The organism is Cobetia sp. ICG0124, assembly GCF_004006355.1.
Lineage (GTDB): Bacteria > Pseudomonadota > Gammaproteobacteria > Pseudomonadales > Halomonadaceae > Cobetia > Cobetia marina.
Window position 1 is genome coordinate 2,867,323 of the sequence record NZ_CP024893.1, and the last position, 115,343, is coordinate 2,982,665.

The following is a 115,343-nucleotide window of genomic DNA, read 5'->3' on the forward strand; positions in this document are numbered from 1 at the left end:
GAAGCCGCCGACAACACCGGCGCCATCGCCAAGGCATCGACGCCGACGGGCTCTGACGAAAGCTGATTCGCGCCCCGGTGATGTCGTTACTTCTTGATACCCTTGTTGGCGGCCTGCTCCAGCAGCTCTTCGGCTTCACTGGACGCCCCCTCCTCGCGCATCCTGGCCACATCCGCATACAGGCAGACGTAAGTGCCGCACGAGGCGCAGAAGACCTTGTCTTCCGGATTGTGCACCTGAGAGACGCGCATCCGCTTGCTACCACAGTCGGGGCACGGCTTGGGGATACGCAGTTCCTCGGATAGATCGGACATGTAACAGCCTCCTGTGCAGTCTCTGGCAAAAAAATCCCGGCCAATGGCCGGGAAAACACTCTCAGGCAGAACAGGACCTGAATCGGGAGTCAAGCCTGTGCATCAAGCTGCTTGATCACCTGGTTGGCCATCAAGGCAGGGTCGATGGTGGCACGCTTGCGAGCGCTGGCTTCAAGCCGGTCGCGCAGCATGAACCACACCCCGAGAAATTCGTCGCACTCGGCGCAGCTCACGATATCGTCATCTGCCGGGCTTTCTCCCAGATTGACGCGATTGCTGCCACAACGTGAACACTCCATGGGAACCTTGCGCACTGCGTTCATCTCGATGCCCTCCGCTGGATCCTTGATGAAAACTCTGAATCGACACGCAAGGAGTACGGCATGAGCAAGATGAACCGCAAACAGATTCTGGGTGCGATCACCGCGACCACTCTGCTGACCACCTCCGGCCTGGCCATGGCCAATCCGCAGGGACTCTACTCCGCTGATGAACTGATGGATGCTGACGTCTATCTGCAGAACGACGACCAGCAAGTCGTGGGTGAAGTGGAAGATGTGCTGCTCGACGACAACATGCAGGTCGCCGCGCTGGTGGTCGAGAGTGATGAAGTGCTGGGCCTTGATGATCAGCAGTACGTGGTCGAGACCGGCAAGTTCACGCTGGAAACCCGTCAGGGTGACGACATCGACAATCTCGAATATCGCATTCATGTGAACATGGATGAGGCTCAGCTCAAGGAACAGCCGCAGTACACCACCGACTGGTGGCAGGACACTCGCAAGAGCGCGGCCGCTGCCTGGGATGAGACCAAGGACACCGCTGCCAGCGCCTGGCAGGACACTCGTCAGGCAACAGCCAATGCCCTGACCTCGGCAGGCAACGCGATCAGCGGTGCCGCCAATGACGCCCAGGATGAGATGACAGACGAGACTCAGTGATATGGTGGGCCCAGCAGGACTTGAACCTGCGACCAATCGATTATGAGTCGAGTGCTCTAACCAACTGAGCTATGGGCCCGGACAGCGCCGCTATGATAGCGAAAGCCAAAGCGTCAGGAAAGCCCGAAAACTCAACAACATAGCGCCTTCGCGCCCCTATCAAGGCCCTCGCCCTGGCCGTTGCCATGAGTGGTATCGGCATCAGCGTGCCCAGCCAGGCAGCCTGGCAGCTGATCCCGGATGCCAGTGGCGCCACCGCCACGCTGACCGAACAGAAGGCGCAGGGCAATGTCGAGCACGTCCACCACCTGCGTGGGTTGAGCGGCACCGTCGGTGATGACGGCAAGATGAGCATTCCGCTCAGCGTCGGTCAGACCGACCTGCTGGACAAGGTCGGCGAGCTGCCGCCGTGGCTGTCAGGCGTCAGCCAGATGCGTCTCGCCACCCTGATACTGAATCTGGACCCCGTGGCTCTGGCAGCGCTGGAGACAGGCAGGACGACACGCATGCAGGTGCCCTTCACGGCCACCGATGGCAACCGCACTCACCGCGATACCCTGCCCCTGAACGTGACCCGCGAGAGTGCCGACCGCCTGAGCTTCGCCAACGCCGAGCCCATGGCGCTGGACAGCGCGGAAGTCGCCAAGAACCAGGTCGGCAGTACCCTGCTTGGCCTGCTGGGCTATGGCAATCTGGTCGGCGATATCCCCATCACGCTGCAGGGCGAGATGCAGGACCGCTGATCCCCCGCATAACAAAAATAATTCTCATTCATGGTTCAGAAATACCAACCCTGTACGTCTTCCCTCAGGAGAGAACGACAAACAAGAAGCATTCGCAAAAACATCATTCAGGATGGAACATCGTCACTCATGAAAGACTCCGCCACGCGACACCCGCATCAATCCCCATTGCTTTCACTGCCACGGCACCCGCTGGCACTGGCGATTGCCCTGAGCCTACCCTTCACCGGGCAGGCCGTGGCGGCCGACCATCGGGATGCTCAGGACGAGCAGCTGGATACCATGACGGTCACCACCACGGCGGCTACCAAGACGCAGACCGGTTACCTGGAAACTCCCCAGGCTGTCTCCACCATCACCCGTGATGACATCGACAAGCGCGCCGCCGAGACGGTGCAGCGTGCCGCGGACTACACGCCGGGCGTGTTCACCAATCAGATCGGTGCTTCCAACCGCTATGACTATCTGGTCCTGCGCGGCTTCTCCGATGGCAGTGTCAGCAACACCTTCCTGGATGGTCTGAAGCTGATGGGTGACTCGGGCTCCTACAGCTCGATGACCATCGACCCCTACTTCCTCGACAGCATCGAAGTCGTCAAGGGGCCGTCCTCCGTCCTCTACGGCCGCTCCTCGCCGGGTGGTCTGGTCGCGATGCAGTCCAAGCGCCCCGAGTTCCAGGACTCCGGCCAGGTGCGTTTCACCGTCGGTGACGACAACGAGCGCAGCGCGGCCTTCGATCTCACCGGCCCGCTGGACGACGAGAAGCGCATCGCCTATCGCCTGACCGGCCTTGCCAGCGCCGAAGACACCCAGGTCGATTCCGTCAGCGAAGAACGTTATGCCTTCTCGCCACAGGTCACCATGGATGTCACCGACGACACCACCGTCACCCTGATGGGCTACTTCCAGAAGGACCCGGAAGGCGGCTACCACTCAGGCCTCCCCTACGAGGGCACGGTGGTGAGTCACGACGGCATCAAGCTCGGCAACGACTTCTACGAAGGCGACGAGGACTACGAGGAATTCGATCGCACCGAACGCATGCTCGGCTATGACTTCGAGCATCGCTTCAATGACGATGTCACCGCGCGCCAGAAATTCCGCTACCTGCGTTCCGACGTGGATCTCGAGCAGGTCTACGCCTATGGCTGGGCCTCGGATACCGAGCTGACCCGCTACTACTCCGGTGGCGAGGAAAGCCTGCGTGCCTGGACGGTCGACAACCAGCTGGAGACCCGCTTCTCCACCGGCGACATCGATCACACCCTGCTGTTCGGTGCCGATTATCAGACCCGCACCAACGACGTGGACTGGGAATACGGGACCGCCAGCTCGCTGGACGTCACCAGCAGCAGCGATGCCGATGTCTCCATCTATGCCACCGAGAACCAGAAGCGTGAACTGGATCAGACCGGTGTCTACTTGCAGGATCAGCTCAGCTGGGGCCGCTGGAACCTGGCCGCCGGCCTGCGTCAGGACTGGGTCAACATCAAGAATACCGATCGCGACTACAACACCAGCAGTGAGCTGAACGACAACGAGATGAGCGGCCGTATCGGCCTGATCTACGGCTTCGACAACGGCATCTCGCCCTACGTCAGCTACTCCACGTCCTTCTCGCCGAACTCCTACACCGACGAGGATGGCGACCTGCTCGACCCGACCACCGGCAAGCAGGTGGAAGTCGGCATGAAGTACCAGCCCAACGGCACGCGTGATCAGTACAGCGTCTCGCTGTTCCGCATCAATCAGGAAAACGTCGCCTCCAAGGACCCGGAAGACAGCTACTACACGTCCTACGGCGAGATCGAGTCCCAGGGCCTGGAGCTGGAAGCCCGCACCCAGCTGACCCGCGACTTCGCGCTGCAGGCCGGTTACAGCTACACCGACGTGACCTATGCCAAGGCGGAAGATGGCACCGAAGGCAACGATGCCAACCAGGTGCCGAAGCACCAGGTCAGCGTCTGGGGTGACTACGCCTTCAACGAGGGCCCTCTGACCGGCCTGAATGCCGGCCTTGGCGTGCGTTACTACGCCGACATGTGGGCGGATTCCGAGAACACCGAGAAGGTCCCGAACTACGCACTCGTCGATGCCCTGGTCGGCTACGACCTGAGCCAGGTCGGCTGGAGCGGCACCAGCGTGCAACTCAACGTCAGCAACCTGTTCGACAAGGAATACATCGCGTCCTGCTACAGCACCAGCTTCTGCTACTACGGTGCCGAGCGCAGCGTGACCGCGACACTGACCTATGATTTCTGATTCCGACACGTCCGCCGTCCGTCGATTCTGAATCGACCCGCATGACCCGCCGGCGGCAAGGATGTCGCCGGCACCATCGCCCTGAACCACTCGTCGTCTGATACCTCTGGCGTGTGCCGCACATGACATCGAGATTGCCCGACAGGATTGCCCGACACAGGGGCGCTCGGTGACGACTCACTCTACGCGGCACTTGATGAATGTCCTGACTGGTCCTCGCTCCTGTGCCACCTGCCCTGGCTGGCTGCGAGTCTCTTCCAAGTCTTTATCTGCGAACATTCGCATAAGGTTATGTAATGCACAGCCTTCATGATTCCGCCGCCACCTATGGCGCGGCTGCAGGATCCCCCGCGTCTGCCCCCCAGGCCGCTGCCGCCGCGAGCTCCCTGTCCCGCTCGCCCAGCGCCGCCCTGTTCTCACCTGCCAACATGGATGCCTGGCAGGCCGGCATGCAACGCATCAGCAGTCTGGTCGCCGAACAGCTCGAGAACGTTCAGCAACCCTTCAGCGGCATCACTCCGGAAGCCCTGCGCCCGGCCTTTGCCGAGCTGGATCTCGAGACGCCCCTCGAGAATCTGGAAGCGGGCCTGGAGGAGCTCCAGTCGCTCTACCTGAAGGATGCCGTCTATTTCCATCACCCGCGCTACATCGCACACCTCAACTGCCCGGTCGTGCTGCCGGGTGTCTGGGCGGAAAGCCTGCTCGGCGCGATCAATTCCTCCCTCGACACCTGGGATCAGAGCGCCGGCGGCACCCTGATCGAACAGCGCCTGATCGACTGGACCACCGAACGACTGGGCCTGGGTCCGACCGCGGACGGCATCTTCACCAGCGGCGGCACCCAATCCAACCTGATGGCGCTGCTGCTGGCGCGTGACGCGGTCTGCGAGAAGCTGCCCAACCACCCCGGCAACCAGACCCACGGCCTGCCGCCGGAAGCCGGGCGCCTGCGCGTCTTCGCCTCCGGCATCAGTCACTTCAGCCTGCAGAAGGCCTGTGCCCTGCTCGGCCTCGGCCACAACGCCGTCATCCCCGTCGCCGTGGATGAGCGTCGCCGCATGGACCCGATTGCCCTGCGTGAGGCGCTGGACAAGGCGCGCGCGGAAGGCCTGATTCCGATGGCCGTGGTCGGGACCGCCGGTACCACCGACTTCGGCAGCATCGACCCGCTGCAGGCCATCGGCCGTGAATGCCATGCACGTGGCATCTGGTTCCACGTCGATGGCGCCTACGGAGGCGGTCTGATCACCTCGCGTCGTCACGGTCACTGGCTCAAGGGCGTCGAGATGGCGGACTCCGTCACCATCGATTACCACAAGACCTTCTTCCAGCCGGTCAGCTGCAGCGCCTGCGTGGTGCGTGATCGCACCCAGCTGCGCCACGTCACCTATCACGCCGACTACCTCAACCCGGAACTCCAGGCCCGCGAGGGCACACCGGATCAGGTCAACAAGAGCCTGCAGACCACGCGGCGCTTCGATGCGCTCAAGCTGTGGCTGACGCTGCGCCTGATGGGCGCCGATGCCCTCGGCGACATGCTCGATTGCGTGATCGACCTCACTCGCGAGGGCCATCAGCTGCTCGCGGCGGCACCGGACATCGATGTCGTTCAGGCCCCGGAGCTCAGCACCCTGGTGTTCCGCTTCCATGACGCCAACGAAGACACCCTCAGCGATGCACAGTGGGACGCCCTGAATCGCGAGATCCGCAAGCGCCTGTCGCGCAGCGGGGAAGCCATCGTCGCCGCCACCAAGGTCTCCGACCGTCAGTATCTGAAGTTCACGCTGCTCAACCCGGACACCACCCGCGACGACATCGCCGCGGTGGTCGAGCTGATCCGCCAGCATGGTCAGGCGCTGGTCAAGGCGCATCACCTCGCCGTCAGCACCACGGCCCAGGCAAGCCACGCCGCAGCACTGGCCGATGCCCCCGCCGCCAGCCGTCGCAGCCACACCACAGAAGCAAAGGAAATCCGTCATGCATGACACTTCGACTCCTCACGTCACCGACACAGCTGAAACGCGCAATGAGGTGCTCGACTTCGTCGCCATCGGCATCGGCCCCTTCAACCTGAGCCTTGCCTGTCTGAGCGAGCCGCTGGAGGACGTGAACGGCGTCTTCCTGGAGCGCAAGGCCGCCTTCGACTGGCACCCGGGCATGCTGCTGGAAGACGCCAGCATGCAGACGCCCTTCATGGCGGACATGGTCTCGCTGGCCGACCCGACCAGCCACTTCAGCTTCCTCAATTACCTGAAGCTGCATGACAAGCTCTACAACTTCTACATCCGCGAAGACTTCTTCCTGCTGCGCCGCGAGTACAACCAGTACTGCCAGTGGGCGGCGCGCGAGCTGACCAGCCTGCGTTTCGATCACGAGGTCCAGGACATCCAGCATGTCGGCGACATCTATGTGGTGCGCGGCACTCGCCCCAGCTCCGGCGAGGCCTTCGTCTATCGCGCACGCAAGCTGGTGCTGGGCACCGGCACCCAGCCGTATCTGCCCGGCGCTGCCGATGCGGTACGCGGCGAGGTGCCGGTGGCGGGCAGCCGCGTGTGCCACAACGCCCACTACCTGGCGCGCAAGGACGAACTGACGTCCCAGCCGGCCATCACCATCATCGGCTCCGGCCAGAGCGCCGCCGAGATCTATCTCGACCTGCTGCGCGAGATCGACCAGCACAGCTACCAGCTCAACTGGATCACGCGCTCGCCGCGCTTCTTCCCGCTGGAATACGGCAAGCTGACGCTGGAGATGACGTCACCGGATTACATCGACTACTTCCATGCCCTGCCGCGCGAACAGCGCAACACCCTGCTGGCGACCCAGAAGGGCCTCTACAAGGGCATCAATCTCGAACTGATCAACGAGATCTACGACACCCTCTACGCCAAGCAGCTGCAGGGCGTGGTGCCCACCACCCTGATGACCAATACCGAGCTGACCTCGCTGACTCGCGAGAGCGCCGATGGCGACTTCAGCCTGGGGCTCTATCAGCGCGAACAGCAGCAGGCATGGCGCCACGAGACCAGTGCCGTGGTACTGGCCACCGGCTATCACTACGTCGCCCCGCCCTTCTTGAAGAGCATCGAGTCACGCATCCGTCGTGACGCCGAAGGCCGCTACGCCGTCGGGCGCTTCTACGCCGTCGACGCGCAGAGCACCGCAGACGCCGAAGGCAATGAAGGTGACCAGTCGCCCTTTGCCGGCGAGATCTTCGTCCAGAACGCCGAGCTGCATACCCACTCGCTGGCCGCCCCGGACCTGGGCATGGCCTGCTATCGCAACAGCTGCATCCTGCGCGCCATCACCGGGCGTGAGGTCTATCCCATCGAGCGGCGCATCGCCTTCCAGAGCTTCGGCGCCCCGGGCGTTGAAAAGGGCAACGGCAACGGCTTCACGCCTCTGCCCGCCGCCCATCTGGCCTACGGCGAGACCGACCTGCATGCCAGTGCGGCCAGCGAAAAGACCGCCTCGTCCAGCACCGCCCCCACCGAGTCCTCACGCGCAGCGCAACACCGGGAGACCACCGCATGAACATGCCCGTCGACATCACCACCACCCGTGCCAACGCCCACAGCGCCGCGACCCCGGCCCAGCAGATCTTCGGCGAGACATCACTGGACACCTCCCCGGCACTCGACCTGCTGAGCCCGGTACCCGGCACACGTTTCACGCGCCGCTCGGTGGAGCTCGAACAGGCCCAGGCGCGCCTGCGCAAGCCGCAGGATGACAGCACGCCGGAGCGAGCGGAATTCGCGCTGCGTCCGCTGGATCTCGCCGCCGACATGGCGCTGGTGGACGAGTGGACCAGTGGCCCGCGCGCCAGCTTCTGGGGCATGAGCGAAGACCTGCTCACCACCAAGCACGATTTCTATCAGGGCCTGGAAGACAGTCGCCACGCCCAGGGCTGGCTCGGCCTCTACAACGACCAGCCGGCGTTTCTGGTCGAGCTGTATGACCCGGCACACGACCCGCTCGGCAAGCATTACGCCGTGCAGCCCGGCGACTTCGGCATGCACTTCCTCATCGCGCCGCGCAGCGATGACCAGGCCCCCATCAGCGGCTTCTCGCGTGCGGTGATCGAATCGATCATGGCGATGATCTTCGCCGGCCAGTTCCGTGACGAGCACGCCGCAGATACCGGTGAGGCAGTCCGCCCGGTCACTCGCGTGGTGGTCGAACCCGACAGCCGCAATACCGCCATTCACCCGCTGAATGCCGCCGTCGGCTTCGTCGATCACGGCCCGCTGGATCTCGACGGCAAGCCCGCGCGTCTGTGCTTCTGCTCCCCGCAGGACTTCCGCGCCGCCCTGGCGAGCCGCAGCCCGCGACTGGATACCGCCATCACCGCCAATCCGGCGGCGGCCGGCCAGCACCTCACCGGGCCGGACTGGCAGCAGGCCAATCGCCTGCTGGTGCGCAAGGCACTGGCCGAATTCAGCCATGAGCGCCTGATCCACCCGCAGTGTGCCGACGAGACCAACGCCCGCATCACGGATGGCTGGCATCATTACCGCCTGTCGCTGTCTGCCCCGGCGAGCGACAAGGCCCCCGTCAGTCGTCGTGCGGTGGAATATCGCTTCGTGGCGCGCCGCTTCCAGCTCGATCACTGGTTGATCGACGCGGCCTCCCTCCAGCGTCTGGACGCCAATGGCAAGGCCCTACCGCTGGATGCCCGCGAGCTGATTCTGGAGCTCAACGACGTGCTGGAGATTCCGCCGCGCCTGCTGCCGGTCTATCTCGAGGAAGTCAGCGCCACGCTCGCTTCCAGCGCCTGGAAGATGCAGCGCGCCGTGCGCGAGAATCAATCCGCCCGCGTGCTGGCCGGTGCCTCCTTCCAGACCCTGGAATCGGCGATGAGTGAAGGCCACCCGTGCTTTGTCGCCAACAATGGCCGCATGGGCTTCGATGCGCTGGACTACCGCGCCTACGCGCCGGAGGCCGCACAGCCCTTCGCGCTGGTGTGGATCGCCGTACATCGCGACAACGCGCATTACTCCGGCGTGGATGGTCTCGATCCGCGCCGTCTGCTGGAAGAGGAACTGGGTCACGCCGAACTGGCCCGCCTGGAGCATCAGCTGACGGCCAAGGGCCTCGATGCCGCCGATTACCTGATGATGCCGGTGCACCCGTGGCAGTGGAATCACAAGCTGGCGATCACCTTCGCCGCCGAGATCTCAAGCCAGCGCATCGTCTGTCTGGGACTTGGCGAGGACCGCTACCAGGCCCAGCAGTCGATCCGCACGCTCTACAACCGCAACCAGCCGGGCCGCCGCTACGTGAAGGTCGCGCTGTCGATCCTCAACATGGGCTTCATGCGCGGTCTGTCGCCCTATTACATGCGCGCCACGCCGGCCATCAACCAGTGGCTGCAGGGGCTGATCGACTCCGACCCGTCCTTCGAGACATGGGGCTTCCGTCTGCTGCGTGAAGTCGCCGCCATCGGCTATCGCGATGACGTGCTGGAAGATGCCGACCCGGCGGCCGTCGGCTATCGCAAGATGCTGGCCAGCCTATGGCGCGAGAGCCCGGAAGACGTCAAGGACGAGGGCGAGCGCCTGATGACCATGGCCGCGCTGCTGCACGTCGACAACGACGAGAAGGCGCTGCTGCCTGCGCTGATCGAGCGCTCCGGCATCGGCGCCGAAGCGTGGATCGACAAGTGGCTGACGGCCTACATGACGCCGCTGCTGCACTGCTACTTCAAGCATGATCTGGTGTTCATGCCGCATGGCGAGAACCTGATCATGCGCCTGCGCGATGGCGTGCCGTGTGGTGCACTGATGAAGGACATCGCCGAAGAGGCCGCGCTGTTCGCCACCGACGAGACCCGCGCCCTGGAGCTGCCGGAAGGAGTCGAGCGTCTGGTGGTCGAGGTGCCGGAACCGATCCGCATCCTGTCGCTGCTCACCGATATCTTCGACTGCATCTTCCGCTTCGCGGTACCGCTGCTGGTGCGCGAGCAGGTGATGACGGAAGACGCCTTCTGGTCACGCGTCGCGGCCTGCATCCATGACTACCAGGATGCGCACCCGGAGATGGCCGACAAGTTCGCGCGTCACGACCTGTTCGCGCCACGCTTCACGCTGTCGTGTCTCAACCGTCTGCAGCTGCGCAACAACCAGCAGATGGTCGACCTCACTGACCCCTCCGGTGCCTTGCAGCTCAAGGGAGAGCTGGACAACCCCATCGCCGCCTTCGCCCGCCACTGAGACCGCCTCCGAATGCTTCGCAGGCGGTCAGGCGCGTGCCTGCCAGACAGACATTGATAATGATTCGCAACACCAATATGATTGAGCTGCCCTCGCTGGACGCACTGTTTGCCCGCTATCACCAGGAGCTGATCGGATTCCTGACCCGTCAGCTGGCCTCGCATGATCTGGCGGAAGACATGTGCCATGACGTCTATCTGCGCCTCAGGATGACAGGGGAGCCGCCGCGCAATCCGCGCGCCTGGCTGTATCGGATCGCACGCAATCTGATCATCGATCATCACCGCCACCAGTCGCGCGCCCCGGTCTTCGAGGAAATGGAGGACGACGACGAGCGCCTCTCGGCGACACGCCTGGACCCCGAGCGCTGTCTCGCGCGGCGCCAGAAGCTTCAGGTGATCCAGCAGGCGCTCGCCGAGCAGCCCCACCATCTTCGTCAGTCACTCCTCTGGTATCGACTGGAAGGCGTGACCAAGCGTGAGATCGGCGAGCGTCTGGGGGTCTCGGAGCGCATGGCAGGCCGCTATGTCCAGCAGGCGCAACGCCATTGTGCGGATCGACTGACGGCCGCCGGCTGCTTTCGCGGTGAGACGCCTCAATGTTCACTCTCGACCAACTGCGCTTCACCCTCGGTCAGCGCTGTCTGCTGCAAGCCTCCGCGCTGGATTTCGCGCCGGGCAAGGTGCATGGCCTGATCGGTCACAACGGGTCCGGCAAGTCGACGCTGCTCAAGTTGCTGGCACGACAGATGCAGCCCACCAGCGGCCGACTGTCGCTGGATGCGCGTGCGCTCTCGGAATTCGGCAACCGTGAATTCGCACGCGCCGTGGCCTATCTCCCCCAGCACCTGCCGACCGCCGAAGCGCTGACCGGACGAGAGCTGGTCGCCTTCGGGCGCTATCCGTGGCACGGCCTGCTGGGGCGTCCCGGCGCCGAGGATGAGGCCGCCATCGAGCGCGCCATCGCACTGACCCACACCGAGGCCTTCGCCGACCAGCAGGTCGATACGCTCTCCGGCGGCGAGCGTCAGCGCGTGTGGCTGGCGATGCTGCTGGCCCAGGGCAGCCGCTATCTGCTGCTGGATGAACCGCTGGCGGCGCTGGATATCGCCCACCAGATCGAGGTGATGGAGCTGGTCTCGCATCTCAGCCACACCCTGGGACTGGGCATCATCATCGTGCTGCACGACATCAATCTGGCGGCGCGATATTGCGACCGTCTGGTAGCGCTCCACAGTGGCAAGGTGCTGGCCGAAGGCGCGCCCGACGAGATGATGAATCCCGCCACGCTCAAGGATATCTATGGCGTCGAGATGCAGGTGATCACCCCGGCGCATGGCCAGCAGCAGATCGCGGTGCCGGTATGAAGTGGCTGATGGCACTGATCGGCCTGAGCCTGCTGGCCGCGGGGTCCGCCAGCGCCGCCACGACGGGTGACGCCCATGAGGCAGGCACCAGCGGGCTTCGTCGATCGCCCCGTCGTGGCGCTGGACTGGACCCTGGCCGAGACCCTGACCGGACTCGGGGTGCGCGCCATGGGCGTGGGCCAGGTGGAGACCTACGCCAGCTGGGTGGCTCAACCGGCGCTGCCTCAAGGCACGCGGGATCTCGGCCTGCGCACCCAACCGAATCTGGAGCAGCTGGCCGCCCTCGCCCCCGATGACATCCTGATCAGCCCGATGCTCGCCAGCCTCACGCCACGCCTGTCGGCCATCGCGCCGGTCACCAGTGTCGCCATCTATACCCCGGATGCCGACACCTGGCAGACGCTGGTCGCGGCGACCCGCCAGCTGGGCAAGCTGACACAGCGCGAGCCACAGGCCGAGCAACTGATTCGCCAGAGCACGGCCCGACTGGCGGGCTACGCTGCCGCCTTGCGCCAGCAGAGCGCTCGCGAGGGTCAGGCGCTGCGCCCCCTGCTGATGGTGCAGTTCATGGATGACCGCCATGTGCGCATCTTCGGTGACAACAGCCTGTTCCAGGTGGTGATCGAGCGCATGGGCATCGACAATGCCTGGCAAGGCGATACCAATGCCTGGGGCTTCGCCACCGTCAGTCTCGAGAAGCTGGTGACCCTCAAGGGCCGCATGGTGGTGGTGGAACCCCTGCCACCCGGCGGACGCGAGGCCCTGGCGCGCAATGGTCTGTGGCAGGCCATGCCCGGCGTGCGTGAGAACAGCGCTGCCTCGGCGCCGCTGTTCCTGCCGCCGGTATGGAGCTTCGGCGCCCTGCCCTCGGCCAATCGCTTCGCCGACCTGCTCGCCGATCATCTGCTTGACGAGGACCTGAGGGAGAGATCACCGATGGCCACCCCTGAGCAGGTCATGAGAGAGCGTTCCTCTTCCGCCCCCAGTCCCCTTCGGCTCACTCCCGGCAGAGCCTGCAGTCTGCTCACGCTGGCCCTGCTGGTGCTGGGCAGCCTCGCCCTCAACCGAGACGGCCTGAGTCTGATGCAGGGCCTGACCGCACTGTGGGCATCCCCCGATGTCACGAATGCGGCCAGTCTCAGCCAGACGGATAGTGCCCTGCTCTCCGCCCAGCTGGTGGCCCATGTCAGCTGGTGGCCGCGATTGCTCTGCGCGCTGCTGGCCGGGGCTGCGCTGGGCATGGCGGGGGTGCTGATGCAGCAGGTGCTGCGCAACCCGCTGGCCGCGCCCACTACCCTTGGCGTTGCCAGTGGCGCGAGTCTGGCGATGATGCTGGCGACGCTGTTCGCCCCGGCGCTGATGGCCGGCACGGGTCTTGGAGGTGACGGCTTCCAGCTCGGCCGTGAATGGGTCGCGCTGGCCGGTGGCCTGGCCGCCATGGGGCTGGTATTCGCGCTGGCCTGGGCGCGCGGCATGTCACCGACCGTGGTGGTGCTGGCGGGTCTGGTGGTCAACCTCTACATCGGCGCGCTGGGCATGGTGCTGTTGCTGTTCCATCAGGAAGCCCTGCACGGCACCCTGGTATGGGGCGCAGGCTCGCTGGCGCAGAACGGCTGGGACGGCGTGACCACGCTGATCACCCGTCTGCTGCCGGGCATGCTGCTGGCACTGGTGCTGATGCGCCCGCTGGCGGTACTGGATCTCGACGAGGCCAATGCCAGAAGCCTGGGCGTCTCGCTGCGCAAGCTGCGTCTGATGAGCCTGGGGCTGGCGGTATTCCTGAGCGCCCGCGTGGTCAGCGTGCTGGGCATCATCGGCTTCATCGGCCTGGCCGCGCCGGCCTGCGTGCGTCTGATGGGCGCACGCCGCCTGGGTCAGCGCCTGCTGTGGGCACCGCTGTTCGGGGCACTGCTGCTGGCGGTGACGGACCTGGTGGTCGCCAGTCTCGATGGCCTGCTGCCCAACCTGATTCCCACCGGCGCGATGACGGCGGCCCTCGGCGCGCCGCTGCTGCTGTGGCTGATTCCGCGCCTGAAGATGGCGCAGGGAGCAGGCCCCGCCAGTCATCACGGCATGTCACTGACACATCGTCATCCCCGCCCCGATCGCCTGCTGGGCTGGCTGCTGGCAGGCGTCATCATCGCCCTGCTGCTGGCGCTTCTCGTCGGCAATGGCGCCGATGGCTGGACGCTTGGCGGTGACATGCTCCAACAGTTGCTGGCGGGCCAGACCAGCGTGCTGGACTTCCGTCTGCCACGCGTGCTGGCGGCGGCAGGCGCCGGCGTGCTGCTGGCCCTCGCCGGGACCCTGTTGCAGCGCCTGACCAGCAACCCGATGGCCAGCCCCGAGATTCTCGGCATCAGCGGCGGCACCGCCATCGCGTTGATGCTGACGCTGCTGCTGGTGCCGGAACCGGGCCAGCTGACCCTGCTGGGCGCGGGCGTCTGCGGGGCACTGGCCTGTCTGGCGCTGCTGGTGGCGCTCAATCATCGCAGTGGCTTCATTCCCGAACGCGTGCTGCTGTGCGGGGTGGCGATCACGGCGCTCTACGATGCGGTGCGCGGCATCATCCTCGCCGATGGGGACCCGCGCGGTCAGCAGATCCTGGCCTGGCTGTCCGGCTCCACCTACTACGTGGGCCTCTCCGCGGCGGTCGGCGTGCTCGCGCTGGCGATCGTCGCGGTGCTGCTGGTGCGCCCGCTGGCGCGCTGGCTGGACATCCTGCCGCTGGGCATGGCGAGCGCCAGTGCGCTGGGCATCGGCGTGACCCGCGCCCGTCTGGTGCTGCTGGGTGCGGTGGCGGTGCTCACCGCGCTGGCGACCCTGATCGTCGGCCCGCTATCCTTCGTCGGCCTGCTGGCCCCGCATCTGGCGCGTCTGCTGGGGCTGAGCCGCGCGCGAGAGCACATGCTCGGCGCGGTGCTGTGCGGGGCGCTGTTGATGGTGCTGGCGGACTGGCTGGGGCGCCAGCTGCTCTCTCCCTACGAGATCCCCGCCGGCCTGATGGCCTCGCTGATCGGCGGCAGCTACTTCCTGTGGAGCCTGCGCACGCAATCTGCACTCAGTTGCCGAACACCACCGTGCGCCTGTCATGCAGGAAGACGCGGCGCTCGAGGTGATAACGCACGCCACGCGACAGGGTCAGGCACTCGATATCCCGGCCCTTGGCGATCAGGTCTTCCGGATAGTGGGCGTGATCCACCGTCTCGACGCCCTGGGTGATGATCGGCCCTTCATCGAGATCATCGTTGATGTAGTGCGCGGTGGCACCGACCAGCTTGACGCCCTTCTCGTAGGCCTGGTGATAGGGGCGCGCGCCCTTGAAGCCCGGCAGCAGCGAGTGGTGGATGTTGATCGCCCGCCCCGAGAGCTTCTCGCACATGTCGCTTGACAGCACCTGCATGTAGCGCGCCAGAATCACCAGCTCGGCACCGGTGTCCTGCACGATCTGCCACACCTGCGCTTCCTGCTCGGCCTTGGTCTCGGCGGTGATCGGCAGGTGGTGATAGGGCAGGCCATGCCACTCGGCCAGCGGCGCCATGTCCGGGTGGTTGGAGATGACGGCGGTGATGTCCATCGGCAGCTGGCCGATGCGATGCCGATAGAGCAGGTCGTTCAGGCAGTGGTCCGAGCGCGAGACCATGATGACCACCTTCATGCGCTCCTCCGGCGCACTCAGGCTGACATCCATCTCGAAGTCGGCGGCACGCGTGCCCAGGCCCTGCTCGAAACCGGCGGCGTCAAAGCTGTCGCTGAGTTCGCCGACCTCGGTCTGGGGCCGGAATTCGGCCCGGATGAAGAAGCGCCCCGACAGGCGGTCATCGAAGGAATTGAGCTCGGTGATATAGCAGCCCTGCTCACGCAGGTAGCGTGTCACGACGTCCACCGTGCCGATACGGCTGGGACATTGGGCGGTCAGAATCCAGGTATCACGCATACATAGGTGCCTGTCATGTAAGGATTATTCATTGTTGGAAGCTGCAACGTCAGGGTTGCATCCGGGGCCCTGCGCGACAAACCAATATTATTGAGGCGGGCTTCAGTATTTCTGAAGCCCGCCTCCTGGCCCGGGCAAGGCCCCTGGCAGCCGATTCAGGTCATGGCGTGCGCCTGCGACAGATCTCAGGCCTTGATGCAGACCCCGAATTCCTCGCTGGCATCCAGCAGCCAGCGGCCGAGGTAATCGGCGAAGCTTCTGCGCACCACCAGCTCGAATTCGCTCTCGCTGACGCGGCGCAGCACCAGCGTCGCCTTGGCGAACACCGCCGGTACGCCCCGCCCGACCGGGAAGGCTCGCGGGTGCACATCGGTAGGCGTCGACTTCATCAGCACCTGACGCGCCTGGTCGCCACTCAGCGAGATGACGGTCTGGCCACCACTGACGTTGACCACCTGATAGCGCCCCGAAAGCCGCTCATGCAGCGCCTTCTCGACAGCGAAGGCTTCCTCGCCGGGCACCAGGATCAGCCACTCATCCGGTGACAGCCACTGGATCGAGCGACCGCCCTCATTCTGGTGGAGAGTTGCCGGTGTCAGCGGCAGCGCCAGACCCAACGCCGCCTCGACACCCTCGGCGAAGCCCGGCTGCGCGGGGTCACCGCGCAGCGTCAGATGACCGAGAAACGCCTTCTCCTGCAGCACGACGCCGGCATCACCGTCATCGCGGGCCGTGAACAGATGCGCCAGCGGCGAACGGGCGCTCTGAGCGTGAACTTCAGGCGTCGGGCGCTGGTCGATCACTGACGTCTGAGAACTTGTCATGTCCTGCGGCTGCGCCTCGACGGCGGCACCCGCTTGCGGGTCGAGTGTGGTGGCATCAGACATGCTGGCGCTCCCCTTTCTTGTCGTAGAACACCGGTGAGGTGATTTCGGCTTCCAGCGTCGTGCCATCGGCCTGCGGCAGGAACACCGTCTCGCCGATACGCTTGGCACCGCCCTTGACCACCGCCAGCGCGAAGCCATGTCCCAGCGTCGGGCTGTAGTAGCTGGAGGTCACGTGGCCGACCATCGGCATCGGGATGGCGTGCTCCGGGTCGAAGACGATCTGCGAGCCTTCCGGCAGCACGATGCGCTCATCGCCGGCCTTCTTGCGCGTCGGAATCAGGCCGACCATCTGCTTGCGGTCGTCGCGACGGGTATCCGGACGCGACAGCGCACGCTTGCCGATCCAGGAATACGGCTTGTTGTAGCCGACACACCACTGCATGCCGAGGTCTTCCGGGGTGATCGAGCCATCGGTGTCCTGACCGACGATGATGAAGCCCTTCTCGGCGCGCAGCACGTGCATGGTCTCGGTGCCGTAGGGCGTGAGGCCGTACTGCTTGCCGCACTCGAACAGACGCTTCCAGACATGCAGCCCGTAGTTGGCCGGCACGTTGAGCTCGTAGGACAGCTCGCCGGTGAAGGAGATGCGGAAGATGCGCCCGGGAATGTCGGCGATCAGCCCTTCACGGACTTCCATGAACTTGAAGCTGTCGCGGTCGAGGTCGATATCGGTCAGCTCGCCGACCAGCGCACGCGCCTCGGGGCCGGTGACGGTCAGGGTCGCCCAGTGATCGGTGACGCTGGTCATCTGCACGTCCAGCTCCGGCCATTCGGTCTGGTGCCACAGTTCCAGCCACTCAAGGATCGAGGCCGCGCCACCGGTGGTGGTGGTCATCAGGAAGTGGTCTTCGGCCAGACAGGTGGTGACACCGTCGTCCATCACCATGCCGTCGTCGTGACACATCAGGCCGTAGCGCGCCTTGCCGACGCCCAGCTTGGCCCAGGCGTTGGTGTAGATGCGGTTGAGGAATTCGCGCGCATCGCGACCGGTGATGTCGATCTTGCCCAGGGTCGAGGCATCCAGCACGCCGACCTTCTCGCGCACCGCCAGACACTCGCGCTCGACGGCGGCATGCATGTCCTCACTGCCCTGCGGGTAGTACCAGGGGCGCTTCCACTGGCCGACATCCTCGAACTTGGCGCCTTGCGCCACGTGCCATTCGTGCATCGCGGTGTAGCGGATCGGGTCGAACAGCTCGCCGCAGTGACGGCCGACGATGGCGCCGAAGGTCACCGGTGTGTAGTTGGGGCGGAATACGGTGGTGCCGGTGTCGGGGATGGTCTGCCCCAGACAGCGCGCGGCGACCGCCATGCCGTTGATGTTGCCCAGCTTGCCCTGGTCGGTGCCGAAGCCCATCGCGGTGTAGCGCTTGACGTGCTCGATGGACTCGAAGCCTTCGCGGGTGGCTAGCTCGATCCCGGCGGCAGTGACGTCGTTCTGCAGATCGACAAACTGCTTGGGTGCGCGTGCGGTGGGCTTGTCATGCGGCACCTGATAGAGCGGCAGCATCGGGGATTCCGCAAGCTCGGACACCGCTGGCACCTCGGCCTGGGCGATCTCGAACTCGCAGGCTTCCACCGCGGCGACACCGCTGGCATAGGCCGCGACCAGCGCATCTTCCAGCGCGAAGCTGCCATTGGCGGCGCCGCAGGCATCGAAGCCCTTGAGCATCGGTGCGCCCAGCGCCGGCAGGAAGCCGTGGATCTCATCACTCCATACCGGACGCGCGCCGGTGTGCGCCGCCAGGTGAACCACCGGGCTGTAGCCGCCGGAACTGGCGATGGTGTCGCAGGCGAGCTCTTCCACCGCCCCCGTCACGCTGAAGGCATCGATATCGATGGCCGCGATGCGCGCGCCTGTCACGCGGCGCTCGCCCTTGGCCTCGATCACGGCGGCGCCGGCGATGATGCGGATGCCCGCGGCACGCGCCGCCTCGACCATCACGCCGGAGGGCGCCGGACGCGCATCGGCGATCGCGACCACCTCACGACCGGCCGCCTTCCATGCCAGCGCCGCGCGATAGGCGTGGTCGTTGTTGACCGACAGCACCAGCTTGTTGCCGGCGGCGACGCCGTAACGGGTCAGATAGGTGGTGACGGCACCGGCCAGCAGGTTGCCCGGCACATCGTTGTGGCTGTAGACCAGCGGCCGCTCGTGGGCACCGGTGGCCATGATAGCGCGGTGGGCGCGCACGCGATGCAGACGGGAGCGTGCCTGCTGGGCGCCACGGGCATTGCGCGGCGCGAGATCGGCCTGATGCTCGGTGCGGCGCTCGTGCAGGGTCACGAAGTTGTGATCGTGATAGCCGTTGGCGGTGGTGCGCGGCAGCAGCTGCACATCCTCACAGGCGTCGAGTTCCGCAAGCACCGCGTCACGCCATTCGATGGCCGGCTTGCCGTCCAGGGTCTGATCGAGACAGTCCGCCGACATGGAGAGCAGTGAGCCACCCAGCTCTTCCTGCTCGTCACACAGGATGACACGCGCGCCACTGCGGGCCGCGACCAGCGCCGCCATCAGGCCCGCCGGGCCGGAGCCGATCACCAGCACATCGGTGTGCTGATGCAGGTGATCATAGATGTCCGGGTCGTCCTCGAGCGGAGAACGCCCGAGACCGGCGGCCTTGCGGATGTACTTTTCATACGTCATCCACAGCGAGGCCGGCGCCATGAAGGTCTTGTAGTAGAAGCCCGGCGGCATGAACTTGCCGCCCAGCTTGCCGACCTGCGGCAGGAAACGGCTCATCAGGTCCTTCTGGGCCTTGACCCAGCCGCTGACGGCGTGGGCTTCCAGGCCGTCGTAAAGCGCCTGCTGGGTGGCACGCACGTTGGGCACCTGGCCCGCTTCGGTGCTGCCCAGCTGCAGGATGGCGTTGGGCTCTTCGGCACCGGCGGCGACCAGGCCCCGCGGACGCGCATACTTGAAGCTGGCGTTGAGCACATCGAGGCCGTTGGCCATCAGCGCCGAGGCGAGGGTATCGCCTGCCAGGCCCTGATAACGCTTGCCATTGAAGGTGAAGGTCAGCGGCGTGGCGCGATCGATGCGTCCACCCGAGGCGAGACGTCGCGGGGCAGCGGCGGTCTGGTGGTCTTGCTGGCTCATGCGCTCACCCCCTTGGCTTGCGTGGTCGGATCGGCTTTCGTCTCACCGGTGATGGTGGGCTGCTCGCCCATGCGATAGGTCTCGAGAATCTCGTAGGTCACGGTGTGGCGGGTGATGTTGAAATACTTGCGACAGCCCACGGCGTGGATCCACAGCTCGTGATGAACGCCACGCGGGTTGTTGCGGAAGAACAGATAATCCCCCCACTCGGCATCGGAGCAGGCTTCGGGGTCCTTCGGGCGCTCGATATGCGCCTGGCCCTTGACGTGGAATTCCTCTTCCTCGCGCAGCTCGCCGCAGTAGGGACAGAAGATATGCATCATGGTCGGTCGTCTCCTGACGGCAGGTTCAGTGCGCGACGCCGGCGGCGCCATGTTCGTCGATCAGCTTGCCCGTGTTGAAACGGTCATAGGAGAAGGGTTCTGCCAGCGGATGGGTGCGCCCCTTGGCCAGTGTCCAGGCAAAGACGTTGCCGGAACCCGGCGTGGCCTTGAAGCCACCGGTGCCCCAACCGCAGTTGAAATAGAGCCCCTTCACGGGCGTCTTGGAAATGATCGGGCAGGCGTCCGGACAGGTGTCGACGATGCCGCCCCACTGACGGTTCATGCGCACCCGCGAGAAGATCGGGAACATCTCGACGATGGCCTGCAGGGTGTGCTCGATGGTCGGGTAGCTGCCACGCTGGCCGTAGCCCACGTAGCCGTCGATGCCGGCCCCGATGACCAGGTCACCCTTGTCGGACTGGCTGACATAGCCGTGGACGTGGTTGGACATCACCACGGTGTCGAGAATCGGCTTGAGCGGTTCGGACACCAGCGCCTGCAGCGGGTGGGATTCCAGCGGCAGACGGAAGCCGGCCTTCTCGGCCATCACCCCGGAGTTGCCGGCGGTGACCACGCCGACACGCTTGGCACCGATGAAGCCGCGCGAGGTTTCCACCCCGACGATGGCACCATCCTGCTTGCGGAACCCGGTGACCTCGGTCTGCTGGATCAGGTCGACGCCAAGGCTGTCGGCACCGCGCGCGAAGCCCCAGGCCACGGCGTCGTGACGCGCCACGCCACCGCGCGGCTGCCAGGAGGCGCCGAGAATCGGATAGCGTGCCCGGCTGGAGCAGTCCATCGCCGGTACCAGTTCCTGCACCTGCCGGGTGTCCAGCACCTCGCCGTCGATGCCCTGCAGACGGTTGGCGTTCACGCGGCGCTGGATGTCACGCATGTCCTGCAGGGTGTGACCCAGGTTGAGCACGCCACGCTGGGAGAACATCACGTTGTAGTTCAGGTCCTGGGACAGGCCTTCCCACAGCTTCATGGAGTGCTCGTAGAGCGCCGCCGCCTCGTCCCACAGATAGTTGGAGCGCACCAGGGTGGTGTTGCGCGCGGTGTTGCCGCCGCCCAGCCAGCCCTTCTCGATCACCGCGACATTGGTGATGCCGTGTTCCTTGGCCAGGTAGTAGGCCGTGGCCAGTCCATGCCCGCCGCCACCGACGATGATGACGTCGTATTCCTTCTTGGGTTCTGGGCTACGCCAGACCTTCTGCCAGTTCTCATGGTGGCTGAGCGCATGCTTGACCAGCCCGAATCCCGAGTAACGCTGCATTTGCCACCCTCCTCACATCTTTGCCACCGCAAGCGCTGTCCGGTGCTCTCGCCCGAGTGATGTCTGTTGTTGTCACCCGAGTGATGTCTCTGCGCTTGCGGCATGTGTCGTGGTTATCGTTGTCTCTCGCCAGCGCCCTGTTCAGGCAATCTCGGCGGTATCAGTGATGCTGGCGGAGGCGTAGACCGGGAAGCGTGCACAGACTTCCTCGACCTTGCCGCGCACTTCAGCCTCGACCTTGTCGCTCTCGCCGCTGGACAGCGCGTCGAGCAGGTCGCAGATCCAGCCGGCCAGCGCCTCGCATTCCGCTTCGCCGAAGCCGCGCGTGGTGGCGGCCGGTGTGCCGATGCGCAGGCCGGAGGTCACGAAGGGACTCTGCGGATCATTCGGCACGCTGTTCTTGTTGACGGTGATGTGGGCGCGACCCAGAGAGGCATCCGCGTCCTTGCCGGTCACGCCCTGACGGATCAGCGAGACGAGGAACAGGTGGTCATCGGTGCCGCCGGAGACGACGTCATAGCCGCGTTCCATGAAGACGTGAGCCATCACGCGAGCATTGGCGATCACGCGCGCCTGATAGCTGACGAAATCCTGGCTCATCGCCTCCTTGAAGGCCGCGGCCTTGGCAGCGATGACATGCATCAGCGGGCCACCCTGCTGGCCCGGGAAGACGGCACCATTGAGCTTCTTGTACAGTGCCTCGTCGCCGGTGGCGGAGAGAATCAGGCCGCCACGCGGGCCGCGCAGGGTCTTGTGCGTGGTGGTGGTGACGACATGGGCGTGGGGGATCGGGCTCGGGTAGTGACCCGCCGCGACCAGACCGGCCACGTGGGCCATGTCGACCATCAGCCAGGCACCGATCTCGTCGGCGATGTCGCGGAAACGACGCCAGTTGACCACGCGGGAGTAGGCGGAGAAGCCGGCGATGATCATCTTCGGCTTGTGCTCGCGCGCCAGACGCTCCATCTCCTCGTAGTCCAGCTCGCCGCTTTCGGTCAGGCCGTACTGGATGGCGTTGTAGTGCTTGCCGGAGAAGTTGGGGGCGGCGCCGTGGGTCAGGTGACCGCCATGCGCCAGGCTCATGCCGAGAATGGTGTCGCCCGGCGAGACCAGCGCCATGAACACGGCGGCATTGGCCTGGGCACCGGAGTGCGGCTGCACGTTGGCGTAGTCACAGCCGAACAGCGCACAGGCACGTTCGATGGCCAGTGTCTCGACCTTGTCGACGAATTCGCAGCCACCGTAGTAGCGCTTGCCCGGATACCCTTCGGCGTACTTGTTGGTCAGCTGGCTGCCCTGGGCTTCCATCACCAGCGGGCTTGCATAGTTCTCGGAGGCGATCAGCTCGATATGCGCTTCCTGACGCGCTGTCTCTTCGAGAATGGCCTCGGCCAGAGCGGGATCGAGTCTGGCCAGTCGGTCATCACGGGTGTAGCCATGTTGCTGAGACATTGCGCGCCTCCGGTTATCGGATAAGGAGGAAGGTGGCATGTTGATGGAACTGCTGGCGGTGATGGCTCCGGTGCTGTGTGGCGCCGCCATCGGCTTCTTCTGGGTGCGCCTGGGCAATGAATACCCCATGGCCTTCGTCACCCGGCTGGTGCTCTACATCGGCACACCGGCACTGATTCTCAACGCGTTGGGCAGTGCCGAGATCGACAATTCCAGCTTCCTGCGCACGGGCCTGGCGACCCTCACGGTAATGGCGCTGCTGCTGGCCCTGAGCTGGCCGTTCTCTCGCCTGATCGGCAAGCCGTGGAAGGTCGCGGTAGCCCCGCTGCTGTTCTCCAACGTCGGCAACATGGGCCTGCCCGTGTCCCTGTATGCCTTCGGCCAGGCCGGCTTCGCCTACGCCATCACCATCATGGTCACCATGTCGCTTCTGCAGTTCACGCTCGGTGCCTGGCTTGCCAGCACCAGCGGCAACCCGCTGCGCAGCGTCGTGCGATCCCCGACCATCTGGGCCAGTATCCTCGCCACCACCCTGCTGCTCAGTGACATCCACATGCCGCGCTTCGTGGCCAACAGCCTGGAGCTGATCTCCGGCTTCACCGTGCCGCTGATGCTGATCACCCTTGGCGTCTCGCTGGCCAGTATCCGCGTCAGGAATCTGGCGGCAGGCGTGGGCTTCAGCGCCCTGCGCATCCCCTTCGCCGCCGCCTGCGCCTGGGGAATCGGCACGCTGCTGGAGCTGCCGCCGCTGGCGTTGCACGTGCTGGTGATGCAGATGGCCATGCCGGTGGCGGTCTACAACTACATGTTTGCCCAGAAGGCAGGCCGCGAGCCGGAATACGTGGCCACGCTGGTCTTCTGCTCGACCCTGGCGGCCTTCCTCTACCTGCCGGCGCTGCTCGCCGTGCTGGGGGCGGCAACACCTGAAGCGTAGTCTCGAGGCCGGCACTTCCTCCAGATGGTTTGTGCCGTCATCCTGCGCGAGTCGACTTGCTCATGAACCTGAGCATGAAGTCGTAGAACCCTCATGCCGCAGTTGCGCCAGGGAGACCACGGCATGGCCCTTGTCCACCCATTCGGCGCGCTCGGCATCGTCGGCACGAACGATGAAGCGTCCCGCCAGGGTGTAAAGCAGCCCGATCAGCGGCGATAACCAGCAGGCGAAGGCCAGCGGAATGTAGAGCAGCCCCTCGAGACTGCCACCACTGGTGATCAGCCCCAGCGAACTGATGACCACGGCGCCACTGGCATTCCAGGGCACCAGCGGCGAGACCAGCGTGCCACCCTCTTCCAGTGAGCGGGACAGGTTGAGGGTCGAGTAGCCTTCGCCACGGAAGATCGGTGCGTACATGCGCCCCGGCAAGGCGATCGAGAGGTAGGGGTCGCCCGCGATGACGTTGGTCAGCGCGGCAGTGGAACTGGCCGCGACCTGCAGACCGAAGATGCCGCGCACCTTGACCAGCACGGCGGCGCACAGCGCTTCGAGACAGCCGATCACCTCCAGCATCCCGCCGAAGGCCAGTGCGATCATCACCAGCAGGATGACCCAGGCCATCGACATGAGGCCGCCGCGATTGAGCAGGCTGTCGATCTCGCTGACGCCGGTATTCAGGGTGTAGCCGCTCTGCATGTAACCGAACAGCGCCTTGATGGCCTCGCCCTGGACACCATAGGCCACTACCGCCCCGGCCAGCACCCCGACGAACAGCGCCGGCAACGCCGGCATGCGGGCGATGGCCAGTGTCATCACCAGCAGCGGCGGCACCAGCACCCACAGATTGAATTCGAAGGCCCCGTCCAGGCCCTGGGTAATCGCGGTGATACGCTCGAGATCCAGTGTCTGCCCGGCGGCGAGCAGGTTGCCGGCGACCAGGTAGATCACCAGGGCGATCAGCATCGAGGGGATGGTGGTGGGCATCATGTTGCGGATGTGGGCGAAAAGATTCACCCCGGTGACGGCGGGAGCGAGGTTGGTGGTGTCCGACAGGGGAGAGACCTTGTCGCCGAAGAAGGCCCCGGAGACCACGGCACCGGCCGTCCACCACGGTGGAATGCCGAAACCGGCGCCGATACCCATCAAGGCCAGCCCCACGGTGCCCACGGTGCCCCAGCTGGTGCCGAGCGTGACCGAGACCACCGAGCACAGCAGCATCGCCGTCGCGAGGAAGTATTCCGGCGAGATCAGCTTGAGCCCGTAATAGATGATCATCGGCACGCTGCCCGAGGCGATCCACACCCCGACCGTCATGCCGACAAGAATGAGGATGGCGATGGAGGGCAGGCCGACACGCACGATGCGCATCATGCCCTCTTCCATCGCCGACCAGCCGTGCCCCAGCTTCCAACCGACCAGCGCCGTCATGGCGACACCACAGATCAGCGGCACGTGAGGAGTGAATTCGCCAAAGACGAAGAGTTGCAGGGCCAGCACGGCCAGGGTTGCCAGAATCGGCAGGCTGGCCATGGGCAGAGAGGGGCGTTGCGGTGCATCAACATCACGAGTCATGGATCAGTAATCGATCACCACATCCCCGTTGGGCACGCTGCAGCAGGACAGGATGAAGCCATCCGCGACGTCTTCATCGGTGATGCCGCCGTTGTGCTCCATCGCGACCTCCCCGGAGACCTTCTGCACGCGGCAGGTGCCGCAGATGCCCATGCCGCAGGCCTTCGGAATATGCAGGCCGAGCTTGGCGGCGGCGGCGTGGACGGTCTCGCCCGGGGCGATCTGCACCGACTTGCCGGTCGTGGCGAACTCGACGCGCGTGAGATCGGCGCGGTCCAGCTCATCGGCCAGCACTTCCGCCTGCTCGGCCTGCTCGATGGCCTCCTCCTCGACCTCCACCGGCGTGGCCCCGAAGGACTCCTCGTGGTAGCGACTCATGTCGAAGCCATGGCTGCGAAGCAGATGCTTGATCGCATTCATGTAGGGAGTCGGGCCGCAGCAGAAGATCTCGCGCTCCATGAAGTCCGGCGCGATCATCTCGAGCATCGCGTCGGTGAGATAGCCGCGATAGCCCGACCAGGTCTGACCGGTCTCGAAGCGCTCGCAGATGATGTGCATGTTGAATTCCGGCACCCGCGAATCCATGAACTCGAGCTGACGCCAGAAGATGATGTCGCGCGGGCTGCGGGCGCTGTGCAAGAAGGCGATGTCCACGTTGGCATTGGTGTCGAAGTACCAGCGGGCCATCGACATCAGCGGCGTGATGCCAACCCCGCCTGACAGCATCAGGATGCGTTCCGCCGGATAGTCGATGCAGTTGAAGTTGCCCACCGGGCCGTGCACGGCCAGCTCGTCACCTTCGTTCAGATTGTCATGCAGCCAGTTGGAGACCAGTCCGCCCGGCACGCGCTTGACGGTGATCGAGAAGCTGTAGGGCACCGACGGCGAGCTGGAGATGGTGTAGGAGCGCATGATCTGCTGCGCATCGATCTCCAGCTCCAGGGTCACGAACTGCCCCGGCTTGAAGAAGAACATCACCGGCTGTTCGGCCATGAAACAGAAGGTGCGCACATCCCAGGTTTCCTGAATGACCTTCACGCAGCGCACGCTATGTCGACCGTTGGTCCAGGTCTGCGTCGTAACCGGATTGAAGTTGCTGAGTGTGGTGCTCATGAAGGCCTCGCTGGGCATGTTGTTCTTGGAGACATGTTCTTGAAGGGGCAGTGTCAGTTCTTGAAGAGACAGTGTCAGGCCACCCTGCGCTGCGTGCGCGACCAACGGTGGGGCATGCTCTGGATTGTCGAGTCAGCGTTCGGCAAGCATTTATCCGTGCACGACAGAAACATGCCCGATCCCTCCAATCACGACCCCGCAGCGCCCTGCCCCCGCCTCACCGCTGCACCTGCCTGTGCCTCGAAGGCCCTGCGCAAACGACCGGCGTCGGAAATACATCATTGAGCGTCGCCATCAGACACAAGTCGCGACTTGACCTCAGCCACACTGCGATCCATGCGTGGCAAAGCCACTCGGATATCATGCGGGCTGCCTGAACTTCCACGCTGACTATCCTGTTGAGCGAGCGGCCCCTCTGCCTGCGCCGCCCTCGACACCCGAACCGACCAGGACAGGACGACGCACCGCGCGATGTATCGGCACTCACTCATAGGCCGCGGTGCTGCCCGGTAATGGTCTGTTCACTCGTTTCCTCTGTCCCGGCTTCACAACAACAATGATCAGCACATTCACTCAACCCAAGGCGACCCTGCTCCCGGCGCCTACCGACCGTGCGAGGACATCGCGATGAGCGATCTATTGGAACACGCTCAGGACCAGCAGCGTCAGGCGGTACGCGAGGCCGCCGCGCGGCTTCTACAGGCCCGCAGTCCCGGCTATACCCTGCCCCAGCCCTTCTACAATGATCAGCGCCTGTTCGATCTCGACATGAAGGAGATCTTCGAGCGCGAGTGGCTGTTTGCCGGTCTCGGCAGCGAGATCCCGCTCAAGGGCAACTTCATGACCATGGACGTGGGCAACAGCCCGATCATCATCGTGCGCGGTGACAACGGGGCCATCCATGCCTTCCATAACGTCTGTCGCCATCGCGGGTCTCGCCTGTGCAGCACCGAGCGCGGCAAGGTCGCCAAGCTGGTGTGCGGCTATCACAAGTGGACCTATGAACTGGATGGCCGTCTGCTGTTCGCCGGTTCCGACATGGGCACCACCTTCGATACCAGTGACTACGGCCTGCACCCCGTCCACGTACGTTCAGCCGGCGGCATGCTGTTCATCAACCTCGCCGAGCAGCCCGAGAACTGTGAGCCGTTCTTCAAGACGCTGGAGTTCTACCTCAAGCCCTACGACATGGAGAACGTCAAGGTCGCGGCCAGCTCCTCCATCATCGAGGAAGGCAACTGGAAGCTGGTGATCGAGAACAATCGCGAGTGCTATCACTGCGACGGCTCCCACCCGGAGCTGCTCAACACTTTGCAGGAATTCGATGACACCGACGACCCGCGAGCCACCGAAGCCTACAAGGCGCTGGTCGCCAAGAAGCAGGCCGACTGGGATGCCGAGAAGGTGCCCTATCAGCTGGTGCGCTTCGGTCGCCGCAATCGCATGACGCGCACGCCGCTGCTGGAAGGCACCGTCTCGATGACCACGGACGGCACGCCGGCGTGCAAGAAGCTGCTGGGTCGCCTGCAGAGCCCCGACATGGGCTCGCTGCGCATCCTCAACCTGCCCAACTCCTGGAACCACTTCATGGGCGATCACGCCGTGGTCTTCCAGGTCGACCCGATCGGCCCCCTCAAGACCCGCGTGACCACCAAGTGGCTGGTGCACAAGGACGCGGTGGAAGGTGTCGACTACGAACTGGCGAAGCTGCGCAAGGTGTGGGACGCCACCAATGATCAGGACCGTCAGCTGGTGGAAGAGAACCAGCGCGGCGTCAACTCCAGCGCCTATCAGCCCGGCCCCTACTCGGCGACCTTCGAGTTCGGTGTCGTCGACTTCGTCGACTGGTATGCCGAGCGCATGCAGGAAGCGCTCAAGGAACAGCAGGAGCCGCATCTGCAGCTGGCCTGAGGGCTTGAGTCCTTGAGTCCTCGAAACCTGGACTCCAAAGGACAGACAAGAAAAAACCCGCCACCGGCAAGCCGGTGGCGGGTTTTTTTGGCTTTCACCCGGGCAACACGCCGAAGGCGGTCACCCGAGAGATACTACGGCTGGATTACAGCTGCGTGTCCAGACTCATCATCAGGCTGAGCGCCATGACGATGATGATGGAGAAGCCGAACAGCTTGCGTGCCCAGGAGGCATCAGGCTGATCCTTGAGGCGCCAGGCGGCCAGATACAGCCACCAGCCACCCGTGACGGTCGCGACTACCAGATACCAGATGCCGGTATATCCCCACAGTGTCAGCAACAGCGACACCGGGATGAAGCCGGCAATGTACCCCGTCACTACACGCTTGGCATGCTCCATGCCTCGCGCTACCGGGAGTACCGGAATATTGGCGGCCCGATAGTCATCGACACGGAACATGGCAATCGCATAGGAATGCGGCATCTGCCACATGCTGAAGATGATCAACAGCAGCAGCGCCCCCATGTCCGCCTGGCCGGTGACAGCCAGGTAACCGACCACTGGCGGCGCGGCGCCGGACAGTGAACCGATGAGGGTGCCATACACCGAGCCACGCTTGAGCCACATGCTGTAGGCCCCGACGTAGATCACGAAGCCCAGACCCACGGCGATCATCGCCATGAGATTGGTCATCGCGGCCAGAAGCCAGAAGCCCGCAAGGCCCAGCACGCTGCCGAAGACGAAGGCCCCCGTCAGCGAGATGTCGCCCTGCACCAGAGCACGGCCCTGGGTACGCGCCATGTGACGATCGATGTCGCGATCGATGCAGTTGTTGAACACACAGCCTGAGGCCACGATCAACGCCACCCCGACCAGGGTGGCGATGAACAGCGCCCAATCCACCTCACCACCGGAAGCGAGAAAGAAGCCGCCGCTGACGGTGATCAGGTTGCCGAAGATAATGCCCGGCTTGGTGGTACGCAGGTAGTCCTTGATCATCAGGCTCACGCTATCAGATGGGCATCATGTTCTGATTCAGCTCGATCATGATCCACATGGAACCACCAACGACGATTGCCACGATCACCAGGGTGAACAGCATGGCCATGACATTCCAGCTCTGCTCCTTGGAGCCGTCCAGGTGCAGGAAGAAGTACAGCTGCACGAAGACCTGAGCGATGGCGAAGCCGTAGATGGCCCAGATCACGCCGACACCCGGATCGTCCATCATCATCACCATCCCGAACGGGATGATGGTCAGGATGATGGAGAGGATCAGACCGGTCACGTACTGCTTGACGCTGCCGTGATTGTCGTTGTGGTCGTTGTTGGAATGGCTCATAGCATCACTCCTGTGAGATAGACGACGGTGAAGACGCAGATCCAGATGACGTCCAGGAAGTGCCAGAACAGGCTGAGCATCATCAGACGACCACGATGCATTTCCGTCAGGCCTTTCTGCTTGACCTGGATGATCAGCAGCGCCATCCAGACCAGACCGACGGTCACGTGCAGACCGTGGGTACCGACCAGCGTGAAGAAGGCTGACAGGAACGCGGACTTGTCCGGGCCATGGCCATTCACGATCAGGTGATGGAACTCATAGATTTCCATCGCGATGAAGCCCGCACCACAGGCGAAGGTGATCATCAGCCACTTGATCACCGCGGAGCTGTCTCCGCGGTTCATGCCCAGCATCGCCAGGCCGTAGGTGAAGCTCGAGGCCAGCAGCAGCGCGGTCTCGACCAGCACGAAGTCAAGCTCGAAGATCTCGGCGCCCGTCGGGCCACCGGCATACGCCTGGCTGAGTACCACATAGCCTGCGAACAGCATCGCGAACAGGATGCAGTCGCTCAGCAGATAGAGCCAGAAACCGAAGACCTTCAGGCCATTGGTATCGTGATGCTCGTGATCGTCATGGGCGTCGTGCGCCCCATCATGAGATGTCATTGCATTGTTCGCCATGATTACCCCTGAACCACTGTGTCGTTAGGTGTGCGGGCGCTGGGCAGGGCACGACGCTCGCGACCTTCGCGCTCGACACGCTCCACTTCCTCGACGGACACGTAGTAGTCGATGTCATAGTTGAAGGTGCGCACGATGAAGCTGACGGCCATGCCGACCAGCCCGACCACAGCCATCCACCAGATGTGCCAGATCAGCGCGAAACCGAACACCAGGCTGAAGGCGGAGATGATGACACCGGCCGCTGCGTTGCGCGGCATGTGGATCGGCGCATAAGGCTTCTTGGCCTCCTGCTCGATACCGCGTTCCTTCATTTCCCAGAACTCGTCGAGTTCAGAGACCTGCGGCTCGTGAGCGAAGTTGTAGAACGGTGCCGGTGAAGTGGTGCTCCACTCCAGCGTACGCGCGCCCCAGATATCGCCAGTGGTGTCCTGCAGCTTCTTGCGGTCCTTGATGCTGACCGCGATCTGGATCACGGTGCACGCGATACCGATCATGATCAGGCAGGCACCGATGAAGGCGACGACCAGGTACGGCACCCACAGCGGGTTGTCGACGTGCTGCAGACGACGGGTCATGCCCATGAAGCCGAGGATGTACAGCGGCATGAAGGCGAGGTAGAAGCCAGTGATCCAGAACCAGAAGGAACGCTTGCCCCACTTCTCGCACAGCATGAAGCCGGTCGCTTTCGGGAACCAGTAGGTGATACCGGCCATCGCACCGAAGACCACGCCGCCGATGATGACGTTGTGGAAGTGGGCGATCAGGAACAGCGAGTTGTGCAGGACGTAGTTGGCGCCCGGCACGGCCAGCAGGACACCGGTCATGCCACCGATGGTGAAGGTGACCATGAAGCCGAGGGTCCACAGCACCGGAGAGGTCATCTCGACACGACCGCGGTACATGGTGAACAGCCAGTTGAAGATCTTCACGCCCGTCGGGATCGAGATGATCATCGTCGCGATACCGAAGAAGGCATTCACGTCAGCGCCGGCACCCATGGTGAAGAAGTGGTGCAGCCAGACGATGAACGACAGGATCGTGATGACGATGGTCGCCCACACCAGAGAGGTGTAACCGAACAGCTTCTTCTTGGAGAAGGTGGAGATGACTTCGGAGAACACACCGAAGACCGGCAGCACCAGGATGTACACCTCAGGATGGCCCCAGGCCCAGATGAGGTTGACGTACATCATCATGTTTCCACCAAGGTCATTGGTGAAGAAGTGGAAATCAAGATAACGGTCGAGCGTCAGCATCGCGATGGTCGCGGTCAGGATCGGGAAGGCCGCGATGATCAGGACGTTGGCGCACAGTGCGGTCCAGGTGAAGACCGGCATTTTCATCAGGGTCATGCCCGGCGCACGCATCTTGAGGATGGTGGCGACGAAGTTGACACCTGTCAGCAGGGTACCGACACCGGAAATCTGCAATGACCAGATCCAGTAATCCACCCCGACCCCGGGACTGTAATTGGCCCCCGACAACGGCGGATAGGCCAGCCAGCCGGTCTTGGCGAACTCGCCCAGACCCAGCGAGATGTTGACCAGCAGCGCGCCGACCACGAACAGCCAGAAGCTCAGCGAGTTCAGGAACGGGAACGCCACGTCACGTGCGCCGATCTGCAGCGGCACGACGACGTTGATCAGACCGATGACCAGCGGCATCGCCACGAAGAAGATCATGATCACGCCGTGGGCAGTGAAGATCTGGTCGTAGTGATCCGGGGGCAGATAGCCGTGACCGCCGGTGGACGCCAGCATCTGCTGGGAACGCATCATGATCGCATCGGAGAAACCACGAATCAGCATCACCAGCGCGACGATGATGTACATCATGCCGATCTTCTTGTGATCGACAGAGGTGAACCACTCATTCCACAGGTAGGCCCACTTTTTCTTTACCGTGATGAAGCCGAACAGGGCTGCACCACCGAGGATTACCGCCGCAAGCACGATCATGACGATCGGCTCGTGATACGGAACAGCCTCTATTGTGAGTTTTCCAAGCATTGCTTATTCCTCGGTTGCCATCGCAGATTCAGCGTGACCGGCAGCGTCATGGCCTGACATGTCGTGGGCGGACTCGCCGTGCCGCTCTGCCCCCCATCTTCATGTCACCCATGCCCAGCTCCATGCCATCCATGTAGGGCGCCATGATCTGTTCGTACAGATTCGGCTTGACCTGACCATAGAAGGTGGGTGCCACGTCTTCGCTCGGCTCCTTGAGTGCCTCGTAGCCGGCGTCATCCAGCACCTTGCTGCTGCCACGCGCTTTCTCGATCCAGGCGTCGAAGTCGCCTTCGCTCATCACATGCGCCTTGAAGTGCATGTCAGCGAAGCCGGCGCCGCTGTAGCTGGCAGAGATACCGTCATAGGTACCCACTTCGTTGCCGATCAGGTGCAGGCGGTTTTCCATGCCTGCCATCGCGTAGATCTGGCTGCCGAGCTGCGGGACGAAGAACGAGTTCATCACGGTCTCGGAGGTGATGTGGAAGCGCACCTGGCGATCCACCGGCATGGCCAGCTCATTGACTGTCGCGATGCCCTGCTCCGGATAGATGAACAGCCACTTCCAGTCCATCGACACGACCTGAACCTCGATCGGCTCGCCGCCATCCTGGATCTCGGCACGCGGGTCCAGCTCATGCGTGCTCTTCCAGGTCAGGATGCCCAGCGCGAGGATGATCAGGCACGGAATGCCCCAGACCACGATCTCGATCTTGGTGGAATGCGCCCAGTTGGGCGTATAGGTCGCCTTGCTCTGCTTGGTATCGCGATAGCGCCAAGCAAACCACAGCGTCATGAAGATGACCGGGACAACGACCACGAGCATCAGGTAGGTAGCAGTCAGAATCAGCGACTTCTCGGATTCACCGATGGGTCCCTTGGGATCGAAGAGCACGGCATCACAGCCGGACAGCATCAACAATCCCGCGAGGATGGGGAGTCCCCGCAGAGCCCCCCGCATTAGGCTTTTTCTCATCTCACGACCTCGTTGGAACACGCCATGACGTCATGACGAGCCCACATGTGGAACACAGCGTTCGAAGAAATGACCAACAGGAAGCCGTCGATCGTTCGAACGAAATCAGAGGATTTCCCGCAGGCGGGCCCCCTCCGCCAGCCATGCCCTGCTCGACGCCGACCAGCTACCCGCCAGCATTCTCTATCGGCTGTTCTCGGGCAGCATCGCGCCGCGGCCCATTGCCTGGGTCTCGACGATCGATGCCGCCGGCAATGCCAACCTGGCGCCGTTCTCGTTCTTCACCGTGGCAAGCGTCAATCCACCGGTGCTGGCCTTCAGCCCGCTGCGCAACGGCGAAGGGCGTACCAAGGACACTCTCGACAACCTCGGACAGGTGGCGGAATGTGTCATCCATATCGGGGGCGAGGCCATGAGCGAGGCACTCAATCTCACCAGTGCCAGCCTCGCGGCCAGCGAGGATGAATTCGCCCACGCCGGCTTGAACAAGCTAGCCATGCCGCCGCTGCAGGTCCCCCGCGTGGACGGCGCGCCGATCGCCTTCGGTTGCCGACTCCGCGACATCATCCACCTGGGAGACCAGCCCCTGTCCGGCTCACTGGTGCTCGCCGAGGTCGTGGTGGTCCATGCAGACCCCGAGGTCTGGGATGGCCGCCATGTCGACAATGAGGTGCTGCGCGCCATCGGGCGCATGGCCGGCAGCGATTATGCGCGCACCGACAGTCTCTTCAGCCTTGAGCGACCTGCCTGATCCGCGCAGGCATGTTCGGAAATCTGCACGCCCAGTGCCACCAGCCGCTCACGAAAGTCTTCGTGATCAATCAGCTCCACGATCATCATCGTCATTCTCCTTGCTCGCTGACGGCGGGCATTGTCATTGGTATTGACCCACTCGCTCGCTGACGGCGGGCATTGTCATTGGTATTGACCCACTCTGTTCTGAGCATGGCCCTTCTGAGGATAGCCGAAACGTGCGGCGGGCTGTCTCCGACATTCTGGTCAGACCGAGGCACGCCCTGCGTATCCGCCAGCGCCACTGCCATAGGCATTTGCGCCAGACGTGCCCTGCCCTCAGGTGTCCAGACTGGCCGAAGCAGATTCGGCTCTGGCCAGGCGGCAGGCGGCGTACTTGAACTCGGGGATCTTGCCCACCGGGTCCAGCGCCGGATTGGTCAGCAGGTTGGCGGCGGCCTCGGCGTAGCAGAATGGCACGAAGACCATGCCGGCCGGCGTCAGCGGGTCCGCGCGGGTGGCCAGCGTGATCTGACCGCGCCGCGTGGTGATCGAGAGCGCCTCCCCCGCCGCGATCCCCAGTCGCTCCAGCTCGACGGGGTTGAGCGTGGCCACGGCGGCAGGTTCCAGACTGTCGAGCACGTACGCGCGGCGCGTCATCGAGCCGGTATGCCAGTGCTCCAGCTGACGGCCGGTGGTCAGTACCGTCGGATAGTCGTCATCCAGCGTCTCATCCGGCGGCGTGGGCCAGGTCGGCACGAAGCGGGCCCGACCGCTGGCGCGCGGGAAGCCATCGCCGAACACCACATCCTCACCCTCGCCCCCCGGCGTCAGGCACGGGTAGGTCACCGAGTTCTCCTCGGACAGCCGCGCCCAGTCGATGTTGTCGAGGGAATCCATGCCCTGCTGCATCTCGGCGTAGATCTCCTGCGGCCCGGCGTAATCCCAGGCAAGCCCCATGCGCCGCGCCCGGTGTGGCCGAGAGCGACGTATCCCACAGCGCTTCCAGTCGCGCGCGCGCCGCCGTGTCACCCTGCCCGCGCAGCGGGTGCAGGCCGGTGCCTTCACGCCCGACATGACCACACACCAGCGCCAGCGCGATCAGACAGCGGGCATTGTCGGTGCCGTGGGTGTGCTGCGAGATGCCCATGCCCCAGAAGATCATCGCGCGCTCGGCCGTCGCGTCCCTTCGGTGATGATGACGTTGAGCATGGCATTGAACAGCGCCACGTCCGCCCCCGGCGTGAACTGGATCGAGCGATGCGCATGACGCCGCAGCGCCAGCGCACGCGGGTCGATCACCACGATGCGCGTGCCTCGCCTGGCGGCGCGCTTGAAGAAGGTGGCGGCCACCGGATGATTGACGCCCGGGTTGCAGCCGGTCAGCACGATGAGATCGGACTGCTCGGCCTGCATGAAGGAGGCGCTCACGCCGCCCGAGCCGACGCCTTCCATCAGCGCCGCCACTGAACTTGCATGACACAGCCGCGTGCAGTGATCGACCCGGCCGGTGCCAGATACATGCCCGGGCGTCTGACGCGCCCGGAGAGCGAGAAGCTGCGCAGCCCCTGACGCCCCTGGCGTCCGGCTGCCACGTATGGCGCGTGCCCTTCGCGATGGAGCCGCGCGATCCAGTAGACCGTCTCGACGTTGTTGACCAGGGTCGGGCGTCCGAACAGCCCGCACTGGGCCACGAAGGGCGGACGCTGGCGCGGCTTGCCGGGCTTGCCTTCCAGCGACTCGATCAGCGCCGATTCCTCGCCGCAGATATAGGCCCCGGCGCCACGCCGCAGATGGATGAAGCCGGGCGCGACGATGCCTGCGGCTTCCAGCTCCGCGATGCACTCGCGCAGCACGTCATTCAGGGTCGGGTACTCGTCGCGCAGGTAAAGGTAGAGCGCCTCGGCCTCGATGGCATGCGCACTGGCCAGCGCGCCCTCGAGAAAGGTGTGCGGCTCACGCTCCAGATAGCAGCGGTCCTTGAAGGTGCCGGGCTCGCCCTCATCGGCATTGATCACGCAATAGCGCGGCCCTGCCTCGGCACGCACGAAGCCCCACTTGCGAAACGTCGGGAAGCCCGCTCCACCCAGGCCACGCAGACCGGCCTGTTCGATCATCTGCGCCAGGTCATCGATGCTGACCTCACCGCCCTCCAGCGCGGCGAGCAGCCCATAACCGCCACTGGCGCGATATTCCGCCAGCCGCGGATAGTCGAGACTCGCGGCCGGCGCGGCATGCACATGGCCCTCGGCGATCGCCGCCGTGACGCCTTCCACGCTGGCGTGGCCCAGATGGCAATGCCCGACCTCCGCCACCGGCGCACTGTCACAGCGCCCCATGCAGGGTGCCCGCAGCACGCGCACCTGTTCGGGGTCCAGCCCGGAGGCGAGGCCGGCACGCAGGGCCTCGGAGCCGGCCAGCTGACAGGACAGCGAATCACAGACACGCACGGTCAGTGCCGCAGGCGGCGTCTCGCCATCGCGCACCACGGTGAAATGGGCATAGAAGGTGGCCGTCTCGTAGACCTCGGCCATCGGCAGGCGCATCCACTCGGCCAGCGCGCGCAGATGGGCCAGCGTCAGATAGCCGACCTCATCATTGAGCACGTGAAGATATTCGAGCAGAAGGTCACGCTGCGCCGGGGCATCGCCCAGCAGGCGCTGCACCTCGGCCCAGGCCTCGGCATCCAGCGGGCGGCCGCGCAACTGGCTGCGCGAACGGCGACGAGCGACGGGGGTCGGCTCGGTCAGGGTCTCAGGCGTCATGGCGGCACCACATTGTTATCGTTTTCCTTCACTGTAGATCGCAATCTACAAAGCGGGCAGAGCCGCGACAACCGCCTCCCCCGCCGAATCGCCTCGCATGTCAGTCACGCACATGTCGGCGTCGTATCCAGCTAACTCACCCTCGCCCAGCCCTCACACAATCACCGAGGCCCGACGGCGACCTGTCCCGCAGTCAGAATCGCCACCGCGCTCCGGCTTGCCACTCCACCCCCTTCCCTCATCGCAGCCACGGGAGACACCCGCGACAACGCCTCGACTCGCCCCACCCGCCCTGCTCGGATGGCGACACCAATAACAACATGAGGTCACCACATGTCATCGAATCCGTATGACACGGACTACGAGATCGGCCAGGACAATGTCCAGGTCATGGGTCTCGATGTGCATAACCCCGTCTTCGCGATCAGCGCCGTGCTGATCGTCAGCTTCATCCTGTTTGCCATCGTCTTCCCTGCGGGCGCGGAAAGTGCCCTGGGCGGCGCCAAGGCCTGGTCCATCGCGCATGGTGACTGGCTGTTCATGCTGGCCGGCAACCTCTTCGTGCTGTTCTGCCTGCTGCTGATCATTCACCCGGTGGGCAAGCTGCGCCTGGGCGGCCAGAAGGCGACTCCCGAGTTCTCGACGCATTCGTGGTTCGCGATGCTGTTCGCCGCCGGCATGGGCATCGGTCTGATGTTCTGGAGCGTCGCCGAGCCGGTGGCCTATTACACCGACTGGTACGGCACGCCGCTGAATGCGCCTGCCGGCACGCCGGAGGGCGCTCGCGCCGCGCTGGGTGCCACCATGTATCACTGGGGCCTGCATCCCTGGGCCATCTACGCCGTGGTGGGTCTGTCGCTGGCCTTCTTCACCTACAACAAGGGCCTGCCGCTGACCCCAGGCGGCCTCGGGGCTGGATTACCTGTTCGGCATCGGCGATGGCCTGCCGACCCAGATCGCGATCATCATCCTGGTGACCCTGGTCGCCATCTACTCGGTCAGTCGCGGCCTGGATGGCGGGGTGAAGCTGCTCTCCAACATCAACATGATCATCGCCGCCGTACTGATCATCTTCATCCTCATCTTCGGGCCGACGCTGGCCATCCTCACGGGACTTGGCACCACGACACTCAGCTATGTGCAATACCTGCTGCCGCTGTCCAACTGGATCGATCGCCCGGACGAGAGCTGGTTCCACGGCTGGACCGTCTTCTACTGGGCGTGGTGGATTTCCTGGTCGCCGTTCGTCGGCATGTTCATCGCGCGTGTCTCGCGCGGCCGCACGGTGCGCGAATTCGTCACCGCCGTGCTGCTGGTACCGACACTCGTCACCATCGTGTGGATGTCCGTCTTCGGGGGCACGGCGCTGGAACAGGCCATCAATGGGGTCGGCGCGCTGGCCAACGGCATCGATTCCGTGTCACTGGCCATGTTCCAGATGCTCGACAACCTGCCGCTGTCCGGCGTGGCGTCCTTCATCGCCATCCTGCTGGTGCTGGTGTTCTTCGTCACGTCCTCGGATTCCGGCTCCCTGGTGATCGACTCGATCACTGCCGGCGGCAAGGTGGATGCACCGGTCAGCCAGCGAGTCTTCTGGGCGGCGATGGAGGGACTGATTGCCGGTGCCCTGCTGTACGGCGGGGGAAGTGCCGCACTCGGCTCATTGCAAGCCGGTGCCATCGCGACAGGCTTGCCGTTCACGCTGGTGCTGCTGGTGATGTGCTATTCGCTGTTCCGTGGTCTGATGCAGGAAAGGAAGGCGCAGGACGCGCTCGCCCGTCCGGTCACCGGTGCCTGACATGCGGCGCTGACCGGATCATGAGCACAAAAAAACGCCGCCCCCGGCAACCGGGGGCGGCGTTTTCATTGGATGACCCGAACGTCATCCAGGCAAGATCAGGAGTTTTCCTGAGCCAGCTTCTGCACCTTCTTCATCAGGTCCGGGTTGTTCTGCACCGCTTGACCGATGGAGTTGAAGGTCGCGACTTCCAGACCGGAGTCCTCGACCGCGCTGACCATCTCGTCATTGGCTTCCTGACGGACGCTCTGCTTTTCGGTCTCGTCGTCAGCTTCCTGCAGCTTGCCGGCGAAATCCTGGGAAATGCGTGCGATCTCCTGAGAGGCAGCAGCGAACTGTTCCAACTGCGCATCGCTGAAGTCACCGGCCTGAGCCTGTGTCGCCTGAGCAGGAGCCTGACCCTGGGCCGGTGCGTCAGCAGCGAACGCCGGCGCAGACATCATGCCCGCAGAGATCAGGGCAGCCGTCATGTATGCAGTCATCCGTTTCATTGCAACCTCCAGCTGTGCCTACTGGCCGGACTGTTCACGAGTCTCCCCGCCCAGGCCCTCAGCCTGCTGGATGAGAATCCGCAGCTGAATGCGCCCGCCGAGACTTCCGCAGGGGCGCCGCCACCGCCCTCTCCACCAGACACGGTAGATACCACCATGACCGCCGCCAACGTCGACCCCGCCGCCAATCCGCTGCTGGGCGAGACCTGGAACCGTCGCTCGCTGGTGCTGGTCGCACCAGATGAACAGGACCGTGAGCTGGAGCGCCAGCGTGATGAGCTGCGCGCCACGCGTGGCGAGATGCAGCAGCGCGATGTCACGCTCTATACGCTGATGGGCACGCGCGGCATCCACGATGGCGTGCCGATGAGCTTCGAGGAGGTTCGCGCCCTGCGTGATGCCATGCAGCTGCGCGAGGGCGCGCCCTTCACCGTCATCCTGATCGGCAAGGACGGTGGCAAGAAGATGCAGCTGGAGGGGTTCGTCGCACCGGACCAGATCTATCAGGTGATCGACAGCATGCCGATGCGCCAGCGCGAAGCCGGCAAGGCCACCCGTCAGACCTCCTCGGGCAGCGAGGAACATACCTCGCCCGCGCCGTTGGATGACGAGGATTGGCAGTGGGATGAATGACACGCCTGAACGACGAAACGCCCCTGCCAGCCGAGCTGACAGGGGCGTTTTCATGTCTGCGCAACTTCAGCGCAGCACGCCTTCCTCGCGCAGCAGCTTGAGGATTTCCGCCGCGCCCTCCTCGGCACTCACGCCTTCCAGACGCTTGCCGCTGCCACCCTCGGCCTTGGCGGCCGCGGCCTTGAAGCGGTCCCGCGCGCTGATCGCCTTGATGCGTTTCAAGCGCTTGGGACGCTTGCGAGCCGGGGCCACGCTGAAGGCCTCCGCCACCGCGTCATGGGCAAGCTCACCGCTTGCCAGTGAGGCAAGTTCACCGCGCCGCGCCTGCGCGAAGGCCGACTGACGTGCCGCCGGCGCGGCGGCATCGACGCTGACAAGTGCCGGCAGCTTCACCCGCAGTCGCCGCCGCTGACCACGCGGCAAGGCCTGCAAGGCGGTGAGATGCGCGCCATCGCAGCTCTCGATCGCGACGATGCCCTCCACCAGCGGCCAGCCGAGGCTCTCCGCCAGCAGATGCGGCAGCAGGCCACTGCCCTCGCCGGTCTCACTCTGGCCACCGCACACCACCAGCTGCGGTGCCGCCTGCTTGAGGCGCGTCACCAACAGCGGCCAGACATCGACGACGTATTGACTGTCAGAAGCTTCAAGCGAATCAACAGCCTTGAGCGAATCGGGAGCCACCAGTGTGAGTGACTCCAGGCCCATGCCCAGATAACCGCGCAGTGCCTGGTCCTGCTCGCTGCCGGGCGCGATCTTGCTGCCACTGGCGTGCCAGGCGCTGAGGCTGACGGCACCGGGTGCCGACTGGCGCTCCAATGCCAGACACAGCTCCAGCGCGCGAGCGTCCTGCTCGGCGCGCCGCAGACGCCCCGAGACCGGATGCTGCCCCAGCGATACCAGACTCACGACCTCAAGCGGCGCCGAGGCCTGCTGCGCAACAGACGAATGATCTGCCTTCATGTCCTTCTCCTTTCTCCTGTCGCAGGCGCGAGTTCAGGCCGCGTCGGCGGCAAGCGTGGCGGATGACGGGCTGGATGACGCGCCGCCGAGGCACCACCTGCCGCCTGGGCGTCACCACCGGCACCGCGTTCGGCCTCGAGCTGCTGACAGAGACTGGCGAGGATCGCCCCGGCATCGCCGATCACCGACAGATCCGCGCGCTTGACCATGTCACAGCCGCCATCGAGATTGATCGCCACCACCTTGTCGCAGCGCTGGATGCCCTGCAGATGCTGGATGGCCCCCGAGATGCCCACCGCCACGTACACCCGCGCCGTCACCCAGGTACCGGTGGCACCGACCTGACGGGCACGCGGCATGAAGCCGTCATCCACCGCCACCCGCGAGGCGCCTTCGGTGGCGCCCAGCAGACTGGCGGCACGGTGGAAGCCATCCCAGTCGCGAATGCCGTTGCCCGCCGAGAGAATGAATTCGGCCTCGCCCAGCGCGATCGCGGAGGGATCGACCGCCACCGGGCCAAGATCCTCGATCACGTCTGGCACGGCGTGCGCGGTGCTGGCTGCCTCCCACTCAAGCGGCAGCGCGGCGTGGCGCACATCTTCCACCGGCTCGGCGCATTCCGCCTCGCACAGCAGGATACGGGTCAGCGCGCGGGTCAGGTCCTGCTGACCATTGCCGCTGCGCCCGGTGACGTTCACCTCGGCAAGCTCGCCACGCCCGATGGCCGCAAGCTCGCCCTCGAGTTGATAGACATTGCCGCTGGGCCGCGCCAGCGCATCGCCCGTGCACAGCAGGCGCGCACCGAGACGTCGGCCACGCTCACCGCCGCCAGTGCGGGATTCCGGCAGCAACCACAGCCGTGGTGCCAGGCGTGTATCAATGGCCTCAAGCTCCGCCAGCTGGGCCAGCGGCGCGTAACCATCGTGGACACTGTCGGCAAAGTGCAGCCAGCGATCGGCACCTGCCGCACCGAGTCCGACACTGTCGGCGGCGTCACCCTCCTCGCGCAAGGTGCCGAAGGTGACGGCCAACACCGCCCCCTGATGGGCGGGGTCGGCATCGGCGATCTGACGCGCCAGCCCCAGCACATCGCGGTCGTGGCTCGAGAGTCGCCCGCCGGTCATGTCCGGCACCACCGCGATCAGGAAGGCGGGTGATGCGATCTCGACCAGCGGCAGCACGCGCGCCTTGGCAACGACGGCGGCCTGACCGGCACCTGCCGCGACAGGCCCGGAGCGGCCACTGCGATCGATGCGCTTGCGGCCATTGGCGGCGATGAAGTGGCCGACGTGGGGATTGCGACGCATCACGCCCTTCGGGCCCATCCAGCGCTCCTGAGGAGTGGCCGCGCCTCGGCCCAGCGCCTGCAGCGCGCTGAGATGCTCCGGGTGCAGACGATTGCGTGCCTGCTGCTCCAGGCGCGGGTCACGGCGTGGCAGTGGCTCGCGCTCGGATGGGTGTGGATGCTCGGTTGCTTGTGGATCGACGGGGATCGTCATGCCGCCACCTCCGCGTCAGTGGGCTGCGTGCCGTGAACAAGCCCTGAGTGGACGCATCCGCTACCAGCGCCCGCGCCATCAGCTCCGCCAGATCCAGCACCTGGGGTTCGGCTTCACCGGCCGGCGCCACCACGCCTTCCAGCATCGCGGTGCACTGCGGGCAGCCCACCGCCACTACCTCGGCGCCGGTCTCGCGCACGTCACCCATGCGCATGTCGGGGATACGCTGCTTGCCGGGGATGTCCGTCACTGGCGCGCCACCGCCGCCACCACAGCAACGTGAGCGGAAGCCGGAGCGCTGCATCTCGCGCACTTCAAGACCCAGCGCCGCCAGCAAGGTGCGCGGCGCCTCGAATTCCCCGTTGTAGCGACCCAGATAGCAGGGGTCATGCCAGGTGACCGAGCCGAGCGTGGCCAGCTTGCTGGCATCCAGACTCAGACGTCCCGCCGCCAGCATCTCGTTCATGTAGCTGGTGTGGTGATTGACGAGGTAGTCGCCACCGAAGGCGGCATATTCACGTCCCAGCACATGGAAGCTGTGCGGATCGCAGGTGATGATGCGCACGAAGCGGTACTTCGACAGGGTGGCGATATTGCGTGTGGCCAGCGACTGGAAGGTCGCCTCGTCACCCAGACGGCGTGCCACGTCTCCACTGTCACGCTCCTCGGCACCGAGGATGGCGAAATCGACCCTGGCCGCGCGCAGCACCTGCACGAAGGCGCGCAGCGTGCGCTGGTTGCGCATGTCGAAGGCACCATCGCCCAGCCACAGCAGCGCTTCCACCGGACGTGGATCACGCGCCGCTTCCCGAGCGGCCTGAACCTCGGCGATGCGCGGCAGGTCAAGATCCGCCGCCCAGTGCAGGCGCGCCTCGAGCGCGAAACCGCCCGGATTGTCGGTGGCGATGAGATTGTCGAGCACCTCGACGCCCTTGCCCGGGGTCGCGCCCTGCTCCAGCGTCATGTGACGCCGCATGTCGACGATGGCATCGACGTGCTCGATCATCATCGGGCACTCCTCGGCGCAGGCACGACAGGTGGTGCAGGCCCACAGGGTTTCCGGCTCGACCAGTACCGTGAATTCATGATTTAGCTTGTCGGAGTCACTTTTCGTACCAGAAGCGTCCGCCTGAGTTGCCGGGCGAGCATGCGGAGAGGCCCCGACGATGGCCTGCTGCGGGCCGCCGCCATGCTGGCCGGGCGCGCGCTTCGGCTCATCGCCCGGATAGGGCGAACCAGCGTAGGCGGCATCGCTGCCACCGGCCATGCCCACCACCATGTCCTGGATCAGCTTCTTGGGATTGAGCGGCTGACCGGCCGCGAAGGCCGGACACACCGCTTCACAGCGCCCGCATTGCACGCAGGCATCGAAGCCCAGCAGCTGACGCCAGTTGAAGTCGGCAGGCTTGCCGACGCCCAGCGGTGCCTCGGGATCGGAAAGATCCAGCGGCAGCAGCGCGCTGTCGCGGATGCCAGCGCTGTCACGGGTGCTGAAACGTGCCGGACGCCGATGGAAGGCCAGATGCAGCGCGCCCGCGAAGGCATGCTTCATCGGCCCGGTGATGCGCGAGCCGCCACCGGTCATGCCGACGATCATCTCGAGCAGCCCCCAGGCGATCCCCGCCACCAGCACCAGCCCGAGGATACCGCCGGAGATCATGCCGCCGACGCCATCCGGCAGCACCAGTGACAGACTCATCACGAACAGGCTAGCGGAGAACGCCAGCAGGCTTTTTGGCAGACGCATCCACGGACCACGCGACAGGCGCGCCGGCGGGTCGAGACGACGACGACGCACGAACAGCGCACCAGCGAACATCGCGCCACTGGCCAGCAGCAGCAAGACGCCCAGCCAGGCGGAGTCGATGCCGAAGCCGTAGACCACCACCATCAGCAGCGCTGCGGCCACGAAGCCACCTCCGGTGGCGACGTGGGTATTGGCCATGTAGCGGTCCCGCGCGACCACGTGGTGCAGGTCCACCCCGTAGCGGCGCGGCACCTTGGCCAGGCTCGCGATCAGCTCTCCCACGCTCATGGACGTGGCATCCGCCCGCCCCTGGCGCCACAGGCCGATGCGCTTGACCGCACCGATGGCGGCCAGCGCCAAGGCGGCGAAGATCAACACCGACAACACTGTTTCGTTCACGCGATCAGAAATCCTTGCACAGGCGCAGGGCGTCATAGATGGCGGCGTGGGTGTTGCGCGGTGCATTGCAGTCGCCGAGACGGAACAGCAGGTAATCATCCCCATCGGTGGCCTGACTCAGGCACGGCTGCGGCTTGATGGCGTAGAGCGACTCGACGTCGATCTGGCCCTTGTTGAGCGAGCCATCCTTGAAGGCGTAGTAGAGCGCTTCATCGGGGCGCACGCCGTTCTCGACCACGATCTGGTCGACGACGCGTTCTTCCAGCGTGCCGGTGTATTCATTCTCGAGCACCGCCACCAGTCCCTCGCCTTCGCGGTAGACCTCATGCAGCACCATGTCGGAGGTCATCACGACTTCCTTGGCATACAGGCTGCGGTAATAGGTCGGGAAGGTGGTGCCGCCGACCGCCGCCCCCGGCTTGATGTCATCGGTGACGATCTCGACCCTGGCGCCCTTGGTGGCCAGATAATCGGCCACCGAGACACCGGAGAATTCGCAGATGCTGTCGTAGATCAGCACGTTGCTGCCCGGCGCGACACGCCCGTCCAGCACGTCCCAGGAAGAGACGATCAGGCTCTTGGCCGGGTCCTCGTCGTAGCCCCAGGATTCGAACTGCTCCATGAACGGACGGCCGCCCACCGCCAGGATCACCACGTCAGCGCGCAGGTCACGGATGGTCGCTTCATCGGCGCGGGTGCCCAGGCGCAGGTCGACCTTCAGACGCGCCAGCTCCAGCTGATACCAGCGGGTGATACCGGCGATCTGGTCACGCTGCGGCGCCTTGGAAGCCGTGGTGATCTGGCCACCCAGCTCTTCCTTCGCCTCGAAGAGCGTCACGGCATGGCCACGCTCGGCACACACGCGGGCCGCTTCCATGCCGGCCGGACCGCCGCCGACGATGACGACCTTGCGCACCGGACCGCTGGTCTTCTCGATCTCGTGCGGCAGGCCCATGTATTCGCGTGACGTCGCGGCATTCTGGATGCACAGCACATCCAGGCCCTGATACTGACGGTCGATGCAGTAGTTGGCACCGACGCACTGCTTGATCTGGTCGAGCTGGCCCATCTTGATCTTGGCGATGATGTGCGGGTCGGCGATGTGCGCGCGGGTCATGCCGACCATGTCGACATAGCCGCCTTCCAGAATGCGCTCGGCCTGATTGGGGTCCTTGATGTTCTGGGCGTGGATCACCGGAATCTTGACCACTTCCTTGATGCCGGAGGCCAGATGCAGGAAGGGTTCCGGCGGGTAGGACATGTTGGGAATGACGTTGGCGAGGCTGTTGTGGGTATCACAGCCGGAGCCGATCACGCCGAAGAAATCGAGCAGACCCGTGGCGTCGTAATAGGCCGCGATCTGCTTCATGTCGTCATGCGACAGGCCATCGGGATGGAATTCATCACCACAGATGCGCATGCCGACCACGAAGTCGTCGCCGACCTCGGCGCGCACCGCCTTGAGCACCTCGATACCGAACTTCATGCGACCCTCGAAGCTGCCGCCCCATTCATCGGTGCGCTTGTTGACGCGCGGGCTCCAGAACTGGTCGATCAGGTGCTGGTGCACGGCGGACAGCTCGACGCCGTCCAGGCCGCCTTCCTTGGCACGCCGCGCCGCCTGGGCGAAGTCGGCGATGATGCGCTGGATCTCTTCGACTTCGATGGTCTTGCAGGTGGAGCGGTGCACCGGCTCGCGGATACCGGACGGCGACATCAGCGAGGTCCAGTCGAAACCGTCCCAGCGTGAGCGACGGCCCATGTGGGTAATCTGGATCATGATCTTGCCGCCATGCTTGTGCACGGCATCGGCCAGATTCTGGAAATGCGGAATGATGCGGTCGGTCGACAGGTTGACGGAGCTCCACCAGCCCTGCGGGCTGTCGATGGAGACCACCGAGGAGCCACCACAGATGCACAGGCCACACCCGCCCTTGGCCTTCTCTTCGTAGTAGCGCACGTAGCGCTCGGTGGTCATGCCGCCATCGGTGGCATACACCTCGGCATGGGCGGTACTGACGACGCGGTTGCGGATGGTCAGCTTGCCGATCTCGATCGGCTGGAAGAGTGCGTCGAATGCCATGGTGAAAGCTCCTCGCCGGGGAGAGCGCCGCCTTGTCACGCCGGCCTGGCCTGCCCGCCGCCTCGAGTCGGGGCTCGTGGCGGCGGGCGGCGTCAGGCGTCTTGCATGTCAGGAAAGGCGGCGCTCAGGCGTTGCGTTGTCGTTGTTGTGTGTGCTGTTGCCTTTTGCCTGGGCCGGGCCTGGGCCTTGACCCGAGCCATGGAATAGAGAGTGGCGGATCTGAAAACGTCACACTGTTCCGGGAGCGACCTCGAAATACCCCACATCACAGCCTTCCTCACCACCGCTCTGGGTCTGGACGGCGACGGTGCGCAGCTCGCTGCCACGCGCGGCCAGAATCTGGTCCATCGCGCCGGCGAACCAGCCGGTGAACATGTACTCAAGCTTTGTGCCGGTCTTGCCCTGCTGATAGACGAAGCAGGAGTGCTCCAGGCGTACCTTGCAGGTGCCGCGCTCCAGATCGATCTCCTCGGTGATGAACAGACCCCAGCCGCGCTGTGACAGACGCTTCATGTAATGCTCGAAGACCTCCACCCCTACCAGGCCGTGCAACTCGGCTTCCTTCTCGCACCAGTGCCAGGCGCTCTTGTAGCCGGCGTGGTAGAGAATCTCGGCGTACTTCTCCACGCCCAGCGCCTCTTCCACCGCGACATGGTTGTTGATGAAGAAGTGACGCGGCACGTACAGCATCGGCAGTGCGTCGGAGGTCCAGACGCCGGTCTCGCTATCCACCTCGATCGGCAGTTCAGGGGCCATCTTGCTCATGTCGGTGTCCTCAAAAGGGGCTGAAAGGGAGATGCAAAAGAGAGTTCAAGAAAGAGATCAGGAGAGAGATCACGAAAGTGCGATCAAGAAAGAGCGAACCAGAAAAGGCCCAGGCAGGCAGACTCAGCCGCCCCAGACGTTTTCCAGCGTGCGCAGCCAGTTCTCGCCCATGATCTTGCGCACCTGATGCTCGCTCATGCCGCGACGCAGCAGCGCCTCGGTCAGATTGGGGAACTCGCCGATGGTGCGGATGCCTTCCGGATTGACGATCTTGCCGAAGTTGGTGAGACGACGGGCGTAGCCCTTGTCGTGGGTCAGCCACTCGAAGAAGTCCTGACCGTGTCCCTGGGTGAAATCGGTGCCGATGCCGATGGCATCCTCGCCGACCAGGTTCATCACGTATTCGATGGCCTCGACGTAGTCATCGACGGTGGCGTTGACGCCGGCCCGGAGGAAGGGGGTGAACATGGTGACGCCGACGAAGCCGCCGTGTTCGGCGATGAAGCGCAGCTCGGCATCGGACTTGTTGCGCGGGTGGTCCTTGAGACCGGCCGGCGCGCAGTGGGAGTAGCAGACAGGGACTTTCGATTCGAGGATGACTTCCTCGGAGGTCTTCGAGCCGACGTGGGAGAGATCACACATCACGCCGACGCGGTTCATCTCGGCGACCATCTCGCGCCCGAAGCCGGACAGGCCGCCATCGCGCTCGTAACAGCCGGTACCAACCAGATTCTGGGTGTTGTAGCACATCTGCACGATGCCCACGCCGAGCTGCTTGAAGACATCGACATAGCCGATCTGGTCTTCATAGGCGTTGGCATTCTGGAAGCCGTAGATGATGCCGGTCTTGCCCGCGGCCTTGGCGGCGCGGATGTCGGCGGCGGTGCGCGCCACGCAGACCAGGTCACTGCTCTCGGCGATCAGCTGGTTGCTCTTGACGATGTTGTTGACGGTCGCCTGGAAGCCTTCCCAGACCGAGACGGTGCAGTTGGCCGCACTCAGACCGCCCTTGCGCATGTCCTCGAACAGCTCGCGCTGCCACTTGGCGATCACCAGACCATCGATGACGATGCTGTCATCGTGCAGGGCGCGGGCCGCATCGGACCCACCGAAGGAGGAGGAGAATTCGGACATCATGTCGCTCCGGCGCTGGGCAGGCGGCTCTGGAAGTCAGGTCACTGCCCGTACCCGGCGGACAGGGTCTGCCGGAACACGATCTCCAGCAGGCTGTGCCAGCATAGTCCTGCCCTCTTCCCCCTCTGACGCCAGATGCGACGCGTGGCTACCGAATCGCGTCAGGACTGTCGTTTCTGAAACGACGACGCCCCGACTCGAGAGAGCCGGGGCGTCGTGGGACAGCCGAGGGTGTACCGTCAAGCCGGTCAGTGCGCGGGAGACAGCTCCTTCAGCGAAGGCAGCAGGTCCCAGCTCAACCAGCCACGCGGCTGTTCCAGCCGCTTGAGATAGCCCATGCCGAGATTGTTCATCTGGCGCCGCGTCCAGCTGGCACGCCGCTGGATATAGGCCGAGGGCTTGCCGGCATTGAAGCGAATCGGATTGGGCAGTACCGCCGCCAGCAGGCTGGCCTGATAGGCGGACAGGCTGGCGGCATCGGTATTGAAGTGATGCTCGGCCGCGGCCTCGACACCGAACACCCCCGGCCCCCACTCGGCGACGTTCAGATAGACCTCGAGAATGCGCTCCTTGGGCCAGATCACCTCGATCAGGATGGTGAACCAGACCTCCAGCCCCTTGCGCACCCAGCTGCGCCCGTTCCACAGGAAGACATTCTTGGCGGTCTGCTGGCTGATGGTGCTGGCCCCGCGCAGCCGTTCACCGGCCAGGCGCGCATCGATGGCCTTGACGATCTGATCGACATCGAAGCCGTAGTGATCGGGAAATTTCTGGTCTTCCGAGGCGATCACCGCCAGCCGGGCATTGCGGGAAATCTTCTCCATCGGCACCCAGTCATGCTGGAGCGCCATCGGCGCCCCCGAGACCAGGCTGTAGCCCCACTTCTCCAGCATCACCATCGACACCGGCAATGGCACGAAGCGCAGCAACACCACCAGGCCGATGCAGGCGACCATCCAGCAGCCCAGCACCTTGATCGCCCATGTCGCCAGCCAGCGCAGACGCTCCATCGGGCGCATCTTCACGGACGCCGCCGGCCTGCGTGTCGCGCCGCGGCGTGCCTGTGTTCGTGCCATCCCTCGCCGTCCCCTGTCGCGCGTGTCGTGGCTTGCAGTACGCCTTCCAGACTGGCCACGCCGTGCAGCTGATGATCGACATCGGCACGACACGGCACGTCAGACACGCCGGGCTGACGCTCACCACCGATACGCTCATCGCGCGGCGGCATGCCGAAGTACTCGCGGTAGCATTTGGAGAAGTGCGGCGTGGAGACGAAGCCACAGGCCGAGGCCACCTCGATGATCGACAGCGCCGTCTGCTTGAGCAGCTGACGCGCCCGTGTCAGGCGCAGCTTGAGGTAGTAGCGCGACGGTGAGCAGTGCAGATAGCGCTGGAACAGGCGCTCCAGCTGACGGCGCGAGACATCCACGTAGTGGGCCAGCTCGTCCAGACCGATGGGCTCCTCCAGATTGGCCTCCATCAGCGCGACGATTTCCAGAAGCTTGGGCTGGGTGGTGCCCAGCACGTGCTTGAGCGGTACACGCTGCTGGTCCTGCTCGCCGCGCACGCGGTCACAGATGAACATCTCGGAGATGCCCGCCGCCAGCTCGCGGCCATGCTCGCGGGCGATCATGGTCAATACCATGTCCATCGGCGCGGTGCCGCCCGAGGCGGTGGCACGCTGCTGGTCGATGGAGAACAGTCGCGTGGTCAGCGGTACGCGCGGGAAGGCCTCCTGCATGGCCGCCAGACACTCCCAGTGAATGCTGGTCTCGTGACCTTCCAGCAGCCCGGCCTGCGCCAGCGCCCAGCTGCCGGTACACACGGCGCCCAGCTGACGGCCAGCGCGCGCCTGGGCCTGCAGCCAGCTGACATGCGGGCGCTGCACCGCCCGCTGGATACCGACGCCGCCACAGACGATGGCCATGTCCAGCGCCGGGCAGGTCTCGGCCGACACATCCGGCGTGACCTGCAGACCATCGCTGGCACGCACGGGCATGCCTTCCAGGGTCACGGTGTACCAGCGATACAGCTCACGTCCGGCCAGCTGATTGGCCATGCGCAGCGGTTCGACCGCCGAGGCCAGCGAGATGAGCGTGAAGCTGTCGAGCAACAGGAAGCCGATGGTCTGCGGCTGGCGTGTCTCGCCGGCCGCGACCCGAAGGAGTCCGATAACGTCAGGGGTGTCGTGAATCACTGCTTGGACGTCGTGCGTTGTCCACCTCTCGACAGTAAACCATCGCCCTGATACCGCGCAGCGATTAAATCGCCGCTGCACGGCAAATCATCGTTGCTGTACGGCACAGAATAACGCCGTGATTGGCTGACATCGACGCGATATAACCGCGAGCCACGAAAACCGCCCTTCATAGCGAAAGGTTCTGAAAGGCGGTGTCGCTCATGACGGAAAAACGACAGCCCCGACATCCTGTGATGGATGCCGGGGCTGTCGTTTCTGTCTTTCACGCAGGTTCTCTGCTCGGGGAGCGATCCCCTGTGGCTGGCCATGTCACATCACACTTTTCATCTCTACCGGCCACCACACTCACACCTCAAAGGAGGTGTTTCGCATGCTTCGCATGCCTTTTCATCTTCATTGGCTACCATCCTCACACCTCAAAGGAGGTGTTTCGCATGGTAGGTCAGATGCTCATCGATGAAGCTGGCCATGAAGAAGTAGCTGTGATCATAGCCGGGCTGGCGACGCAGGATCAGCGGGTGGTCCTGCTCGGCGCAGACCGCCTCCAGACGCTCCGGCTTGAGCTGCTCTTCCAGGAACTGGTCATTCTCGCCCTGCTCGACGAACAGCTCCTGACGCGCGGCACCGCTGTTGCCCGCCTGCTTGACCAGCTCGCAGGTATCCCACTGCGCCCACTGGGTGCGGTCATCGCCGAGATAGCCGCTGAAGGCCTTCTCGCCCCACGGGCAGGCCATCGGATTGGCGATCGGCGCGAAGGCGGAGACCGAGCGATAGCGCCCCGGATTCTTCAGCGCGCAGATCAGCGCGCCGTGGCCGCCCATGGAGTGACCGGAGATGGACTCGCGTTCGCCATCCACCGGGAAGTGACGCTTGACGAGCGCCGGCAACTCCTCGGTGACGTAGTCGTACATGCGGTAATGGCGCGCCCACGGCTCGCGGGTGGCATTGACGTAGAAGCCGGCACCGCTGCCGAAGTCATAGCTCTCGTCTTCGCCGGGCAGGTCCACGCCACGCGGGCTGGTGTCCGGGCAGATCAGGGCGATGCCCAGCTCGGCTGCCTTGCGCTGCGCGCCGGCCTTCTGCATGAAGTTCTCGTCAGTGCAGGTCAGCCCCGACAGCCACCACAGCATCGGCACCGGGCCCTGTTCGGCCTGCGGCGGCAGATAGATGGCGAACACCATGTCGCAATCCAGACTGCCGCTGCGGTGACGGTAACGCTTGAGCCAGCCACCATGCACCTTGTTGGCGCTGACCAGCTCGAGTTGTTCGGTCGCGGTCATCATGCTCTCCCTTGTGATATCGCCAGATCGCTCGCGGATCAGAAGCTCAGCACGGTACGGATCGACTTTCCTTCATGCAGCAGGTCGAAGGCCTCGTTGATCTTCTCGAACGGCATCTGGTGGGTGACGAAGTCGTCGAGGTTGATCGCGCCATCCATGTAGCGCTCGACGTAGCCCGGAAGCTCGGTACGGCCCTTGACGCCACCGAAGGCGGAGCCTTTCCAGACGCGCCCGGTCACCAGCTGGAAGGGACGGGTGGCGATCTCTTCACCGGCACCGGCGACGCCGATGATGATGGATTCGCCCCAGCCCTTGTGCGCGCACTCGAGCGCGGCACGCATGACCTTGACGTTGCCGATGCACTCGAAGGAGTAGTCGACGCCGCCGTCGGTCATGTCGACGATGGCTTCCTGGACCGGCACGGACAGCTTGCTCGGGTTGACGAAGTCGGTGGCGCCGAACTTGCGGGCCAGATCGAACTTGTCCTCATTGATGTCGATGGCGATGATGCGCGACGCCTTGGCCATCACCGCGCCCTGGATGGCGGCCAGACCGATGGCGCCGAGACCGAAGATGGCCACGGTGGCACCCGGCTCGACCTTGGCGGTATTCATCACCGCGCCGATACCGGTGGTGACGCCACAGCCCAGCAGGCAGATCTTGTCCAGCGGCGCTTCCTTGGACACCTTGGCCAGCGAGACTTCCGGCACCACGGTGTACTCGGAGAAGGTAGACGTGCCCATGTAGTGGTGCAGCATCTTGCCGTCCAGCGAGAAGCGCGAGGTGCCATCCGGCATCAGGCCACGGCCCTGGGTGGCGCGCACGGCGCTGCACAGGTTGGTCTTGCCGGAGAGGCAGAACTTGCACTTGCCACATTCGGCGGTATAGAGCGGGATGACGTGGTCGCCCGGCACCAGACCGGTGACACCCTCGCCCACTTCCTCGACGATACCCGCGCCTTCATGGCCCAGCACGGACGGGAACAGGCCTTCGGGGTCTGCGCCGGACAGGGTGTAGGCATCGGTGTGGCAGACGGCGGTATTGACGATGCGTACCAGCACCTCGCCGGCCTTCGGTCCTTCGACATCGATCTCGACCAGCTCCAGCGGCTTGCCGGCTTCCAGCGCAATCGCAGCACGTGATTTCATTAATATCTCCTTCAGTATGCAACACAGTCTACGCAGTGACCTTGGCGGGATTAAGCCGTCAGCACTCAGATGATTATTGTCACTCAACAACAATGATGAGGAGCGGGCATGCAGCGTTGGGACCGCATCGAAGCCTTTGTGGAAGTCGTCAGAATCGGCTCGTTTTCCGGTGCCGCCCGTCATCTCGGGGTCTCCAGCTCACATGTCAGTCGCCTGATCAGCCAGCTGGAAGCCCAGCTTGATACCCAGTTGCTCTATCGCACGACCCGTCAGACGCGTCTCACCGATGCCGGACAGGTGTATTACGAGCACTGCCATCACCTCTTCGATGGCTTCCGCGCCGCCGAACAGGCCATCGGCGACTTCCATGCCCGTCCCAGCGGCGTGCTCAAGCTGACCAGCGCCACCACCTTCGGTGAGCGCTACGTCGCGCCACTGGTCAACGACTTCCAGCTGATGCACCCGCAGCTGGAAGTGCAGATGCACTTCACCAATCGTCCGGTGGAATTGATCGACGAGGGCTTCGATGTCGCCATTCGCATGGGCGTGCTCAAGGACTCCTCGCTGATCGCGCGGCGACTGGTGGACCGCCAGGAGTATGTCGTCGCCTCGCACGACTACTTTCAGCGTGCGCCGCGCCCGCACACGTTGGCGGAGCTCTCCAGCCACCGCTGCCTGGCGGGCTCCAAGCGTGAATGGCTGTTCGAGGTCGAGGGCCAGCGACGCGAGGTGCGCATCTCCGGCAGCTGGCAGGCCAATTCCGGGCCGGCACTGCTGGACGCCACGCTCAAGGGCCTCGGGCTTGCCCAGATTCCCGACTATTACGTCGCGCCTCACCTGGCCAGTGGCCAGCTGATCTCGGTGCTGGATGAGTATCAGGTGCGCGATACCGGGGTGTGGATCGTCTATCCCCGCCACCGCCATCTCTCACCCAAGGTGCGCCAGTTCGTCGACTTCATGGTCGAGCGCTTCGAGGACGGCATCCCCGGCCTGGTGGGCTGACGCCGCCAGCGGCGTCAGGCACGCTGCGCGCCGCCACCCGGTATCGCCTCCGGCAGATGCACCGGCGGTGCCTTGACCAGCAGCTTGCTGGCCACGAAGTAGACCAGCGCCCCCAGCAGCGAGCCGGTGAACCAGCCGTAGTCGTAGAACCAGGAAAGCCCGGGCTGCGAGAAGCTGATCACCGTCAGCCCCACCGGCACGAAGAAGGCGATGAAGCCCGCTGGATTGAAGGCCGGGTAGGTGCTGCCATCCAGATAGAGCGCCGGCAGATCGAAGGACTGGCGACGGATCACGAAGTAGTCGACGATCATGATTCCCGCGATCGGCCCCAGCAGACTCGAATAGCCCAGCAGCCAGTTGGAATAGAGGCTCTCGAGGCTCACGTCGGAGACGATCCAGCCCATCTTCTTGATCAGCTCGAAGCCCATCAGCAGCACCCCGACCAGCCCGGTGAGCAGCACGCCGCGCGTCTGGTTGATGAATTTCGGCGCGATGTTCTGGAAATCATTGGTCGGCGAGACGATGTTGGCGGCGGTGTTGGTGGAGAGCGTCGCGATGATGATCAGCACCATGGCGATGGCGACCCAGCCGGGGCTGTCGATGCGACCGATCAGGTTGACCGGGTCGGAGATGGTCTCCCCCACCAGCGAGCTGGAAGCGGCCGTCAGCACCACGCCGAGCGCCGCGAAGAAGAACATCGTCAGCGGCAGGCCGATGATCTGACCGACGATCTGGTCCTTCTGGCTCTTCGCGTAACGGCTGAAGTCAGGAATGTTCAGCGACAGCGTCGCCCAGAAGCCGACCATCGCGGTCAGGCCCGCCATGAAGTAGCTGGCCACGCCATCGCCTTCGGGACGATTCGGTGGCTGGGCCAGCAGTTCGCTGATCGAGGTATGCGGCAGCGCCCACACCATCAGGCCGACCCCCACCGCCAGCAGCAAGGGCGCGGAGAGCGTCTCCAGCCACTTGATGGATTCCGCGCCGCGAATCACCACGAACAGGTTGAGCGCCCAGAAGATGAAGAAGCCGATGACCTCGCCTACCCCGCCCAGCGCCTTCCAGTCGGCCGAGAGGCTCGACAGCAGCAGGTGAATCGCCAGGCCGCCGAACATCGTCTGGATACCGAACCAGCCACAGGCGACCACCGCCCGAATCATGCACGGCACGTTGGAGCCGATGATCCCGAACGATGAACGCAGCACTACCGGAAAGGGAATCCCGAAACGCGTGCCGGGGAAGGCGTTCAGCGTCAGCGGGATCAGTACCACCAGATTGGCGACCAGAATCGTGATCAGCGCCTCGCCGACACTCAATCCGAAGTAGGCAGTGAGCACGCCGCCCAGGGTATAGGTGGGTACGCAGATCGACATGCCGACCCACAGTGCGGCGATGTTCCAGCGCGACCAGGTGCGCTCGGCACTCCTGGTCGGCGCGATATCCTCGTTGTAGCGCGGGCTGCGGGCGACGTCCTGCGCCACCACCAGCTCGATCATTTCCTCATTGCTGCGCACCATGTGCGAGCGAGTCTGTGTCGGGGCCATGAGTCCTCACCTGTTCAGCTGTTGTTATTGTTGAGGGTGATGCACGTCGCTTGTCCTGGCCGATGGCGGCATTATTGCCGTCAAATCAAACCTGTCACGCAAGACAACTTGAGAGGCAATGGCGCGGGTTTGACCGTCTGATGCCCATCAGGTGGCGACACGCCGTGTTCGCGCCAATTGTCAGTATGGTCAGGTTCCAAGCTGGTGCAAGGCGGTCTTGCACAGGGCTCATACAGACGGTCACAAGCCACTGATGTGCATTGAGTTTTCCTTTTAGTATCGCGTGAACCACGCTGATTCTTCTGGCACCACAATGGTGAATTCATGCGAAATCTTGACCGAAAATCCTTTTATAACAACAAGATAAATTCACGAGACTTTATTTGACACTTCGTCTTGCCGAACGCGGGAACACTGTCTAATGTTCATTAAGCTGACTGGTGAGACAGGATCTGCATCGGACCTTCCCTGACCCACGATACCTGCCGCGGGCATGCAGACTTTCCGGACAGGCGGAGTGATTTTCCAGGACCCATTTCGCGCCATCCCGGCTCACCCGCTCTGCCCACCAGCACTCATTGAAGACAACAACAACCGGCGCCAAGCGCCCGATGAGGATGACATGTCGAACGACTCCCGCATCTCCTACCGCGAGGATGCCGGCAAGCTGCGCTGCGCCGTCATCCAGATGGGACTCAACGTCTCCACCGACCTCGAGCCCGCACAGATCCGCGATGCCATGAACGAGGCCCACCTGCCGCTGATCGACCAGGCCGGTGAGGCAGGCGTCAAGATCCTGTGCTTCCAGGAAGTCTTCAATCAGCCCTATTTCTGCCCGAGCCAGGATGCCAAGTGGTATGCCGCCGCCGAGCGCGTGCCCGACGGCCCCACCGTCACCCTGATGCAGCAGTACGCGAAGAAGCATCAGATGGTGATCATCGTGCCCCTCTACGAGGAAGTGCAGCCGGGGGTGTACTACAACACTGCCGCCGTCATCGATGCCGACGGCAGCTATCTGGGCAAGTATCACAAGACCCACATCCCGCAGGTGGCGGGCTTCTGGGAGAAATTCTTCTTCAAGCCCGGCAAGTCCGACTGGCCGGTCTTCGACACCGCCTACGGGCGCATCGGCGTCTACATCTGCTATGACCGCCACTTCCCGGAAGGCTGGCGCGCATTGGCGCTCAACGGCGCCGAGATCATCTTCAATCCCTCCGCCACCGTCGCCGGCCTCTCCCAGTATCTGTGGGAGCTGGAACAGCCCGCCTCCGCCGCCGCCAATGGCTGCTACATCGCCGCCATCAACCGTGTCGGCCATGAACAACCCTGGGATATCGGCGAGTTCTACGGTTCCTCCTACTTCGTGAATCCACGCGGCCAGATCGAAGCCCAGGCCAGTGCCACCGAGGACGAGCTGTTGATCCACGACCTCGACATGTCAATGGTGCGCGAGGTGCGCAACAACTGGCAGTTCTTCCGCGACCGCCGTCCGGACGCCTATACCCGCCTCACCGATGGTGAATGACGGCCAGCACGATAACGACAACGACAACACGACCTGACACTCAATGCCGGACAAGGCCGCGCGATGCGGCCGGGAGAGATTCATGGCAATCCTGATCAAGGGCGGCAGCATCCAGACCCACGAAGAGCGCTACACCGCCGATGTGCTGTGTGACGGCGAGACCATCACCGCCATCGGCACCGACCTCGAGGTACCGGACGACTGCGAGGTGATCGACGCCAGCGGCTGTCTGGTGATGCCCGGCGGCATCGACCCGCACACCCACATGCAGCTGCCGTTCATGGGTACCGTCGCCAGCGAGGATTTCCAGAGCGGCACCGCCGCGGCGCTGGCCGGCGGTACCACCATGATCATCGATTTCGTGATTCCCTCCCCCCAGCAACCGCTGATGGAGGCCTATCACACCTGGCGCGAGTGGGCCGAGAAGTCGTGCTGCGACTACAGCTTCCACGTCGCCGTCACCTGGTGGGACGAGAGCGTCAGCCAGGACATGCAGACGCTGGTCTCCGATTACGGGGTCAACAGCTTCAAGCACTTCATGGCCTACAAGAACGCCATCATGGCGCCGGATGACACCCTCGTCTCGAGCTTCGCGCGCTGTCTGGAGCTGGGCGCGATTCCCACCGTGCATGCCGAGAACGGCGAGCTGGTCTACCACCTGCAGCAGAAGCTGCTGGCCGATGGCATCACCGGGCCCGAGGCACATCCGCTGTCGCGTCCGCCACAGGTCGAGGGCGAAGCCGCCAGCCGCGCCATCCGCATCGCCGGCACTCTGGGCACGCCGGTGTATCTGGTTCACGTCTCGACCGCCGATGCGCTGGAGGAGATCCGCTACGCGCGTGAGCACGGTCAGCCGGTCTACGGCGAGGTGCTGGCAGGCCATCTGCTGATCGATGAAGCGGTCTATCAGAACAAGAGCTGGGAATTCGCGGCAGGCCACGTGATGAGCCCGCCGTTCCGCTCGCTGGAGCACCGCCAGGCACTGTGGGGCGGCATCCAGTCCGGTGACCTGCAGACCACCGCCACCGATCACTGCTGCTTCTGCGCCGAGCAGAAGGAGATGGGCAAGGACGACTTCTCGAAGATTCCCAACGGCACCGCTGGGGTCGAGGATCGCATGGCGATGCTGTGGCACGAGGGCGTCAACACCGGGCGCTTCTCCGCCGAGGACTTCGTCGGCCTGACCTCCACCAACGCCGCCAAGATCTTCAATCTGTACCCGCGCAAGGGCGCGATCCGGGTCGGCAGCGACGCCGACATCGTGGTCTGGGACCCCAACGCCGAACGCACCATCTCGGCGAAGACTCACCACCAGAACATCGACTTCAACATCTTCGAAGGCCGCACCGTCAAGGGTATCCCGCGTCACACCATCAGCCGCGGCGACTGGGCATGGCGCGATGGCGAGCTGCATGCCAAGCGCGGTCACGGCCAATACGTCGAACGCCCGCCCTACCCCAGTGTCTTCGACCAGCTCAAGGCCCGCGCCGAGAGCAATGTCGTCACCGCCGTGGATCGCAGCTGACGGCCGACGAACGACTCGAACAAGACAAGACCGGCACGACTGAACGACACGACTGAACGACGGCCTGGCAGCGCACCTGACGCGCTGCCGGTCCCGAAGCGCTGCCAATCAAGGCGTTGCCAAACAAGACGCTGCTAGCGCAAGACGATCTGACTCGCCTGCAAGACCAACAACAACGACCCCGCGCCTGAGCGCGGGCAGGAGCCACACCGTGACGACATCCTCCACTCCTTCCCACTGGGCCCCGTCCGGGCTCGCGGAAGAGGCGCTGAGTGCGCGCTTCACTGATCTGCATCCGGCGCTCACCAAGCGTCAGGCCTTCATCGAGAGTTCGCGTTGCCTGTATTGCTATGACGCGCCCTGCATCAAGGCCTGCCCGACCAGCATCGATATCCCGACCTTCATCCGCCGTATCCACGATGACAATCTCGACGGCGCCGCCAGCGAGATTCTCGATGCCAATATCCTCGGTGGCAGCTGCGCCCGCGTCTGCCCCACCGAGATCCTCTGCGAGCAGTCCTGCGTGCGCAATCAGGGCGATGAGTGCCAGCCGGTGCTGATCGGTCTGCTGCAGCGCCATGCACTGGACAACGCCCAGTTCGAGGCCCACCCGTTCACGCGGGCAGCCAGCACCGGCCGGCGCATCGCCGTGGTCGGTGCCGGGCCTGCCGGGCTTTCCTGCGCCCACCGCCTGGCGCGTTTCGGCCACGATGTGGTGATCTTCGAGGCCGAGGAGAAAGCCGGTGGCCTGAATGAATACGGCATCGCTCGCTACAAGCTGACCGATGACTTCGCCGCCCGCGAAGTCGAATTCCTGCTCGAGATCGGCGGCATCGAGATCCGCCACGGCCAGCGCCTCGGCGACAATCTGGCGCTGGCCTCCCTGACACGCGAGTTCGACAGCGTCTTCCTGGGCCTGGGCCTTGGCACCAGCCATGCTCTCGGCCTGACCGGCGAGGATGCCAGCGGCCTGATGGCGGCCACCGACTTCATCAAGGTGCTGCGTCAGAGCGGCGAACTGAACGCGCTGGCAGTGCCGAGGCACGCGGTGGTGATCGGCGCCGGCAACACCGCCATCGACATCGCCGTGCAGGCCAAACGCTTGGGCGCACAGACGGTGGATCTGGTCTATCGGCGTGGCGAGGAGCAGATGTCCGCCACCCATCACGAGCAGGAAATCGCGCGGGCCAATGGCGTGATGATCCACACCTGGGCGCGTCCGCTGGCCATCGATGTGGCAAGCGACAGTGAAGTGAGGATGGTGGTGACGCCGCGCTCAATGCGATGCAGTTCGCGCGCACACGGGTCGAGGATGGCCGACTCGTCGATACCGGCGAGACCTTCACGCTGGCCTGCGATGGGGTCTTCACCGCCATCGGTCAGGGCTTCGATGACGCGAGCCTGAGCGATGCGCATGCCGCGGGGCTGGCCCGCGAGGGGGCGAAGATAGAGGTGGACGAGATGCTGCGCACCAGTCTGCCCGGCGTCTATGCCGGCGGTGACTGCATCGCCCGCGGACAGGATCTCACCGTTCAAGCCGTCGCCCACGGCAAGCTGGCCGCCGAGGCCATCCATCACGATCTGATGCTCAAGGTGGAGGCCGCCTGATGACCATTCATACCCCGCTCAATGATGACAACGCGCGTCCGGCAGGCTCTGGTTCAAGTTCTGCAGCGGCTGACGATCACGTCGCCAGCTACAAGGCCGATCTGTCGGTCAACTTCGCCGGCATCCGTGCCCCCAACCCCTTCTGGCTGGCCAGCGCCCCGCCCACCGACAAGGCCTACAACGTGGTACGCGCCTACGAGGCCGGCTGGGGTGGCGTGGTCTGGAAGACGCTGGGGGAAGACCCGGCGGCAGTGAACGTCTCCTCGCGCTATTCGGCGCACTATGGCCCGAATGGCGAGGTCAGCGGCTTCAACAACATCGAGCTGATCACCGACCGCTCGCTGGAGATCAACCTGCGCGAGATCACCCAGGTCAAGAAGGACTGGCCGGACCGCGCACTGATCGTCTCGCTGATGGTGCCGTGCGAGGAAGAGGCCTGGAAGACCATCCTGCCGCAGGTCGAGGCTACCGGCTGTGACGGCATCGAGCTCAACTTCGGCTGCCCCCACGGCATGCCGGAACGCGGCATGGGCGCGGCGGTGGGCCAGGTGCCGGAGTATGTCGAGCAGATCACGCGCTGGTGCAAGACCTACAGCTCGCTGCCGGTGATCGTCAAGCTGACCCCCAACATCACCGACGTGCGCGAACCGGCCAAGGCGGCCTGGCGTGGCGGTGCAGATGCCGTCTCGCTGATCAACACCATCAACTCCATCACCCATCTGGACCTCGACCGCATGGTCGCGCATCCCATCGTCGGCGACCGCAGCACCCATGGCGGCTACTGCGGCAGCGCCGTGAAGCCCATCGCGCTGAACATGGTGGCCGAGATCGCGCGCACGCCGGAAACCGCCAACCTGCCGATCTCGGGTATCGGCGGCATCTCCAACTGGGAAGATGCCGCGGAATTCATCGCCCTCGGCGCGGGCAGCGTGCAGGTGTGCACCGCGGCGATGCTGCACGGCTTCCGTATCGTCGAGGAGATGAAGGACGGCCTGGGGCGCTGGATGGACAGCAAGGGCTATCAGCGGATCGAGGAGTTCTCCCGCGCGGCGGTGCCCAACACCACCGACTGGAAGCAGCTGGACATGAACTACCAGGTGATCGCGCGGATCGACCAGGACAAGTGCATCGGCTGCGGACGCTGCTACATCGCCTGCGAGGACACCTCGCACCAGGCCATCCTGCATCTGGCCAGGGACAACGGCACCGCCCGCTATGAGGTGAAGGACGCCGACTGCGTGGGCTGCAACCTGTGCGAGATCACCTGCCCGGTCGAGGACTGCATCACCATGGAAGTGCAGGACACCGGCAAGCCGTACATGAACTGGATGGAGGACCCGCGCAACCCGCATCGCGCGGCGTGACCAAACAGAAAGGGGCTGCCAGCAATGGCAGCCCCTTTTCAATGGTCTCATGATCCATCAATGATGATCATTGTTAGCCTTAGGGTAATGTAATAATGACATCACCTGATGACTCAGGCGGACAGGCCAACGCCCTTCAGCAGCACCCGCGTGACGTTCTGCACCGCCTGCTCGAATTCGCGATCACTCAGCGCCTTGCCCTGATTGAGCACCGTGATCTGGTGGTCGAAGTCGGCGTAGTGCTGGGTGCTGGCCCAGATCATGTACAGGTAGGCGGAAGCATCGACGTTGTCAATGCGCCCCTCACTGATCCACTGGCGCAGGCGTGACTTCTTCATCTCGGCCCACTCGTCGAGCCACACCGTCAGCTCCTCGCCCAGCACCGGCGCGCCCTGCATGATCTCGCTGGCCCATACCTTGGAGCCATACGGACGCTGGCGCGAGTGCATCATCTTGGCGCGAATGTAGGTGGAGAGCACCAGCTGCGGGTCGTCATAGGCTTCGAAGCACAGCGCATCTTCCTTCCACAGCGCCAGCAGACCATCGAGGACCGCGCGATACAGCGCTTCCTTGGTGCTGAAGTAGTAATGCAGATTGGACTTGGGCAGCTCTACCTCGGCGGCAATATCGACCATGCTGGCGCCGACATAGCCCTTGAGAGCGAAGATCTTTTCGGCGGCGAGCAGGATGCGGCCGACATTATCCTTGCGAATCTGAGACTTGCGAGTGGTCATGCGATCCCCTGACGCGGTGCTGGCAGTGGGATGAGAATATCATAACCGCACTGCCAACATGCCTGAGCCGACAGGTTTCGCGCCAGCGGTGTCATTCGAAGACCGCCCCATCGATGAAGCCATCCGCCGGCATCGGCACCTGGCCCGCCTCTCCGCTCAGCCACCAGGGCGCCGGATGCGTGCCTTCGCTGCGCTCATCCGCCACCGGCACCACCATGCCCAGCTTGCGGGCTGCGCTGCGGTAGAGGTCCGGGCGTACGCAGCGTGCCAGGGTCGCTTCGAGGTCATTGTCGCTGACTCCCTCGAGATGCCCCCAGCGCTGCATCTGGGCGGCATACCAGCGGGTCTGCGAGCGCCACGGGAAGTTGGCCGCATAGCGATGGAAGATGGTCCAGCCGGGATTTTCCCGCTGGAACGCCTCCACCGACTGCTCGACATCCACATCGCGCAGTCCACGCGCCACCACCGAAAGCGGCACTTCCTGCATGCCTTCATCATGCAGCCACTGCGCGGCCTGCTCACGGTTGCCCGGGCGGTCCAGCCAGGCACAGGCCTTGAGCAGCGCACGAATCAGCGCCTGATGCGCCAGCGGGTGCTGCTCCGCCCAGTCCTCGCGCACGCCCAGCACCTTTTCCTGTCCGAAGCGCCAGATATCATGACTGCCCGCCACCACCTGCCCCATGCCCTGCACGGCGGCCAGACTGTTCCAGGGCTCTCCGACACAGAAGCCGTCCAGCGCGCCACTTGCCAGCTGGGCGGCCATCAACGGCGGGGCCACCGCACGCATCTCGATGTCGCGATTCGGGTCGATCCCGCCGGCCGCCAGCCAGTAACGCAGCAGATAGCGGTGCGAGGAGAAGGGATGCACGCTGGCAAGCTTGAGCGCCGCCTCCCCACGCTCGCGGCGCGCCTGCACGTGCGCCGCCAGCGCCCGAGACACCGCCAGCGGAGAGCCCAGGTCATGCCCCTCCTCGGCCAGCGCCGCCATCAGGGCCCGCGACAGGGTGATGGAGTTGCCGCCCAGATTGAGCGTCATCGCGCTGATCACCGGTGTGGCGCGGCCATCCAGCCCCAGGGTCGAGGTCAGCGGCATCAGCGCCAGCATCTGCGCGCCCTGCAACACGCCGGTCTGCAGGTCATCGCGCAGTGCCGCCCACGACGGCTGCCACTTGAGCGTCACGGCCAGCCCCTCCTCACGGAAGAACCCCTGACGCTCCGCCACCACCAGAGGAGCCGCGTCATTGAGCGGCATCAACCCCAGCGTCAACTGATGGCCATTGAGAAGAGAATCACTGAGCATCACATCCACCTTTTGAACGATCGAAAGAGAAGGACATCACGAGACTCGGCTCAGTGCCGACGCGACGCCTTGAGCAGCTCATCGGCCAGCTCGTGCAATGCCAGACGCCGATTCATCGCGGTCTTGCGCAGATATTGGTAGGCCGCATCCTCCCCCAGTCCGCGACTCTCCATCACCAGCGCCTTGGCGCGATCCACGCTGCGCCGCTGTATCAGAGTGGTCTGGGTGCGATTGAGTTCGCCCTTGAGGGCACGGTGAGCCTCGAAGCTGGTGATGGCCACCTCGACCATGCTGCGCACCATCGCCGGCATGACGTGATCCACCACGTAAGCGGACACGCCGGCGCCAGCCGCCTGGCGCACCAGGTCCGGCGCGTCCTCACTGGCCAGCATGATCATCGGCTTGGGATAGTGACGCCCCAGCTGGCCGAGGTGCTCGAGGGTGTCACGGCTGGGCAGGTCGGCGTCGATGATCACGGCATCCGGCTGATGGTGCTGCACCAGCGCATGCAGGTCCTCGTGTTCATCGACCCGCAGCGCCACCTCGAAGCCGGCGCTCAACAGCGCCTGCTCCAGAGCGGCGGAACGCTCGCTGCGCACATCGACGATCAACACGGTCACGGGCATATCAGGCTTCCTTGGCCAAGCCCTTGATATGACGGGGGTTGGACGCACAACACCCCCGCAAGTGGCGCGCTACTTGCTTTGCATCATCCATGACGTGGACCAGGCTCCCGGGAGTACGAGTGCGTCGAACCAGGCCCCTCAATGACGAGGCGCCCCGCTGTCGTTCACAGCTGTTCGACCACCCGTCGTGCGCCGAGACCCTGGCGTCCGGCACCGACGCTGTACCAGGAGCCCACTCATGGATATTCGCAACAAGGCCAGCCGTATCCGGCTGTTCAGCTTCAATACCCCGCAGATGCGCGCCTTCCACATGTCGTGGTTCGCCTTCCACGTCTGCTTCTTCGGCTGGTTCGGCATCGCGCCCTTGATGGCCGTGGTGCGCGATGACCTCGGCCTGACCAAGACCCAGATCGGCAACACCATCATCGCCTCCGTCGCCATCACGGTGATCGTGCGACTTGCCATCGGCGTGCTGTGTGATCGCATCGGGCCACGCAAGGCCTACACCTGGCTGCTGTGCCTCGGCTCTCTGCCGGTGATGTGCATCGGCTTCGCCGACAGCTTCGAATCCTTCTTCCTCGCCCGTCTGGCCATCGGTGCCATCGGCGCGTCCTTCGTCATCACCCAGTACCATACCTCCGTGATGTTCGGCCCCAACGTGGTCGGCACCGCCAATGCCACCACCGCCGGCTGGGGCAACCTGGGCGGCGGCACCACCCAGATGCTGATGCCGCTGGTGATGGCCGGCCTGCTGATGCTGGGCGTCGAGCAGACCCTGGGCTGGCGTCTGGCGATGGTCGTGCCGGGCATCGTGCTGTTCCTCACCGGGATCGCCTACTACTTCTTCACCCAGGATGCGCCGGACGGCAACTTCAGCGAGCTGCGTGAGCGTGGGGAGCTGCCGAAAGCCGAGAAGGAATACAGCATGCGCGCCACCTTCGGCGCGGCGGCTCGCGACATCCGTGTCTGGGCCCTGTTCCTCGTCTACGGCGCCTGCTTCGGGGTCGAGCTGACCATCAACAACGTCGCCGCCATCTACTTCTTCGATCACTTCGACCTCGATCTCGCCACCGCCGGCCTCATCGCGGGCCTGTTCGGCCTGATGAACCTGTTCGCGCGCACCCTGGGCGGCGTCTTCTCCGACCTGTTCGCCCGTCAGTCCGGCCTCAAGGGTCGCGTGCGCTGGCTGTTCATCGCGCTGCTGTGTGAAGGCGTGGCGCTGGTCGGCTTCGCCCAGATGGAAACCCTCGCGGTGGCCATCGGCATCATGCTGGTGTTCAGCCTGTTCGTGCAGATGGCGGAAGGCGCCACCTTCGGGATCGTGCCCTTCGTCAATCGCAAGGCACTGGGCGCGGTGGCCGGTATCGTCGGCGCGGGCGGCAACGCGGGGGCTGTCGCCGCGGGTTTCCTGTTCCGCAGTGAAGAACTGACCTACCAGGAAGGCCTGATGTATCTGGGCATGGGCGTGATCGTGATCTCGCTGTTCGCCCTGCTGGTGCGCTTCAGCGCCGCCACCGAGGCCGAGGAAGGCCGCGCCTATGAAGCCGCCGTCGCGGAACGCAAGCAGCAGAGCGACCAGCAGCCCGTGTCTGTCTGAGCCTGTCTCTTCCTACGGCCAGCCATCAGCTGTCGGTGGCGTTCTCGACGCTGTCACCGGCGTCTTCCACGGCGTTGTCCATCTTCTCGCCAGCCTTCTCCATCGGGCCCTCGTCCTCGCAACCGGCGAGTGACAGGCCACCGAGACCCAGCATGGCAATCATCAGCGAACTACCCAGAGTCTTGAGCTTCATGATGTCTCTCCTTGAATCATCGGTCGGGATAACGCCCCGGCTCAGAGGCCCAGGTCAGAGAAACCATGGTCGAAGAGCACCTCGCCTCCCAGCCCCGCCAGATAGTCCGGCACCAGCTCGATGGCCACGAAGGCGCCAGGCACATCCTCGTGATGGCAATAAAGGCCGTAATGGCGCGCCGGATGAAAGCCCAGATGTGCATAGAACTCGGCATGACCCGCCGCCACCACGGCGCCCGCTCCCAGCAGACGACAACGCTTGACCGCCGAGATCACCAGCCGCTTGCCGATGCCATGACGCTGGTGCTGGGGCAACACCGCCAGAGGCGCCAATGCCATCAGCACGCGCCCCGGACAGCCGGAGAGTTCCACGCGCGAGGCCATCACATGCCCCAGCAGCCCTCCTTCGCCTTCACTGAGGTGACGCCCGCTTTCCGGGTCAGAGAAGCGCTCGGCCACCAGCGAGATCTGCGCCAGATCACTGCGACGCAGTCTGTCGCCCAGGCGAGCCTCCCGGTGGCCGGCAAACACGGATTCATGGATGCGGTAGATGCGCTCATGATCGATGAGACGTTCTTCACGGATGCGAAGATTATCGGCGGGGTTGTCAGTCATCACGAGTTACCGGTTCAGCGCCCTGTCGATCAGGGCCGTCACCCCCAAGCTTAGCCACCGCCGTCATGGCCCGCGAGAGTCAATCTACTGCTCAAAAAGCACGATGCCCGCCGAAGTGGCGGGCATCGAATGACGTGATGACAAGGTCGTGATCCAGATGAGAGACGTGGGCCCCTGTCAGCTCTTGAGGCGACGCGCGCGGAAGGAACGGCCCTTGAGCTTGCCGTTCATCAACTGGGTCAGCGCGGCCTTGGCGACATCGCGCTCCACCGCCACGTAGGTGGTGCGGGCCAGTACCTTGATCTTGCCGATCTGGCTGCCCGGCAGGCCGCCATCGCCCGTCAGGGCACCGAGGATGTCGCCGGGACGCAGCTTGTCCTTCTTGCCGCCATCGATCTGCAGCGTCGCCATGCGCGCGCGGAAGGGTTCACGGGTCAGCATGCTCTTCGCCGGCAGCGGCTCGGCTTCCAGCGTCTGCTCGAGGAAATCTCCCAGCTTGGCCAGGCGATAGTCTTCCTTCTCGGTATACAGCGTACAGGCGATACCGGAGCTGCCCGCGCGACCGGTACGCCCGACACGGTGGACGTGGGCATCGAGGTCCCGGGCGATCTGGTAATTGAAGACCGCATCCAGCGCGTCGATATCCAGCCCGCGTGCCGCGACGTCCGTGGCCACCAGAATCGAGGTGCTCTTGTTGGCGAACATCACCAGCGTCTGATCACGCTCGCGCTGCTCCAGATCACCGTGCAGGGCCATGGCACTGAAACCGTGCTCATTGAGGGCATCGCTGACCTCCTGTGCCTCGCGCTTGGTGTTGCAGAACACCACGCTGGTGTCAGGACGATACTTGAGCAGCAGGATACGCAGCGCCTCGAAACGCGCCTCTTCATCCGCTACCCGATGAAACAGCTGACGGATGCTGCTGTCATCGTGGGTGGAGGCGACCTCGATGCTGACCGGCTCCCGCAGGATGCGCTCGGCGATCGGGCGCACGCCATCGGCGAAGGTCGCGCTGAACAGCAGCGTCTGACGCGCTTCCGGGGTCTCGGCGATGATGGCTTCCAGCACCTCGGCGAAGCCCATGTCGAGCATGCGGTCGGCCTCGTCCAGCACCAGAGTATTGAGCTCGGCAAGGCTCAGGCTGCCCTTGCGCAGGTGCTCGTCCACACGGCCCGGCGTGCCGACGATGATATGCGCGCCGTGTTCCAGCGAGCCCAGCTGCGGGCCGAAGGGTGCACCGCCACACAGCGTCAGCACCTTGACGTTATGCAGGCCGCGCGCCAGACGGCGAATCTCGCCGGCGACCTGATCGGCCAGCTCACGCGTGGGGCACAGCACCAGCGACTGGACACGAAAGCGCGAGACCTTGAGGCGCGACAACAGGCCAAGGCCGAAGGCGGCGGTCTTGCCGGAGCCCGTCTGGCCCTGGGCGATGACATCGCGCCCTTCCAGCATCGGCGGCAGGCTCTGCGCCTGAATCGGCGTCATGGTGTGATAGTCGAGCGTCTCCAGATTGGTGAGCAGCTCGGGCGCCAGCGCCAGAGAGGCAAAGGCAGGGGTGGCGGTGGCGTCAGTCACGAGGACATTCCTTCAGTCGATGAACAGGCACGAGCCGAACAGGCATGCGTGCGGGCGCAGAGCATAACAGAGCCAGCGCTCGCTCGCCTGCCTGGGGGCCGGACGGCTGGGCGAATATCGCATCACGGCCAACTCGGTGGGGGATGTCTTTCTCGATTGCCTGAGAGACCCGGCCCTCGCGGAAGTCTTCGCTCCGCTGGAAGGCGATCCGTGCCTGGAGAACATCCGCGCCCAGGCCTTAACCGCCCCGGCGCTCAGTGAAGTGGGCACCCTGCTGGAAGCGGCGTCCCGGCTGGTGCTGGAACACGCCACCCGCCTTGCCGGCGTGGAGCTGTGGTGCGGCACGAGTCTCGATGAGGTTGAGCGCATCGAGGATGACAATCTGCTGACGCTGACTCACACGCCGGAACACGCGTCTCGTCCGACACGGATTCGCACCTCCAACCTGGTGCTCAATCTCGGCGGCTATCAATGCCCGGAACACCTGACCCAGGACCTCTCGCGCCAGGGACTGTCCCTGTCACCGCGTGCGCGCATCTACAGCGGTGATGAACTGCTGCGCATGCCGGAAGGTCAGCTGCGCAGCCTCTTGCTGCCGCGCCTGCGGCGTGGTGGGCGTGTCTGCGTGGTGGGTGGCTCCCACAGCGCCTTCTCGATGCTGGATCTGCTCGCCAGCGCATTCCACAAGACGCGCATCGACGAGATCACCCTGCTCCACCGCTCGCCTGTCCGGCTGTTCTTCGAGAACGCCGAAGAGGCCAAGGCCGCGGGCTATTCCTATGATGCCGAGCGCGATGTCTGCCCCATCAGCGGACGCATCAATCGCTCCGGCGGGCTGCGCTACCGTGCCCTGAGCATCGGCCAGCAAGTGCTTTCCAGCGGTCGGATAGCAGACTGCGACATGCAGGTCAGGCTCATCCAGACCGGCCCCGGCCCTCAGCAACGCCTGCTCGCGGCCAGCGAAGCACTGGCCGACGCGCCGGTAGTGGTGCAGTGCAACGGCTATCAGCCGATTCTGCCGCGCCTGCTGGATGCGACGCGTCAGCCGCTGCCGCTCAGCCAGGTGAAGGGCGGACTGGATTCCGATGCCACCGGCAATCCCCGAGACCTCTCAGGCAACCTCCTTGAGGGCCTCTACCTGTTCGGACTCGGCGCCGGACTGGCGGCAGACCCCACCCTGGGGAGTGAAGCCGCCTTCGATGGCCGCATCTACGGCGTCTGGCAATTCCACAACAACGCAAGCCTGCCAGCGCTGGAGACCATCCTCGCACGCCTTGCGCGAGACGTGCCTGCTTGCCGCCGAGGGTGAAGCAGGTATCGATTTCCCGCAGCAGGAACAACGCCACACAGGCGGCCAGCATCGGCCAGGCGGCGAAGAACAGCAGGTGCTCCCACGGCGCGAGATACTGATTGAAGGCAGACAGCGTGGAGCCGGCATGCAGCACCAGCACCAGCCCATAGGTGAGGGTCTTCTTCACGCCTGCCAGGAACATCAGCAACAGCACCATCTCGATGGCGGCGATCACGATGACGATGCCTTCGCCGACACCGCCGATGGAATAGAACTTCTCGAAGATGGCCGCGGCGTGACCGGGATTGAAGAACTTGTCCAACGTCCACATTGTCATCACGAGGAAGACCCCGAGGCGCAGCAGCAGCAGGGAAATGCGGATTCGATCGGCGTACTTCGTCATGTCAATTCTCTCCAGAGGAAATGGGCCTGGCGCAAGGCTGCTGGAGCATGCCGCGCGCATACAGGCCGAGCGTGAACGCGGCGAGATACTGGACGCCGCCTGCGCCATGAGCGCCGTGCCGACCGTGATGCAGGAGATCTGGTCTACCAGTGGGGAGCTTGAGACATTCGCATTACATCACGCCATGCAGATCGAGACGCTTACGGAGCTGCTGGGCGAGCACACCAGAGCCCTCAGCCCTGCGCGCACGACGACCAGGAGCACGTCTGGAACGGACTTCCGGTACGAGAAACAACGCAAGACATCAAGCACAGCAAGCGGAGCAGAACATCACGATCGATCATTGAAAACGACCAGCCGAGGAGGTTCACATGAAGGTCTACAAACCTGAATGGCGCTGCACGCTCGACGTGACGGAAGGCCCCGACCCCACCGCCCGCTGGAAAACACGGCTTGCCTGGCGCCTGCGCGCCCTCGCCGACCGCTTTGATGGCGGTAGTCGTACGATGAAGATTGACTGCAATGTCACCCCGGCGCTCAGTCGCGAAGAGGTCGACACCTGTCTGGGCAAGGGCTTCGCCCTCAGCCAGAATCTGATGCTGCAACTGGCCAACCACAGCGCCTGCGAAGATGTCCTCCGCGACGCCAAGGCCGAGCTCTACGAAGAAGAGCAACACCCGATGTAAGACCCATCGGTGAACGTAGTCCGTAAGACGCAAGAAAAAGCCCTCCCGGCGATGCCGGGAGGGCTTTTGCCTTCCATGTCCATTCCCGCCCGCCCCTCAAAGCTGAGCCTGCCTCAGGCCAATCCCGGTGTGACGACGGTGCTGGAGTATCTGCTGCTCAAGTTCCCGACGATTGCCGAGTCACGTTGGCGCGAGCGCATGGCCGCGGGCAAGAGCCATCCGGCTGCCACGGGGTCCACGTTGTAGGACCACGGCGAGAACATGCGCACATGCCCCCAGCGGGCCAGATGCTCCCCGACCTGCTCGCCTGATTCGAAGATGATGGGCTCCAGGCCCGAAGCCAGCAGATTGACCGCAGCGCTCAGCCCTATCGGGCCTGCCCCGATGATGGCAATCGGCAGGTCCGCCCGCCCCTCCAAGCTGAGCCTGCCGCAGATCAACCCCGGCGTGGCGACGGTACTGGAATATCTGCTGCAGAAGTTTCCGGCCATCGATGAGGCCACCTGGCGCGAGCGCATGGCCACCGGCAAGGTGCATCGCGAGGATGGCGCATTGATCACCCCGCAGACGCCCTACCAGCCACATCTGCGCGTCTTCTATTACCGTGAGGTGGTGCGTGAGCCGAGCATCCCCTTCGCGGAGCGGATTCTCCATCAGGATGAGCACATCCTGGTGGCCTACAAGCCGCATTTTCTGCCGGTGACGCCCGGCGGCCTGTACGTGAACGAGTGCCTGCAGCAGCGCCTGCGCGACAGTACCGGAATAGAGGCGCTGCAGGCGGTGCATCGCCTGGACAGGGCCACCGCCGGGCTGGTGCTGTGCTCGCTGAATCCCGAATCGCGTCACCGCTATCATGAGCTGTTCAAGTCGCGGAATATCCACAAGACCTATCAGGCCATTGCCGAGACACACAGCGAGGAGACCCTGGTGGGCCAGCAGTGGGAGGTGAAGAACCGCCTTGAACAGGCCGAGCAACGCTTCCGCTTTCAGGTCTCCGAAGGCGAGCCCAACAGCCACTCGTTGATCCGCTGTGTCGCGCAACGCGGTAGTCGGGCGCTGTTCGAGCTGCACCCCATCACCGGGCGTCGCCATCAACTGCGGGTGCACATGCAGTCACTGGGCTGGCCGATCCTGAATGACCGCTACTACCCCGAGCTGCAACCGCTCTCGCCGGATGACTACGCGCGCCCCTTGCAGCTGCTCTCCAAGGGATTCGAGTTCATTGATCCCGTCAGCGGCGAGGAAAGGTGCTTCGAATACGACGGTGATCTGACGCTGGCGTGAGGCGCGAGATAGCCAGTGGCTGTCGTCGCCAGCCGACGCACAGCCCACGGCATGTGCACAAAGAATTCATCTGGCGAAGGCTTCCTGCTCGACGTCAGGCGGGCTAAGGTTTTCTTCCTGTCCCCGGAAAATAGGCCCATCGATGTCCCGACGTCTCGCAGTGACCGGAGGAGCCGCGCTGGCCGCGCTCCTGTCCTTCCCCGTCCTCGCACAACAAGGGCACGACGGGCCGCCGCCCGATCACGATGGCCCGCCGCCGATGTCAGCGGAAGACCAGGCCTTGAGCGAGGCGCTGCGCGCGCGGATGGGCGATACCAGCACCCTGATGCAGAGCGTGCCTATCCCCGAGAGCGCCGCCGAGTGCGGCGACACGCCAGGTTATGAGCGCATGCTGTGCCTGATCGATCTGCTCAAGGCCGATATCTCCGACGATGACATCCTCAAGAACCTGCAGCATGACTACTCCCTCGCAGAGGCCGAGAACTGGAGCAACCTGCCCGCTGGCGCCTTCCCGAAACGTCCCGGCGTGCTGTTGGGCGAGCTAAACATCAAGCAGCGCGGCCTCGTCAAGGCCATCATGCTGGAAGCCACCGGCCACGCGCCGGATGAAGGCTTCGACGAGATGATTCAGACGCTCAACGCCGATGACTACATCAACACCGTCAGCACCGACTACAAGGCCGGTTACTCCTCCTACAACACCAAGTTCGCCTTCCTCGGCACGCCGGGTGAGAGCGGTACCTGGGAGCTGTACTACGGCGGCCACCACATGGCCTTCGCCAACACCTACACCGATGGCAAGCTGGCCGGTGCCACGCCCTCCTTCCGTGGCGTGGAACCCTTCCCGTATTTCGAGATGAACGGGCGCGTGAACGAGCCGCTGACCCAGGAACGCGATGCCTTCGCCACCCTGCTCAGCTCGCTTTCCGAGGATCAAAAGGCCGAAGCGACACTGGAAGGCACCTACCGTGACATCCTCGCTGGCCCCCAGGCCGACGATGCCATCCCCGAGAGCTATGAAGGCATTCCCGTCTCCAAGCTGGATGATGACCAGCAAGCGCTGCTGCTCACCGCCATCGAGACCTACGTGGACGACATCTCCGCGCCGGAGGCCAAGGCCTACATGGCGAAGTACACCGCAGAACTTCCGGACACCTACCTCGGCTTCTCCGGCACGCCGCAGGTCAGCGCCGAGAACGATTACGTGCGTATCCACGGCCCCTCGCTGTGGATCGAATTCTCGTTGCAGTCGAACAAGTCCACCGACAAGGTCGGCAACCATCCGCACTCGGTATGGCGGGACCGCACCGACGACTACGGCGGCCAGACCGAATGAGCCGGCGCGTTTCCTGGCGCACCGCCCTGCTCCCCCTTGCCGTGATGGCCTCATCGAGACGGCTCACGCCCACGCCCTGCCCGGCAGCGTGCTTACATTCGAGCAGCAACCGCAGCACACGCTGCACCTCACGCTCCAGTTCCCGCGCGAAGACCTGCTGATCGCCGCGCCGGCACTGGCAGCCCTTGGTGAGCAGACACCAGGCCAGCCCCTGCCGAAGCCACTGGTGGATCAAATCGGCGACTACCTCAGTCACCACCTCGCACTCTCCGAGGATGGCGACACGCTACCGATGACGCTCACCGAAGCGCATCTCGAATCGACCTATCAACCACAGCTCGGTGACTACGTGCTGGTCATCACCGAATGGAACGTCAAGACCGAAAAGCCCGAACCGGACTCCCTGCTGCTGAAATACGACGCCGTGATGCACGAAGTCCGCAACCACCGCGCCGATGTCTACTGGCAGACTCCCGACGGTGCCACCCGGCCACTGGCCGGTTTCGGCTTCTTCCACTCCGCCCACGGCGTCCGGCTGAACCTGCAGAAAGCCAGGCAGGAGTGAGTTAATTGGAATCATTCCCACTCGATGGTGGCCGGCGGCTTGCTGCTGACGTCATAGGTGACGCGCGAGACGTGCTCCAGCTCGTTGATGATGCGGTTGGAGACCTTCTCCAGCAGCTCATACGGCAGGTGCGCCCAGCGGGCCGTCATGAAGTCGACGGTCTCGACGGCACGGATACCGATGACCCACTCGTAACGACGGCCATCGCCGACGACGCCGACGGACTTGACCGGCAGGAAGACAGCGAACGCCTGGCTGGTCTTGTGGTACCAGTCGAAGTTGTGCAGTTCTTCGATGAAGATGGCGTCGGCTTCACGCAGGATATCCGCGTATTCCTTCTTCACTTCACCGAGGATACGCACGCCCAGACCCGGCCCCGGGAAGGGGTGACGGTAGACCATGTCGTACGGCAGGCCGAGTTCGAGGCCGACCTTGCGGACTTCGTCCTTGAACAGTTCGCGCAGCGGCTCGACCAGTTCCATCTTCATGTCGTCCGGCAGGCCGCCGACATTGTGGTGGGACTTGATGACGTGGGACTTGCCGGTCTTGCTGGCAGCGGATTCGATCACGTCCGGGTAGATGGTGCCCTGGGCGAGGAAGTCGACGTCCTTGAGCTTGGCGGCTTCGGCATCGAACACTTCGATGAAGGTGTTGCCGATGGCCTTGCGCTTGGCTTCCGGGTCACTGACACCCTTGAGCTTGCCGAGGAAGAGGTCTTCGGCGTCTACACGGATGACCTTGACGCCCATGTGGCGCGAGAAGGTTTCCATGACCTGGTCGCCTTCGTTCTTGCGCAGCAGGCCGTTGTCGACGAAGACGCAAGTCAGCTGGTCACCGATGGCCTTGTGCAGCAGCGCCGCGACCACGGAGGAGTCGACGCCGCCGGAGAGGCCGAGCAGCACCTTGCGGTCACCGACCTGGGCGCGAACGCGATCGGTCAGGTCTTCGATGATCTTGGCCGGGGTCCACAGGCGCTCGGACTGGCAGATCTCGATCACGAAGTGCTCGAGGATGCGCTGGCCCTGCAGGGTGTGGGTGACTTCCGGGTGGAACTGCACGCCGTAGAACTGCTTCTCTTCCCACGCCATGGCGGCGATCGGGCAGCTCGGGGTGGAGGCGGTGACGGTGAAGGTCTCCGGGACCTTCGCGACCTTGTCACCGTGGCTCATCCAGACGTCGAGCAGCGGACGGCCTTCGTCGTCCAGGTGGTCCTTGATGTCCTTGAACAGCGCGGACTCACCATCGACACGAATCTGGGCATAGCCGAATTCGCGCACGTTGGAGCCTTCGACCTTGCCGCCGAGCTGCTCGGCCATGGTCTGCATGCCGTAGCAGATGCCGAACACCGGCAGACCCATCTCGAACACGCACTGCGGCGCACGCGGCGAGTCCAGCTCGGTCACGGATTCCGGGCCACCGGCCAGGATGATGCCGTTGGGGTTGTACTCGCGGATCTCTTCCTCGGTGATGTCAAAGGCACGCACCTCGGAGAACACGCCCAGCTCACGCACGCGACGTGCGATCAGCTGAGTGTACTGGGAGCCGAAATCGAGGATCAGGATCTTGTGGGAATGGATGTCTTGCATCTTCAGTCTCTCATTGGGGAGTCATGTGACCCGCTTCGGAGCTGCGAGGGAGCGCGGGGTCGACACAATCTGGCGCCGAGAATAGCCGAGACCAGAAGTTTCTTCGACCTAAGCAAAGCGGGAACCCGTGTAGGGCTCCCGCTTTGCATCGCGCTTCGCTATGTCTCAGTCGCGCCGATAGTTGGGCGCTTCCTTGGTGATCTGCACGTCGTGGACGTGGGATTCGGCGAAGCCGGCACCGGTGATCTGCACGAATTGCGGCTTGGTGCGCATCTCTTCGATGGTCTGGCTGCCGGTGTAGCCCATGGAGGCACGCAGGCCGCCCATCAGCTGGTGCACGATGGCGCTCATCATGCCCTTGTAGGGCACGCGGCCTTCGATGCCTTCCGGTACCAGCTTCTCGACGCCGGCGTTCTTGTCCTGGAAGTAACGATCGCTGGAACCCTGGGTCTGGGACATGGCGCCCATGGAACCCATGCCGCGATACGCCTTGTAGGTACGACCCTGGAACAGCTCGACTTCACCCGGCGCTTCCTCGGTACCGGCGAGCAGACCGCCGATCATGACGATGCTGGCGCCTGCGGCGATGGCCTTGGCGATGTCACCGGAGAAGCGGATACCGCCATCGGCGATGACCGGCACGTCGTACTTGGCCATGGCGGCCGCGACGTTGGCGACGGCGCTCATCTGCGGCACGCCGACACCGGCGACGATGCGCGTGGTGCAGATGGAACCCGGGCCGATGCCGACCTTGACGCCGTCCGCGCCGGCTTCTGCCAGGGCGATGGCGGCTTCGGCGGTCGCGATGTTGCCACCGATGACCTGAATCTTCGGATGATGCTCCTTCACCCAGGCGACGCGGTCGATCACGCCCTTGGAGTGACCGTGAGCGGTGTCGACGACGATGACGTCAACGCCGGCTTCGGCGAGAGCCGCGACGCGGTCCGGGGTTTCCGGGCCGGTGCCGACGGCGGCGCCGACCAGCAGGCTGCCGTTGCTGTCCTTCGCGGCGTTCGGGTAGGTCTTGACCTTCTCGATGTCGCGAACGGTGACGAGACCGCGCAGGCGGAATTCGTCATCGACGATCGGCATCTTCTCGATGCGGCTTTCCTGCAGCTTGGCCTTGATCTGTTCCAGCGGCGTGCCTTCCAGCACGGTGACCAGCTTGTCGCGGCCGGTCATGATGCCGGCGACGGTATCGCTGAAGTCAGGCTGGAAGCGCATGTCGCGACCGGTCACGATGCCGACCAGGTATTCACCCTCGACCACCGGGAAGCCGGAGTAGCCATGCTCCTCGGACATCGCCAGCAGATCCTGGATCTTGGCCTTCGGGCTGACAGTGACCGGGTCACGCACGATGACGCTCTCGTGCTTCTTGACCTTGCGGACTTCCGCGGCCTGCTGGGCAATGCTCATGCTCTTGTGGATGATGCCGACACCACCTTCCTGCGCCATGGCGATGGCCAGGCGAGCTTCGGTGACGGTATCCATCGCAGAGGAGATGAGCGGGATATTGACGCTGATGTCGCGTGTGAGACGTGATCTCAGGCTGACGTCCTTGGGGAGGACCTCGGAGTAGCCGGGGACGAGAAGAACGTCATCAAACGTCAGAGCTTCTTGCGCTATACGTAGCATGTCGAACGCCCAGTAGCAGTTTATGAGGGATGCGCGAAAGCCGCAGTGCAGGGCCCGATGGACGGGCACCATGACTACGGTTCTAGCGGTTGCTGCGAGGTAATCACCCATGATAACCCATTCGCCCCACTCGAGACAAACGTCGCAGGCTATCAATCTCGCGATTTCGTCCCCCCCTGACATTAACCATCTGGTCAACTAGAGCCCCGTACGACGTGGCCTGCGGCCCCACAAGCCCTCACACAAGGATTGCCGCGTGTTCGAAACATCGTCTGCCGCCGATGCCATCAGCGTCACCCAGCTGAATCGTGAGTCCAAGCGCCTGCTGGAGCGGGGGCTGGGGGAGCTCTGGATCGAGGGGGAAATCTCGGGTTTCTCGCAGCCACGCTCTGGCCACTGCTACTTCACGCTCAAGGATGACAACGCCCAGGTGCGTTGTGCGCTGTTCAAGAGCCGCGCCCAGTTCCTGCGTGAGAAGCCCAAGGATGGTGACCGGGTGCGGGTGCGCGCCAAGGTGTCGCTGTTCGAGGCGCGTGGCGACTATCAGTTGATCGTCGAGGCGCTGCAGCAGGCGGGGCTGGGGGAGTGGCTGGCGCGCCTGGCACGCCTCAAGGAGCAGCTGGCAGCCGAGGGCGTGTTCGCCAATCAGCGCGCCCTGCCCCACCCGCCGCGCCATCTGGGGGTGATCACCTCCGCGACCGGCGCGGCGCTGCAGGACGTGATCGCGGTGACCCGCAAGCGCTGGCCTCAGGCACGCCTGAGCGTGCTGCCGGTGGCGGTGCAGGGGCCACAGGCGGTACCCCAGCTGATTCGTGCGGTGGCGATGGCCAATCGCGACAGCGATTGCGATGCGCTGCTGATCACGCGGGGCGGCGGCAGTCTCGAGGACCTGTGGGCCTTCAATGACCAGCATCTGGCGCGCGCGATCTTCCACTCGCGCCTGCCGGTGGTGGCGGCCATCGGCCACGAGACTGACACCACACTGGCGGAACTGGCCGCCGACCTGCGCGCGCCCACGCCATCCGCCGCCGCCGAGGCGCTGTATCCGGATCAACGTGCCCAGGTGCAGCAGCTGGCTGCCCTCACGCAGCGTCTGTGGCGCGCTCAGCGCGGACGGCTCGATCAGGCGGCACAGCGACTGGATCACGCCCGCTCGCGCCTGCGCCATCCGGCGCGCGAGCTGCAGGCCCAGCGTCAGCAAGCCCGTGAGCTGGAGCGCCGCCTGCACGCCGCAGTGCGCATGCGCATGACCCGTGAGCAGCAGAAGGCCGACCAGCTGACCCGCCGCCTGCAGCAGGCCAGCCCCGCACGCGACATCCAGCGCCATCGCCAGCAGCTGGCGATGCTGACACCACGCCTCGACAATGCCCTGCCGCGCCGGCTGGCAGCGGATCGTGAGCGACTGGAAGGCGCGATGCGCGCACTGAACGCGGTCAGCCCGCTCAACGTGCTCAACCGCGGCTATGCCATCGTCGAGCGCGTCGGCGGCAGCCAGACGCCGGCAGCGGACGACAGCAAGGTGATCCGCGCCGCCCATCAGACCCAGCCCGGCGAGATGCTCTCGATCCGCCTCGGCGAGGGTCGTCTGGCCGTCGAGGTCAAGCGCCGCTACAAGCCCAGGCCCTGAGCACCTGATCGGCACTGATGCGCCACCAGACCGAAAAAAGCCCCGCTACCGAAACCGGTAACGGGGCTTTTTCATGGGCGGTTCACGTCAGATACACCGAACCGCTCTTGATCACTCGCCTTGCGCACGCGCTGGATCGCTTTTGACCTTACGCCTTTCGCGCAGCTTCGGGCGCGCTGGATCAAAAGTCAGGCGGTCCCTGCTCGGCGCCCGGCTTGAAGGCGCCCGGCTCCAGATCATGACGTCCCAGCAGCTTGTAGAAATCGGTGCGGTTGCGCCCGGCGATCCGCGCGGCCTGGGTCACGTTGCCTTCGGTGATCTTGAGCACCTTGATCAGATAGCTGCGCTCGAAACCGGCACGCGCCTCGGAGAAGGACGGCAAGGCGTTCTCTTCTGCGGCCAGCGCCTGGGAGACCAGCGCTTCCGGAATCATCGAGGAGCTGGTGAGGGCGACACACTGCTCGACCACGTTGACCAGCTGACGCACGTTGCCCGGCCAGGCACTGGAGGCCAGCAGATTGAGCGCTTCCGGCGAGAAGCCCTTCACGAACGGCTTGTGGCGGGCAGCCGCCTGGCTGATCAGGTACTTGGCCAGCAGCGGCACATCCTCGGCACGCTCGCGCAGGGCGGGCAGCTTGAGATTGACCACGTTGAGGCGGTAGTAGAGATCTTCGCGGAAGTCGCCGTCATGCATCGCCTTGTCGAGGTTGCGGTGCGTGGCGGAGATGATGCGCACATCGATGGGCACTGACGTCGTGGAGCCCAGCGGGCGGATCTGACGCTCCTGCAGCGCACGCAGCAGCTTGACCTGCAACGCCAGCGGCATGTCGCCGATCTCATCGAGGAACAGGGTGCCGCCATCCGCCGCCTGGAACAGGCCCTGGTGCGCGCTGACCGCACCGGTGAAGGAGCCCTTGGCGTGACCGAACAGCTCGCTTTCCAGCAGTTGCTCCGGCAGCGCGCCACAGTTGATGGCGACGAAGGGACGCGAGGCACGCGGGCTGGCGTTGTGGATGGCCTTGGCCATCAGCTCCTTGCCGGAGCCGGACGGGCCGGTGACCAGCACGCTGACATCGGAAGCCGCGACCATGCGTGCCTGCTCGAGAATCTGCTCCATCTGCGGGGAACGCGTGATGATGCCGGCACGCCAGGCATCGTCACCCTCCTTTACGGGCGGCGCCTGGGCCAGCGCCTCGTCGATGGCCGCGAACAGCTCATCCTTGTCGACGGGCTTGGTCAGGAAGCTGAACACGCCCTGACGAGTGGCACTGACGGCATCCGGGATCGAGCCATGCGCCGTGAGCAGGATGACCGGCATGCCCGGCTGACGCTTCTGCAGCTCACCGAACAGCGCCATGCCATCCATCTCGTCCATGCGCAGGTCAGACAGCACCAGGTCAGGACGCGCCGCCTCCAGACGGCTGAGCGCCTCACGGCCGCTACTGGCGGTGGTGACCTTGAAGCCACGGCTTTCGAGACGCATGCCGAGCAGCTTGAGCAGACTTGCATCGTCATCCACGAGCAGAATATGCGCTTGAGCGTATTTCACACTAACTCTCCTTGCGGATTCAGGGCGTGGTCTGACGGCGAGAATTGATGGCTTCCTCGATGGCGGTCAGCGCCTCGAGCTTCTTGCTGAGCTGGGCGTTCTCGGCACTCAGCTTGCGGCGGACGCCTTCGCTCTTGTCGCGATCCGCGATCAGGCCGCGACGCTCCTCCAGCCCGTTGAGCCACTGGCGCAGCAGCGGCTGCAGACGACTCGGCGCGGTGGGCAGGTCCGCCTTGTAGAGGTCAGAGGCCAGTTCCCAATCGGACTCGTCTCCCCAGCTGAGCACGATGGCACGCGCCAGACGACGGTCATGGCGGTTGCCTTCCAGCTGCATCAGGGTGCTGTCGCGCCACTGATCGTTGCCGCGTTGAGCCTGCAGCGCAAAGGCGACCCACTCATCCAGCAGGCAGTTTCCTTCCTTGAAATCGGGCAGATCGCCCGCCCCATGACAGCTGTCCTGAACGCTGGGAGTATCGGCGACGTGTTCGTTGCCCGGCAAGGTGATATTCGACAGGGCGCCACAGGCACTGAGCAAGCTGACCAGCATGCCGGTGGTGATTCCCGTCAACAGTCGTTGACCCTTCATCACTTCTCTTCCTTGCGTGTCTGATGGCACTCTCGGGTGCCATTTCATGTGGTATGGGGTGCACTGTCACCCCCCAGCAGGACCTGCTCACCTTCCTGACTAGAGGAGGGTGAGCGGCTGGGGGTCGGCAAGGTCAGGCGGAAACAGACGTCGGCCTTGGCGTCCTCCACCAGCGCCAGTTGACCAAACTGGGCGCGAGCACTGTCGGCGGCCACCGAAAGACCGATACCGGAGCCCTTGAGCGGCCCCTTGCGCTTCACCGCGCCCTGATAGAAGGGCTGGAACAGGTGATCGCGGTCCTTCGGAGCGATCGGTTCGCCGCTGTTGGCGACCTCGATCACCAGCTGGCGACGCTCCTTGCGCGCCCTCAGCCATAGATCGCCGCCATCTTCCCCATAGGCGATGGCGTTGGAGATCAGGTTGTCGAGAATCCGGCCGGTACGCGGACGATCCGCCTCCCAGCTGAGGCTGGCGGGTGGCAGGTGCACGCGCATGCCCTTCTTCTCCAGTGCCAGGCGGTGCTTTGACAGCACTTCCTTGAAGACTTCGTGCACATCGAAGCGGCTACGTTCGAGCCCCTGATTGTGTTGCAGCAGATTGTAGTCCAGGAGCTGCTCGATCAGCTTCTGCAATTCCTTGCTGGAGTCATCCAGCAGGCCAAGAATTTCCATCTGATGCGGGCTGAGCGGGCCGGCGATCTCATCGATCAACAGCCCGGTGCCTTCACGGATGCTGGCCAGCGGTGTCTTGAGCTCATGCGACATGTGACGCAGGAACTGCTGCTTCTGCTCTTCCAGCTCATCCAGACGCGCCGCCAGCCAGTCGAGACGCTCACCCAGCTGGACCAGCTCGGCGGGCCCCTTGATGATGAGCGGACCCTCTCGGTCGGTGCCGCTGCCGAGACCATTGATGCGCCGCTCCAGCTGACGGATGGGACGAATGATCAGCCAGGTGAAGAACAGCATCAGCAACAGACTGATGGAGACGAGCGCGGCCGTCTGCCACCACAGTTGAGTCTTCACCTGGGAGGCGCGCGCACGAATGCCCTCGATGCGGGCATCGACGAGTTCACGGGTGGAGTTCAGAAGGCCGCTGGCCTGGATGGAGAAGGGACCGAAGTCCTCGAGATGACTGCTGACCTGCGCCACGCTCATCTCCGGCATGCGCTCGAGTTGCGACAGCGAGCCCTTGAGTTCGCTTACGCGCGGGTCTCCCTCGCCCAGCAGGCGCGCCTGCTCGTCCAGCAGCTCGCGGAAGGCACTGGCCTTGTCAGCGTAGATCTTCATCAGATCCGGATTTTCCAGCACCGCGTACTGGCGTGCGCTGCGCTCCATCTCGACGGCGAGATTGGTCAGGGTGCGGGCTCGGCGAGTCTGGTCAACCGCCTGGCGAGCGCTGACATCGGCCAGCTCCGAGAGCTCGGAGAGTGCCTGACCCGCCTGGAACATCAGCACTGCAATCGGCAGCATCACCACCATGAATGCCATCAATACCAATTGAAGCAGAGAGCGGGGGCGCCAGTGCCGTGTCACCTTGGAGGCCATTGAAAGAACTCTATGCAGGAAAGGGGTGGTCATCATCGAATCACGTCTTCCAAGGATACCAGAGTTCGCCAGCGCCCATCGCGGTTGCCAGTTCGTTAATCAATATGATTCTGATTTAATTCATCCCCGCTCGACGACAGAAACCGCGCCCGGGCAGGTGTCGTGGATGATTCACTTGACCCATCCTCGTGAAACGCACAAAAAGAGGGCCGGCAAGAGCCGGCCCAAGTACGCAGGGAACTGAAGGGTCAGTCATCACGACGAATGCCTGTTACCTGGAGAGCAGACCTCCATCGTGATTGCTGGGCCTGACAGGTGGTCTGCCTGTCGCTGGCCCGGGAGTCGCCAGTGCCACCTGGTGGTCGTTCCAGGTCAGTTGACACTCGCCTCGGACAGGGTCCGAGCTCCCTATCGGATACATCACAGGGGGCAGTATCGGGCATCCATGCCCGGGCATCCTTGCCCTAAAGATACTTTCCATGCCCTCTGGGGGCCGTACCTGTCTCATCGCAACCTGAAGTCACACATCGCGTGGAGCAGACGCTTGGCCTGTCAGCGATCACGGAGCGCACAGGGTAGTGAGTACCGTCATCGCTGGAAGGCCGGAGAGAATGTCGGGTCGTGACTAGAGCGCCTTGATCAGCACCTTGGAATTGCGCGCGGAGTTGTAGATCTCTCGGCGCATCGGCGGGAGGTCATCCAGGCCGGCCGACACGAAGCCGTGCTCGATGAACCAATGCAGGGTATGTGTGGTCAGCGCGAACAGATGCGTGAGGCCACCACGCCGTGCACGCACCTCGATCTCGGCCAGCAGCTGCTCACCCCGCTGGCCACGACGGTAGTCATCATGCACGGCCACGCAGGCCAGCTCACCCATGGCAGCGTCACGACTGACATGCAGGGCTGCACAGCCAATGATCATGCCGTCACGCTCGAGCACGACATAGTCGTCGATCTCGTGCTCGAGGCGTTCACGCGAGCGAGCGACGAGGATACCGCGCTGCTCCAGCGGCCCCAGCAATGCCAGCAATCCTCCGACATCCTCCAGGCGTGCCTTGCGCAGCTGTTCGTAGCCCTGGCGGGTGATCATGGTGCCGATCCCGTCGCGGGTGAACAGCTCGCCCAGCAACGCATCGCGATCCCGCCAGCTGAGCAGGTGAGTGCGACCGACGCCGCGCCGCGCCGCACCACAGGCCGCGGCCAGATGACGAGACAGTTCGCTGTCATCCTCACGTGGCGGTGCCAGGGCGGCGGCCTGTTCAGGGTTGAGCTGACGCAACAGTACGCCATGCTCATCGAACAGCCCCTCCCCTTCTCCCAGCAGGATCAGCTTGTCGGCGGCCAGCGCCACGGCCGCGTGCTCGGCCACCTCGGCCGCATCGAGGTCGAAGACTTCGCCGGTGCTGGAGAAGCCCAGCGGCGGCAGCACCACGATGGCCTGCTGGGAAAGCAGCCCCTGGATGGCCTCGCTGCGCACCCGACGCACCTCGCCACCGTGCAGGAAGTCGACGCCCTCTCGCACGCCCAGCGGCTTGGCCATCACCAGATTGCCCGACACGGCGGAGAGCTCGACACCATGCAGCGGGGTATTGGGCAGCCCCAGAGACAGGCTGGCCTCCAGGCGCAGGCGCAACGTGGCGACCTGCTGCTCCAGATGCGCGAGGATGTCACGGGTGACGACCCAACGCCCCTGATGACGCTCGGCCTCGATTCCCACTCCCTCCAGTGCTTCCCTGACCTGCGGACGCACGCCGAACACCACCACCAGTCGCACGCCGAGGGTGTGCAGCAACGCCAGATCCTGAATCAACTGCGTTCGTCGTGAGGAAGACAGCGCATCGCCTTCGATCAGAATGACGAAGGTGCGCCCACGGTGAGCGTTGATGTAGGGAGAGGAGTTGCGAAACCAGTCCGCGAAGGGAAAACGCGTGTTCAAGAGCCAGCTCCGTGCAGGAGGGAGGGAAAATGGCATGTCAGGCATGCCCATGAATCATCATATCAGCGCCGCAGCCTGCACGGCGAGCGACGCCCCCTGACATCCATGCGGCCTAAACGAGAAAGGCGACCCGAAGGTCGCCTCTCTTTTTTTGCGCTGAGGCAGATGTCGGCTTAGCCGAACATGCCCTTGAACATGAAGAAGAACAGGATCGACAGGATCGCGCCGGCCGGCAGAGTGATCAGCCAGGACATCACGATGGTGCCGATCACGCGCAGGTTGAGCGCTGCCATGCCGCGTGCCAGACCTACCCCCAGCACCGCACCGACGAGGGTGTGGGTGGTGGAGATCGGCAGGCCGGTGCCGGAGGCCAGCACCACGGTGGAGGCCGCCGCCAGGGTGGCCGCGAAGCCACGAGACGGGGTCAGCTCGGTGATGCCGGTACCGACGGTGGCGATGACGCGGCGACCATAGGTGACCAGGCCGACGACGATACCGCCGCCACCCAGCACCAGTACCCACCAGGGCATGCTGGCCTTGGCGCCGATCTGACCGGCGGAATCGACGACACTGATGATGGCTGCCAGCGGACCGACCGCGTTGGCCACGTCGTTGGAGCCGTGGGCGAAGGCCATGGCACAGGCGGTGAACATCATCAGCAGGCCGAAGACCTTCTCGACGCCGCTGAAGTCGAAATCATCACCGGTGGCGCGATTCTTCTCCTTGAGGCGAGAACGCGCGACCTTGCGCTCCATCAGCACGCCGATCCCCATCACGATGGCACCGATGACGACGGCCAGCAGCAGGCTGGACTCGAAGCTCAGGTGCAGCCCGACATGCTTGAGGCCCTTGACCATGGTCACCATCGAGATGATGAAGCCGACCAGGAACATGTACATCGGGACATAGCGCTTGGCGGCCGCGAACGGGTCGTCATTGTCGAAGATCAGCGTCTGCACGGACTTGAACAGCACGAAGGCGATGGAGCCCGCCAGCAGCGGCGAGACCAGCCAGGAGGCCGCGATCTGACCGACCTTGGGCCACTCGACCGCATCCACGCCGAGACCCGCCGCCGCGAAGCCGACGATGGCACCGACGATGGAGTGGGTCGTGGAGACCGGCCAGCCCTTCATGGACGCGATCAGCAGCCAGATACCGGCGGCCAGCAGTGATGCCAGCATGCCGTAGACCAGGAACTGCGGATTCTGGATCAGCAGTGACGGGTCGATGATGCCCTTGCGGATGGTATCGGTGACTTCACCACCAGCCAGCCAGGCACCGAGGAATTCGAAGATCACGGCGATGACGATCGCCTGCTTGATGGTAATGGCCTTGGAACCAACCGAGGTACCCATGGCATTGGCGACATCGTTCGCGCCTACACCCCACGCCATGAAGAAACCGAATACGCAGGCAAGGATGACGAGCACATCGCCGTATTGAGCAATGATGGACATTAGGGAACTCTTGAGCAGATGGCAGGACGTCCTGACAGCGCTTAGCGCGCCATCAGGATCTGCAGTCGGGTACCGACCTTTTCAGCTTGATCGGCGACATCGCCGACCCAGTCGATAATCTTGTAGAGGAAGATCACGTCGACCGGTGGCAGAGCGGCTTCCAGCGAGAACAGGGTCTGGCGGATCGCGATCTGCTGTTCGTCGGACTGCTTCTCGAGCTCATGCAGCTCATTGATCAGCTTGTCGACCAGCTCGCTCATGTTGCGCCCGAAGCCGGACTCGACAAGATCTTCCAGCTCGCCCAGCGCACGGCGCGCCTGGCAGACCGATTCGACCGCAGTCTTCAGATACTCACGCATGGCGGGCACCAGCGCGGTGGGTATCTGCATGTGGCGACCCAGCATGATGCCGGCGATATCCTTGGTGACGTTCGCGATGGAATCCTGGACATGGATCAGCTCGAGAAGGTCGGAACGGGATACCGGCAGGAACAGCGAATTGGGCAGATTGAGACGCAGCTGCGTCTTCAGTTCGTCCGCTTCACGCTCCAGCTTGCTGATGGTCTGACGAATGCTGGCCGCCTGATCCCAATCACCCTGTTCGCAGGCGTCGAAGAAGGTCAGCAAGTGCTGGGCACAGTCGTCTGTCTTGATGATGTGGGTGTGCAGCGCCTTGAAAGGCGAGCGCCCGAACATCGAAGAGAAAGGGTTGGTCGTTACCATAGTGGCCGTCGGCGTTAAGGATTGACGCGCGGAGTGTAGCAAAGCCTTTGTGACGATCACATAACTTTCATCGTAACGACACGATACCGCCATGCTGTTGTACTTCACGCAACATCAGCGGCAGTCGGGGGAACGTCATGGCGCAGGAAATCGAACTCAAGCTGGCGCTGACCCACAGCGGCCTCGGACGCACGGCGATTCTGGAACGTCTTGCGGACATCGCGGAACTGGCTGGCACCACGCCCCGTCGTCGCTGGCTGGCCAATACCTATTTCGACACGCCTGAGCATGCACTGGAACGCGCCAAGATGGCATTGCGCCTGCGCCGCAGTGGAGAGGATGCCGACAGTCCGGGCCCCTTGCGCCAGACCCTCAAGACCAGTGGCGAAAGCCATGGCGGCCTGCATTCGCGCGGCGAGTGGGAATGGGCGCTGCCCGACGGCCAGACAGGCCTCGATCTCGGTGGCCTGCGCGGCCTTCCCCCTCTGCAGGCGCTTGAGGAAGGTCCGCGTGAGCACCTGCTCGGCGCCCTCGCCCCTACCTTCAGCACGGATTTCGAACGTCATGCCTGGCAGCTGGAACTGACGGTGACGCAGGATGGCCAGACGGCGGGTGTCGGTCGGCGTCGAGATGGCGCTGGATCTCGGCCACGTGAAGGCAGCAGGTCGGGAGACGCACATCCGCGAGATCGAACTGGAACTCACTGGCGGTGACGACCTGAGCGCCGAGCAGCGCGAAGGGGTGCTGTGGGCGCTGGCGGAATCCCTGGCCAGCCGACTGGCCCTGCGCCCGGCAGATGCCAGCAAGGCACGCCGCGGTGCCGCACTCAGAGATGGCGAATGGCACGAGAAGACGCTGGATACCACCGACACGAATGCCCTGCTCGCCGCGGCCATCGATGCCCTGGATGCACATGCCGACCGCCAGCAGCAAGATGACATGCGCTGGCACGATCACGCCCTGGCCGCCTTCTCGGCCCTGGCCTCGCGCCTGGCCGCCAGTCAGCATCCCGGTCATGTCCATGCGGTGGCGCTGACGGAGGCGCTGCCCCCTCGCTCCAGCGATTTCGAGCCGGCCAGCGGCAGGCTGCGCGCCCGGCTGTTCCACTGGATCTTCGAGTCCGACACCAAGGCGGCCAAGGCCTTCGATATCGCGCTGGTCGCGATGATTCTCGCCAGCGTCGCCGTGGTGATGCTCGATAGCGTGCCATCGCTGAATGCCCGCCATGGGGAGCTGTTCCGCATCCTGGAATGGACCTTCACCCTGCTGTTCACGCTGGAATACGCAGTACGCCTCTATTGCCTCAAACATCCCGGCACCTGGGCGAAGGGCTTCTACGGCGTGCTCGACCTGCTGTCGATCGCCCCGACCTGGCTCTCGCTGCTGATTCCGGGGGCGCAGGCACTGCTGGTGGTGCGCGTGCTGCGCGTGCTGCGGTTGTTCCGCGTGCTGCGCCTGATGGCCTTCGTCGGCGAAGGTCGCATGCTGGTCGAGGCTCTCGCGCGCAGTCGTCGCAAGATCCTGCTGTTCTTCATCACCGTACTCAGCATCATCACGGTATTCGGTGCCCTGATCTATCTGATCGAACCCCCGGAAGCCGGCTTCACCTCCATCCCCAAGGCGCTCTACTGGGCGGTGGTGACGCTGACCACGGTGGGCTACGGCGATATCGCCCCCATCACGCCCTTGGGCCAGTTCATCTCGGCGATGATGATGATACTGGGCTATTCGATTCTCGCCGTGCCCACCGGCGTGTTCTCGGCCGAGGTGCTCAACGGCCTGCGCATGCAGCAGACCAGCGATGAAGCCTGCCCCGGCTGTGGCCGTGAGGGCCATGATCGCAATGCCAAGTACTGCAAGTTCTGCGGCACCTGGCTGGATGAAGACACGCGTGACCCACGCGAGCCTGAGCCTGAACCAGAGCCTGAGACAGACCCAGAACCCGGACCTGAGCCCGCCTCGGAAATGACAACGCCCCCGAGACCGCAAGGTCCGGGGGCGTTGTCATTCACTCGACGAAGTTCGAGATGTCGCCTCGTCCTTCGCGCACGATGACGGGCGGCAGGTCGCGCAGGTCCACCACGCTGGTGGCCTCCAGGCGGCAGGCCCCACCATCGATGATCAGATCCAGCGCATGCCCGAAGCGCTGGCGGATCTCTTCCGGGTCCGTCATCGGCAGCTCCTCGCCCGGCGGAATCAGCGTCACGCTCATCAGCGGTTCGTGATGTGCCTCCAGCAAGGCATGCGTGATGGCATGGTCCGGTACGCGCACGCCGATGGAGCGACGCTTGGGATGCAACAGCAGGCGTGGCACTTCGGTGGTCGCGTGGAGGATGAAGGTGAAGGCTCCGGGCGTGTGGCTCTTGAGCAGTCGGAAGACGGCATTGTCCACCTTGGCGTAGGTACCGATTTCCGACAGATCCGAGCACATCAGGGTGAAGTTGTGCTTGTCATCGAGTTCACGCAGACGCTTGATGCGCTCGATGGCTTTCTTCTCGCCCAAGTGGCAACCCAGTGCATAGCCGGAATCGGTCGGGTAGGCGATCACGCCCCCTTGCCGAATGATGGCAACCGCTTGATCGATAAGACGTTTCTGCGGGTTTTCAGGGTGTATCTGGAAAAACTGTCCCATGCGGCGCTCCTTGCGTCTATCACATGGTGGCGGTGGCGGCCGCAAAAAAGGGTGCAAGGCGCGGATGACACCAGACGGGCGGCACTCTGGTGCGCGGTGGCGGACTCATGCTGCCGGGTGCCAGCGGCCCCCCGGGGAAGTGGAAATCACTGCCGACGGAAGCATAGAGGCCCAGTTCATCCAGCTGACGCGCCAGGTCACGCGCACGGTCGATGTTCTGGAAGCCGCTGACCAGCTCGGCGGCCTCACCGCCGGCAGAGATGAAGTCCCGCAGCAGCTCACCGCGCTTGGTGCGGGTGAGCTTGTAGCGCATCGGGTGCGCCATCACCGCGACACCGCCATCGGCACGTATCCATCCCACCGCCTCTTCCATCTCGGGCCAGTGTGCCTTGACGTCGCCCTTCTGGCCGGAGCCCAGGTGACGCTTGAAGGCATCCTGAAGATCACGGGCCAGCCCCGCCTCCACCAGCGCGCGCGCGAAGTCGGGCCGCGACAGGGGGCGGTCTCCCGACCCGCTGAGCGTGGCCTGCTCACGGGCACGCTGCATGGCATCACTCAGTCCCAGCTTCTCCATGCGCGCGGCGATCTCGTGACTGCGCCGCTCACGTGCATCATGTTGCTGCCTGAGGCCGGCGCTCAACGCGTCTCCGGCGCCCTCGGGCATCAGCGCCACCAGGTGGATGGTCTGATTGCGCCAGCGCACGGACAGCTCGCAGCCCGGCAGCAGGGTGACGCCATGGGCAATCGCCGCCTGCTGAGCCTCGAAGATGCCTTCCATGCTGTCGTGATCGGTCAGTGACATGCGCGAGACGCCGCGCCGCGCGACCAGCGCGACCAGCTCTGCCGGCGCCATGCCGCCATCGGAGGCGGTCGAGTGCATGTGCAGGTCGATGTCCGGCACCTCGATGTCCGTCTCGAAACGCTGGGGCAGCGCGCGCACATGGGCTTTGTCAGCAGGCAGCAATGGCGGCAGAATGAACGCATGCAGGCAAGGGTGCGCCGCTGGTTGCCAAAGGATACCACTCGCACAAGCCCTTGCCTTCCCGACGGCACCGCCGTCGTGTCCAGGAGTGTGTGTTTCTCATGAAGATGTTGCTCGACTTTCTGCCGATCGTGATCTTCTTCGCCGTCTACAAGACGACTGGCGACATGATCATGGCCACGGCCGTACTGATCCCTGCCACCCTCGCCCAGGTGCTCTATATCTACTGGCGTCACAAGCGTGTCGAGAAGATGCAGCTGGTCACGCTGGCGCTGGTCGTCGTGCTGGGTGGCGCGACCGTGCTGTTCGGCAACAGCGCCTTCATCCAGTGGAAGCCGACCGTGGTCAACTGGCTGTTTGCCGTCGCCTTCCTGCTCTCGCCGCTGTTCGGCGGCAAGCCGCTGGTGGAGCGCATGATGGAGAAGGCGATCCAGCTGCCGCGTGCCATCTGGCACCGCCTCAACCTGGCGTGGGTGGTATTCTTCCTCGCCATGGGCGGCCTCAACATCTATGTCTTCAGCCACTATTCGGAAGACATCTGGGTCGATTTCAAGCTGTTCGGCATGCTTGGCCTGACACTGCTGTTCGTCATCGTTCAGGGCGTCTATCTGTCCCGTCACATGGTGCAGGCCCCTCAGGAAGAGTCTTCCTCTTCCACCTCTTCACATAAGGATGATTCGTGATGCTGTATTCCATTGTCTGTCAGGATGTCGAAGGTAGTCTCGAAGCGCGCATGGCAGCACGACCGCCACATCTGGCACGTCTTGAGGCCCTGAATGCCGCAGGCCGTCTGGTCATCGCCGGCCCCAACCCGGCCATCGACAGCGAAGCACCGGGAGACGCCGGCTTCAGCGGCAGCGTCATCATCGCCGAGTTCGATTCCCTCGAAGAGGCCCAGAAGTGGGCCGATGCCGATCCCTTCGTCATCGCCGGTGTCTATGCAAGCGCCGAAGTGAAGCCGTTCAAGCAGACACTGCCCTAGTCCTGACTGCCGCTCGGCCGGTGACCGGCGGCTTCGCCCCCTGACGACGGACAGCCTGGCTGTCCGTCGTCTGCGTTGGAGACGTTGCCCGGCCACTGCCCTGATGCCCTGCTCTCCCGCTCGACCTCCTGCCAGGAATGCCCGTGAACGATCGTCCCTCCTCCCCCCGCCAGCCCGCTTCCGCCACGCCTGAGCCGTCCGCATCGTCAGTGTCCGACGCGGCGCCGAAGGACAGGCCGGACGCCATGACACGCAAGCCTGCGACGACGCCACCGAGCGCGATCGACCCTGTCACGGCACCCGGCGTGGTGCCGGAGGTCCCGCTGGCACCGCTGGCCGCGCTGGAAGAGGCACGCCTTGAATGGGATGACGCGGCCCCACAGGCCATGGATTACGGGGATGTGTACTTCTCGATCCACGATGGCCGCGCCGAGACCGTACACGTCTTCCTCGACAGCAACCGGCTGAGCGAGCGCTTCCGTGACTGGCGGGAAGCGCGCCCCTTCGTGATCGGCGAGACCGGCTTCGGCACCGGCCTCAACATCCTGTGCGCCGCCCAGCGCTTTCTGGCCACGGCACCCGCCGAGGCACGCCTGCATGTCGTCTCGGTGGAAAAGCATCCGATGCGTGCCGCGGACCTCGAACGCGCGCTGTCCGCCTGGCCGGATCTCGCCTCATTGGCGAAACCGCTGGTGGCACAATGGCCGGCTGCGGTACTCGGCGTGCATCGTCTGTGGCTGGATGAGCGCATCACGCTGGATCTGCACTTCGGCGATGCCGTCGAGCGCCTGTCACGCCTCGAAGGAGGCGTGGATGCCTGGTTCCTCGATGGCTTCTCGCCGTCGAAGAATCCGGAAATGTGGTCACCGGCGCTGTTCGCGGCCATGGCCGGCATCTCGCATCCCGAGGCGACCTTCGCCACCTTCACCGCCGCGGGCTTCGTGCGGCGCGGCCTGCGGGCGGCAGGCTTCGCCTGGCGCAAGGTGCCCGGCCATGGCATGAAGCGCGAGATGATCTGCGGCGAGCTGGACGCTGCCACCTCGGCGGCGCGCGCCGAGCTGATGGGGCTTGCCCGCACAGCGCGGGGTGCTTCATCCGCTGCGCCGGGAACAGCCCTGGACGCAGCCGCCCCAGCCGGCGCCCATCTCCCGCGAGACACACGTCGCGGTACTTGGCGCTGGCATCGCCGGCACCAGCTGCGCCGAGGCGCTGGCGCGGCGTGGCGTGAAGGTCACGCTGATCGACGCCGAAGCCCCCGGTGCGCGGGCCTCCGGCAATACCCAGGGGGCGCTCTACGTGAAGCTGGCCGCCGAGACCAACCCTGCCAGCCGCTTCCAGCTGGCCGCGTTGCAATACAGCCGGCGCTGGCTGGCAAGCCTCGACCCCGAGCAGACCCTGTGGTCCGCCAGCGGCGTGCTGCAGCTGGCCACCAGCGAGCGTGAGCGCAAGCGCCAACAGCGCTTCGCGGACAATCACCCGCTGCCCGAGGCGCTGCTCAGGCCGGTCACTGCCGACCAGGCCAGCCAGATCGCCGGCAGCGAGATCACCTTCGATGGCCTCTTCTATCCCGTCGCGGGCTGGGTGCGTCCGAAGGCGCTGTGTCAGCACCTCGCCGCCACGCCGGGCGTCAACTTTCGGCAGGCGCGCATCGAGGCCATTCAGTCGCTGGGGGCCGAGGAAGGCAGAGAGGAAGGCGGAAAGACAGGCAACGGCGCGCCACGCTGGCAGCTGCAAGCCAGCGACGGCAGCTGTCTGGAAGTGGATCAGCTGATCGTCGCGCTGGGGGAGCAGACACACCTGCCCGAGCCGCTCGCGCATCTGCCGCTGCAGCCGATTCGTGGTCAGGTCAGCGAGATCACGGTGCCGCCCGAACAGGCAGCAGGGCTGCCCATGCTCGACAGCGTGGTGTGTGCCGGTGGCTATGTCTCGCCCTGTCAGCGTCACGCCGACGGCAGCGTGACGCTCAGCTTCGGCGCGACCTTCGCCCCGCGCGATGAGGATGACTCGGTACGTGAAGCAGACCACATCGCCAATGTCGCCGAGCTGCGCAGTGCGCTGCCCGCCTTCGTCGCTGCCTGGGAGCAGGCGCGTGGCGTCAGGCTGGAAGACGATGCCTGGCAGGGGCGTGTCGCCTGGCGCGCCGCCAGCCCCGACAAGAGCCCGCTGGCCGGCCCGGCACCGGACGCCGCGCAATGGCGTGAGGATTACGCCGCCATGGCCTTCGATGCGAAAAAGCGCGTGCCGTCACTGAGCGGCGCCCATTTGCCCGGCCTGTGGCTCTCCACCGCGCATGGCTCACGCGGCTTCACCACCGCACCGCTGTGTGCGGAGCTGATCGCCTCACAGCTGTGCGGCGAGCCGCTGCCGCTGGAGCGCGAACTGGCCGAGCACCTGCACCCGGGACGCCGCCTGATCCGCGATATCGTGCAGCGGCGCTGAGGCATTGGTCAGGGGAGCCGGCACTGCCTGGCAAGCGCCTGACGATCGATGACCTGATAGGTGAAGGAGGGGCGGCCTATCTGGCCGTAGTGGAAGGCCTCGCTGAGCATGCCGCAGGCCGCCAGATGGCGCAGGTACTTGCGGATGGTCACGCGCGACATGCCCGTGGCGCTCAGCAACGCCTCGCTGGTGAAACTGTCTTCAGCGCGTGGCAGCGCCTGGATGGCACCGGCGACCAGCGCCAGGGACGCTGCCGTCACACCCTTGGGCAGGCGGCCATCAGACACCGTCCCCGCCGCGCCACTGACCGCCATGTGCGAGCCGAACAGCTGGTCCAGCTGCTGCTGACTGACCTCCCCCTCGAGACTCTCCAGCTGCTGGCGACCACGCCGTGCCAGTGCCAGTGCCTGCTGGAAGCGGGCGAAGCTGAAGGGTTTGACCAGGTAATCGCAAACCCCGAGCGCATGCGCGCTGCGCACCGTGTCCGCCTCACTGGCGGCGGTGATCAGGATCACCTGGATGTCAGGGGCGGCATGGCGTCTCAACCAGCGCAATACCTCCAGACCGCTGCGGCTGCGCAGATAGACATCCAGCAGCACCAGGTCCACCGCCTCCTGCGCCAGCACCTCCAGCGCCGCGGCGACATCCTCGCACTGGGCGACCAGGCGCATGCCATCGATACGATTGAGGTATTCGACATTGAGACGCATGACCATGGGGTCGTCTTCGACTATCAGCACACGCATGCGCTCAGGCTCCTTGATCATGCGAAATGCGCTCAGGGCGCCGCAGTGGGCGACCGCTGGCAGGGCAAGGTCAGCTCGACCAGGGTGCCGCCGCCCGGGGGCGAGTAGAAGTGCCAGTCTCCCGCGCGCGCGGTCACGATCTCCTGTACCAGCGACAGCCCCAGCCCGCGACCTTCACCACGACTGCTTACCCCCGCCGCGCGCGCCGTCTCCATGAGCTCCGCCGACATGCCGGGGCCGTTGTCTGCCACGCTGATCGACAACTGGGCCTCTGACGCCTCACCCACGGATTCCAGCATCAGGCTCAGAGTGACGGCCGGGGCGTGTGTGGCATCGTCCATTTCCTCCAGCGCTTCGAAGGCATTGTCGAGCAGATTGCCGATCACGCTGACCAGATCATGGCTCAAGCTGCGCTCCAGCACCGGCAGCACGGCCTGAGACAACTCGGACTGAGACAGCGCTGCGCCGGGCATCTCCCGGTGCTCGGGCCGTGCATGATGCCACTCGACGTCCAGCTCGACATTGAGCGCGATGCCACGCTCGCGAGCCTCACTGTGCTTGCCGATCAGCAATCCTGCCAGCAGAGGGTCCGCGATGCGCTCGGCGGCCGCGGCATCCGCTGGCAGCTCCCGCTCCACCAGCAATGCCAGGTAATCTCGCAGGCCGTCGAGGTCCTGCATCTGCGTCAGCCCTGACAACACATGCAACCGATTGCGAAACTCATGGCGCGCGGCGCGCAGTGACTCTGCCTGTCGGCGGACGCCGGTCAGCTCCTCGGCAAGGCGCTGCATGCGGTCGTGCTCACGCAATACCAGCACGCCGCCCATGAGATGCTCGCCATCATGCACCCGCTGGCAACGCACCCACAATCGTCGCCCGTCATGGGTGACCTGACGCAGGCGAGCCGCGTCCTGCTCCGCCACCGGCGAGTGCGCGGCTAGACACTCGTGCATGCCGGTATCGGGCAACCACGCCTCAAGGCATTCTCCCGGTTCGGGGGCCGTCCCCAGCAGCTCGCGCGCCGCGGCATTCACCAGGGTGACATGCCCCTCGGGGTCGACCACGATGATGCCCTCTTCCAGGCTGGCCAGCACCGCCTGATGCTCTTCCACCAGACGCGCGATGGCCGCCGGCTCCAGCCCCTTGAGCTGTCTGCGCAGATAGCGTGCCAGCCCCAGCGCCCCCAGCGTGCCGAACAGCATCAGGATGCCCAACCCGATCAGCAGCTGACGCTTCTCATCGGCCAGCCGCCGTCCCAGCGAATCCAGCGTGATGCCGATGGCAACGGCGCCGATGACGGAACGCGCTTCGCCATCGGATGCAGAGGCCATCACCGGGGCAAAGCTGCGCAGGCTTTCGCCGAGCGTACCGCGGGATTCGGAGAGATAGGCTGCGCCTCCGAGCGCACGTTGCTCGTCTCCCCCCTGAAACGGCTGGCCGATCCGCGCGGGCTCCGGGTGACTGAGTCGCACGCCGTCCGGACGCATCACCACGATGAAGTCGACGGCATTCTCGCGGCGCAGCCGCTCGATGCGTGCCGCCAGGCGGCTGTCCGCGACGGGAGGCGCTGCCTGCGAGGCGTTGGCTTCGCTCAAGGTGGCGCGCACCTCAGGCAGCCGCGCGATGCGTTGCGCGAGGGCGGCGATGCGCTGTCCCTGTATCTCATGCTGGGTCCGCTCCAGCTGCGCACTGAAGAGCCAGGCCGCGACCAGCAGACTGACGATCACCATGCCGGCAGCCAGCAGCGAGGTCAGCGCGCTCAGTCCGGGTTGAGAAGAATGCAACACGCCAGACAGTCCACGTGCCCCCTTGGTGGCATGGCCAATTCGCCCAGCACGTGAGCGAGCCGCGCCATGCGGTTTCATAAGTTTCAAAAGGCTTTCTTTAATTCGCAAAACTTGGCCCTCGAAAGCCACATCGTAAGCTCCCTGTGACGCGCATCCACTGCGCGGACATGATGTCCCCACCTTGTCCCAACCGATCCCGCGATGCCACGCCAGCGCATCCGGACATGACAACAGGTCCTGCAACGACAGAGTGCAGGACAAGGAGCCTGCATGACACATTCCTCGCAGACCGCCACGGCCACGCCTGCCGACGAGTCGCCTTACCTGAAGACACGCATCTTCGGCATGTCCCTGCCGATCTTCGCCCTGTCGTTTCTGGTCCTGATCGCCGCCATCGCCACCGATACCCTGCCGGCGGGCATGATCGGCGCCCTGATGGTCATGATGGTCCTCGGTGAGCTGCTGGGCTTTCTGGGTGATCGCCTGCCGATCATCAACAGCTACCTGGGAGGCGGAGCGATTCTCGCCATCTTCGGTGCCGCAGCGCTGGTCTATAGCGGCTGGCTGCCACAGGATGTCACGGCCAGCGTCAGCGAGTTCATGAAGGCCGGCGGCTTTCTGAATTTCTACATCGCGGCACTGATCACCGGCAGCATTCTCGGCATGGACTCCCGCGTGCTGGTCAAGGTCGGGGCACGCTTCGCGCTGCCGCTGCTGTGCTCGGTGCTGTTCGCGGCACTCTTCGCGATGCTGGTCGGCTGGATCATGGGCTTCTCGCCCAAGGATGCCGTCATGGTCATCGCCCTGCCCATCATGGGCGGTGGCATGGGGGCAGGCGCCGTGCCGATGAGCCAGATCTACGAGCAACTGCTGGGACAGCCGGCCAGCTATTACATCTCGATCCTGGTACCGGCGCTGGCGCTGGGCAATGTCTTCGCCATCATCATCGCCGGGCTGCTCAACGGGCTTGGCAAGCGCTTCCCGTCACTGACCGGCGGCGGCCAGATGATGCCGGGTGTCGATGTCCGTGAAGAGAAGAGCGCGCCTGATCTCTCCCAGCTGGGCATCGGCATGGTCATCGCCCTGAGCTTCTTCGTCGCCAGCCAGATTCTCGGCAAGGTCATCCCGCTGCACCCCTACGCGCTGATGATCATCGCGGTTGCCGTACTCAAGTGCGCCAACCTGGTGCCGGAAAGCATCAACCAGGCCGCCGCTCAATGGTTCCGTTTCGTCGCGGGCAACTGGACCTTCGCGCTGCTGTTCGGCATCGGCGTGGCCTACACCGACCTGGGCCAGGTGATCGACGCCATCACCATCACCTACGTGGTGATCGTCTTCGGTGTCGTCGCCGGTGCCGCCTTCGGTGCAGGGCTGGTGGGCAAGCTGGTCGGCTTCTATCCCATCGAGTCCGCCATCACCGCTGGCCTGTGCATGGCCAACATGGGCGGCACGGGTGACGTCGCGGTCCTCTCGGCGGCCAATCGCATGCAGCTGATGCCCTTCGCGCAGATTTCCTCGCGCCTGGGCGGGGCCTTGATCCTGCTGATCTCGAGTCTGGTCGTGCCGATGTGGTTCGCATGATCCGCAGGGACAGGAGCAAGGTCAGGGCTTCGCCAACGGATCATGACCGCTGGCCGGGCTCAGTCGCCCTCTTCCTCATCGTCTGCCAGCTGACGCCCGAAGGACTGCCATTGCTCCAGCGTCATCACCTCGGTGGATTCGGTGCCGATGTCATGGACGATCAACAGCTTGCCGCGTGACAACTGGCCTTCCAGCTCCGCGACCCAGCCAGCCATGCCTTCGCCGACATCGGTGGTGTCATAGCCCTGACGGGTGACGAAGGTCTCCAGCAGGGCACGACGCGTGTCGGCGGGCAGCATGGTCTGCGGCACCTCGATGAAGCGATCCTTCGGGTCCATCTGATCAAGCGGCATCTGACTCATGGGTAGCTCCTGTTCATCCGTGGAACGTGACGCAGCCATTGGCGCCTGCGGTGCATCATTCAGCGTGTCCGTACTCATGCATCCTCTCCTGCGCTGTCTTGCGCATCGGCTTTGAGTCGGTGCCGGCTTCCCACTCGGCCAGACGCGCCACGAAGGCCGCTTCATCCAGCACCGTGAGCCCCAGCTGCATGGCTTTCTCGAGCTTGCTGCCCGCCGCCTCCCCGGCGACGACACCAGCGGTCTTCTTCGAGACACTGCCCGCCACCTTGGCGCCCAGCGCCTGCAGGCGCGCCTTGCCTTCATCACGCGTCATGCTGTCGAGACTCCCCGTCAGCACCCAGGTCTGGCCTGCCAGCGGCTGGGGCCGCTCGCCGATCTCGACCTCTTCCCAGCGCAGACCACAGGCGAGAAGCGCTTCCAGCGTCTCGTTGTTGGTCGCTTGCTGGAAGAAGGTCTGGATATGCGCCGCGACGATGGGGCCGACATCTTCCACGGCTTCCAGCGCGGGTTGATCCGCCGCGCGCAGCGCCTCAAGCGTACCGAAGTGCGTGGCCAGATTCGCCGCGGTGGCTTCGCCGACTTCCCGGATACCGAGGGCATAGATGAAGCGCGCCAGGGTGGTGTGGCGGCTCTTGTCCAGCGAGGCGACCAGATTGGCGGCGGACTTCTCGCCCATGCGCGGCAGCTCGGCCAGCGTGGCAGCGTCGAGATGGAACAGATCCGCCGGTGTCTTGACCAGCTCACGCTCGATCAGCTGCTCGATCAGCTTCTCGCCGAGGCCATCGACATCCAGCGCCTTGCGGCTGGAGAAGTGCTTGAGGGCTTCCTTGCGCTGGGCGGCGCAGATCAGTCCGCCCGCGCAGCGTGCCACCACCTCGCCTTCGAGACGTTCGATCTCGGAGCCACACACCGGGCAGCCGTCCGGCAGCACGATGGCTTCGCGGCTGGCACCTTCGCTGGCGACCCGCACCACCTGCGGGATGACATCGCCGGCCCGCCGGATGATCACGCTGTCACCGATCTGCACGCCGAGACGTTCCACCTCATCCATGTTGTGCAGCGTGGCATTGGAGACCACCACCCCGGCGACCTGCACCGGTGCCAGCCGGGCGACCGGTGTCAGCGCACCAGTCCGTCCGACCTGGAAATCGACCCCTTCCAGAGTGGTTTCCTGCTCCTGCGCGGGATACTTGAAGGCGATGGCCCAGCGCGGCGCGCGCGCCACGAAGCCCAGCTCGCGCTGCAGACGCAACGCATCCAGCTTGATGACCGCGCCATCGATGTCGTGATCAAGCCCTTCGCGCTGCTCGCCGAGACGGCGGGTGTACTCGATGATGCCTTGGGCACCGCGCACCACCTCAAGCTGCGGGCTGGTGCGAAAGCCATAGTCATTGAGCAGCGCCATCAGGCTGGAATGATTCTGACCGACCTCCGTGGCCAGCAGCGCCTCATCGAGGCGCGCGACCTGATAGGCACAGAACTCCAGCGGGCGCGAGGCAGCGATGCTGGAATCCAGCTGACGCAGACTGCCGGCGGCGGCATTGCGCGGATTGGCGAACACCTTGCCATCCTCGTCGCGGCCGCGCGCGTTCAGCGCCTCGAAGCCGGCGTGACTCATGTAGACCTCGCCGCGCACTTCAAGCAGCGCCGGCAGATCATCCCCCCGCAGCCTGAGCGGGATCGAGCGGATGGTGCGCAGATTGGTGGTGATGCCTTCCCCGGTACGTCCATCGCCGCGCGTCACGCCCTGCACCAGCACGCCATTCTCGTAGATGAGCGACACGGCCAGGCCATCGAGCTTGGGTTCACAGCAGAAGCTCAATGCCTCGCCTGCGTCTTCCGCATCGCCCAACTCCAGGGTTTTCGCCGCACGCTGCACGAAGGCACGCAGCTCATCGTCATCGAAGGCATTGTTGAGCGACAGCATCGGTACCGCATGCTGCACTTCCTCGAAACCGCTGGCCGGTGCGGCCCCGACACGCTGGGTGGGGGACTCCGACGTGATCAGCTGGGGGTAGTCGGCTTCCAGTGCCTCGAGACGGCGCAGACGCGTGTCGTAGTCGGCATCGGTCAGCGTCGGGTCATCCAGCACGTAATAGCGGTGGCTGGCCTCGAGCAGCTCGCGATGCAGCTGCGCGACCTCCTCCATCACCTTGGCAGGCACACCTTCCACCGCAGCCGGGGCAGCGGACTGAGGAACGCTCGAGGCGCTGGAATCATCGGCAGGGGCCGAAAACAGATCATCCTGGGCTGACATGACACTCACTCGAAACGGTGGCGCATGAAACACAAACGCCAACGGCGACCCGAAGGTCGCCGTTGGCGTTTGTGGCATGACGGACCCACTCTGAGAATGGCTCGCGAGTCGATCAGTTGGCCTGGTAGCGATGCAGACGATTGCGACGCTCGAACTCGTGCACCTGCTGGCGCTTGAACTCGATGGTCTGGGCCGTCATCACGCTGTGGTTCTCGTCCTTGAGCTCACCGCCCAGGCGACGCACCAGCAGCATGGCGATCTCGACCATGGTCTCGAAGGCGGCGGAGGTGTCGTCCGCGCCCGGCAGCGGCATCAGGAAGGTGACGCCATCCAGCTGACTGTCCACCATCTCGGCCGGCGTGAAGATCCCCGGCTTGACCACGTTGGCCATCGCGAACTGCAAGGGACTGTCGTCATCATCTTCCTCATGGCGCAGGAACAGCCCCATCTCGGAATGGCGCAGACCACAGGCCAGCGAGATGCCCAGCACGTCTTCACCGCTGAAGCCTTCCTCGCCACGCGCCATCACCGAGATGATGATGACTTCACTGGCATCAGCCAGGGTGTCACGTGCGAGCTGGTCATCGACCTGATTGCGCTCGGCACGCAGCACCAGCGGATGGCGATCATCCTCGGAGACTGTCGTGTCGGCTGCAGGCACGGCGGCCGCTTCCAGCGAAGGCTCCTTGCGCTCGGAAGCCGCGTGCTCGTCATCGGCCTGCTGGCCAGCGGAGAACGCTTCGGCCTTCACATCCTGACCTTCCTCGATCTCGGCCATCGGCTCGAGATCATCGGCCTGGGTGGAGGAGACGCTGATGCTGTCGTCCTCGGCGGTGATCACCGGCTTCTCATGGAAGTCCTCTTCGCGCGCCGTCTCTGACTGCTCGCTGGAGGCGGTGCCGAGCACAGGCTCGCGATGCGCCTCGTCATGCTCTGCTCGTCGTCGCGCCGCGCGCCCAGACTGGCGGTCACGTCGCGCATCGACTGGCTGGCACGCGCCCCGAAGGCCGCCGCACGCTCGCCGAAGCCCTTGCGCTCCGGCGCTTCACGGCGCTCCATGGGCTGTGCTGGACGACTCGGTTGCGTCACCCGTGAGGCCTTGATGCCATGGGCATTGTCGAGCACGGCATCCTGCTCCGCCTCGGCCTGCGCTTCGGCATCGCCAACCACCCGGTAGCCGCCATTCGGCAGCTCCCAGTTGTCACGTTCTTCCTCTTCTTCCACCGCGGAAACACCCGCCTCTTCGGTGGAATCTTCCGTACCCGCTCGATCCAGTCGGGGTACTCGACGTTGACGTTGGAGCCTGCGCACACCGTCAACGACGATGATTGCGACCAGCACCAACCCCAACAAGATGAGCCACTCTCTCAATTCCATGGGTCATTAGCCTGTTTGCTTGGGCACCATGCACGTGAACAGCATAGCGCGATTGCAGAAAAAGGGGACATTTTTCGAATGTCAATCCTGTGGTGGTGACCTGCGCAATCGCCCTTCAATTATCCCTGACTGACACTATGACGCAAACTCGTAGTGCTTTCGATCTCTATGTGCAACACGATTTTGCCAACTTGGCCGCAAAGACGGCCGCTGGCTACCGCGCACAAGGATGACCTTGGCCTCCTGCACGGCTTTTCACTCACGCTTCAGCCAGTACCGCCGCTTCTTCGATCCCTACAGAGACAAGACGCGAGACGCCCGGTTCCTGCATGGTGACGCCCATCAACCGATCCGCCGCCTCCATGGCGATCTTGTTATGGGTGATATAGATGAACTGTACGCTTTCCGACATCTCTTTCACCAGCCTTGCATAACGCCCGACGTTGGCATCATCCAGCGGCGCATCCACCTCATCGAGCATGCAGAACGGGGCCGGATTGAGCTGGAAGATGGCGAAGACCAGCGCCAGCGCCGTCAGAGCCTTCTCCCCACCTGACAGAAGATGAATGGTCGAGTTTTTCTTGCCGGGCGGGCGTGCCATGATCGCCACGCCCGTCTCGAGCAAATCATCGCCTGTCAGTGTCAACCACGCGGTTCCGCCACCGAAGATCTTCGGGAAAAGCGTCTGGATTCCGGCGTTGACCTTGTCGAAGGTGTCCTTGAAACGCACCCGCGTTTCCTGATCTATCTTGCGTATCGCACGCTCAAGGGTCTCCAGCGCCTCGGCCAGCTCCGCATGCTGGGCTTCCAGGTAGTTGCGACGCTCGGCCTGCTGGTCGTACTCCTCGATGGCGGCCAGGTTGATGGCCCCCAGCCGCTTGATGCGCTCCCCGACCTGCTCCAGATTGTGGCTCCAGGCCGATTCGGTGGCGTTCGGGTCCAACTCGTCCTCCAGCAGCGTGATCGCCGCCTCGTCATAGCCCAGCTCCACCAGCTGCTCATCCTGCGCATCCGCTTTCAAGGTCAGGGCCTGCACCTGCATGCGCCCTTCCTCGAGGCGCTGACGAATGCCCTCGAGATTGCGTTCATGGGTCTGGCGCGACTGCTCGGCCTGGCGCATCTGTTCGACCAATTCATGAGTCTTGTCACGACAGGCATTCAGCTTGGTTTCTTGATAGAGGCGTGTCTCGAGCAACATCTCGAGCTGTTCGCGCTCTTCTTCCTGCGGCAGCGAGGCTTCTTCACGGCTGGCCTCGAGCAGCTCGATGCGCTCGGCGAGCTTCTCGCGCTGCTCGACGGCCCGCATGCGCTGGCCCTGCATGCCATCGCGCTCTGTCACCAGGCGCTGACGCTCCATCTCGAGACGGCTGACCTGCTCCCGCGCGGGCGCCAACTGGGCACGCAGCCCGGCCAGCGCCTCCTGATGCTCGCGCCGTGAGCGCTCCAGCGACTCACGCGACTGGGCATTGTTCTCCACTGCCTCCAGCGCCTGCTGCCAGCGCTCGCGCGCCTCCTCAAGCGTCAGGGCATGATTCTCGCGGGTCTCCGCCAGCTGCTCGAGCTCTTCCTCAAGCTCACTGGCACGGCCATCGACGTGCTCGAGTCGGCTGGCGAGCCCCGCCTCCTTGAGGCTCAGCTCACGCTGACGCTCGCCAAGCTCACGCTCTTCGACCCGCAGATGCTCAAGCTGTTGCTCGGCGCCGGCAATCTGTTCATCAGCGGCAGCCAGCCGCGCCTCGATATCGTCGAGTCGCGACTCCAGCGCTTCCAGTTCCAGCACGACCTGCTCGAGACGCGCGCGCTGGCCGATCACGCTGTCGGCACGCTCGCCCGCTATCTGACGCCGGCTCCAGCCACGTCCCAACCACAGGCCGTCCGGTGTCAGCACGCTTTCATGGGCGGCCAGCGTATCGCGCCGGCCCCAGGCGGCGGCCTGTGACTCGACGCAGTGAATGCTGGATAGCCAGCCCGTCAGCGCCGGGGCACCGCTGATCCGCGCCGCCAGCGTGCCTTCAGGGCGTGCCTTGAGGAAGGGCCCCAGCACCCAGGCACTGACGGACTCCCAGCCCTCGGCGACCTCGAGCCCCTCGGCCAGCGCCGGGACCTGCGCAAGACCATGTCGGTCCAGATGCGTCGCCAGGCTGTCATCCTCATCCCGCAGCGCGGCATCGATCAGCGCCTGAAGCGAGGCCTGCTCGCCCTGCAGCACGTTGCGACGCTGGCGCAGTTGGTCACGCTCACCGTCCAGCGCCAGACGATCCGTCTGTGCCTGCTCACGGGATTCACTGGCCTGCTCGCGGCGCGACTCCAGCGATTCGCTGCCGAGCGTCAGCTCGTCGAGCTGCTCGCGCAGTTCCTCACGGCTTTCGCGCAGTTCGGCGACATCCGGCAACTCCGCCAGCTGCTGACGACGGCGCTCGCGCTGAATCTCGGCGTCACGAATGGCATTCTCGATGCGCTGGATCTCGCTCTGGGCACGCTCGGCCCCGCGCTGGGATTCGTTGTCGGCCTGACTGAAGCGCTCCCACTCGCTCTGACTGTCCTGGCGGCGCTCCTCGGCCTCTTCCAGCGAAAGCTCGAGGCCTTCCAGCGTCTCACGCGCCAGCTCCAGTTCCGGCGCGATATCTTCCAGACGTGCCTCGATCATCTCGAGACGCTCGCCGTCCTCGCCCTCGACGCGCTGGATGTCGCTCAGCTCACGCCGCGCGATCTCGAGATCCGCCGCCAGCTGCTGCTCACGAGTTCGGGCGTGCTCGAGACTCTGCTCGAGACGGGCGATCTGAGCACCGGTCTCATAGAAGGCGGCCTGGTGCGTTTCCAGCTCACCGGCCAGCTCGTCGTGCTGATAGCGCTGCTCTTCCAGCTGGCTCTCACACTGACGCTGACCGAGAATCTCGCGCTCGACACCGGTTTCCAGCTCCGCGACACGTGACTGCTGCTCACGCTGCTGCGCGCGCAGGCCACGCCGACGCAGCACGGCCAGCTCGCCCTTGAGGCGGTATTCCTCCTGCTTGAGGGTCTGGTAGCGCTTGGCGGCTTCGGCCTGACGCTTGAGGCGCTCGAGCTGCTTGTCGAGTTCCTCGCGCAGATCATCCAGGCGCTCCATGTTCTCCTGGGTGCGCTTCATGCGGTTCTCGGTCTCGCGGCGGCGCTCCTTGTACTTGGAGATGCCGGCGGCTTCCTCGAGGGTGCTACGCAGATCATCCGGGCGCGCCTCGATCAGCTGCGAGATCATGCCCTGACCGATGATGGAATAGGAACGCGGGCCGAGCCCGGTGCCGAGGAAGACATCGGAGATGTCACGTCGGCGACATTTCTGGCCATTGAGGAAGTAGCCGGACTGGCCGTCACGCGTTACCAGACGCTTGACGGCGATCTCGGCGTACTCGGACCAGGCGCCACCGAGGCTGCCGTCGGCATTGTCGAAGGTCAGCTCGATGGAGGCCTGCCCCACCGGCTTGCGCCCGGTGGAGCCATTGAAGATGACATCCGTCATCGACTCGCCGCGCAGGTTCTTGGCGCTGGACTCGCCCATGACCCAGCGCACAGCATCGATGACGTTGGATTTCCCGCAGCCGTTGGGGCCGAGAATCGCCGTCATGTTGCTGTCGAAGGGCACGGTGACCGGATCGACGAAGGATTTGAAGCCGACCAGCTTGATCGATTTGAGCCGCATTGCGCCTGGCGCGTCCTTGAGTCTGGAGGAAGAAGAGCTGAAGCAGGAAAACCTGAATTTCGAAAAACCAGCGCGCAGTCTACCCAAAAGCGGCGATGGCCCCAACCGGCGCAATGATGATCCACGTGATCAGATCGTCGAGTCGGGGCACATCGCGACTCACCGTGCGACGCGGTGATCGATACGCAGCATCAGCGGTGCGTCCGCAGCCTCGTGGCTGACATCAGCATCGGCCTCGGTGCTGCGAGTAACGATGACATTCTCGAGCTTGCCTTCAAGGTCCCCCGACTGCGCCGCCGGCTGACCGGAAGCGGAGATGCGCGCGACGAGAGTGACGCGCTCCGCCATCGAGAGCCGCGCCATCGGGGCCATGGCATCATCATCCGAGAGCGTGACCGTCAGCGGCAGCGTGTCTGCGGTGGTACGCACCACCGCCAGCGGCGGCAACTTGCCTTCGGCATCACGCGCCACGATGAACAGGGTCGCCTCGTCAGCACTCACCGGCATCGCCGCCAGCTGCGCCTCGAGTGCGGGGTCCAGCGACACCTTGAGCGTCAGACGTGCAGTGCCTGCCTGACTGTCCTGAGCAGCAGCCGTTGCCGGGCTGTCCAGCGCCACCGAGGCGTCGACTTCACCGGCACTCGCCATGCGCTGACGCGCGGCCGCGATGCCTTCACGCAGGGCCTTGGCGGCATCGGGGTTCTCGAAACCGGCAATCGCCTTGCGCCAGTAGTCGATGGCCTCGGGATAGCGGGCTTGCTCGAACGCCTCGATCCCCAACAGGCCGAGCACGGTGGGCTGACGCGGGTCGGCTGCCAGCACCTCGTCGACCAGCCCCTGCACCTCATCGGTCAGCGTGCGCTGCGCGGCGAAGAACTTGAGCTGCGCCAGCTGCGCGACCAGCGCGGGCACCCGACCTTCGAGCGCGATCAATGCCTCGAGAGACTGCATCGCCTCATCGAGGCGTCCGGCATCACGATAGAGCGGAAACAGTGCCATCCACACCTTGGCGTTATCCGGCTGTGCCTCGGCCTCGGCACGCAGACGCGCGATGCGCGCATTGAAGCTGGCGGCATCATGGATCGGCGTGGCGGCAATCGCCTGCGCCAGCGCCAGATCGCCGCTCGCCCCTTCGCGCTGATACCAGAAGAGCGAGCCCGCCACCATCGCCACCAGCAACACGGGCACCAGCACACGACCACTGCCGGCCGCCTTGAGCGGGGAGCGCCTCAAAGCCTCGGCATCTTCCAGCAGACTGCGTTCCAGCTCGACACGCCCTTCCGCCAGCGCCGTGTCATCCAGCTCGCCGCGCGCATGGCCGCGCTCCAGCGAGGCCAGTCGACGTCGATAGACACGCACATTCTCGGCACCGAGGCTGTCGTTGTCCTCGAAGGCCTGCTGGGCGGCATGCACACGGCGCGCGCGGCGCAGTGGCAGCAACAGCAGCCAACCGGCGGGAAGCAGCAGCACGGCGATCGCCAGCCATAACAGAATCATGAGCGCTCCTTGGCGTCGCGCGCGGTGCATTGCCGGCATCGCGATGCCTATCGAGCAGCGCTGAAAGGCGTGCCTGCTCATCATCGTCCAGCGCACGCACCCGTGCCCGTCGCCGGGCCCGCACGATCAAGGCCACGATGAGCAGTCCGAGCGCGATCAGGGCCGCCGGGCCGCCCCACAACAGCCAGGTACGCCCATCGAGGCGCGGATTGTAGAGCACGTACTCGCCGAAACGCGCGACCATGAAATTCTGGATCTCGCTGTCACTGCGACCGTCATTGAGCAGATTCGCCACGTTCTGGCGCATGTCACCGGCGATGGGGGAATCCGAGTCACCGATCGCCTGGTTCTGACACTTGGGGCAGCGCAGCGCAGCCGTCAGGCTGTCGTAGCGCTTCTGCAGCACAGGATTGTCGAACTGATGCACCTCGATGGCGGCCTGCGCCTTGCCAGCCGCCAGCCACGAGAGAAACAGCAGCACGACCAGCGCCTGCACCAGCGGGATGGCGACACTCTTGAGCACGGACTTCATGAGCTGGCCTCCTCGCCGGGCCGGCGGCACCAGTCGCAGGTTTCGCGATCCGCTCCAGTGTCGGCAGGATGACATCACGGACATCCTCGGGGCGGATGTAGCCGGTGTGGTGATAGCGGATCACGCCCTCGGCATCGACGAGGAAGGTTTCCGGTGCCCCATAGACGCCGAGATCAAACCCCAGGGTGCCGTCCGGGTCGAAGAGATTGACGCTGAACGGGTCACCGAATTCCTCCAGGAACTGCCGGCCCTTGGCACGCTTGTCCTTGTAGTCGACCCCGACCATGTGCACACCGCGATTCGCGAGATCCAGCAGCTGAGGCATCTCGTGCTTGCAGGTCGGGCACCACTCGCCCCAGACGTTGACGAGGCTGACCTGGCCCTTGAGCAGCGAGGCATCGAGGCTCGCCTGCGGGTCACCCAGGGTGCTGAGCGAGAATGCGGGGAAGGGGCGCGACAGCAGCGCGGAATCCCGTGCGTAGGGGTCATCATCGAGGCGCTGATAGAGAAAAGCGCCCAGCCCCACCACGACCACCAACGGCAAGAACAGCACCAGACGACGAAGATTCATGGGTGAGCCTCCTGCGTGGTGAGTGAGGGATTGTCGGTCACCGTGCTGGCCTCGACACGCCGACGATAACGGCGATCCAGCACGGCTATCACACCGCCCGCGCCCATCAGCAAAGCGCCCAGCCACAGCCAGCGCACGAAGGGTTTGACCTGGATGCGTACTGCCCAGCTATCGTCATCGAGCTTCTCGCCCATGGCGACGTAGAGGTCACGCGTGAAGCCGGCATCCAGCGCGGTTTCGGTCATCGGCATGCCGCTGGCCAGGAACAGGCGCTTCTCGGGATGCAGCGTCGTCACCGCCTCGCCATCACGACTGACCTCCACCGTGGCGCGGTCCGACAGGTAGTTGGGACCGCGATACTCGCCAAGTTCGGTCATGCGGAACTGATAGCCGCCCACGCTGACTTCCTTGCCCTGCACCATGCGCACGTTCTCGGCGACCTCGGTATTGGAGACCAGCGTTACGCCGACGATGGTCACCGCCAGGCCCAGATGCGCCAGCTGCATGCCCCAGTAGCTGGGCGTGAGGCGCTTGAGACCTGCCCAGCGCCCTGCCCTGGAGGCACTCTTGTCCCACAGGTCGCGCAGCAGCGGCAGCACCACCCACAGCGCGATGACCAGCCCGAGTGCCACCGAGAGACTCCACTCGATATCCAGCAACAGCGGCAGCAGGCTACCGATGATGAGTGCCGCGCCGCCGGAGAGCGCAAGCCGGCGTGCAAGCTCGCGCCCAGGCATCTGCTTCCAGCGCGAGGCCGGCCCGAGCCCCATGAAGGCACACAGCAACGTGGTCAGCGGCACGAACAGCGCATTGAAGTACGGCGGGCCCACCGAGATCTTGCCCAGCCCCAGCGAATCCAGCACCAGCGGATAGAGAGTGCCCAGCAGCACGGTGACCATCATCACCAGCAGCACGAGGTTGTTGACCAGCAGGAAGGCATCCCGCGAGAGCCAGTGGAAGCCGAGCGTCGAGCGCACGCGCGGTGCGCGCAGCGCGAACAGCAACAGCGAGCCACCAACGGTGATACCGAGCAGCACGAGGATGAACAGCCCGCGGTCCGGATCACTGGCGAAGGCGTGCACCGAGGTCAGCACGCCGGAGCGCACCAGAAAGGTCCCCAGCAGTGACAGCGAGAAGGCGAAGATCGACAGCAGCACCGTCCAGCTCTTGAAGGCACCGCGCTTCTCGGTGACCGCCAGTGAGTGGATCAGGGCGGTACCCGCCAGCCACGGCATCAGGGAGGCGTTCTCCACCGGGTCCCAGAACCACCAGCCGCCCCAGCCAAGCTCGTAGTAGGCCCACCAGCTGCCCAGCGCGATGCCGACGGTCAGGAACGCCCAGGCGATGTTGGTCCAGGGGCGCGCCCAGCGTGCCCATGCCGCATCGAGGCGCCCGCCCAGCAGGGCCGCCATCGCGAACGAGAATGCCACCGAGAAACCGACATAGCCCATGTAGAGCATCGGCGGATGGATGATCAGCCCGATGTCCTGCAACAGCGGATTGAGATCCGCGCCATCTGCCGGCATGTCCGGCAGCAGACGTGCGAAGGGATTGGAGGTCAGCAGCACGAAGGCCATGAAGCCGGTGGAGATCAATCCCATGATGCCCAGTACCCGCGCCAGCATGTCGCGCGGCAGATCGCGCGCACCCAGCGAGACGGCAAAGCCCCAGCCCGCCAGTATCAGGCTCCACAGCAGCACCGAACCCTCGTGACTTCCCCACACGGCACTGAACTTGAAGTACCACGGCAGCTGGCTGTTGGAGTTGTTGGCGATGTAGGCGACGCTGAAGTCATCCAGCAGGAAGCTCGCGGTCAGGCAGGCATAGGCGATCAGCACGAACAGGAACTGCCCCCAGGCCATCGGCTGGGCGAAGCTCATCCACAGCGGGCGACGCGTGGCGGCTCCCGCCAGCGGCACCACCGCCTGCACGCAGGCCAGACAGGCCCCCAGAATCAGCGCGAAATGGCCGATTTCCGGCAACAGTTGCGTCACCATCACTGCGCCTCCTGAGGGTCACCCGTCCTGTTGCCAGAGACATCACGTCCGGACGCCTTGAGAGCCTCGGATACCTCCGGCGGCATGTACTTCTCGTCATGCTTGGCGAGCACTTCGCTGGCCTCGAGATGCTCACCATCGAAGGTGCCCATCACCACCACGCCCTGCCCTTCACGGAACAGGTCCGGCAGGATGCCCTGATAATGCACCGTCACGTCATGATCGAAATCGGTGACGGTGAAGATGGCATCCAGCGTCTCGTTGTCACGCCTGACACTGCCATCGCGCACCATGCCGCCTGCGCGAATCTGACGCCCCTGGGGCGCCTCGCCACTGGCGATCTGGGTCGGGGTGTAGAAGGCATTGATGTTGGCGCGCAGGGCATAGAGCGTGAGGCCCACCGCGAGGGCGGCCAGCAGCACGATGGCCGTGACGAGATACAGGCGCTGCTTGCGTTTGGGGGTCATGGTCAGGGCTCGATCAGGGCAAGGGACGATCATGCCTCTCGCGACCAGCGGGACGACTGGCACGGGAGGTCGAGAATGGATTCAGGAACGGGCGGATTCCCGACGCAGGCGGCGGCGGATATCGGCCTCCACCGCGCGACGGGACAGCCGCGTGGCGATCACCAGCCCCGCGAGGCATGCCGCCGTCAGCCCCCAGGCGGACCACACGTAGAGGGCGTGCCCTCCCATGGCGAAGAACTCGCTGACACTCGAGAAGGCGACATCGGGCAAGCTCATCAGTGATCACCCTCTGTGGAAACGGGGCCTGCAGGCGAATTCTGGCCGGGGCGTGAGTCCGAGTGCGGGCTCAGCAGGTCACGCACCCATTGCTTGCGACTCTCACGCCTCAGCACCTCGACCCGCGTGCGCATCAGTACCAGCGCACCGAACAGGGCGTAGAAGCCGATGACCAGCAGCAGCAGCGGAATCCACATGCTGGCCGGCATCGGCGGTGCTTCACTCAGCGTGAAGGTGGCAGGTTGATGCAGTGTGCTCCACCAATCCACCGAATACTTGATGATCGGGATATTGACCATGCCGACCAGCGCCAGAATCGAGGCGGCACGCGAGCCGCTGTCACGACTGGCGAAGGAACCACGCAGCACGATCACGCCCAGATACAGGAACAGCTGGATCAGCATCGACGTCAGCCGGGCATCCCAGATCCACCAGGTGCCCCAGGTGGGAATGCCCCATACCGAGCCGGAAAACAGCGCCATCGCCGTCATCAAGGCGCCGACGGGGGCGGCGGCCGTGGCGACCATGTCCGCCAGCTTGATCTTCCAGACAAGGAAGATGAGTGCGCATGCCGCCAGCAGCATGAAGCAGGACTGGGCGAGAATCGCCGCCGGCACATGCACGTAGATGATGCGGAAGCTGTTGCCCTGCTGGTAATCCGCCGGCGCGAAGGCCAGTCCCCAGGCACTGCCGGCCACCAGCGCGATGATCGCCACGGCCCACAGCCACGGCAGCCAGCGCTGGCTGGCCGCGAAGAAGGTCGCCGGTGTGCCCAAGCGATGCAGCCATGGCCACAGCCCGCCCTTGCGCGGGCGAACCTTGCGAGCAGGCGCTTGATGAGAGTCGGAATCGGCGTTCACACGAGCCTCTTGTCAGGGGCGAAAGGATATCTGGCGAAGTGCTGGCGGCACTCAGGCCACCCTCTGCCAGCCGGCAGGGAGCAGGGACTAGCCATTGATGCTCAACCTCAGGCCGGCGGCGATGGCAAGCGGCGCCAGCAACAGTGCCAGCGCCAGCATCGCACCCAGCATGGCCAGGTGGGCGGCGCTGGGCATGCCGGTGACGGCGCTCTGCACCGCGCCGGCGCCGAAGATCAGCACGGGAATGTACAGCGGCAGGATGATCAGCGAGAGCAGCACGCCGCCGCGCCGCAGCCCGACCGTCAGCGCCGCGCCGATCGCGCCGATCAGCGACAGGCTCAGACTGCCCAGCGCCAGCGAGGCGATCAGCACCCCGAAGGCGCCGCTCGGCAGCCCCAGCATCACGCCCAGCAGCGGTGCCATCAGCGCCAACGGCAGACCGGTCAACAGCCAGTGCCCCGCCACCTTGGCCAGCACCAGCAATGGCAACGGCTGGGGTGTCAGCAGCAGTTGCTCAAGGCTACCGTCGTCGAGGTCCTGCCGGAACAGCCCCTCAAGTGACAGCAACGTGGCCAGCAAGGCCGCCACCCACAGCAGCCCCGGCGCCAGTGTCGCCAGCAACGCCTTGTCCGGCGAGATCCCCAGCGGAAACAGCGTGATCACCAGGGCGAAGAATACCAGCGGGTTGATCAGCTCACTGCGCCGGCGCAACGCCTGACGCAGGTCGCGTCGAAGTGTCGCCTTGAGTGCCCCTCCCAACGAGCAGGCAACGGGAGACTCGGACAATGGTGTCAGAGGATCATGTCTCATGCCCAGGCGCCCTCCCTCGACTCCGCGCCAGCGCGTTGCCCAAGGCCTATTCGGCGCAATCGCGAGACATCCGAGAAGCGATGGTGGGTCGTCATCACCACGCTGCCACCCCGCTCGGCATGCGCCAGCAGCAGCGCCTCCAGCGCCTGGACGCCATCGCTGTCGATGGCGGTGAAGGGCTCGTCGAGCACCCACAGTCGACGCGGTGTCAGATGCAATCGCGCCAGGGCGATGCGCCGCTGCTGACCAGCCGACAGCTGCTGGGCCGGCACATCCTCGAAGCCGGCAAGCCCCACGGCGTCCAGCGCTGCCCAGGCGAGCCACCGAGCGCCTGATACCAGGCAAGATTCTCCAATGCCGTCAGCGTGCCCTTGATGCCGGGCTGGTGACCCAGATAGAGCAGAGATCCCAGAAAATCGTCGCGCACCCGCGAGGCAGGCTGCCCCTGCCAGAGCACTTCGCCTTCGTGATCATGGAACTGCCCGGACAGAATCTTGAGCAGGGTGGTCTTGCCACTGCCATTGGGGCCTTCGATCTGCAGGATCTCGCCCGCCGCGAGGCTGAAGTCGAGCGTCTGGAACAGCCAGCGCTCATCGCGCTCACACCCAAGCGCCCGCACCGCCAGCAAGGGCGGCACGCAACGGGCTTCATCGCTGACTGGCTGGATCGACATCCCGACATCTCGCGGCTGGTCAGTCGCGGAGCGCGACATCAGAGGCTGGTCCCGAGGGATCCAATCGCGTCATTCTACGAGCTGAAGCCGGCACTGACCACCGGTCGCCCGAATGACGCGACCCGCAGCCGACCGCACAGCATCAGGGGATAGCTCATGTCACGTCTTCACGCTCCACACTACCTTCAGCGCCTTCACAATCTGCCGCTCAATGACGAGGCCTGGCAGGAAATCACTGCCAGCGACATGATGGATATCCCGTTGCTCGGCAACATCACCGCCGGCATGCCCATCGAAGCCATCGCCGACTGCGGCACGATCGCCGTGCCGACGCGCATGGTGCGACGCAATACCTACGCCCTGCGCGTTCGCGGCCACTCGATGATCAACTGCAACATCCATGATGGCGACATCATCATCATCGAGCGCAGTGAAAGTGCCGAGAACGGTGAGACCGCCGTGGTGATGATCAACCAGCAGGAAGTGACGCTGAAGAAGCTGTATATCGAGAAGAGCGGTGTACGCCTGCAACCGGCCAACGACAGCATGGCCCCCATCTACCTCAAGAATGCCGATATCGAAGTGCTGGGCATGGTGATGGGTGTCGTACGCGGCAACGCCGTCACTCATTGAGGGCGACGCTTTGCTAAGATGGCACGATGAGCTATCAGATACCTGCACTGGCGCCAGAGGCGCATCACGAGCACAGCATCGAGATCGAGAAGAGCCGCTTCATCGCCTGGCTGGCCCACGCTCCGACACCAGACGCCATGACGCGGCTGCTGGAACAGGCGCATCTCGCCCATCCCAATGCACGCCATCACTGCACGGCATTCATCGCGGGTGCGCCGAATGAGCAGAATGCCATCGGCTTCTCCGATGACGGAGAGCCGGGCGGTACCGCCGGCAGGCCGATGTATCAGGTACTGGAAGGCAGCGGCGTGGGGCAGATCGCCTGCGTGGTGATCCGCTACTTCGGCGGCATCAAGCTGGGCACCGGTGGTCTGGCTCGCGCGTACAGTCGTGCCGTGCTCGACGCCCTCGAGCGACTGCCCACCACCACCTTCACGCCGCGTACACCCAGACGCCTCAAGGTCGGATTCGCTCATGAGGCCGACGTGCGTCACTGGCTGAACGGCTACGATGTACCGGTGGATGCCAGCGACTATGCCGCCGATGGCGTGGTGTTGACGGCCGGCTGGCCGCAAGGCGGCGCTCAGCCACCGATGGAAGAACTGCATGCGCGCCTCAAGGGCGCACTGGAAGTGCTCGAAGACCAAGGCTGAGCGTTTCCGGCCACTGGCAGAGCATCCACGTAGTTGGCGATGCCTGTCCTGGCCTCTGACAGAGCTCCCACCTTTTGCTCATCGCCCATGTTGAGGCCTTCAGCGTATACGAAGTGCTGATCCGTGATGCCCATCAGCCCAAGCATGGATGTGAGATGCGGCGTCTGGGAATCCAGGTCACTGCCCGCATACATCCCGCCACGTGCTGCCAGCACCAGTGCCTGCTTGCCTTCCAGCAGACCTACCGGCCCCTTCTCGGTATAGCGGAAGGTCTCGCCGGCACGCAGCACCCGGTCGAACCACGCCTTCATCTGGGTCGGCAGGCCCAGATTGTAGAGCGGTGCCGCGATGACCAGCAGGTCAGCCGCTCTCAGCTCGGCCAGGAAACCATCGGACAGCTCGGCGAGCTTGCGTTGCTCGGCGCTTCGCTCATCCGCCGGCGTCATCCATGCCTGCATCTCGGCGGCGCCCAGGTGCGGAAGGTCGCGCTCGACCAGATCATGATGCGTCAACTGATGCTCGTGACCGGACGCCTGCAAGGCATCCACGAACGCGGAAGCCAGTTCACGAGAGTTGCCTTTTTCTCCGAACAGGGAAGATGAGACCAGCAGAACATTGAGCGGTGTGGCAGACATGACTCATCCAAATGAGCAAAACTCATCATGCTCGAACTACGCCATCTCCGCACGCTGCTGGCACTGCGTGATGCCGGCTCGCTGGTCGAGGCTGCCGAGCGCATCCACCTCACCCAGTCCGCCCTCTCACATCAACTGAAGGACCTGGAAGAGCGCCTGGGCACGCCGCTGTTCATTCGCAAGACGCGCCCGGTCGAGTTCACCCGTGCAGGGCAACGCCTGCTGTCACTGGCAGAACAGGTACTGCCGCAATTTCGCATGGCAGAGCGTGACATCGCGCGCATGGCAGGCAGTGAGCAAGGACGGCTGCATATGGCCATCGAATGCCACAGCTGCTTCCAATGGCTGATGCCGACGGTGGATCGCTTCCGGGATCACTGGCCGGAGATTGAGGTCGACATTCCTTCGGGCCATAGCTTCTCTCCCCTCCAGGCGCTGGGTCGCGAGCAGCTGGACCTGGTCATCACGGCCAATCCGGTGGAGATGACCGGTATCCAGTACCTGCCGCTGTTCCGCTACGAAGTCATGCTGGCCGTGGCACGCCAGCATGCATTGGCTCTCAAGGGCCGTGTGGAA

Annotated in this window: 97 protein-coding genes, 1 tRNA gene and 8 pseudogenes (2 of these 106 only partly in view); 41 read left to right on the forward strand and 65 right to left on the reverse strand. The window is 64.5% G+C overall.

Annotated elements, in window-relative coordinates; translation table 11 throughout:
• Positions 1–66: the end of a peptidoglycan DD-metalloendopeptidase family protein gene (locus tag CU110_RS13320; RefSeq protein ID WP_346427142.1), read on the forward strand. Its footprint begins 1,332 nt before the window's first position; the window shows 66 of its 1,398 coding nt (coding positions 1,333–1,398); its start codon lies beyond the left edge, outside the window; it ends in the stop codon at positions 64–66.
• 20 nt (positions 67–86) lie between these two features.
• On the opposite strand, the gene CU110_RS13325 is transcribed toward CU110_RS13320, so the two are convergent.
• Entirely contained in the window at positions 87–314 is a 228-nt protein-coding gene (locus tag CU110_RS13325) for a hypothetical protein (protein WP_077379159.1), read from the reverse strand.
• Between the two features lie 89 nt (positions 315–403).
• Entirely contained in the window at positions 404–637 is a 234-nt protein-coding gene (locus CU110_RS13330; RefSeq protein WP_065392415.1) for a hypothetical protein, read from the reverse strand.
• Between the two features lie 60 nt (positions 638–697).
• Between CU110_RS13330 and CU110_RS13335 the strand changes: the two genes are divergently transcribed.
• Positions 698–1,255, forward strand: a complete 558-nt coding sequence (locus CU110_RS13335) for a PRC-barrel domain-containing protein (protein ID WP_084209333.1) — start codon at positions 698–700, stop codon at positions 1,253–1,255.
• Between the two features lie 2 nt (positions 1,256–1,257).
• Here the strand turns inward: CU110_RS13335 and CU110_RS13340 are convergent.
• Positions 1,258–1,334, reverse strand: a tRNA-Ile gene (locus tag CU110_RS13340).
• A 106-nt stretch (positions 1,335–1,440) separates the two neighbouring features.
• Between CU110_RS13340 and CU110_RS13345 the strand changes: the two genes are divergently transcribed.
• The 9 genes and pseudogenes from CU110_RS13345 to fhuB form a co-directional block, all read left to right on the forward strand.
• Positions 1,441–1,998: a hypothetical protein gene (locus CU110_RS13345; RefSeq protein ID WP_127736305.1), complete on the forward strand. Its 558-nt coding sequence runs from the start codon at positions 1,441–1,443 to the stop codon at positions 1,996–1,998.
• 129 nt (positions 1,999–2,127) lie between these two features.
• Positions 2,128–4,260 carry a TonB-dependent siderophore receptor gene (locus tag CU110_RS13350; RefSeq protein ID WP_084209335.1) on the forward strand — a complete coding sequence of 711 codons (2,133 nt, stop codon included), beginning with the start codon at positions 2,128–2,130 and terminating at the stop codon, positions 4,258–4,260.
• Positions 4,261–4,556: 296 nt separating this feature from the next.
• Positions 4,557–6,245: an aspartate aminotransferase family protein gene (locus tag CU110_RS13355; RefSeq protein WP_084209337.1), complete on the forward strand. Its 1,689-nt coding sequence runs from the start codon at positions 4,557–4,559 to the stop codon at positions 6,243–6,245.
• Positions 6,238–7,794, forward strand: a complete 1,557-nt coding sequence (locus CU110_RS13360) for a SidA/IucD/PvdA family monooxygenase (protein WP_084209338.1) — start codon at positions 6,238–6,240, stop codon at positions 7,792–7,794. Before CU110_RS13355 ends, CU110_RS13360 begins: the two co-directional genes overlap by 8 nt.
• Entirely contained in the window at positions 7,791–10,472 is a 2,682-nt protein-coding gene (locus CU110_RS13365) for a GNAT family N-acetyltransferase (protein ID WP_205632713.1), read from the forward strand. Before CU110_RS13360 ends, CU110_RS13365 begins: the two co-directional genes overlap by 4 nt.
• Positions 10,473–10,549: 77 nt before the next feature.
• Entirely contained in the window at positions 10,550–11,167 is a 618-nt protein-coding gene (locus CU110_RS13370) for a sigma-70 family RNA polymerase sigma factor (protein ID WP_127736308.1), read from the forward strand.
• Positions 11,071–11,838: an ATP-binding cassette domain-containing protein gene (locus tag CU110_RS13375; RefSeq protein ID WP_084209339.1), complete on the forward strand. Its 768-nt coding sequence runs from the start codon at positions 11,071–11,073 to the stop codon at positions 11,836–11,838. Before CU110_RS13370 ends, CU110_RS13375 begins: the two co-directional genes overlap by 97 nt.
• A gap of 75 nt (positions 11,839–11,913) precedes the next feature.
• A pseudogene (locus CU110_RS16325) lies at positions 11,914–12,636 on the forward strand (ABC transporter substrate-binding protein); the annotation flags it as partial.
• Between the two features lie 159 nt (positions 12,637–12,795).
• Positions 12,796–14,886, forward strand: a pseudogene (fhuB, locus tag CU110_RS13380) (Fe(3+)-hydroxamate ABC transporter permease FhuB); the annotation flags it as partial.
• 13 nt (positions 14,887–14,899) lie between these two features.
• Here the strand turns inward: fhuB and purU are convergent.
• The 6 genes from purU to glyA form a co-directional block, all read right to left on the reverse strand.
• Positions 14,900–15,775 carry a formyltetrahydrofolate deformylase gene (purU, locus tag CU110_RS13385; protein WP_084209341.1) on the reverse strand — a complete coding sequence of 292 codons (876 nt, stop codon included), beginning with the start codon at positions 15,773–15,775 and terminating at the stop codon, positions 14,900–14,902.
• Between the two features lie 185 nt (positions 15,776–15,960).
• Positions 15,961–16,662 (reverse strand): sarcosine oxidase subunit gamma family protein, encoded by a 702-nt coding sequence (gene soxG / locus CU110_RS13390; protein WP_240499601.1) that lies wholly within the window; start codon positions 16,660–16,662, stop codon positions 15,961–15,963.
• Positions 16,655–19,762 carry a sarcosine oxidase subunit alpha family protein gene (locus tag CU110_RS13395; protein ID WP_084209342.1) on the reverse strand — a complete coding sequence of 1,036 codons (3,108 nt, stop codon included), beginning with the start codon at positions 19,760–19,762 and terminating at the stop codon, positions 16,655–16,657. The genes soxG and CU110_RS13395 overlap by 8 nt, the downstream gene beginning before the upstream one ends.
• Positions 19,759–20,085, reverse strand: a complete 327-nt coding sequence (locus CU110_RS13400) for a sarcosine oxidase subunit delta (RefSeq protein WP_043333138.1) — start codon at positions 20,083–20,085, stop codon at positions 19,759–19,761. The genes CU110_RS13395 and CU110_RS13400 overlap by 4 nt, the downstream gene beginning before the upstream one ends.
• A gap of 25 nt (positions 20,086–20,110) precedes the next feature.
• Positions 20,111–21,361 carry a sarcosine oxidase subunit beta family protein gene (locus CU110_RS13405; RefSeq protein WP_084209343.1) on the reverse strand — a complete coding sequence of 417 codons (1,251 nt, stop codon included), beginning with the start codon at positions 21,359–21,361 and terminating at the stop codon, positions 20,111–20,113.
• Positions 21,362–21,502: 141 nt separating this feature from the next.
• Entirely contained in the window at positions 21,503–22,813 is a 1,311-nt protein-coding gene (glyA, locus tag CU110_RS13410) for a serine hydroxymethyltransferase (RefSeq protein ID WP_077379135.1), read from the reverse strand.
• Between the two features lie 37 nt (positions 22,814–22,850).
• On the opposite strand from glyA, the gene CU110_RS13415 reads away from it, so the two are divergent.
• Positions 22,851–23,747: an AEC family transporter gene (locus tag CU110_RS13415; protein ID WP_127736314.1), complete on the forward strand. Its 897-nt coding sequence runs from the start codon at positions 22,851–22,853 to the stop codon at positions 23,745–23,747.
• A 60-nt stretch (positions 23,748–23,807) separates the two neighbouring features.
• Here CU110_RS13415 and nhaC read toward each other — a convergent pair whose 3' ends face one another.
• Both nhaC and CU110_RS13425 read right to left on the reverse strand, forming a co-directional pair.
• Complete coding sequence (nhaC, locus tag CU110_RS13420; RefSeq protein ID WP_240665395.1) at positions 23,808–25,319, reverse strand: Na+/H+ antiporter NhaC; 1,512 nt, start codon at positions 25,317–25,319, stop codon at positions 23,808–23,810.
• Positions 25,320–25,322: 3 nt separating this feature from the next.
• Positions 25,323–26,432: a hybrid-cluster NAD(P)-dependent oxidoreductase gene (locus CU110_RS13425; RefSeq protein WP_077379384.1), complete on the reverse strand. Its 1,110-nt coding sequence runs from the start codon at positions 26,430–26,432 to the stop codon at positions 25,323–25,325.
• Between the two features lie 627 nt (positions 26,433–27,059).
• Here CU110_RS13425 and CU110_RS13430 point away from each other — a divergent pair.
• Positions 27,060–28,343: an aromatic ring-hydroxylating dioxygenase subunit alpha gene (locus CU110_RS13430; RefSeq protein ID WP_084209345.1), complete on the forward strand. Its 1,284-nt coding sequence runs from the start codon at positions 27,060–27,062 to the stop codon at positions 28,341–28,343.
• 145 nt (positions 28,344–28,488) lie between these two features.
• Here the strand turns inward: CU110_RS13430 and cyoE are convergent, their stop codons facing one another.
• The 5 genes from cyoE to cyoA are packed head-to-tail and all read right to left on the reverse strand — an operon-like array spanning position 28,489 to position 33,279.
• Positions 28,489–29,343, reverse strand: coding sequence for a heme o synthase (gene cyoE, locus CU110_RS13435; protein WP_084209346.1), 855 nt, complete (start codon positions 29,341–29,343; stop codon positions 28,489–28,491).
• Between the two features lie 13 nt (positions 29,344–29,356).
• Positions 29,357–29,686, reverse strand: a complete 330-nt coding sequence (cyoD, locus tag CU110_RS13440) for a cytochrome o ubiquinol oxidase subunit IV (RefSeq protein WP_054555337.1) — start codon at positions 29,684–29,686, stop codon at positions 29,357–29,359.
• Entirely contained in the window at positions 29,683–30,309 is a 627-nt protein-coding gene (gene cyoC, locus CU110_RS13445) for a cytochrome o ubiquinol oxidase subunit III (RefSeq protein ID WP_077379079.1), read from the reverse strand. Before cyoC ends, cyoD begins: the two co-directional genes overlap by 4 nt.
• A gap of 2 nt (positions 30,310–30,311) precedes the next feature.
• Positions 30,312–32,321 (reverse strand): cytochrome o ubiquinol oxidase subunit I, encoded by a 2,010-nt coding sequence (cyoB, locus tag CU110_RS13450; RefSeq protein ID WP_077379077.1) that lies wholly within the window; start codon positions 32,319–32,321, stop codon positions 30,312–30,314.
• A 46-nt stretch (positions 32,322–32,367) separates the two neighbouring features.
• On the reverse strand, positions 32,368–33,279 hold the full coding sequence (gene cyoA / locus CU110_RS13455; protein WP_127736317.1) for a ubiquinol oxidase subunit II: 912 nt from the start codon (positions 33,277–33,279) through the stop codon (positions 32,368–32,370).
• Positions 33,280–33,514: 235 nt separating this feature from the next.
• Here cyoA and CU110_RS13460 point away from each other — a divergent pair, with 235 nt between their 5' ends.
• Positions 33,515–34,045, forward strand: a complete 531-nt coding sequence (locus CU110_RS13460) for a flavin reductase family protein (protein WP_346427196.1) — start codon at positions 33,515–33,517, stop codon at positions 34,043–34,045.
• Between the two features lie 320 nt (positions 34,046–34,365).
• On the opposite strand, the gene CU110_RS17310 is transcribed toward CU110_RS13460, so the two are convergent.
• The 4 genes and pseudogenes from CU110_RS17310 to CU110_RS13470 form a co-directional block, all read right to left on the reverse strand.
• Positions 34,366–34,986 carry a molybdopterin dinucleotide binding domain-containing protein gene (locus CU110_RS17310; RefSeq protein WP_240665396.1) on the reverse strand — a complete coding sequence of 207 codons (621 nt, stop codon included), beginning with the start codon at positions 34,984–34,986 and terminating at the stop codon, positions 34,366–34,368.
• Positions 34,987–35,125: 139 nt separating this feature from the next.
• A pseudogene (locus CU110_RS18095) lies at positions 35,126–35,191 on the reverse strand (hypothetical protein); the annotation flags it as partial.
• Complete coding sequence (locus CU110_RS17315; protein WP_346427143.1) at positions 35,188–35,493, reverse strand: molybdopterin-dependent oxidoreductase; 306 nt, start codon at positions 35,491–35,493, stop codon at positions 35,188–35,190. The pseudogene CU110_RS18095 and the gene CU110_RS17315, both read right to left, overlap by 4 nt.
• A complete protein-coding gene (locus CU110_RS13470; RefSeq protein WP_127736323.1) occupies positions 35,481–36,791 on the reverse strand; it encodes an NAD(P)H-dependent oxidoreductase subunit E in 1,311 nt (436 codons plus the stop codon). The genes CU110_RS17315 and CU110_RS13470 overlap by 13 nt, the downstream gene beginning before the upstream one ends.
• A gap of 333 nt (positions 36,792–37,124) precedes the next feature.
• Here CU110_RS13470 and CU110_RS13475 point away from each other — a divergent pair.
• Positions 37,125–38,589 (forward strand): annotated as a pseudogene (locus tag CU110_RS13475) (BCCT family transporter).
• Positions 38,590–38,687: 98 nt separating this feature from the next.
• Here CU110_RS13475 and CU110_RS13480 read toward each other — a convergent pair.
• Positions 38,688–39,059 carry a DUF4168 domain-containing protein gene (locus CU110_RS13480; protein WP_240665397.1) on the reverse strand — a complete coding sequence of 124 codons (372 nt, stop codon included), beginning with the start codon at positions 39,057–39,059 and terminating at the stop codon, positions 38,688–38,690.
• A 177-nt stretch (positions 39,060–39,236) separates the two neighbouring features.
• On the opposite strand from CU110_RS13480, the gene CU110_RS13485 reads away from it, so the two are divergent.
• Positions 39,237–39,713, forward strand: coding sequence for a DUF4174 domain-containing protein (locus CU110_RS13485; protein ID WP_127736326.1), 477 nt, complete (start codon positions 39,237–39,239; stop codon positions 39,711–39,713).
• Between the two features lie 66 nt (positions 39,714–39,779).
• On the opposite strand, the gene CU110_RS13490 is transcribed toward CU110_RS13485, so the two are convergent.
• The 10 genes from CU110_RS13490 to CU110_RS13535 all read right to left on the reverse strand — a co-directional run bounded on the left by CU110_RS13490 (position 39,780) and on the right by CU110_RS13535 (position 52,928).
• Complete coding sequence (locus tag CU110_RS13490) at positions 39,780–40,673, reverse strand: hypothetical protein (RefSeq protein ID WP_084209351.1); 894 nt, start codon at positions 40,671–40,673, stop codon at positions 39,780–39,782.
• The gene (locus CU110_RS13495) at positions 40,670–42,172 is read right to left on the reverse strand and encodes an electron transfer flavoprotein subunit alpha/FixB family protein (protein WP_127736329.1); all 1,503 of its coding nucleotides are present in this window, start codon (positions 42,170–42,172) and stop codon (positions 40,670–40,672) included. Before CU110_RS13495 ends, CU110_RS13490 begins: the two co-directional genes overlap by 4 nt.
• Positions 42,099–44,318, reverse strand: coding sequence for a (Fe-S)-binding protein (locus CU110_RS13500; protein WP_127736331.1), 2,220 nt, complete (start codon positions 44,316–44,318; stop codon positions 42,099–42,101). The genes CU110_RS13495 and CU110_RS13500 overlap by 74 nt, the downstream gene beginning before the upstream one ends.
• Positions 44,319–44,322: 4 nt before the next feature.
• Positions 44,323–46,401 (reverse strand): dimethylglycine demethylation protein DgcA, encoded by a 2,079-nt coding sequence (dgcA, locus tag CU110_RS13505; protein WP_077379051.1) that lies wholly within the window; start codon positions 46,399–46,401, stop codon positions 44,323–44,325.
• 228 nt (positions 46,402–46,629) lie between these two features.
• Positions 46,630–47,166 carry a DUF5943 domain-containing protein gene (locus tag CU110_RS13510; protein ID WP_043333737.1) on the reverse strand — a complete coding sequence of 179 codons (537 nt, stop codon included), beginning with the start codon at positions 47,164–47,166 and terminating at the stop codon, positions 46,630–46,632.
• A 123-nt stretch (positions 47,167–47,289) separates the two neighbouring features.
• Positions 47,290–48,300: a dipeptidase gene (locus CU110_RS13515; protein WP_077379049.1), complete on the reverse strand. Its 1,011-nt coding sequence runs from the start codon at positions 48,298–48,300 to the stop codon at positions 47,290–47,292.
• A gap of 248 nt (positions 48,301–48,548) precedes the next feature.
• Positions 48,549–49,319, reverse strand: coding sequence for a monofunctional biosynthetic peptidoglycan transglycosylase (gene mtgA / locus CU110_RS13520; RefSeq protein WP_127736931.1), 771 nt, complete (start codon positions 49,317–49,319; stop codon positions 48,549–48,551).
• Between the two features lie 2 nt (positions 49,320–49,321).
• Positions 49,322–50,494 carry a GlxA family transcriptional regulator gene (locus CU110_RS13525; protein WP_240665580.1) on the reverse strand — a complete coding sequence of 391 codons (1,173 nt, stop codon included), beginning with the start codon at positions 50,492–50,494 and terminating at the stop codon, positions 49,322–49,324.
• Between the two features lie 422 nt (positions 50,495–50,916).
• A complete protein-coding gene (gene fghA / locus CU110_RS13530; protein ID WP_084209355.1) occupies positions 50,917–51,780 on the reverse strand; it encodes an S-formylglutathione hydrolase in 864 nt (287 codons plus the stop codon).
• A 38-nt stretch (positions 51,781–51,818) separates the two neighbouring features.
• On the reverse strand, positions 51,819–52,928 hold the full coding sequence (locus CU110_RS13535) for an S-(hydroxymethyl)glutathione dehydrogenase/class III alcohol dehydrogenase (RefSeq protein WP_077379043.1): 1,110 nt from the start codon (positions 52,926–52,928) through the stop codon (positions 51,819–51,821).
• A 108-nt stretch (positions 52,929–53,036) separates the two neighbouring features.
• On the opposite strand from CU110_RS13535, the gene CU110_RS13540 reads away from it, so the two are divergent.
• Positions 53,037–53,930 (forward strand): LysR family transcriptional regulator, encoded by an 894-nt coding sequence (locus CU110_RS13540; protein WP_084209356.1) that lies wholly within the window; start codon positions 53,037–53,039, stop codon positions 53,928–53,930.
• A gap of 14 nt (positions 53,931–53,944) precedes the next feature.
• Here CU110_RS13540 and CU110_RS13545 read toward each other — a convergent pair whose 3' ends face one another.
• Positions 53,945–55,423, reverse strand: coding sequence for an NCS1 family nucleobase:cation symporter-1 (locus CU110_RS13545; protein ID WP_240499761.1), 1,479 nt, complete (start codon positions 55,421–55,423; stop codon positions 53,945–53,947).
• 670 nt (positions 55,424–56,093) lie between these two features.
• On the opposite strand from CU110_RS13545, the gene CU110_RS13550 reads away from it, so the two are divergent.
• From CU110_RS13550 to preA, 5 genes are all read left to right on the forward strand, one after another.
• Positions 56,094–56,996 carry a nitrilase-related carbon-nitrogen hydrolase gene (locus CU110_RS13550; RefSeq protein ID WP_084209357.1) on the forward strand — a complete coding sequence of 301 codons (903 nt, stop codon included), beginning with the start codon at positions 56,094–56,096 and terminating at the stop codon, positions 56,994–56,996.
• An 82-nt stretch (positions 56,997–57,078) separates the two neighbouring features.
• The gene (gene hydA / locus CU110_RS13555) at positions 57,079–58,521 is read left to right on the forward strand and encodes a dihydropyrimidinase (protein ID WP_077379037.1); all 1,443 of its coding nucleotides are present in this window, start codon (positions 57,079–57,081) and stop codon (positions 58,519–58,521) included.
• Positions 58,522–58,732: 211 nt separating this feature from the next.
• A complete protein-coding gene (locus CU110_RS13560; RefSeq protein WP_276317870.1) occupies positions 58,733–59,926 on the forward strand; it encodes an NAD(P)-dependent oxidoreductase in 1,194 nt (397 codons plus the stop codon).
• The gene (locus CU110_RS17775; RefSeq protein ID WP_276317933.1) at positions 59,896–60,129 is read left to right on the forward strand and encodes an FAD-dependent oxidoreductase; all 234 of its coding nucleotides are present in this window, start codon (positions 59,896–59,898) and stop codon (positions 60,127–60,129) included. The genes CU110_RS13560 and CU110_RS17775 overlap by 31 nt, the downstream gene beginning before the upstream one ends.
• The gene (gene preA, locus CU110_RS13565) at positions 60,129–61,493 is read left to right on the forward strand and encodes an NAD-dependent dihydropyrimidine dehydrogenase subunit PreA (RefSeq protein WP_084209359.1); all 1,365 of its coding nucleotides are present in this window, start codon (positions 60,129–60,131) and stop codon (positions 61,491–61,493) included. The genes CU110_RS17775 and preA overlap by 1 nt, the downstream gene beginning before the upstream one ends.
• Positions 61,494–61,606: 113 nt before the next feature.
• Here preA and CU110_RS13570 read toward each other — a convergent pair whose 3' ends face one another.
• From CU110_RS13570 to CU110_RS13580, 3 genes are all read right to left on the reverse strand, one after another.
• Positions 61,607–62,227 carry a TetR/AcrR family transcriptional regulator gene (locus CU110_RS13570; protein ID WP_084209360.1) on the reverse strand — a complete coding sequence of 207 codons (621 nt, stop codon included), beginning with the start codon at positions 62,225–62,227 and terminating at the stop codon, positions 61,607–61,609.
• A gap of 91 nt (positions 62,228–62,318) precedes the next feature.
• Positions 62,319–63,527, reverse strand: a complete 1,209-nt coding sequence (locus tag CU110_RS13575; protein WP_084209361.1) for a CmpA/NrtA family ABC transporter substrate-binding protein — start codon at positions 63,525–63,527, stop codon at positions 62,319–62,321.
• Positions 63,528–63,577: 50 nt separating this feature from the next.
• On the reverse strand, positions 63,578–64,153 hold the full coding sequence (locus CU110_RS13580) for an ANTAR domain-containing protein (RefSeq protein WP_077379026.1): 576 nt from the start codon (positions 64,151–64,153) through the stop codon (positions 63,578–63,580).
• A 238-nt stretch (positions 64,154–64,391) separates the two neighbouring features.
• Here CU110_RS13580 and CU110_RS13585 point away from each other — a divergent pair, with 238 nt between their 5' ends.
• A complete protein-coding gene (locus CU110_RS13585; protein WP_077379024.1) occupies positions 64,392–65,750 on the forward strand; it encodes a NarK family nitrate/nitrite MFS transporter in 1,359 nt (452 codons plus the stop codon).
• A 25-nt stretch (positions 65,751–65,775) separates the two neighbouring features.
• On the opposite strand, the gene CU110_RS15850 is transcribed toward CU110_RS13585, so the two are convergent.
• From CU110_RS15850 to dbpA, 3 genes are all read right to left on the reverse strand, one after another.
• Positions 65,776–65,943 carry a hypothetical protein gene (locus CU110_RS15850; protein WP_164850377.1) on the reverse strand — a complete coding sequence of 56 codons (168 nt, stop codon included), beginning with the start codon at positions 65,941–65,943 and terminating at the stop codon, positions 65,776–65,778.
• A gap of 41 nt (positions 65,944–65,984) precedes the next feature.
• On the reverse strand, positions 65,985–66,557 hold the full coding sequence (locus CU110_RS13590; protein WP_077379022.1) for an N-acetyltransferase: 573 nt from the start codon (positions 66,555–66,557) through the stop codon (positions 65,985–65,987).
• Between the two features lie 177 nt (positions 66,558–66,734).
• Positions 66,735–68,135: an ATP-dependent RNA helicase DbpA gene (dbpA, locus tag CU110_RS13595; RefSeq protein ID WP_084209362.1), complete on the reverse strand. Its 1,401-nt coding sequence runs from the start codon at positions 68,133–68,135 to the stop codon at positions 66,735–66,737.
• 136 nt (positions 68,136–68,271) lie between these two features.
• Here dbpA and CU110_RS13600 point away from each other — a divergent pair, with 136 nt between their 5' ends.
• The 7 genes from CU110_RS13600 to CU110_RS13640 all read left to right on the forward strand — a co-directional run bounded on the left by CU110_RS13600 (position 68,272) and on the right by CU110_RS13640 (position 73,700).
• Complete coding sequence (locus CU110_RS13600; protein ID WP_127736334.1) at positions 68,272–69,444, forward strand: pyridine nucleotide-disulfide oxidoreductase; 1,173 nt, start codon at positions 68,272–68,274, stop codon at positions 69,442–69,444.
• Between the two features lie 127 nt (positions 69,445–69,571).
• Positions 69,572–69,904 carry a hypothetical protein gene (locus CU110_RS16330; protein ID WP_205694045.1) on the forward strand — a complete coding sequence of 111 codons (333 nt, stop codon included), beginning with the start codon at positions 69,572–69,574 and terminating at the stop codon, positions 69,902–69,904.
• A 296-nt stretch (positions 69,905–70,200) separates the two neighbouring features.
• On the forward strand, positions 70,201–70,515 hold the full coding sequence (locus tag CU110_RS13615; protein WP_077379015.1) for a hypothetical protein: 315 nt from the start codon (positions 70,201–70,203) through the stop codon (positions 70,513–70,515).
• A gap of 75 nt (positions 70,516–70,590) precedes the next feature.
• Positions 70,591–70,761, forward strand: a complete 171-nt coding sequence (locus tag CU110_RS16335; protein WP_205694046.1) for a hypothetical protein — start codon at positions 70,591–70,593, stop codon at positions 70,759–70,761.
• A gap of 138 nt (positions 70,762–70,899) precedes the next feature.
• Positions 70,900–71,799, forward strand: coding sequence for a pseudouridine synthase (locus tag CU110_RS13630; protein WP_240665398.1), 900 nt, complete (start codon positions 70,900–70,902; stop codon positions 71,797–71,799).
• 142 nt (positions 71,800–71,941) lie between these two features.
• Positions 71,942–73,135 (forward strand): DUF3500 domain-containing protein, encoded by a 1,194-nt coding sequence (locus CU110_RS13635; RefSeq protein ID WP_205632715.1) that lies wholly within the window; start codon positions 71,942–71,944, stop codon positions 73,133–73,135.
• Positions 73,136–73,223: 88 nt separating this feature from the next.
• Complete coding sequence (locus CU110_RS13640; RefSeq protein ID WP_127736339.1) at positions 73,224–73,700, forward strand: hypothetical protein; 477 nt, start codon at positions 73,224–73,226, stop codon at positions 73,698–73,700.
• 11 nt (positions 73,701–73,711) lie between these two features.
• Here CU110_RS13640 and guaA read toward each other — a convergent pair whose 3' ends face one another.
• Together guaA and guaB are read right to left on the reverse strand one after the other, a co-directional pair.
• Positions 73,712–75,286: a glutamine-hydrolyzing GMP synthase gene (gene guaA, locus CU110_RS13645; RefSeq protein ID WP_077379004.1), complete on the reverse strand. Its 1,575-nt coding sequence runs from the start codon at positions 75,284–75,286 to the stop codon at positions 73,712–73,714.
• Between the two features lie 165 nt (positions 75,287–75,451).
• Complete coding sequence (guaB, locus tag CU110_RS13650) at positions 75,452–76,921, reverse strand: IMP dehydrogenase (protein WP_077379374.1); 1,470 nt, start codon at positions 76,919–76,921, stop codon at positions 75,452–75,454.
• A gap of 256 nt (positions 76,922–77,177) precedes the next feature.
• Here guaB and xseA point away from each other — a divergent pair, with 256 nt between their 5' ends.
• Complete coding sequence (gene xseA / locus CU110_RS13655) at positions 77,178–78,548, forward strand: exodeoxyribonuclease VII large subunit (protein ID WP_084209372.1); 1,371 nt, start codon at positions 77,178–77,180, stop codon at positions 78,546–78,548.
• Between the two features lie 181 nt (positions 78,549–78,729).
• On the opposite strand, the gene glrR is transcribed toward xseA, so the two are convergent.
• From glrR to CU110_RS13685, 6 genes are all read right to left on the reverse strand, one after another.
• Positions 78,730–80,097 carry a two-component system response regulator GlrR gene (gene glrR, locus CU110_RS13660; RefSeq protein WP_127736341.1) on the reverse strand — a complete coding sequence of 456 codons (1,368 nt, stop codon included), beginning with the start codon at positions 80,095–80,097 and terminating at the stop codon, positions 78,730–78,732.
• A 19-nt stretch (positions 80,098–80,116) separates the two neighbouring features.
• Positions 80,117–80,683, reverse strand: a complete 567-nt coding sequence (locus tag CU110_RS13665; RefSeq protein ID WP_077378987.1) for a hypothetical protein — start codon at positions 80,681–80,683, stop codon at positions 80,117–80,119.
• A 44-nt stretch (positions 80,684–80,727) separates the two neighbouring features.
• Positions 80,728–82,170 (reverse strand): HAMP domain-containing sensor histidine kinase, encoded by a 1,443-nt coding sequence (locus CU110_RS13670; RefSeq protein WP_240665399.1) that lies wholly within the window; start codon positions 82,168–82,170, stop codon positions 80,728–80,730.
• A 682-nt stretch (positions 82,171–82,852) separates the two neighbouring features.
• Positions 82,853–84,163 carry an amino-acid N-acetyltransferase gene (gene argA / locus CU110_RS13675; RefSeq protein WP_077378983.1) on the reverse strand — a complete coding sequence of 437 codons (1,311 nt, stop codon included), beginning with the start codon at positions 84,161–84,163 and terminating at the stop codon, positions 82,853–82,855.
• A gap of 173 nt (positions 84,164–84,336) precedes the next feature.
• Positions 84,337–85,620: an inorganic phosphate transporter gene (locus tag CU110_RS13680; protein WP_084209374.1), complete on the reverse strand. Its 1,284-nt coding sequence runs from the start codon at positions 85,618–85,620 to the stop codon at positions 84,337–84,339.
• Between the two features lie 41 nt (positions 85,621–85,661).
• The gene (locus CU110_RS13685) at positions 85,662–86,342 is read right to left on the reverse strand and encodes a TIGR00153 family protein (protein WP_077378976.1); all 681 of its coding nucleotides are present in this window, start codon (positions 86,340–86,342) and stop codon (positions 85,662–85,664) included.
• A 137-nt stretch (positions 86,343–86,479) separates the two neighbouring features.
• Here CU110_RS13685 and CU110_RS13690 point away from each other — a divergent pair, with 137 nt between their 5' ends.
• Together CU110_RS13690 and CU110_RS13695 are read left to right on the forward strand one after the other, a co-directional pair.
• A complete protein-coding gene (locus CU110_RS13690; protein WP_127736347.1) occupies positions 86,480–87,055 on the forward strand; it encodes a CYTH domain-containing protein in 576 nt (191 codons plus the stop codon).
• Entirely contained in the window at positions 86,940–88,397 is a 1,458-nt protein-coding gene (locus CU110_RS13695) for an ion transporter (protein WP_346427144.1), read from the forward strand. The genes CU110_RS13690 and CU110_RS13695 overlap by 116 nt, the downstream gene beginning before the upstream one ends.
• Here the strand turns inward: CU110_RS13695 and CU110_RS13700 are convergent.
• Both CU110_RS13700 and CU110_RS13705 read right to left on the reverse strand, forming a co-directional pair.
• Positions 88,351–88,974 carry an L-threonylcarbamoyladenylate synthase gene (locus CU110_RS13700; RefSeq protein ID WP_077378966.1) on the reverse strand — a complete coding sequence of 208 codons (624 nt, stop codon included), beginning with the start codon at positions 88,972–88,974 and terminating at the stop codon, positions 88,351–88,353. The two genes, CU110_RS13695 and CU110_RS13700, sit on opposite strands and share 47 nt — an antisense overlap.
• Before the next feature lie 19 nt (positions 88,975–88,993).
• Positions 88,994–89,854, reverse strand: a complete 861-nt coding sequence (locus tag CU110_RS13705; RefSeq protein WP_127736943.1) for a PHP domain-containing protein — start codon at positions 89,852–89,854, stop codon at positions 88,994–88,996.
• Positions 89,855–90,057: 203 nt separating this feature from the next.
• Here CU110_RS13705 and CU110_RS13710 point away from each other — a divergent pair, with 203 nt between their 5' ends.
• From CU110_RS13710 to mnmC, 4 genes and pseudogenes are all read left to right on the forward strand, one after another.
• The gene (locus CU110_RS13710; protein ID WP_077378961.1) at positions 90,058–90,639 is read left to right on the forward strand and encodes a septation protein A; all 582 of its coding nucleotides are present in this window, start codon (positions 90,058–90,060) and stop codon (positions 90,637–90,639) included.
• The gene (locus CU110_RS13715; RefSeq protein ID WP_077378958.1) at positions 90,639–90,938 is read left to right on the forward strand and encodes a YciI family protein; all 300 of its coding nucleotides are present in this window, start codon (positions 90,639–90,641) and stop codon (positions 90,936–90,938) included. The genes CU110_RS13710 and CU110_RS13715 overlap by 1 nt, the downstream gene beginning before the upstream one ends.
• Before the next feature lie 386 nt (positions 90,939–91,324).
• Positions 91,325–91,903 (forward strand): annotated as a pseudogene (gene mnmD, locus CU110_RS18100) (tRNA (5-methylaminomethyl-2-thiouridine)(34)-methyltransferase MnmD); the annotation flags it as partial.
• Positions 91,904–92,024: 121 nt separating this feature from the next.
• On the forward strand, positions 92,025–93,377 hold the full coding sequence (gene mnmC, locus CU110_RS18105; RefSeq protein ID WP_346427145.1) for an FAD-dependent 5-carboxymethylaminomethyl-2-thiouridine(34) oxidoreductase MnmC: 1,353 nt from the start codon (positions 92,025–92,027) through the stop codon (positions 93,375–93,377).
• Positions 93,378–93,385: 8 nt separating this feature from the next.
• Here mnmC and CU110_RS13725 read toward each other — a convergent pair whose 3' ends face one another.
• Both CU110_RS13725 and CU110_RS13730 read right to left on the reverse strand, forming a co-directional pair.
• On the reverse strand, positions 93,386–94,123 hold the full coding sequence (locus tag CU110_RS13725; protein WP_084209824.1) for a response regulator: 738 nt from the start codon (positions 94,121–94,123) through the stop codon (positions 93,386–93,388).
• Positions 94,124–94,155: 32 nt separating this feature from the next.
• Positions 94,156–95,910 carry a sensor histidine kinase gene (locus CU110_RS13730; protein ID WP_240499609.1) on the reverse strand — a complete coding sequence of 585 codons (1,755 nt, stop codon included), beginning with the start codon at positions 95,908–95,910 and terminating at the stop codon, positions 94,156–94,158.
• Positions 95,911–96,180: 270 nt separating this feature from the next.
• Here CU110_RS13730 and CU110_RS13735 point away from each other — a divergent pair, with 270 nt between their 5' ends.
• Positions 96,181–97,491 carry a 2-hydroxycarboxylate transporter family protein gene (locus CU110_RS13735; RefSeq protein ID WP_084209380.1) on the forward strand — a complete coding sequence of 437 codons (1,311 nt, stop codon included), beginning with the start codon at positions 96,181–96,183 and terminating at the stop codon, positions 97,489–97,491.
• Between the two features lie 59 nt (positions 97,492–97,550).
• Here the strand turns inward: CU110_RS13735 and CU110_RS13740 are convergent, their stop codons facing one another.
• The 14 genes and pseudogenes from CU110_RS13740 to ccmA all read right to left on the reverse strand — a co-directional run bounded on the left by CU110_RS13740 (position 97,551) and on the right by ccmA (position 112,846).
• A complete protein-coding gene (locus CU110_RS13740) occupies positions 97,551–97,853 on the reverse strand; it encodes a YheU family protein (RefSeq protein ID WP_240499610.1) in 303 nt (100 codons plus the stop codon).
• Positions 97,854–97,908: 55 nt separating this feature from the next.
• The gene (gene ligA / locus CU110_RS13745; protein ID WP_127736946.1) at positions 97,909–100,002 is read right to left on the reverse strand and encodes an NAD-dependent DNA ligase LigA; all 2,094 of its coding nucleotides are present in this window, start codon (positions 100,000–100,002) and stop codon (positions 97,909–97,911) included.
• A gap of 220 nt (positions 100,003–100,222) precedes the next feature.
• Positions 100,223–101,017: a cell division protein ZipA C-terminal FtsZ-binding domain-containing protein gene (locus CU110_RS13750; RefSeq protein WP_240665400.1), complete on the reverse strand. Its 795-nt coding sequence runs from the start codon at positions 101,015–101,017 to the stop codon at positions 100,223–100,225.
• Positions 100,948–101,487: a hypothetical protein gene (locus tag CU110_RS16340; protein WP_205694047.1), complete on the reverse strand. Its 540-nt coding sequence runs from the start codon at positions 101,485–101,487 to the stop codon at positions 100,948–100,950. The genes CU110_RS13750 and CU110_RS16340 overlap by 70 nt, the downstream gene beginning before the upstream one ends.
• Positions 101,488–101,746: 259 nt before the next feature.
• Entirely contained in the window at positions 101,747–105,163 is a 3,417-nt protein-coding gene (locus CU110_RS13760; protein WP_127736350.1) for a chromosome segregation protein SMC, read from the reverse strand.
• Between the two features lie 159 nt (positions 105,164–105,322).
• Positions 105,323–106,660 carry a c-type cytochrome biogenesis protein CcmI gene (gene ccmI, locus CU110_RS13770; RefSeq protein WP_084209383.1) on the reverse strand — a complete coding sequence of 446 codons (1,338 nt, stop codon included), beginning with the start codon at positions 106,658–106,660 and terminating at the stop codon, positions 105,323–105,325.
• 112 nt (positions 106,661–106,772) lie between these two features.
• A pseudogene (locus CU110_RS13775) lies at positions 106,773–107,276 on the reverse strand (cytochrome c-type biogenesis protein); the annotation flags it as partial.
• Positions 107,242–107,763: pseudogene (locus CU110_RS13780) on the reverse strand (DsbE family thiol:disulfide interchange protein); the annotation flags it as partial. The pseudogenes CU110_RS13780 and CU110_RS13775, both read right to left, overlap by 35 nt.
• On the reverse strand, positions 107,760–109,760 hold the full coding sequence (locus tag CU110_RS13785) for a heme lyase CcmF/NrfE family subunit (protein ID WP_084209385.1): 2,001 nt from the start codon (positions 109,758–109,760) through the stop codon (positions 107,760–107,762). The gene CU110_RS13785 and the pseudogene CU110_RS13780, both read right to left, overlap by 4 nt.
• Positions 109,760–110,227, reverse strand: coding sequence for a cytochrome c maturation protein CcmE (gene ccmE, locus CU110_RS13790; RefSeq protein WP_127736356.1), 468 nt, complete (start codon positions 110,225–110,227; stop codon positions 109,760–109,762). The genes CU110_RS13785 and ccmE overlap by 1 nt, the downstream gene beginning before the upstream one ends.
• 81 nt (positions 110,228–110,308) lie before the next feature.
• Positions 110,309–110,503, reverse strand: a complete 195-nt coding sequence (gene ccmD / locus CU110_RS13795; protein ID WP_077378928.1) for a heme exporter protein CcmD — start codon at positions 110,501–110,503, stop codon at positions 110,309–110,311.
• Positions 110,503–111,300 carry a heme ABC transporter permease gene (locus CU110_RS13800; protein ID WP_084209826.1) on the reverse strand — a complete coding sequence of 266 codons (798 nt, stop codon included), beginning with the start codon at positions 111,298–111,300 and terminating at the stop codon, positions 110,503–110,505. The genes ccmD and CU110_RS13800 overlap by 1 nt, the downstream gene beginning before the upstream one ends.
• Positions 111,301–111,450: 150 nt before the next feature.
• Positions 111,451–112,173, reverse strand: coding sequence for a heme exporter protein CcmB (gene ccmB / locus CU110_RS13805; RefSeq protein ID WP_077378925.1), 723 nt, complete (start codon positions 112,171–112,173; stop codon positions 111,451–111,453).
• Positions 112,170–112,846: pseudogene (ccmA, locus tag CU110_RS13810) on the reverse strand (cytochrome c biogenesis heme-transporting ATPase CcmA). The gene ccmB and the pseudogene ccmA overlap by 4 nt, the downstream one beginning before the upstream one ends.
• Before the next feature lie 156 nt (positions 112,847–113,002).
• Here ccmA and CU110_RS13815 point away from each other — a divergent pair.
• Together CU110_RS13815 and CU110_RS13820 are read left to right on the forward strand one after the other, a co-directional pair.
• Positions 113,003–113,479 (forward strand): LexA family transcriptional regulator, encoded by a 477-nt coding sequence (locus CU110_RS13815; RefSeq protein WP_077378921.1) that lies wholly within the window; start codon positions 113,003–113,005, stop codon positions 113,477–113,479.
• Positions 113,480–113,505: 26 nt separating this feature from the next.
• Complete coding sequence (locus tag CU110_RS13820) at positions 113,506–114,132, forward strand: YigZ family protein (RefSeq protein ID WP_084209387.1); 627 nt, start codon at positions 113,506–113,508, stop codon at positions 114,130–114,132.
• Here CU110_RS13820 and CU110_RS13825 read toward each other — a convergent pair.
• Positions 114,063–114,767, reverse strand: coding sequence for an NAD(P)H-dependent oxidoreductase (locus CU110_RS13825; protein WP_127736359.1), 705 nt, complete (start codon positions 114,765–114,767; stop codon positions 114,063–114,065). The two genes, CU110_RS13820 and CU110_RS13825, sit on opposite strands and share 70 nt — an antisense overlap.
• Positions 114,768–114,794: 27 nt before the next feature.
• On the opposite strand from CU110_RS13825, the gene CU110_RS13830 reads away from it, so the two are divergent.
• Positions 114,795–115,343 carry the 5' portion of a LysR family transcriptional regulator gene (locus CU110_RS13830; protein ID WP_077378906.1) on the forward strand. 363 nt of this gene lie beyond the right edge of the window, so 549 of the gene's 912 nt are visible here — the first part of the coding sequence; the start codon lies at positions 114,795–114,797; the stop codon falls past the right edge of the window.

What these genes read in the sequence shown, in the direction of transcription:
- CU110_RS16340 (WP_205694047.1), bottom strand. Translation starts at nt 101,487, where the DNA reads ATGGAATTGAGAGAGTGGCTCATCTTGTTGGGGTTGGTGCTGGTCGCA.
- CU110_RS13485 (WP_127736326.1), top strand. Translation starts at nt 39,237, where the DNA reads ATGACCGCCGCCAACGTCGACCCCGCCGCCAATCCGCTGCTGGGCGAG.
- CU110_RS13820 (WP_084209387.1), top strand. Translation starts at nt 113,506, where the DNA reads ATGAGCTATCAGATACCTGCACTGGCGCCAGAGGCGCATCACGAGCAC.
- CU110_RS13825 (WP_127736359.1), bottom strand. Translation starts at nt 114,767, where the DNA reads ATGTCTGCCACACCGCTCAATGTTCTGCTGGTCTCATCTTCCCTGTTC.
- CU110_RS13395 (WP_084209342.1), bottom strand. Translation starts at nt 19,762, where the DNA reads ATGAGCCAGCAAGACCACCAGACCGCCGCTGCCCCGCGACGTCTCGCC.
- CU110_RS15850 (WP_164850377.1), bottom strand. Translation starts at nt 65,943, where the DNA reads ATGAAGCTCAAGACTCTGGGTAGTTCGCTGATGATTGCCATGCTGGGT.
- CU110_RS13580 (WP_077379026.1), bottom strand. Translation starts at nt 64,153, where the DNA reads ATGCCCGTGACCGTGTTGATCGTCGATGTGCGCAGCGAGCGTTCCGCC.
- CU110_RS13635 (WP_205632715.1), top strand. Translation starts at nt 71,942, where the DNA reads ATGTCCCGACGTCTCGCAGTGACCGGAGGAGCCGCGCTGGCCGCGCTC.
- CU110_RS13540 (WP_084209356.1), top strand. Translation starts at nt 53,037, where the DNA reads ATGCAGCGTTGGGACCGCATCGAAGCCTTTGTGGAAGTCGTCAGAATC.
- cyoB (WP_077379077.1), bottom strand. Translation starts at nt 32,321, where the DNA reads ATGCTTGGAAAACTCACAATAGAGGCTGTTCCGTATCACGAGCCGATC.
- CU110_RS13375 (WP_084209339.1), top strand. Translation starts at nt 11,071, where the DNA reads ATGTTCACTCTCGACCAACTGCGCTTCACCCTCGGTCAGCGCTGTCTG.
- soxG (WP_240499601.1), bottom strand. Translation starts at nt 16,662, where the DNA reads ATGTCTGATGCCACCACACTCGACCCGCAAGCGGGTGCCGCCGTCGAG.
- CU110_RS13715 (WP_077378958.1), top strand. Translation starts at nt 90,639, where the DNA reads ATGCTGTATTCCATTGTCTGTCAGGATGTCGAAGGTAGTCTCGAAGCG.
- mtgA (WP_127736931.1), bottom strand. Translation starts at nt 49,319, where the DNA reads ATGCGCCCGATGGAGCGTCTGCGCTGGCTGGCGACATGGGCGATCAAG.
- ccmB (WP_077378925.1), bottom strand. Translation starts at nt 112,173, where the DNA reads ATGAGACATGATCCTCTGACACCATTGTCCGAGTCTCCCGTTGCCTGC.
- CU110_RS13815 (WP_077378921.1), top strand. Translation starts at nt 113,003, where the DNA reads ATGTCACGTCTTCACGCTCCACACTACCTTCAGCGCCTTCACAATCTG.
- CU110_RS13345 (WP_127736305.1), top strand. Translation starts at nt 1,441, where the DNA reads ATGAGTGGTATCGGCATCAGCGTGCCCAGCCAGGCAGCCTGGCAGCTG.
- CU110_RS13570 (WP_084209360.1), bottom strand. Translation starts at nt 62,227, where the DNA reads ATGACCACTCGCAAGTCTCAGATTCGCAAGGATAATGTCGGCCGCATC.
- CU110_RS13545 (WP_240499761.1), bottom strand. Translation starts at nt 55,423, where the DNA reads ATGATCGAGCTGGTGGTGGCGCAGGACGTCGCCCGCAGCCCGCGCTAC.
- CU110_RS13495 (WP_127736329.1), bottom strand. Translation starts at nt 42,172, where the DNA reads ATGACGATCCCCGTCGATCCACAAGCAACCGAGCATCCACACCCATCC.
- ligA (WP_127736946.1), bottom strand. Translation starts at nt 100,002, where the DNA reads ATGGAGGAGGTCGCGCAGCTGCATCGCGAGCTGCTCGAGGCCAGCCAC.
- CU110_RS13735 (WP_084209380.1), top strand. Translation starts at nt 96,181, where the DNA reads ATGACACATTCCTCGCAGACCGCCACGGCCACGCCTGCCGACGAGTCG.
- ccmD (WP_077378928.1), bottom strand. Translation starts at nt 110,503, where the DNA reads ATGAGCTTGCCCGATGTCGCCTTCTCGAGTGTCAGCGAGTTCTTCGCC.
- CU110_RS13400 (WP_043333138.1), bottom strand. Translation starts at nt 20,085, where the DNA reads ATGATGCATATCTTCTGTCCCTACTGCGGCGAGCTGCGCGAGGAAGAG.
- CU110_RS13335 (WP_084209333.1), top strand. Translation starts at nt 698, where the DNA reads ATGAGCAAGATGAACCGCAAACAGATTCTGGGTGCGATCACCGCGACC.
- CU110_RS13690 (WP_127736347.1), top strand. Translation starts at nt 86,480, where the DNA reads ATGGCGCAGGAAATCGAACTCAAGCTGGCGCTGACCCACAGCGGCCTC.
- CU110_RS13615 (WP_077379015.1), top strand. Translation starts at nt 70,201, where the DNA reads ATGAAGGTCTACAAACCTGAATGGCGCTGCACGCTCGACGTGACGGAA.
- CU110_RS13535 (WP_077379043.1), bottom strand. Translation starts at nt 52,928, where the DNA reads ATGAAATCACGTGCTGCGATTGCGCTGGAAGCCGGCAAGCCGCTGGAG.
- CU110_RS13740 (WP_240499610.1), bottom strand. Translation starts at nt 97,853, where the DNA reads ATGAGTCAGATGCCGCTTGATCAGATGGACCCGAAGGATCGCTTCATC.
- CU110_RS13365 (WP_205632713.1), top strand. Translation starts at nt 7,791, where the DNA reads ATGAACATGCCCGTCGACATCACCACCACCCGTGCCAACGCCCACAGC.
- CU110_RS13355 (WP_084209337.1), top strand. Translation starts at nt 4,557, where the DNA reads ATGCACAGCCTTCATGATTCCGCCGCCACCTATGGCGCGGCTGCAGGA.
- CU110_RS13705 (WP_127736943.1), bottom strand. Translation starts at nt 89,854, where the DNA reads ATGCACTCGACCGCCTCCGATGGCGGCATGGCGCCGGCAGAGCTGGTC.
- guaA (WP_077379004.1), bottom strand. Translation starts at nt 75,286, where the DNA reads ATGCAAGACATCCATTCCCACAAGATCCTGATCCTCGATTTCGGCTCC.
- CU110_RS13785 (WP_084209385.1), bottom strand. Translation starts at nt 109,760, where the DNA reads ATGGTGACGCAACTGTTGCCGGAAATCGGCCATTTCGCGCTGATTCTG.
- CU110_RS13490 (WP_084209351.1), bottom strand. Translation starts at nt 40,673, where the DNA reads ATGAAGGCAGATCATTCGTCTGTTGCGCAGCAGGCCTCGGCGCCGCTT.
- CU110_RS13710 (WP_077378961.1), top strand. Translation starts at nt 90,058, where the DNA reads ATGAAGATGTTGCTCGACTTTCTGCCGATCGTGATCTTCTTCGCCGTC.
- cyoD (WP_054555337.1), bottom strand. Translation starts at nt 29,686, where the DNA reads ATGAGCCATTCCAACAACGACCACAACGACAATCACGGCAGCGTCAAG.
- CU110_RS13685 (WP_077378976.1), bottom strand. Translation starts at nt 86,342, where the DNA reads ATGGTAACGACCAACCCTTTCTCTTCGATGTTCGGGCGCTCGCCTTTC.
- cyoE (WP_084209346.1), bottom strand. Translation starts at nt 29,343, where the DNA reads ATGATCAAGGACTACCTGCGTACCACCAAGCCGGGCATTATCTTCGGC.
- preA (WP_084209359.1), top strand. Translation starts at nt 60,129, where the DNA reads ATGACCATTCATACCCCGCTCAATGATGACAACGCGCGTCCGGCAGGC.
- CU110_RS13360 (WP_084209338.1), top strand. Translation starts at nt 6,238, where the DNA reads ATGCATGACACTTCGACTCCTCACGTCACCGACACAGCTGAAACGCGC.
- CU110_RS13585 (WP_077379024.1), top strand. Translation starts at nt 64,392, where the DNA reads ATGGATATTCGCAACAAGGCCAGCCGTATCCGGCTGTTCAGCTTCAAT.
- cyoC (WP_077379079.1), bottom strand. Translation starts at nt 30,309, where the DNA reads ATGGCGAACAATGCAATGACATCTCATGATGGGGCGCACGACGCCCAT.
- CU110_RS16335 (WP_205694046.1), top strand. Translation starts at nt 70,591, where the DNA reads ATGTCCATTCCCGCCCGCCCCTCAAAGCTGAGCCTGCCTCAGGCCAAT.
- CU110_RS13515 (WP_077379049.1), bottom strand. Translation starts at nt 48,300, where the DNA reads ATGTCCGAATTCTCCTCCTCCTTCGGTGGGTCCGATGCGGCCCGCGCC.
- CU110_RS13350 (WP_084209335.1), top strand. Translation starts at nt 2,128, where the DNA reads ATGAAAGACTCCGCCACGCGACACCCGCATCAATCCCCATTGCTTTCA.
- CU110_RS13665 (WP_077378987.1), bottom strand. Translation starts at nt 80,683, where the DNA reads ATGAAGGGTCAACGACTGTTGACGGGAATCACCACCGGCATGCTGGTC.
- ccmE (WP_127736356.1), bottom strand. Translation starts at nt 110,227, where the DNA reads ATGACCCCCAAACGCAAGCAGCGCCTGTATCTCGTCACGGCCATCGTG.
- cyoA (WP_127736317.1), bottom strand. Translation starts at nt 33,279, where the DNA reads ATGCGGGGGGCTCTGCGGGGACTCCCCATCCTCGCGGGATTGTTGATG.
- CU110_RS13330 (WP_065392415.1), bottom strand. Translation starts at nt 637, where the DNA reads ATGAACGCAGTGCGCAAGGTTCCCATGGAGTGTTCACGTTGTGGCAGC.
- CU110_RS13630 (WP_240665398.1), top strand. Translation starts at nt 70,900, where the DNA reads ATGATGGCAATCGGCAGGTCCGCCCGCCCCTCCAAGCTGAGCCTGCCG.
- CU110_RS13680 (WP_084209374.1), bottom strand. Translation starts at nt 85,620, where the DNA reads ATGTCCATCATTGCTCAATACGGCGATGTGCTCGTCATCCTTGCCTGC.
- CU110_RS13415 (WP_127736314.1), top strand. Translation starts at nt 22,851, where the DNA reads ATGTTGATGGAACTGCTGGCGGTGATGGCTCCGGTGCTGTGTGGCGCC.
- CU110_RS13760 (WP_127736350.1), bottom strand. Translation starts at nt 105,163, where the DNA reads ATGCGGCTCAAATCGATCAAGCTGGTCGGCTTCAAATCCTTCGTCGAT.
- dgcA (WP_077379051.1), bottom strand. Translation starts at nt 46,401, where the DNA reads ATGGCATTCGACGCACTCTTCCAGCCGATCGAGATCGGCAAGCTGACC.
- CU110_RS13370 (WP_127736308.1), top strand. Translation starts at nt 10,550, where the DNA reads ATGATTGAGCTGCCCTCGCTGGACGCACTGTTTGCCCGCTATCACCAG.
- CU110_RS13425 (WP_077379384.1), bottom strand. Translation starts at nt 26,432, where the DNA reads ATGAGCACCACACTCAGCAACTTCAATCCGGTTACGACGCAGACCTGG.
- CU110_RS13470 (WP_127736323.1), bottom strand. Translation starts at nt 36,791, where the DNA reads ATGACGCCTGAGACCCTGACCGAGCCGACCCCCGTCGCTCGTCGCCGT.
- ccmI (WP_084209383.1), bottom strand. Translation starts at nt 106,660, where the DNA reads ATGATTCTGTTATGGCTGGCGATCGCCGTGCTGCTGCTTCCCGCCGGT.
- CU110_RS13695 (WP_346427144.1), top strand. Translation starts at nt 86,940, where the DNA reads ATGGCCAGACGGCGGGTGTCGGTCGGCGTCGAGATGGCGCTGGATCTC.
- CU110_RS13510 (WP_043333737.1), bottom strand. Translation starts at nt 47,166, where the DNA reads ATGAGCAAGATGGCCCCTGAACTGCCGATCGAGGTGGATAGCGAGACC.
- fghA (WP_084209355.1), bottom strand. Translation starts at nt 51,780, where the DNA reads ATGACCGCGACCGAACAACTCGAGCTGGTCAGCGCCAACAAGGTGCAT.
- nhaC (WP_240665395.1), bottom strand. Translation starts at nt 25,319, where the DNA reads ATGACTCGTGATGTTGATGCACCGCAACGCCCCTCTCTGCCCATGGCC.
- CU110_RS13590 (WP_077379022.1), bottom strand. Translation starts at nt 66,557, where the DNA reads ATGACTGACAACCCCGCCGATAATCTTCGCATCCGTGAAGAACGTCTC.
- CU110_RS13550 (WP_084209357.1), top strand. Translation starts at nt 56,094, where the DNA reads ATGTCGAACGACTCCCGCATCTCCTACCGCGAGGATGCCGGCAAGCTG.
- CU110_RS13725 (WP_084209824.1), bottom strand. Translation starts at nt 94,123, where the DNA reads ATGCGTGTGCTGATAGTCGAAGACGACCCCATGGTCATGCGTCTCAAT.
- CU110_RS13670 (WP_240665399.1), bottom strand. Translation starts at nt 82,170, where the DNA reads ATGGCATTCATGGTGGTGATGCTGCCGATTGCAGTGCTGATGTTCCAG.
- purU (WP_084209341.1), bottom strand. Translation starts at nt 15,775, where the DNA reads ATGCGTGATACCTGGATTCTGACCGCCCAATGTCCCAGCCGTATCGGC.
- CU110_RS13405 (WP_084209343.1), bottom strand. Translation starts at nt 21,361, where the DNA reads ATGCAGCGTTACTCGGGATTCGGGCTGGTCAAGCATGCGCTCAGCCAC.
- hydA (WP_077379037.1), top strand. Translation starts at nt 57,079, where the DNA reads ATGGCAATCCTGATCAAGGGCGGCAGCATCCAGACCCACGAAGAGCGC.
- CU110_RS13430 (WP_084209345.1), top strand. Translation starts at nt 27,060, where the DNA reads ATGAGCGATCTATTGGAACACGCTCAGGACCAGCAGCGTCAGGCGGTA.
- CU110_RS13480 (WP_240665397.1), bottom strand. Translation starts at nt 39,059, where the DNA reads ATGACGGCTGCCCTGATCTCTGCGGGCATGATGTCTGCGCCGGCGTTC.
- glyA (WP_077379135.1), bottom strand. Translation starts at nt 22,813, where the DNA reads ATGTCTCAGCAACATGGCTACACCCGTGATGACCGACTGGCCAGACTC.
- CU110_RS13325 (WP_077379159.1), bottom strand. Translation starts at nt 314, where the DNA reads ATGTCCGATCTATCCGAGGAACTGCGTATCCCCAAGCCGTGCCCCGAC.
- guaB (WP_077379374.1), bottom strand. Translation starts at nt 76,921, where the DNA reads ATGCTACGTATAGCGCAAGAAGCTCTGACGTTTGATGACGTTCTTCTC.
- CU110_RS17310 (WP_240665396.1), bottom strand. Translation starts at nt 34,986, where the DNA reads ATGGGGCTTGCCTGGGATTACGCCGGGCCGCAGGAGATCTACGCCGAG.
- CU110_RS13700 (WP_077378966.1), bottom strand. Translation starts at nt 88,974, where the DNA reads ATGGGACAGTTTTTCCAGATACACCCTGAAAACCCGCAGAAACGTCTT.
- CU110_RS13575 (WP_084209361.1), bottom strand. Translation starts at nt 63,527, where the DNA reads ATGCTCAGTGATTCTCTTCTCAATGGCCATCAGTTGACGCTGGGGTTG.
- CU110_RS16330 (WP_205694045.1), top strand. Translation starts at nt 69,572, where the DNA reads ATGCAGCACCAGCACCAGCCCATAGGTGAGGGTCTTCTTCACGCCTGC.